We start from the raw sequence: 96,129 nt of genomic DNA on the forward strand, positions 1-96,129 counted from the left end.
AGTCGGCTGCCAACGTCCGCAGCATCGACCGTCCCGTGTAGACGATGGACGTCCGCCACCACGTCTCGCCCTGCAACCGCATCGCCTCCAACGCCGGACGCCCGGAGATCTCCAACGCGGCAGCCCGCGAAATCCGCGCCACATCAGGAAAATTCACCAGAGCAACGACCAGGACGAGCACCGACAGGCCCGGCCCGGCAATGGCCGCCACCAGGATCAGCACGAGCAGCGACGGCACCGCGAGCAGCAAATCCAATGGCCGCATCAGCACCTCGTCGACGATCCGAACACGCGACATGGCGGCCACCACGCCCCAAGGCACACCGACCAGGTAGGAGAGCAACGTCGCCAGCAACGCGACCAACACCACCGTCTGCCCACCGGCGAGCACCTGGTGCCACACGTCCCGGCCCACGAAGTCCGTGCCCAACGACGAGTTCGCCACGAACGGCGCCCCGCGCGTCAGCGAATCCGGCACGAACAACGGCCCGAGCAGCGCCAACGCCAACGGCACCACGACGAGCAGCGCACCGACGCCCCTCATGCAATCGCCACCGATCGCGGCGCGAGCCGGAACACCACGAGGTCGGCGACCAGGTTCACCACCACCGTGGTGACCGCGAAGACCACCGCCAAGCCCTGCACCACCGGCAGGTCACGGCCCGCGACCGCGTCCACCAGGATCGTCCCCAACCCGGGGATGACGAACACCGCCTCGACCACGATCACACCGCCGAGCAGCCAGTCGACGGTCCGCGCCACCTGCTGCACGGCCGGCGCCAGAGCGGACGGGAGGGCGTGCGCGAAGCGGACCCGCGTCACCCCGATCCCCAGCCGAAGAGCGTGCCGGACGTGGTCCGACGCGAGCGCGTCGATCATCCCCGCCCGCACCAGCCGGCTGATCGAGCACAACGGCCGGGCGATCAGCACCACCAGCGGCAACACCAGCACGGCCGGTGACGCGAGCAGGTCCGCACCCACCGCAGTCGGCGGCAACCACCGCAGCTGCACCCCGAACACCGCGATCAGCACCACGGCGAGCGCGAACTCCGGGATCGAGTGCAAACCCACCGTCACGGTCGTGACCACCCGGTCCAACGGCCCGCCCTCGCGCAACGCCGCCAGCACACCGAGCAGCACCGACAGCGGAATCAGCAGCACCAAAGCCAACAGCGCCAGTACGAGCGTCGGCCCGAGCCCGTCGTGCAGGAACTCGGCCACCGGCCGACCGGAGAACAACGACACCCCGAAGTCCCCGTGCGCCAGACCCCACAGCCACGAGCCGAACCGGTCGAGCGCGGGCCGGTCGAGCCCCATCGCGACCCGGATCTCCTCGATCCGCCGTGGATCCGGGTTGTCGCCCGCCAACGCCACCGCGGCGTCCCCCGGCAGCGCCTGCACCAGCAGGAACACCACGGTGACGACGGCGAGAACCTGTACGAGACCGATGGCCAGCCGCCGAAGAGCGTACCGGCGCAGGCTCACCCCAACCACACCTTGTCGAACCGCGCCCAGTCCAGCGTGTTCGCGGGCGCCGTGGAGATGCCGCCGACGTTCGGCGCGGCACCGACGATCCAGTCCGCGAAGCCCCACATCAGGTACCCGCCCTCGGCGTGCAGGGAACGCTGCATGTCGCGGTAGACCGAGGAGCGCTCACCGGCCTCCACAGTGGACACCGCACGGTCGTAGAGCGCGTCGAACTCAGGACGTGCCCACTTGGTCACGTTGGTGCCCGAACCGCTCAGCAGCCGCTGCGCGACGTGCGTCTCGATCGGCATCGCACCGGACCGGAAGCTCGACATCGAGCCGTTCTTCAACGTGTCGGCCCAGTAGCTGTCCTTGTTGCCGGTGACCACCTCGATGGTCAGCCCCGATCCCTTGACCTGGTCGGCGAACACCGTGGCGGCCTCCACCATCCCGGCCGCGGCGGTCGACGTGTCCAGCTTGACCGTCAGCCCCTCGGCGCCGGCCCGGCGGATCAGGAACTTCGCCTTGTCCAGGTCACGCGTCCGCTGCGGGATGTCGTCGGCGTAGTGCTGGTAGCCCTTGCCGAACAGGTCGTTGCCCACCTGCCCCGCACCCGCGAGCACCGACTCCACCAACTGCGGGCGGTCGGCCAGCAGGAACATCGCCTCGCGCAGGTCCCGGTTGTCGAACGGCGGCCGGTCCACCTTCATCGCGAACGCCTGCACGGCGCTGTTGGGCGCGCGGTGGATCGCCAGCCGGTCGCTGCCGGTGTGGCTGCGGGCGGTGGTCGGGGTGAGGTCGTGCGCGTACTCCACCTGGCCGCCGAGCAGCGCGTTCGTCCGCGCCGACTCCTCGTTGGCGATCACGAACTCCAGCTCGTCCAGGTGCGGCGCGCCCTCCCAGTACTCGGCGTTGCGCTTGAGCAGCACCGACTTGCCGGGCTCGAACGACACGAAGCTGAACGGTCCGGAGCCGACCGGCGCCGTGAAGTCCTCGGCGCCGGCGGGCACGATGTACGCGCCGAAAGCGGCCAGCACGTTGGGGAACTCGACGAACGGCCGTTGCAGCGCGAACTCCACCGTCCGGTCGTCCACCGCGCGGCTGTTCGCCAGGTCGATCAGCGCGAGGCTGGACTTGGCCCGGAACGCGCGGTTGGAGTCGAGGATGCGGGCGTAGCTGGCCAGCACGTCCTCCGCGCGCACCGGCTGCCCGTTGTGGAACGTGGCCTGGCGCAGGGTGATCCGCCAGCGGGTGAGTGTGGTGTCCGGCTCCCACTTCTCGGCGAGTCTGGGCTGCGCGGAGACGTCCGGACCCAGGTCGGCGAGCTTGTCGTACAGCGCCTTGGAACGGGCCGCCTCCACGAACAGGTTCGCCAGGTGCGGGTCCAGCACCTCCTTGGCCCCACCGCCCGCGAACGCCGCGCGCAGTCGGCCGCCGGCGCGGGGCGTGGAAGGGGCGGACGTCTGGGCACCGGTGGTGCCGCACCCGGTGAGGGTGGCGATCGAGAGGCCGGCGGTGAGACCGAGGAAGCCGCGGCGGTTGAGGGCGTGCATGGTCGATTCCTTTCAGTGACGTCAGTGGCGGAGGCGCGCGACGAGGTGCAGTCGGTCACCGGAGAGCTCTTCGCCCAACTCGGCGTCGGCGGTCCACGGGTCGTCGGTGCGCGGCCCCGGCGAGTCGAACAGGGCCAGCACGTCGAACCCGGCTTGGTCCAGGACGCGCCGGAGTTCCTGGGGGAACAGCAGTCGCCACGCCGAGCGCTGCACGAGCGGCTGGGCGCCGGGCCACCACCACTCGCGCCGCCGGCGCAGCAACTGCGCGGCGTGGTCGATCCAGAGCCGGGTGTGGGAGGTGTACGACACGCCCTCCCAGACGACGGTGCGGGTGCGGGTGCCGTCGAGCAGTTCGGTGTTGCCGAGGAAGAACGCGCCGTTGCGCATCTCCGCCACCAGCAGGCCACCGGGCGAGAGGTGGTCGCGGCAACGGCGCAGGAAGGCGTCCAGGTCGGAGTTCGTGTGGCAGTAGAGCAGCGCGCTGTCCAGGCACGTGATCACGTCGAAGCGGCGGCCGAGCCAGAACGTCCGCATGTCGCCGAGCACGAACGTGACCGCCGGGTGGTGCTCGCGGGCGTGCTCGACCATCCGCTCCGAGCTGTCCAGCCCGACCACCCGGTAGCCGAGGCCGGCCAGGTGACCGGCGTCGCGACCGGTGCCGCAGCCGACGTCCAAGAGGTCGCCGGTCCGGCCGCCGAACCTGGTCACGACGTCGTGCGCGAACCGGGCGGCGACGTGGTCGGGATCGGGGAACTGGTGCTCGTAGAGCGCGGGGTTGTCGGTCAACAGGTTCTCGCCGGCCGGGTTGTCGTACAGCGTCATCGGGCCACCTCCGGTCGTTCCACGGTCAGCACGCCACGTCGGTGCAACCAGGCCACGGCCGCCGCGCAGCCGACACCGACCACCACGCACAGCAGCGACGCCAGCCAGCCGGACCGGCCGAACACCCAGCCGATGGCCGCGTTGCCCAACGCCGCCGCGACCCCCGAGACCAGGTAGAACACGCCGAAGTAGGTGCCCGACAAGCCCGCCCGTCCGAACTCCGGGATCAGGTCGTAGACGAACGGCTGCGCGATCATCACGCCGACCGACAGGAGCAGCGTCGCGACCAGCACGGGCGTGATGCCGCCGAGCGGGCCGACGTGGCCGACCGCCGTCGCGACGAACCCGGTTCCCATGACGGCGAGCCCGAGCGCGATGGCCCGGCCGCGCGCCACCCGCTTCAACCAGCGCGTGATGCGCACCTGGAACAGCAGGGTGGCGATGGTGGACACCAGGAACAACGCCGCGACGGCGAGCGCGGAGTCCGTCAGCCGCCGCGCTTCCAGCGGCAGCACGAGGTAGAGCTGGTTCTGGAGCACGAACATGCCGGTGAGCGCACCCGTGAACGCCAGGAACCTGCGGTCGGCCAGGCACTCGCGCCAGTCGTCCAGCACGGTGCCCTGGTGCGGCGGGGCCGGTCGGGCGGGCAGCACGACCGCCTGCACGACCGTCAGCACGGCGAAGATCCCGGCCGCCACCAGCGCCGCGAGCCTGAAGTCCCACAGCATGAGCAGGCTGCCGAGCAGCGGACCCGTCAGCGCACCCGCCTGCCCGTAGATGTTGAACAGCGCGAACGCCCCCGCGCGGTCCGCCGACTCCTCGGCGATGTAGGCGCGGACGGCCGGGTTGAACAGCGCACCGGCCAGTCCACTGAGGACGGACGCGGCCAGCAGCAGCACCACCGATCCGCCCGCCGCGAAGAGCCCGAACCCGACCGCTCGCACCGCGCAGCCCGCGATGATCACGCGACGCGGCCCGAGCCGGTCGGACGCCGAGCCGCCGAGCAGGAACAGCCCCTGCTGGCTCAACGTCCGCACGCCGAGCACCAGGCCGATCGTCGCCACCGACAGGCCGAGGTCGCCCAGGTGCGTGGCCAGGTAGGGGATGAGCAGGTAGAAGCCGGTGTTCACGCCGAACTGGTTGACCAGCAGCACGCGCACCGACAGCGGGAAGCGCTTCATCGGTGCTCGACCCCGGGTGTCACGCCGAGACCGGGCGCGCCCGACAGCCGCAGCGTGCCGTCCTCACCGCCGATGCCGGTCCACGGGTCGTCCGCGAGCAGGAGGTGGCCGTCCAGGTCGACCCAGCGGGCGTAGCCGGTCAGGTGCACGGCCGGCGCGATGCCGAGCGAGCTGGCCACCAGGCAGCCGAGCATCACGTCCAGGCCGGACGCGCGGGCGACATCGATGATCTCGCGGGCGGCGGTGATCCCGCCGCACTTGGCCAGCTTGACGTTCACCCCGTCGACCAGCCCCGCCAGCGCCCGCACGTCGTCCGCCGTCGCCGCATCCTCGTCCGCGATCAACGGCACTGGGCACCGCTCGCGCAGCCACGCCAGCTCGTCCCACTGGCCGGGCGCGATCGGCTGCTCCAGGGCGTCGACGCCGGTGAGCTGGTCGACCACTCGCACGGCCTGCTCGGCGGTCCACCCGCCGTTGGGGTCGAGGATGAGCCGGGCTTCCGGCGCGGCGACCCGGACCGCGTCGACCGTGGCCACGTCGTGCTCCGAGCCGACCTTGACCTTCAGCACGGTGAACCCGCGCGCGGCCAGGTCGGCGGCCTGCGAGGCGGCGCTCGCAGGGGCACCGATGCCGATCGTGTAGGCCGTCGGCACGTCGGTCCACTGTGGAACGCCGACGAGCCGGTGCACCGGAACCCCCTGCCGCAACGCCCTCAAGTCGTGCAGCGCGGTGTCCACGGCGGCCAGCACACCCGGCGGCAGCTCCGGCAACGTCAACTCGGCGGGGTCGGCGCACTCGGCCACCACCGGCGCCAAGTCACGCAACAGCCCGGTGATCCGTTCGACGTCCAGCCCGTAGTACTGGCTCGTCACCACCTCGCCGTGACCGCGCGACCCGTCGCACTCGATCACCACGCGCACCGCGTCACGCCGGGCCATCACCGACCGCGAGATGCGCAGCGGCGACCGCAACTCCAACCCGTACACCGTCCAGTCGAGCTTCACGCGGGCACCCCGACTGCCTTCGGCGCGTACACCGAGCGGCACCTGGCCCAGCTGGTGACCTCGATCTCGGCGGTGTCCGCGATCTCCACCGGTCGGTCCTCCGGCGTGCCCAGCAGACCGCGTGACCGGCAGAAATCGTCGTCGAAGATGGTGCCGAGGTAGCGGTGCGGCCCGTCCGGGAAGATCGTCACCACGGTGGTGCCCGGCTCGACGCGCGCCACCCACGCCGCCACCAGCGCGACCGCGCCCGTGCTCCACCCGCCGGTGACGAAGCAGTCCCGCGCCAACCGGCGGCAGGCGTCGACCACCTCCACCGGACCCAGCCAGTGCACCTCATCGAACTCCTCGTAGGCGACGTTGCGCGGGTGGATGCTGCTGCCCAGCCCGCGCATCACCCGAGACCGGGCGGGCTGGCCGAAGATCGTCGAGCCGACCGTGTCCACGCCGATCAGCCGCACGTCCGGCCAGTAGCGGCGCAAGGCGGCGACGACCCCGGCGCTGTGCCCGCCGGTGCCCACGCTGCACACGAGCACGTCGGCGCGGTCCACCTGAGCGGCCAGCTCCTTGGCGAGACCCGTGTACCCGGCGGGGTTGTCCGGGTTGTTGTACTGGTCCGGCCAGTACGCGCCCGGCAGCCCGCGCAGCACCGACCGGAGCCGGTCCAGCCTGGCCTGCTGCCAGCCACCGGTCGGGTGCGGCCGGTCCACGATCTCCAGCCGTGCGCCGTGGGCGTGCAGCAGCGCGCGCATCGACGGTTCCAGCTCGTGGTCGACCACCAGCACGACCGGGTGCCCCAACGCCTGGCCGGCGAACGCCAACCCGAGCCCCAGGGTGCCGCTGGTCGACTCCACGACGACCGCGCCCGGACGCAGTTCACCGCGTTCACGGGCCGCCAGCAGCATCGCGACGGCCGAACGCGCCTTCATCCCGCCCGCGCTCAGGCACTCCAGCTTCGCCCAGAAACCGCCGTGGCGGTGGGGGAGCGGGGTGTCGATGCGCGCGACGGGCGTGTTGCCCAGCAGGTCGAGCAGGTAGCGGTTCCGGCGAGGAGGCAGCACGGTCACCCGACCCGTTCGGCTCGGTAGTGGTGCAGGGTGGTCGGGCCGCCGTGCAGCCAGAAGAACGGGTACGGCTCCGCCGACACCGCCGTGACGCCCGAACCGAGGAACCACGGCACGATCGCGCTCGCGGTCTGGGCGAACACCACGACCGGCCGGCCGGCGGCGACCGCCGTGCGCAGCAGCGGTTCGAAGCTGCCGTTGCCGACCGTCATCCCCGAGGCCAGCACCAGGTCGCAGTCCGCGACGGCGGCCTCGGCGTCGGTCACGACCGGCTCGTCCCACTCGGTGCGACCACCCTTGAGGTCGCACGGCACGTACCGCAGGCCACGCGCGCGCAGGTGGTGCAGCAGCGAGTTCACCACGCCCACGACCAGCACCCGCTGTCCGGGCACGGCGTCCAGCAGGTCCACGACGGCGGACGCCCGTGCCATCGACTTGGCCAGCGAGTCACCCGGTCCGACCACCACCTGCCGCGCGGACGACTCGTGCGGGTGCGCGTTCATCAGGTACGCGTCCAGCACCGCCGTCCGGATCGCGGCGTCGGGGTGGGTGAGCAGGTCCGCGACCGCCTCGCCGACGCAGTCCGTCACGTCCGCTCCCGTCCGGTCGGGCTCGACCGCGCACGATCCGACCGCTTCACCGACCCGGACGCTGATCACGGTGTTGCGGTACGCCCGACCGCGAGAGACGTGCCGGGCGCCTTGCGTCGTGGTGAACGCGACGCTGACCCGGCACTCGGCCGGATCGGGTCCGATCACGCCCGAACGGGCCAGCGCGACGAGTTCCGCGACGTCGGTCGGCGCGCGGTGGTCCGACCGGGCCGTCATTCCGCGCCCTCGGCGTACCGGACTTCCAGCGTGCCGACGACGCGTTCCGCCCGGGTCCGCGCGTCGGCGTCCGGCGAGGTGACCATGACGTGGCCGAGGTAGCTGTTGTTGCTGGTCGGCTCGCCGGCGCGGTGTCCGGCGCCCTTCAGCGCCCAGTCGACCACGTCGGGGTTCACGGCCAGGGCGTCGACGCCGTCGATCCCGGCCAGCACCCCGGCGTGCGGCGGCAGGAGGAACGAGACGGCCGCGCTGCGCACACCGGTCTCCCGTGCCCGCAGGTCCGGCTGGTGGCCGACGGCGAGTTGGGTGAACACGGAAGGCAGGTCGATGCCCGTCACGCGGCGGACCAGCTCGGTGATCCGGTTGCCCGCCGGGCGCGGGTTGACCTCGATCAGCCGGGGGCCGTCGGCGGTCAGCTTGACCTCGGTGTGCGCCACGGCGGCGTCCAGGCCGAGCGCTTCGATCGCCGCGACGGCCGTGTCGATGGCCGCCGCGCGGTCGACCTTGTCCAGGTCGGCCGGGAACACGTGGCCGCTCTCCACGAACCACGGGTGTCCGGCCAGGCTCTTGTCCGTCACGCCGACCACGTGCGTGATGCCGTCCACCGTCACGGTCTCCACGCTCACCTCGGGGCCGACGAGCAGCTCTTCGAGCAGCACGGTCGGCACCCGCTTCTGGCCGCGAGCGTTCACCGGGAACGCCTCCAGGGCCAGGAACGCCTCGCGCAGCGCGGCCTCGTCCCGCACCGCGCGGACGTGCATCCCGGCGCACAGGTCCACCGGCTTGACCACCAGCGGGTAGCCCAGCTCGGCGGCGGCCTTCGCGGTGGCGGGCCAGTCCTGGGTGAGGGCGAACCGGGGGCCGGGCACGCCCGCGTCCCGCGTGGTCGTGCGGGTGAGGTCCTTGCGGTAGGCGCGTTCCACGGCCTGCGGATCGGGGCCGGGCAGGTTCAGGTGCGCGGCGACCGCGGCGACGGTGGAGAGGTAGTAGTCGCAGGAGGAGATCACGCCGTCGAACGAGAGCACTTCGTGCATGCGCTCCACATAGGACAGCAGTGCGGGCAGGTCGTTGGTCTCGGTGGTGAGCACGTTGTCCGCCGCCAGCAACGGGTGCGGGTGGGACGGCGCGGCGCGCAGGTAGTGGTGCAGGTCGCGGGTGAGGAAGGTGAACCGGTGGCCTGACTCGTGGATCGCCCGTGGCAGCAGCGAACTCATCGCGCCGACCCAGCTCTCGATCATCAACAAGTGCGCCACGCGTGCTCCTCCGAGGGGACGGCCGACCGGGACCAAGGAATGGTAATCATTATCAGTGTCGTTAGGTTCCCGCCAATCGAGTGATGTGACTCACGCCGGCGCACGAAAATGGCGCCACCCCCCGAGTCGGGGGTGGCGCCATGGGCGAGCGGTCGTTCAGCAGGTGATGGCGGCGGACGCCCAGTCGGCGTGATCGGAGTCGTTGCCGTTCCCGCCATCGGTGACCTGGAGGTCGAGCATCCGCACGCCGGTCAGGTCGGCGTCGATCGGCACGGCCGCCGAGCCGCCCGTCAGGACCGGGGTGGCGGCGAGTTCACGGCCGTCGCCCACGACCCGGAAGGCGACGCTGCCCCGGCCTTCCTTCTCGTCGTCCACGCCCACCCGTGCGGAGAACGCCGTGCACGCGAAACCCAGGTAGATGCGGACGGAGGAGGTGGCGTGCACGCCGAGGCCGGTGGCGTACTCGACCCCGCCGATGCTGATCGTCCGGCCGTCGCCGGCGGACTGCTCGCCGTTGCTGCGATCGCGCTCCACCGGCCCCCACCCGTTGAGCTCGGACACGAACGGGAGACCGGAAACGCCGTTGACGCCCTGGGGCGGGGCGGTCACGAGAGGCGGCGCGACCTCGCTCCAGCGGGCCTGCGCACCCGCTGTGGTGCGGTAGCCGGCCGCCGCCGTGATCTTCACCGTCGCGGCGGCGGTGATCGTGGTGATCGGCCTGGCCTCGACGGTCCAGGTGGCCGTGAAGCCGTCGCCCGGCCGCACGGACGGCGTCTCGCGCACCGGGCTGCCGTCGAGCACCCAGCCGTCCGGCACCTGGAGCTGCACCCTGGCCGCCGTCAGCGGTGACGTGCCGTCGTTGACCAGGCTCGTGGAGACCGTGAACGGGCGGCCGGCCTCGACCAGTTCCGGTCCGGTGAGCGTGAAGGAGGTCAGCGGTGCGAGCTTCGCGCCGCCCGTCCACACCCGGTAGGCGACCGCGCCGTGCGCCGGGACCGCGCCGCGGATCGTGCCGGCGCTCGCGTGCTCTTCCTTGCTCCACAGATCTTTGACCCGGTACGCGCGGGCGGCGGGCAGGCCGAGTTCGGCGGCGGTCGCGCCGACGGCGGCGTTGCCCGTGCCGCGGTTGAGCAGGACCACCGCGACCGAGCCGTCGGACATGCGCTTGGCCCAGACCTCCTGGTCGCCGTCGTCGCGGATTTTGCGCCCCTGTGCGCCGGACCAGTCCTGGTCGACGTCCAGCAGGTCGCGGTTGAGCAGGATGCGCTTGGTCGCGTCGTCCATCGAGCGGACGTCGTTGCCCGCGATCAGCGGCGCGTTGAGCACGGCCCACAGCGCGAAGTGGGCGCGGTACTCGACGTCGGTCATGCCGCCGTTGCCGACTTCCAGCATGTCCGGGTCGTTCCAGCCGTTCGGGCCCGCGTACTGCTCCAGACCGACCTGCTGGTCGAGGATGCCCATCACGGACGTCCAGTTGTCGGAGATGTCGCCGGTGGTCCGCCACAGGTGGCCGCCGACCTCCCGGCCCAGGCCCTCCCACGGCTTGTTCTGACCCCACTCGCACAAGCTGTAGACGATGTCCCGGCCCGTCTTGCGCAGGGCTTCACCCATCGCGCGGTACCGGTCGAGGGCGGGGCGGTTCTCGTTGAAGCAGTTGTCGTACTTGAGGTAGTCCACGCCCCAGTCGGCCCACGTCCGCGCGTCGACGTCCTCGTGGTCGAGGCTGGCCGGGAAGCCCGCGCACGTGTGCGTGCCGGCGGAGGAGTAGATGCCGAGCTTCAGGCCCTTGGCGTGGACGTAGTCGGCCAAAGCCTTGATACCGCTGGGAAAGCGGACCGGGTCGGCCTGCAGCCTGCCTCCGGTGTCGCGTTCGCGGGCCATCCAGCAGTCGTCGATGTTGACGTAGCGGTACCCCGCGTCGCGCATCCCGGACGACGCGAGCGCGTCCGCGGTCTGCCGGATCAGGTCTTCGTTGATGTCGCAGCCGAACTTGTTCCACGAGTTCCACCCCATCGGCGGCGTGGACGCCAGGTCGACGGCGGTGTTCGCGGGTGTCGCGTCAACGTCGGCACCGGTGTCGGCGTGGGCTTCGACGGTGACGGAGAGGGGGAGCAGAGCGGATAAGAGCAGCGCTAGAGCACGACGCATGAACACCCTCCTTGGTGCTCGGAAGCACCGGGAGGTGACCGGCGCCCTGTCGAGTGCGGCGCTGACGCTAGGGGGTGGGCGGAGAGGTTTTCAAGAGTTAATTTTCAAGCGGTAGTAACTCGCCGGGTGATTCAGGCCTTGCGGGCGCGGTAGGCCGCCACGGCGATCCGGTTGCCGCACGTGGTGCTGCAGTAGCGGCGCGATCGGTTGCGGGACAGGTCCAGGACCAGCCCGCCGCACGTGTCGTCGGCGCAGACGGAGAGCCTGCTCAGCTCGTCCGCCCGGATCACGTCGATCATCGCCATGGCCGTGTCGACGGCGATCCGGTCGGCGAGCGGGGTGGCCGGATCGGTGGCGTGCAGGTGGTAGTCGAGGCCGTCGTGGCGCACGAGCTGGGGGACGGCGTGGTGCCCGGCCAGGATCGCGTTGACGATCTCCACGGCGGTGTCGCGGTCGCTGGTCAGGAGTCGCCGCAGGGTGGTGCGCAGTGCGCGGACCGCGTTCAGCTCGGTGGTGTCGCGGGTGCGTGAGCCGGTGTAGGCGTGCTCGGCGACGAACGCGTCCACGTGAGCCGGTTCGGTCATCGTGTCCGGCTCCTCGGCCGAGTTCACGAGGGCGACCGCGGCGACCAGCGTTGCGGTCGTGTCATGGGTGAAGAGCACATTGACAGATTACCGCTCCGGTCCATAGCGTCATGAGTCATGGCGACGATGACGCATGACAGGGTGGCGGCTGGGCGGCTGCGGGCCGGTTTGGGGTTCGCCATGCTGTCGGCGTCGTCGTTCGCGATGTCCGGGCCGTTGGCCAGCGGGTTGATGGACGCGGGCTGGTCGTCGGCCGCGGCGGTGGCGGTGCGGGTGTTGCTGGCGGGCGTCGTGCTGACGCCGATCGCCGTGGTCCAGCTGCGCGGCCGGTGGCAGGTGTTGCGGCGCACCGCGCCGTTGATCACGGCGTACGGGATGCTCGCGGTCGCCGGGTGCCAGCTGGCCTTCTTCAACGCCGTGGCGCACATGGAGGTCGGCGTCGCCTTGCTGGTCGAGTACACGGCGCCGGTCGCGGTGGTGGTCTGGCTGTGGCTGCGGCACGGTCAGCGGCCGGGTCGGCTGACGGTCCTCGGCGCGGTGTTCGGGCTGGTGGGGTTGGCGCTGGTGCTGGACCTGGCGTCCGGCGCGCGGGCGGATGCGGTCGGCATCCTGTGGGCGTTGGGCGCGATGGTGGGCGCCGCGGCGTACTTCGTGCTGTCGGCGCGGGACGGGGACGGGTTGCCGGGGACCGTGCTTGCGGCGGGCGGGTTGCTGCTCGGCGGGGTCGCGTTGGTGCTCGCCGGTGTGGTCGGGATCGTTCCCTGGGTCGTGTCGACGGGGTCGGTGGCGTTCGACGGGGCGTTCGGCGGGTTCACCGTGGCGTGGTGGCTGCCGGTGGTGGCGCTCGGCGTGGTGACGGCGGCGCTCGCGTACGTGGCCGGTATCGCCGCGACCCGTCGGCTCGGCTCGCGGCTGGCGTCGTTCGTGGCGTTGACGGAGGTGGTGGCGGCGCTGGTGTTCGCGTGGCTGCTGCTCGGTGAGGCGCCCGGCGCGATCCAGCTGGTCGGCGGCGCGTTGATCATGACCGGGGTGGTGGCCGTTCGGCTCGGTGAACGCCCGGTGGCACGTTCTGAGCGTTGAACTCGGGTGTTCCGAACGTAGGACTCACGCGTCCTGAGCGTAGGACTCACGCGTCGTGAACGTAGGACTCTCGCGGGTGCTTGTCAGGGGGTGCGGTGGTTCCTATGCTCGGAAAGCGCTTGCCTGATCCCTCGACGACGGGTGGACCATGGACTTGGCTCGACGGATGCGGATCGGCGCCCTCGGCGCGGTGGCGGCGTTGCTGGTCGGCGGGTGCTTCGGCGGACGGCCGGCGGAGGGCGGCAGCGGCGGGGACGGGCCGATCCGGATCGGCGTCTCGTTACCGCTGACCGGCGACTTCTCCGAACCCGGCAAGGGCGTCCAGCGCGGCTACGAGGCCTGGGCGAAGCACGTCAACGAGAACGGCGGACTGCTGGGACGCCAGGTCGAGCTGACCGTCCTGGACGACCAGTCCAACGCCGACCGGGTCGCCGCCGACTACGAGAGGCTCATCAACTCCGACCGCGTCGACCTCGTCTTCGGCCCGTTCTCCACCCGGCTCGTCATCCCGGCCGCGCAGGTCGCGCGCGACTACGGCTTCCTGTTCGTCGAACCGGCGGGCGCCGCGGCCGAGGTGTTCGAGCAGGGCTTCGAGAACCTGTTCTACGCCGCGCCCGCCGTCGCCCAGGACCACTACGACCACCTGGCCGAAGCGATCATCGCGATGCCCGAGGCCACCCGCCCCAGGACGGCGGCGTACGCGGCGATGGACGACCCGTTCGCCCAGGGAACCGCCAACGGGCTCAAGGAGAAGCTGGCCGAGGCGGGCATCCGGACCGTGGTGGACGAGGTGTACCCGCCCAACACCACCGACTTCGGCTCCATCGCCGCCAAGATCGCCGACTCGCGCGCGGACGTCGTGGTCGGCGGCACGCAGTACCAGGACGCGGTGAACCTCATCGTCGCGTTGCGCCAGCTCGGCTACCAGCCGAAACTGGCCGCGTTCTCCACCGCGCCGACCAATCCGGAGTTCCCCGCGGCGATCGGCGCGCAGACCGAGGGCATCCTGTCCCCGACCGGCTACACGCCCGAGGCGGACTACCCGTCCAACAATGAGTTCGTGGACTTCTACACCCGCGAGCACAACACCGCCCCCACCGAGGACGAGGCCAACGCCTGGACCACCGGCCAGGTCGTCGCCGCCGCCGTCAACGCGGCCGGCTGCGCGGACCCGTCCCCGGAGTGCCAGCGGAAGCTGATCGACTGGCTGCACGGCAACGAGGTGCAGACCGTCGTGGGACCGTTGAAGTGGGACGCCGTCGGACGCCCGCAGGGCGCGCACCTGATCCAGCAGTACGTCGGCGGCGAGATCCGCATCGTGCTGCCCGCCGACGCGGAGGAAGCAGAGCTGGTCTACCCGAAGCCCGCGTGGTGAGACCGGGTGTCCCTCGTCTTCCAGAGCCTCGTCCTGGGCGTGCTCATGGGCGGCCTGTACGCCCTGCTGGCCGCCGGTCTCACCCTCTACTTCGGCGTGATGCGGGTGGTGATGATCGCGCACTCCGCGTTCCTCGTGCTGGCCGCGTACCTGGCGTGGACGTTCACCGTCCACACCGGACTGGACCCGATGCTGTCGCTGCTCGTGACGGTGCCGCTGTTCTTCGCCCTCGGCGTCGCGGTGCAGCGCCTGCTGGTGGCACGGCTGCGCCCGGCGACGTTGACGATGATGTCCGTGCTGCTGACGTTCGCCGTGGCGCTGGTGGTGGAAGGCCTGCTGGGGTTCGTCTTCAGCGGAACGCACCGCCGCATCCCGCTGTCCTACTCGGGCGCGCGGCTGGAGCTGTTCGGGGCGAGCGTCGCGCTGGTCAAGCTGATCGCGTTCGGGCTGGCCGTGGTGACGCTGGCCGGGTTGCACGTGCTGCTCAAGGTGACCCGGTTCGGCCAGGCGCTGCGGGCGACGATGCAGCACCGCGAGGCGGCACGGCTGCTCGGTGTGGACACCGACCGGGTGGCCGGGTTCGGCTTCGGGCTCGGCCTGGCCACCGCCGCCGTCGGCGGCACCGCGCTGGCGTTGGACTCCACGATCTACCCGTCACTGCACTGGCACTGGATCGGTCCGCTGATGGCGATCATCGTGGTCGGCGGGCTGGGCAGCGTGGCGGGGGCGGCCGTCGCGGCGTTGGTGCTGGGCGTCGGCCAGAACCTGCTCCAGCTCCCGCTCGGCACGACGTGGGCGCAGACGTTCTTCTACGCCGCGTTGTTCCTCACGCTGATCCTGCGTCCGCAGGGGTTCTTCGGAGGCCGCCTTGCGCAGCGGTTCTGAGACTTTCGTGAAGGCGGCCGGGTTGGTCGGCCTGGCCGGGCTGGTGGTCGCGTTCCCCGGTCTCGCCTCGGACCCGTTCGTGCTGTCGGTCGGCGTGGTGATCATCAGCTACGCGGTGCTGGCCACGGCGTGGAACTTCGTTGGCGGGTTCACCGGGTACATCTCGCTGGGCCACGCGGCGTACTCGGGTCTGGGCGGCTACGCCACCGGGCTGCTGATCCTGCGCGCGGACGTGAACCCGTGGGTCGCGCTGCTGCTCGGTGGGCTGGTGGTGGCGGTGCTCGCCGTGCCTGTCGGTATCGCCGCGCTGCGGGTGCGAGGTGCGTCGTTCGTCATCGTGTCGATCGCGTTGGTGCTGGTCCTGCTGCTGGTGTTCCAGAGCTGGGAGTCGGTGACCGGCGGATCGGACGGGCTGCGCGTGCCGCGCCCGTTCGACGCCGACGTGCTGCGGCCCGAGCAGCACCAGCGGTTCTTCCACCTGCACGCCGTGCTGCTCGCCGTGATGCTGCTGTGCTGGTGGGTGATCGACCGGTCGCGGTTCGGGATGGGGCTCAAGGCGATCCGGGAGGACGAGGACAAGGCGCGATCGCTCGGCGTGCCGACGGTCCGGTACAAGCTGGCGGCGTTCGTGGTGTCGGCGTTCTTCACGGCGCTCGGCGGTGGTCTGTACGCGCTGTGGTTCGGGTTCCTGGACCCGATCTTCCAGTTCTCGATCCTGGTGGGCTCGAACATGGTGCTGATGAGCCTGCTCGGCGGGGTGCGCAGCCTGTTCGGGCCGCTGGTCGGCGCGGTCGTCGTCGGGTACGCCACCGAGTTCTTCAAAGCGCAGTACGGCGATACGCAGATGCACTTGGTCGCGATGGGCGTGCTGCTCGCGGTGGTCGTGTTGTTCCTGCCGGACGGGATCATCCCCGCTGTCCGAGGGCTCCTCGCCCGTCTCCGTCCCGGGCAGGCTTCCATCCGTGAGGTCACGCAGGAGGAGTTGGCAGCGGAGGTGCGCCGGTGAACGGGTTGCGCGTCGCGGGTCTGACCAAGTCGTTCGGCGGCGTGCGGGCGGTGGACGAAGCGTCGGTGACGTTCCGGCACGGCCGGATCAACGCGCTGATCGGGCCCAACGGGTCGGGCAAGACGACGTTCTTCAACTGCGTCACCGGGATGGTGAAACCGGACGCGGGCACGGTCACGTACCACGGCCGTGACATCACCGGGCGTGGGGCGCACAAGATCGCGCACGCGGGTATCGGCCGCAGCTTCCAGCTGTGCCGGGTGTTCCCCCGGCTGACCGCCGTGGAGAACCTGCTGGCGGCGGTGCGGCCCGGGTCGGTGTTGCGGGCGTTGGCACCGGCTCGGCTGAAAGCCGATGTGGACCGGGCGCTGGCGTTGTTGACCCGTGTCGGGATCGAGCACCTGGCCGACGTGGAGGCCCGTGACCTGTCGTACGGCCAGCAGAAGTTGCTGGAACTGGCGGGCGTGCTGATGGCTGATCCGGAGACGATCCTGCTGGACGAGCCCGCCGGTGGGGTGAACCCGGCGTTGATCGAGCGCATCGGGGTGCTGGTGCGCGAGTTGAACGCGGAAGGCCGGACGTTCCTGATCGTGGAGCACAACATGGACTTGGTGATGAGCTTGTCCGATCACGTGGTCGTGTTCGACCGGGGGCGTCCGATCGCCGAGGGTCCGCCGGACGCGGTGCGCGCCGACCCCGTCGTGCTGGCGGCTTACCTTGGCGGCTGACCTGCTGGAACTCGTCGACGTCGAGGCCGGGTACGGGCGTGCGGCGTTGGTGCTGCGCGGGTTGACGGTGCGCGTGCCGCCTGCGTCCGTGGTGTGCCTGGTCGGGCCGAACGGCGCGGGGAAGTCCACTGTGCTGAAGGTGGCCAGTGGGCTGCTCGCGCCGCGCGGCGGGCGGATCGTGCTCGACGGGCGTGACGTGACGGGGCGTGGGCCGCAGTCGTTGCTGGCGGCCGGTCTGTCGCACGTGCTGCAAGGGCACAGCGTGTTCCCCGAGATGACGGTGGGGGAGAACGTCCTGCTCGGCGCGTACACGGTGCGGGACAAGGTTCGGGTGGCCGAACGGGTGGACTTCGTCCGGACGCTGTTCCCGGTGGTGGGGGCGCGTTGGGACGCGTTGGCCGGTGCGTTGTCGGGCGGGCAGCAGAAGCAGGTGGAGTTCGCCCGTTCGCTGATGGTCAGCCCGCGGGTCGTGCTGCTGGACGAGCCGTCCATGGGCCTGGACCCGAAGGCGACCGCGACCGTGTTCGAGCAGATCACGCGCATGCGTGACGCGGGCACCGCGGTGCTCTTGGTCGAGCAGAACGCCCGTCGCGCCCTGGAGATCGCCGACCAGGGCTGCGTCCTGGACCTCGGCCGCGTCCACCTCAGCGGCCCCGCCCCCGCCCTCTTGACCAACCCCCGCTTGGGCGACCTCTACCTAGGCCACCCCCCACCGTGAGTCCTACGTTCCGGTCCCGTGAGTCGTACCTTCAGAACACCCGTGTCCTACGTTCGCGTCCCCCGAATTCAACGCTCACGACGGCCGGCCGTGTTCTGAGCGTTGAACTCGGGGGTTCGGAACGTAGGACTCACCGGACGCGAACGTAGGACTCGCGTGTTCTGAAGGTACGACTCACGCGACGTGAACGTAGGACTCACGCGGGGTCAAGGCTGCGACGTGCGGAACTTGTCGAGGACTCGGCGTTCGCGCTTGGTGGGGCGGCCGGCGCCGCGTTCACGGCGGGCGACCGGTGCGGGTGCCTCGGTCGGCTTCGGCGGTGGCGGGGTCCGGTCGATCAGGCACGCGGCGGCGTCGGCGGCGCCCACGCGTTTCTGGATCACCCGCACGACCTCCACGATCCGGGTCGTGTCACCCACTCGTGCGCGCACCTCGTCACCCGGGACCACGGTCGTCGCGGGCTTCGCCGGCCGGTCGTTGACGCGCACGTGTCCACCCCGGCAGGCCGCCGCGGCGTCGGATCGGGTCTTGGTCAGTCGGACCGCCCACAGCCAGCGATCCACACGGGTGGACTCCACCCGTACATCATGGCCTGCCGACGCCCGGACCGGGCAACTCGACCACGGTCCACGACGGCCGTTGCGGACCGCGGGTCGTTCGTGGCACGTTGTAGGTGAGCTCGACCTGGAAGACCGGCGGCCCGCACGCCCGCGGCACATCCGGACCACTGCGCTCCCGCCGGTCACCACCGGCGAGGAGGAGAGCGCATGACCCGGCACCGCCTGGTGTCCGTCCCGTTGGCAGTCCTGTCCCTGGTGGTCCCGGCGCTGGTCGCGCTACCGGTACCGGCCGCCGCGGACGCCCTGTCCCTGTCCAACTTCCAGCTGCGCCCGAACGCCTACGGCACCGCGCTGCGCGACCGCGCCGACGCCCTGCCCCTGGTGAAGGCCACCGTCACCAACGTCATGAACGACCTGAACCGCGTTGACGACGACGACCCCGCCGGTCTCGGTGAAGCGTGCGAGCCGGCGGCCGTCGCCGGTGGCAGCTCGGTGGCGATCGCGCAGAGCGTCTGCTTCAACGACGGCGACAACGCGACCTCCGAGTGGTACCCGCAGGGCGTCACCACGGTCGCCGACATGCAGTCCGACCAGCAGTGGGGCGACGGCCACCGCCCCGTCCTGGTGAGCTGGTACGACCACGACAACAACGCCGACGGCATGGTCAAGGGCGTTCGGATCAGCTTCATGAACCCCGAGTCCGGCGCCTACCGGCACGTCCTGCTGGTCTACCCGCGCGAGACCTCCGGAATCATCGACTACGACTCGATCCGGGTATCGCAGGACCCCACCAGCGGCGACTACTCCACGGCACTGCACGCCGGCGGCATCGTCTGGTACGGCAACTACCTGTTCGTCGCCGACACGGCGCGCGGCTTCCGGATGTTCGACGTCCGCCGCATCTTCGACCTCGGCGCCTCGGAGAACGGGACGACCAGCGGGCCGCACCTGGTCGGGTACCACCAGGGCACCTACTACGGCTACGGCTACCGGTACGTCATGCCGCAGATCGGCTCCTGGACGCGGACCGCCGACACGGGCACCAAGTGCACCGAGTCGGACCAGTCGCCGAACTTCTCGCACACCTCCCTCGACCGCAGCGGCACGGACCACCTGCTGGCGGGCGAGTACTGCGCCGGCGGCGAGGCGACGAACGGCCGGGTGGCCGGGTGGCCCATGGCGGGGGCGTTCAGCGGTGGCGAACTGGTCATGGACCCCGACTACCGGTGGAACGCCGACGCCGCGCACCGGCTGCCGGTCAGCAACGTCCAGGGCGCGACCAGGTTCGACGGCAGGTGGTACCTGAGCCAGAGCAACGGCGTCGACAACGCCGGCACGCTCTACACCACCGCCAGGCCGTCGTCGGCCACGGGACCGCTACAGGTGACAGGCAGCCAGTCGCTGAGCATCGGCCCGGAAGACCTGTCGCACTGGCCGAACGGCACCGCCACCAGCCCGACCCGCGGCACGTTCTGGACGGTGGGGGAGCACCCGGGCAAGCGGATGGTCTACTCGGTCATCCCGGCCACCTGACGTAAACCGGCGGCGGGCACACGCGGTGCCCGCCGCCGGTCCGGTCACGCGGCGCCGCAGAGCGCGTGGTCGATCAGGTCGACCGTGACGTCCTTGTCGGGCGTGGGCGCGTCCGGCTTCGGCACCAGGGAGTCGGTGTTGATCGACACCATCACGCTGCGCGTGCCATCCGACGAGACGCCGTTGCGGGTCATGAAGCCGTGGATGTTGCCGCCGTGCGACCAGTGGCCACCGCACGAGTTCGGGATCCACATGATCCCGAGGCCGTACCGGGCGCCCGGCCACGCCGGGTCCAGCGCGGGCGTGCGCAGGGTGTTCGTCATCTCGGCGAGCTGTGCGGGCCGCAGCACCTTCCCGCCGACCAGCGCCTTGAGGAACTTGTTGCCGTCGTCCGTGGTGCTGATCATGTCACCGGCCGCGCCGCCGAACGACGGGTTGTACGTGGTCACGTCGATCGGCTCGCCGAAGCGCGGGTCGGCCGGGTCGGCCTCCAGACCCTTCTCCCGGAACCGCTCGTAGGCCACGGCGTGCGGCCTGGGCAGGTACGGGGACGTGCCCGGCAGCGAGGTGTCGCGCAGGCCGAGCGGTTCGACGATGCGGGTGCGCACCTCGTGCTGCCAGGTGTGCCCGGTGACCCGTTCGATGATCATGCCGGCGAGGATGTAACCGGTGTTGGAGTACGCCCAGTCGGCGCCGGGCGCGAAGTTCGGTGCCTGCTGCACCGCCAGCGCGACCATCTGCTCCGGCGTCACGGTCCGGAACCGGATCCGCTGGAACTCGTCCTCCAGGAACAGCTCCGGCATCCTGCCGACGAAGTCGGGGAGGCCGCTGGTGTGCTGCAACAGCTGCCGCACGGTGATCTTCGTGCCATCGTTGCCGTTGCCGTCGACGACACCGGGCAGCCAGCGGTCGACCGTGTCCTCAAGGGACAGTCGGCCCTCGCCGACCAGCTGCAACACGGTCGCCGCCACGAACGTCTTGGTGTAGCTGCCGATGCGGAACTTCGCCCGCCACGGCACGGGAGTCCGCGCGTCGACGTTGCCGTGACCACTCCGGACCCGAACGTCGCCGCGTGGCGTGTCGACCTCCACCAGCACGCCCGGTGCGCCTTGGTCGAGCAACGCGTCCGCGTGCCGCTGGAGAGTGCCGTGACGGTGGTCAGCGCTCGCAGCGCTCGCGGTGCCCGCTGTGGTGGTGCCCAGCACCGCGATCATCACTGCCGCACAAAGTCGTTTCATGTCACCGAACGTTAAGCACACGGCGGTCTCGCGTCGTCGCCCCACGACGGCATCTTCGACTACCCCGGTGGGGGTAGCGGGTGGTCCACCCACAGGGTGGCGACGGACGCACCGCCCCGCCACTACCGTGGACTGGTGCTGGCGAAACTCAACCCGATCCGGCTGGACGTGCTGCTGGCGGTGGTGCTGACCTGGTTGACCCTGGCCACGACGGTGAGCCACACCGGCGGTCACATCGGCTGGGTGGCGTACGTGCTCGCGGCGCTCACCGTCGCGCCGATCGCGCTGCGCCAGGTCGCGCCGGTGGCGACGATGATCGTCATGATGGGGGCGCTGGCGGGGTACAGCCTGCTGGAGTTCGACGGTCTGCCCAGCGCCGGGTTGGGTGCTCTGGTGGGCATGTTCACCGTGGCGACCCTGCGTTCCCGGCTGGTGGCCGTGCTCGTGTTCCTGGTGGCGGCGTCCGTCGTGGTGGTCGCCTACCTGCGGCTTTCCGGGATGATCGCGTGGTCCGAGGTCGTGCAGTCGATCGTCGTCGTGATCGGTGCGTGGGTGTTGGGCGAAGGTACGAAGCGGTGGGCGGAACGCGCGGAGCGGCTGGCCGAGGACGCGGCGCGGGCGGTCGCGGAGGAACGGGTGCGCATCGCGCGCGAGCTGCACGACATCGTCGCGCACCACATGTCGGTGATCTCGCTCCAGGCCGGATTGGCGCAGTACGTGCTGGACACGGACCTGCCGACCGCGCGCAAGGCGATCACGACCGTGGGGGACACGAGCCGTGAGGCGTTGACCGAGATGCGCCGCCTGCTGGATGTCCTACGAGTGGACCAGGACGACGACTACCGTCCGCAACCAGGCCTGGCGGCGCTGGACGACCTGGTGGAGCGGGCGCGCGGCGCGGGGTTGCCGGTGGAGGTGGTGATCACGGGGGACGTTCGCGAGCTCCAGCCGGGACCGGACCTGTGCGCTTACCGGGTGGCGCAGGAGTCTCTGACGAACGTGCTCAAGCACGCCGGACCGGCCAAGGCCAGGATCGATGTCGATTACGGCGAGCAGACGCTCATGGTCAAGGTGACCGACAACGGCGGGGTTCCCGACCGTGGGATTTCTGACGCCGGGGTTTCCGACGGTGGGGTTCCTGACGGCGGGCATTCCGACGGTAGGGCGACCACCGGGGCCAGGACTAGTGGGGCCGGGAACGGCGGGATTGGGAACAGTGGGAGCGGGGACAGTGGGAGCGGGGACAGCGGGGCTGCGCATGGTTGGGTCGCGAACGATGGCGCGGCGGCGGGCAGGGCGATGGACAGCGGGGCGGCGGCGTACAAGGTGGCGAACAACAAGGCGGTGAACAGGGCTGCGGTGAACAGGGGGGCGGTGAACAGGGGGGCGGGGGGCAGGGTGGTGAACAGAGCCGCGGCGGAGTACCCGTCGCACGGCATCCGCGGTATGCGGGAACGCGCTGAGTTGTACGGGGGAGTGCTCACCGCCGGTCCGTTGCCGGGAGGCGGGTTCGGCGTGGTCCTCCGACTGCCGATGGCGGAGGTGGCGGCCCGATGACGATCCGCGTGCTCGTCGCCGACGACCAGGCGCTGATCCGCGCCGGCCTCGTCGCCCTGTTCACCGCCGCGCCCGGGTTCGAGGTCGTGGGCGAGGCCGCCGACGGCGAGCAGGCGGTGGCCCTGACCGCCGAGACCGCGCCCGACGTGATCCTCATGGACATCCGGATGCCCGTGCTGGACGGCATCGGCGCCACCCGCCGAATCCTGGCCCACCACCGCGAAGACCCACCGCGCGTGGTCATGCTGACGACGTTCGACCTGCCGGAATACGTCTACACCGCGTTGGGCGAGGGCGCCGCCGGCTTCCTGGTCAAGGACACCCCGCCGGAACGCATCATCTCGGCGGTCCGCACCATCGCCGGCGGCGACATCCTGATCGCGCCGCACATCACCCACCGGCTGATCGAGACGTACGCCCAGCACCACCGGGCGACCACCGTGGGCGCACCCCACCTGGCCGCCCTGACCACGCGGGAGACCGAGGTGCTGCGCCTGGTCGGCAACGGGCTGACCAACGGGCAGATCGCCCAGCGCCTCGTGCTCAGCGAGGCCACGGTGAAAACGCACGTCAAGCGCATGATGGGCAAACTCGCCCTGTCCAGTCGCGCGCAGGCCGTCGTCGTCGCCTACGAAACCGGCCTCATCGTCCCGACCTCGCCGAACGCCGAACGGTCCAGGTGATCCCGGGGCAGTTCAGGGCTCCGGAACCGGACCAACAGACGGCCGGACAGCAGGCCGTGTGAGGCCCGCCGGTCGGCTGTCCTAGCATCCGCGGGTGGACAAGACGCGGGTCGGGTGTTGGTCGGTCGCCGTGCTCGTCCTGGCGCAAACGCTTTCCACCCTGCTGACCGGAGGCCTGCCCGAGCTGCGGTTCGTCGGCGTCGCGTTCAACGCCGTCGCCGCGTTCTCCACCTACCTGCTGCTCCGCCGCCCGGACCGCAACCGCTGGCCCCTCGTGGCTTGGTCCGCCGGCTTCTTCGGCTGGCACGTGACCGGCCTGCTCGGCCTGGCGGGCATCGTCACGACCGGCCTGGACCCGGTGTTCAGCCTCGGTATCGAGCACCAGCTGTCGATCCTCTACCACGCCGTCCTGGCCACGATGGCGGGCTTCGCGGTCCACCTGCTCCTGCCCCGGCCGAAGGAACGTTGACGGTCAGGCATCGCGCAGCCGAAGCAGCAGACCACCCCCCGACAACGCTCCCGCCGCCCACAGGCTGAGCACCCCGAGACCCGCCCAAGGACCGATCGGCAGGCTGTCGAGACCGGTCGTCGCCTGCACGGCCAGACCTGCAGTCATCGGGCTGATCCGCTGGAGCCGCTCGACCCAGTCCGGGTCCGACACCACGGCCGCGACGATCGGGAACAGGTACAGCAGCCCGAGCACGATCCCGATCGCCGCCGCCGCGTCGCGCACGGCCGTGGCCACGCCCAGGCTGAGCAGACCAACCAGCACCAGGTAGAGGACCGAGCCGACCGCCGCCCGCAGCACCGGCCCGTCCGCCAGCGACAGCACCGCGTGCCCGTGCGCCTCGGTGAAACCGTTGTCCCGCAGGATGAACCGTCCGGCCAGCACCGACACCAGCACCGCCGCCGAGCCTGCCACCAGCACCAGCGCGCCGACCACGGCGGCTTTGGCTACCAGCACCGTGGACCGGCGCGGTATTGCCGCTAACGTCACCCGGATCATCCCGGTGCCGTACTCGCCGCCGACTGCCGACACCGCCAGCACGGCGACGACGACCTGGCCGAACGCGATCCCGCTCAGGCTGATCTTCGCCGGATCCTGCCCGCACCCCACCCCGGAGCAGTTGACGGCGAACGACGACGCCACGCCCAGCCCCACCGTCAGCAGCACCACCGCTGCCAGCAGCCAGCCCGTCCCCGCGACGGTCCGCAGCTTCGTCCACTCCACGCGCAGCGCTTCCTTCACGCGTCCCTCCTCCGCAGCGCGAGCGTCGCCACTCCGAGTGCGAGCGCGGTGTAGCCGCACAGCACCGCGAATCCCGCGGACGGGCTGAGCGGGAAGTAACCGTCGGCAGGGGCGTAAGCGGCCGTGACCTGCGCGTACTCGGGCAGGCTCTGCTGAACGGCGAACGCGGCGGCCGGCGTGACCCGCAGGAGCCAGTCCGATGGGCCGGAAGGCAGGACCGAGGCGATAGCCAGGATGTACGGCAGCACCATCACCACGATGACGACACTCACCGCGCCCGCGCTGCGCCGCAGCACCGTGCCGACCGCCAGGCTGAACACCGCCGCGACCGCCAGCAACGCCGCCGTGCCGATCACCACCCGCAGTTCCGTCGCCGTGGGCACGGTGAACATGAAGTGCCCCTTGTCCCGCTGCACCGCCCGGGCCAGCGGCACCGCGACCGACGCCGCGACCAGCCCGGTGACGAACGTGACCGACCAGAGCACCACCGCCTTCGCCGCCAGCACCCGACCGCGACGGGGGCTCGCGCTGAGGCTCGTGCGGATCAGCCCGCGCCGGTACTCGGACGTCATGAACGTCGAAGCCACCACGATGATCGCGATCAGCCCGGCGAACGCGCCCACCAGCCCGCTCTCGACCGTCGTGCCGAGACCACCCCGGCCGGCCACGATCGGCGCGATGTTGCCGGACCCGCTCACCGTGACCCCGTCGCCGCTCTCCTGGAAACCGATGTCGTCGCCACCCGGCCCCCCACCGATGTCCTCACCGGTCCACGTGTCGTCCGGCCACCCGCCCTGGAGGGAGATCCGGTCGAACTCGGCGGTCGCCCGCGTCGGGTAGCTCCTGCCGCTGGCGCCCGCGAACGACTCGGTGATCACCTCGTGCTGGGGGGACGCGGCGAACATCCCGGCCCGCACGGTCGACGGGAGTCCGGGCAGCGTCACCGTGCCGACGAGGTGCCAGTTCGCGCCGTCGGCCGACTCGTGGCCGGCGATCGTGTCACCGGAGCGGGTCAACCGCAGCCAGCTCGGCCGTGTGAACAGCGTTCCCGCGATGTCCCCGGTGTAGTTGTGCTGCATCCGCACGCCGTTCTCACCGGTGACCGCCAGTGCCGCGTACTGGGAACCGGGGGTGGTGCTCTCCTTGATGATGATCCCGGCCTTGGTCCACGGTTGCAGGCCGCTCACCGGGTTCTGACCGTCCGAAGAGGACACCGCGGTCAGCGACGTCATCCGGGCGGTGATGCTGCCGTCCCCGGTCAACGACCGGTGGGCGAAGGAGAAGTTGTCGTGCACCGGCACGCCGCCCGGACCCATCGGCGGTGTCATGCCCGCGCACGGCCCGCCGTCCGGCCCGCTGCACGAGATGTTGCTCGCCGCCGCTCCGAACAACCCGATCAGGACGGTGACCAGCGCCGCCGCCACCAGGCCGATCACCCAGCCGCGCACGGTCCGGAACTTCGTCCACTCGGCGCGCAGCAACTGCCCGAACCCGTCCCGCCCGACCTGCACCCCGGAGCGGAACGGCGTCGTGGTCGCGGTCATCGCGCCGACTCCTGGATCTCGGCGGCGTGGTACTCGACCGCGTCCCTGGTCAGCTCCATGTACGCCTCTTCGAGTGACGCGCGGTGCGCCGACACCTCCGAGAACGGCACCGCGCTCCCTCCGAGCAGGGCGACCACGCGCTCGCCGGACAGCCCGGTCACGGTGAGCGTGTCGGCTCCGGTGACGGCGACCGTGGCGCCCGCGCCGGCGAGCACCGTCACGGCCTGGGTGCGGGCGCTGGTGCGCAACGTGACCCGGTCACCCGACGCGGACTCGATCAGCTCGGACACGCCGACGTCCGCGATGACCTTGCCCCGGCCGACGATCACCACGTGGTCCGCGGTGTCCTGGAGTTCGCTCATCAGGTGGCTGGACACCAGCACAGCCCGGCCCTCGGCGGCCAGCGACCGCAGGAAACCGCGCATCCACCGGATGCCCTCGGGGTCCATCCCGTTGACCGGCTCGTCCAGCACCAGCACCGGCGGGTCGCCGAGCAGCGCCGACGCGATCCCCAGCCGCTGCCTCATGCCGAGCGAGTAACCGCCCGCCCTGCGCCGGATCGCCGACGCCAGGCCGACCTGCTCGACCACTTCGTCCACCCGCCGCGCGCCGAGGCCCTGCGAGTGGGCCAACCACAGCAGGTGGTTGCGGCCGGTGCGGCTCGGCTGGAGCGCGGACGCGTCCAGCAGCGAGCCGACCTGCCGCAGCGGGTGCCGGAGGCTCCGGTACGGCCGACCTCCGACCAGCGCCTGGCCCGCCTCGACCGAGTCCAGACCCAGGATCGCCCGCATCGTGGTGGACTTGCCCGCGCCGTTGGGGCCGACGAAGCCGGTGACCTTGCCCGGTGCGACGGTGAACGTCATCCCGTCCAGCGCCACGGTCGACCCGAACCGCTTGCGCAGCCCGGTGACTTGGATCGTTGCTTCCATGGCGAGAAGGCTAGGCAGCAAGGGCGGGTCCGGTCGTCACGCTGGAGAGCCGTTCTCGGTATGGCTGACGTGGGGGAGATTTGGGGTCGAGCATCCCTCCCGTGAGGGATGCAAGAGTCACCGCCTGCGGTGACGCGCGATCGTCGACAGACGGCCACAATGATCAGCGTGAGCAAAGAGAGCGACTGGGTACTGCGGTTCGCCGCGTCCCCGCGCGCCCCGGTCGTGGCCGGGGTGCTGCTGGGCGCGGTGGCGGTGGCCGAGTCGGTCGTGCACGCCGTGACCAGGGGTGTGGACGTCCGACTCGTCCTGGTCGTCGGTCTGCTGGCGGCGGCCACCACGGTGCCGCTCGCCATCCTGCGGCCCGCTCCCGCCGCCATCACCGCCACGGCGGCGGCCGTGCTGTCGCTCGGGTTGTTCCACAGCTTCACCACCGCGGGCCTCTGCGCGCAGACGATGGTGCTCTACCGGTTGGGCCGGGTCGGCGGGCACAACCTGGCCACCTTCCTGGCCGCCCCGTTCCTGGTGCTGGCGCTGCTCGGCGGCGGCTACCTGGCCGCGTTCACGGCCTTGTTCGCGCCGGTCGCGGTGTGGCTGGGATTCGCCCTGTCGGCCCGCGGCGAGGCGCAGGCGAACCACGCCGCCCGGCAGGCCGTCGTGGAAAGCCTGCGGGAGCACACCGCGCGCGGCGAACGGGCGCGGATCGCCCGCGAGCTGCACGACGTGGTCGCGCACCACATCTCCATGATCGCCGTGATGGCGGAGACGGCCCGGCTGACCACGCCCGGCATGCCCGCTGCCGGCGCGCAGCGGCTGTCCGAGATCGGCGACACCGCGCGGGCCGGGCTGACCGAGATGCGCCGGCTGCTCGGCGTGCTGCGCGAGGACGCGCCCGAAGAGGCGGCCGACCGGCGGCCCCAACCCGGCCTGCACCAGCTCAACGAACTGCTGGACCAGGCCCGGGAAACGTCCGGCGCCGGCACGCGGCTCATCGTCTCGGGGAGCCCGGCGGACCTCGACCCGGGCGTGGAGCTGGCCGCGTACCGCATCATCCAGGAAGCCCTCACCAACGCACGGCGGCACGCGCCCGGCGCGGCGGTCGACGTGGAGCTGCACTACACGGAGTCGTTGCTGCGGTTGCGCATCCGCGACAACGGACCCGGTCCACCTGGCACGACACCGCTCGGCGGGCCGGGGCACGGGCTGACGGGCATGCGTGAACGGGTGGCGGCCGTCGGCGGTCGGCTGCACACCGGCGCGACCTCCGTGGGTGGCTTCCTGGTGGAGGCCTCCCTCCCGGCAGGGGCGGTCCGGTGAACGCCGTCCGCATCGTGGTCGCCGACGACCACCAGGTGATCCGCGCCGGGTACGCCTCGCTGCTCGACACGGAGCCGGACTTCACCGTCGTCGGCGTCGCGTCCGATGGTCGGGAGGCGGTGCGGCTGTGCCGCGAACTGTCGCCCGATGTGGTGCTCATGGACGTGCGGATGCCGGGGATGGACGGCATCGAAGCGACCCGGCAGCTGGAGGGCGGGCCGCGCGTCCTGATCATGACGACCTTCGACCTCGACGAGTACGTCTACGACGCGTTGCGCGCGGGTGCCAGCGGGTTCCTGCTCAAGGACGTGACCGGGGAGCAGCTGTTCGACGCCGTGCGCGTCATCGCGGCGGGGGAGGCGCTGCTGGCGCCGACCGTCACCCGCCGCCTGATCGCCGAGTTCACCCGGCTGCGCCCCGAACCACCGGCCTCGACCCTCCCCGCCCTCACCCCGCGCGAGACGGAGGTGCTGCGGCTGGTGGCCGAAGGCCTGTCCAACCCGGAGGTCGCGGCCCGGCTGTTCATCACCGAGGAGACGGTGAAGACGCACGTCAGCCGGGTGCTGGGCAAACTGGGCCTGCGCGACCGCACTCAGGCCGTGGTGGCCGCCTACGAGTCGGGTCTGGTCGTGCCCCGGTTCCGGTCCTCGTGATGTCACCCGGTCGAGGCATCCGACCCGCGGAGTCGAGGAACCGCGTCCCGGCTGCGGCAGGCGCAGCCGGGACGGTCCCGGGGGTCAGTGCGGAGACGGGACTGGTCAGAACACGGACACGCCGTACTTGCCGAGGGCTTCGGTCACCGGCTGGTAGAAGGTGGTGCCGCCGCGACGGCAGTCGCCACTGCCGCCGGAGGTGAGGCCCAGGGCCTTGCCGCCGTCGTACAGCGGGCCACCGCTGTCGCCCGGTTCGGCGCAGACGGTGGTCTGGATCATGCCGCGCACGGTTCCGCCGCCGGAGTAGTGCACGGTCACGTCGAGCGCTGTCACCGTGCCGCTCCGGGTGCCGGTGGTGCTGCCGCGCCGGGTGACCGACTCACCGACGACCGCGTCACCGGCCGACGTGATGTCCTGGCCGCCTACGGAGCCGGAGATCGTGACGGAAGTGTTGGTGTAGCGGACGATGCCGTAGTCGTTGCCGGGGAAGCTGGAGCCGGTGCGGTCGCCCAGCTTGGTGTTGTGGCCGGAGTCGGCGAACCACTCGGTCGCGGAGTCGGTGCAGTGGCCCGCGGTGAGGAAGTAGTACGTGCTGCCGCTGCGCACGTTGAACCCGAGCGAGCAGCGGTACTGCCCGCCGTAGATCGCGTCGCCGCCGGTGGTCAGCGGGGCGAACGTGCCGGCGGCCCGTTCGACGCGCGCCGCGCCGCCGGTGTCCGCCACGCTCTTGCGCAGCTTGGCGAGCGCCGACGTGCCGACCGAGCTGTCGGCCGTGACGACGACCTGGTTGGTGATGGGGTCGACCGCCAACGCCGTGCCCGGTGTGGCGGTGTCCAGCGCGGCCTTGACGTCTTCCAGTTGTCGCGCGCTGCGCGTGACGAGCCGGGGTGTCGCACCCGCCGTCCGCACGGTGGTTGCGGCAGCCGGGTCGGTGACGTTGACGATCGCGCGCCCGGCGTCGACGTGGACGCCGGCGGTGCGGTCGGGACCGAGTGACGTGAGGAGGTCGGTGGGGGAGACAGCGGCGGCGGTGGCGGTGGTCGGTACCAATGCGGCGGCGGTGATGGCGGTCGCGGCGATGACCAGGGCATTCTTGAGGGTTCTCATTGTTCCGCCCTTCTGCAGGGGCCGGGAGTGCGGGTAGGCGCACTACCTCGGACGGGTGGTGAGGTAGTCCACCTAACGGGCTGAACCCCCGCCGTGACAAGGGTGCGTTGGGCTGACACTGCGGCTGGTCCGGCCGTGGACCGGCCGCGTTGTCGACGGTGTTTCCCTGTGGTCAGCCTTGGAGGTCGTACATCTCGGTGTCGATCAGCGCGCGGCTCGTCCCGGTTTTTCTCCAGCAGTTCGAGGAGCGCGTGCGCCGCCGTGTCGGTGTCCCCGACCCCACGTCAGCAGCTCCACGTCGAGCGGATCGCCCACCCGCTTCGTGCCGCGTGGCTGGATGCGTCGGGCGAAACCGCCGGTGCCGACCGATTCACGCGGTGGCGGCTCGTCCCAGGGTGCTTTGCCGGGCGATGAGCCGGTGGCCGGCGCGGACCTCGACCCCCGGCAGCGGCTCGGCGCTGCCGATGCGGCTCAGCAGGCGCTCGACGGCGGTGGTCGCGATGGCGACCTTGTCCGGCGAGATCGTGCTGATCGTCGGGTTGGCGTACCGGCCTTCCTCTATGTCGTCGTAGCCGATCAGCGCGATGTCCTCCGGCACCCGCAACCCGCGGTCAAGGATCTCGTGCAGGGCTCCGAGCGCCACGAGGTCGGAGTAGCAGAAGGCGGCGTCCGGCGGGTCGTCGCGGTCCAGCAGGTGCCGCATGGCGCCCCAGCCGTCGGCGCGGTTGAAGCGGGGCGTGTGGATGATCAGAGACTCGTCCACCGGCAGTCCGGCGTCCGCGTGGGCCTGCCGGTAACCGAGGGTGCGCAGCTGCGCCGCCTCGCCGGTCGGGTACGGCTGGTCGCCGATGGCCGCGATCCGCCGCCTGCCCAGGTTGATCAGGTGTGCGGTGGCCTCGCGTGACGCTTCCACGTCGTCAATGCCGACGTGGTCGAAAACGCCGTTGGACGAACGCTCGCCGAGGACCACCAGCGGCAGCGTCGGGTCGCTGTCGACCAAGTCCTCCTGGGCCAGTCCCAGCGGGCTGAAGATCATGCCGTCGAACAGGAACGCCCGCGCGCCGCGCCGGATCATCTCGCGCTCGTGCGCCGGGTCGCCGTCCGTCTGGTCGATCAGCACGTTGTAGCCGCGTTCCCGCGCCCTGGGGATGATGGCCTGCAACAGTTCCGCGAAGTACGGCGTGTCCAGGTACGGCACGACCACGGCGATCTGGCCGGACCGGCCGTTGGCCAGGTTGCGGGCGAGGACGTTGGGCCGGTAGCCCAGCTCCTGGATCGCCGCCTCGACCTTCTCCCTGGTCCGCTCGGTGACCCGCGCGTAGCCGTTCACCACGTTCGAGACCGTCCGCGCGGACACGCCGGCCAGCTCTGCTACGTCACGCAGCGTGGCGTCGCGCATCGTTCTCCTCCGTTGGACCGGCGCGGCGGCCCTACCGCTACAGCGCTGCAAAACAGTGTGCCCGGCGCTCCGCCTCCGCGACAAGTCTGCGTCGCCGGCGCGTCGCAACCGTGTTGCATCTCGTTTGGATTAACTTCAGATGGGGTCTTGCAGCGCAGCAAAGCTCCGTCCATAGTCTTTTGCAGCGCAGCAAGACCCGGTGCCACGGCGGCAGTCACGATCGGTTCCCCCGAACCGTCGGTCGTGGCGCAACACCCCGACCGACCTCAGGGCACCAGATCGCGCCTCGCGGGGTCACCGCATACCTTCTGTACGTCTCGCTCACGGACCGTGATCGCGGTGGCGCATGCCCGGACGCATGCCGCGACGGAAAGGCACATTCATGCCCGGCACCACATGGTTGGCGAAACTCCGCGCAGGGCTGGCCGCCTGCGGCCTGCTCGCCGTGGCCGCCTGCGGGGGCGCCACCAGCGACGACGGCGGACCTGTGAAGGTGTCCGTCTGGGCCTGGTACCCGGAGTTCAAGGGCGTCGTCGAGGCCTTCAACGCCTCGCACAAGGACATCCAGGTCGAGTGGACCAACGTCGGCACCGGACCTGACCAGTACGCCAAGCTCAAGACGGCGTTCACGGCCGGCAAGGGCGCGCCGGACGTGGCGATGGTGGAGTTCCAGCAGATCCCCACGTTCATCATCCTCGACGCACTGGTGGACATGGGCCCACACGGAGCCAACGAGGACAAGGACCTCTACGCCGAGTGGGCGTGGAGCCAGGCCACCGACGGCGAGAAGGTCTACGCCATCCCGGTCGACGGCGGCCCGATGGCGTTGATGTACCGCAAGGACCTGTTCGACCAGCACGCCATCCCGGTGCCGACCACGTGGGCCGAGTACGCGGACGCGGCGGCGAAGATCAAGGCGGCCGACCCCGAGGGGCACATCGCCAGCTTCGGCAGCGACGGCGGCTGGATCAACGGCCTGATGTGGCAGTCGGGCTGCCGCCCGTACGGCTACTCGCAGGCCACCGCGAAGGACCAGGTGAAGATCAACCTCACCGCGCCCGAGTGCAAGCGGGTGTTCGACCTGTACGGCGACCTGGTCGAGAAGGGCCTCATGGCCAAGGACCCGTTCTTCACCGCCGACGCCACCGCCGCGCTCGACTCCGGCAAGTACTGGACGTGGGCCGCCGCCGGCTGGACCCCCGGCTACGTCGCGGGCTCGCTGAAGAACACGGCGGGCAAGTGGGCCGTCGCGCCGATGCCGCAGTGGACCGCGGGCGCCGACGAGCAGGGCGACTGGGGCGGCTCGACGTTCACCGTCACCAAGCAGGCCAAGAACCCCGCGGCGGCGACCACCGTGGCCCGCGAGCTGTTCGGCAAGTCGAAGGCCGCGTGGGACATCGGCCTGAACAAGGCGTTCCTGTACCCGCTGGTGAAGGACGTCGCGGCCGACCCGGCGTTCACCGGCAAGGCGTACGAGTTCTTCAACGGCCAGAAGGTGAACGAGATCTTCGTGCCGGTGTCGGAGAAGCTGGGCGAGTTCCAGTACACGCCGTTCCAGGACTTCGTCTTCGGCGAGCTGAACGACCGCAGCGCCGAGGCGATGTCGGGCAGCAGGTCGTGGGACTCGGTGCTGGAGGAAACGCAGAAGAACGTCGTCGCGTACGCCGAGCAGCAGGGCTTCAAGGTCAGCAAGTAGGGCTTACCTCCCGCCGCGGCGTACCCCGACGTCGCGGCGGGTCCGACCGCCACCCTCCAGTTCCGGCACAGTCAGGAGGTTCACCGTGACCCGGTCCGCACCGATCACGGCACCCGCGCCCGCAGACTCGCCGCCTGGCCGTCCGGCCGAGAGCCGGTCCCGGCGGAGGTCGCGCCGGGTCACCGCGCACCCGGTGGCCGGAGCGCTGTTCGTCCTGCCGTTCTTCCTCGTCGTCGTCGCGTTCCTGATCGTGCCGCTGGGGTACGCGTTCTGGCTAAGCCTGTCCAGCAAGAGCCTCGCCACCGGCGTCAAGTTCAGCGGTCTCGACAACTACGTGCGCGCGTTCACCGATCCGCTGCTGCTGGACGGCCTGCTGCGGGTCGTCCTCTTCGGACTCGTGCAGATCCCGATCATGCTGGGCATCGCGCTGGCGGGCGCGCTGGTGCTGGACGCCGTCACGACGAAGTTCGCCCTGGCGTTCCGGCTCATCGCGTTCATGCCCTACGCGGTGCCGGCGGTGGTCGGCGCGCTGATGTGGGGTTTCCTGTACAGCCGCACGTTCGGCCCGTTCGCGGACCTGCCGACGCTCGTCGGCGGCGAGCCGATCGACTTCTTCAGCGTCTCGCTGCTGCTGCTGTCGCTCGGCAACATCGTGACGTGGGCGTGGACCGGCTACAACATGATCATCCTGTACTCGGCGCTGCAGGGCGTGCCCCGTGAGATGTACGAGGCCGCGGTGATCGACGGGGCCACGCCGGTGCAGATCGCGTTGCGGGTCAAGGTTCCCGCGATCAAGCAGGCCATCTCGCTGGCCGCGATCTTCACCGTCATCGGCACCATGCAGTTCTTCACCGAACCGGCCATCATGGCCCGGTTCGCGCCGCAGATCTCCGCCGGGTACACGCCGAACCTCTACGCCTACAACCAGGCGTTCGCCTACTCGGACTTCCACTACTCGGCCGCGGTCTCCTTCGCCCTCGGCTTCCTGGTGTTCGTCGTCGCGTACCTGTTCGTGTTCGTCAACCGCCGGCGAGGTGCTCGCGCATGAAGGTGAAGACCCGGCTGCCGCACCTGCTGATGGGTGTGGGCATCCTCTACTTCCTCGTCCCGCTGCTGTGGGTGGTCATCGCGGCCACCAAGAGCCAGCCGGACCTCCTCGACAGCCCGGCGCTGTGGTTCGCCGAGTTCAACCTCTTCGAGAACATCGGGCAGCTGTTCCGCGAGGACGGCGGCGTGTACGGCAAGTGGCTGCTCAACACGGCGCTGTACTCGGGGCTGAGCGCGCTCGGCGCGACCGCGTTGGCGGCTGCCGCGGGCTACGGGCTGGCCCGGTTCCAGTTCCTGGGCAAGCGGTTGTTCGAGACCGCCCTGCTCGGCATGATCATGGTGCCGGCCACCGCCCTGGTGCTGCCGACGTACCTGATCCTGGCCGAGGTGGAGCTGGTCGACACGATGTGGGCGGTCATCCTGCCCTCGTTGCTGAGCCCCTTCGGCGCGTACCTGGTCCGCGTGTACGTGGACGAGAGCGTGCCGGTGGAGCTGATCGACGCCGCCCGCATCGACCGGGCGGGCGAACTGCGCATCTTCTGGCAGATCGTGGTCCCGATGATGCGACCCGCGATCGTCACCGTCTTCCTGTTCACGCTGGTCGCGACGTGGAACAACTACTTCCTGCCGCTGGTGATGCTCAGCGACGCCGAGCTCTACCCGCTGACCGTGGGGTTGACCACCTGGTTCAACACCGCGCAGCAGGAGGCAGGCACCCGGATGCTGTTCAACCTCGTCGTGACCGGCTCACTGCTGGCCATCGTCCCGCTCGTCGTCGCCTTCGTCCTGCTGCAGCGCTTCTGGCGCAGCGGCGCGTCGGCCGGCGCTCTCAAATAGGAAGCAGAACCGTGCTCAACGCCTCCTTGGTCATCAGCCCCGACTACGTCATCGCGCCGGTGCGCCGCCGGCTCTTCGGATCGTTCGTCGAGCACATGGGCCGTTGCGTCTACACCGGCATCTACGAACCCGGCCACCCGACCGCCGACGAGGACGGGTTCCGCGGCGACGTGCTCGACCTGACCCGTGAACTCGGGGTGGAGCTGGTCCGCTACCCCGGCGGCAACTTCGTGTCCGGCTACCGGTGGGAGGACGGCATCGGGCCGGTCGCCGACCGACCGGTGCGCCGCGAACTCGCGTGGCACAGCATCGAGACGAACGAGGTCGGCGTCGACGAGTTCGCCCGCTGGGCCCGCAAGGCCGACGTCGAGGTGATGTACGCGGTGAACCTCGGCACGCGCGGCGTCGAGGAAGCGCTCGACGTGCACGAGTACATGAACCACGAGAGCGGCACGCACCTGTCGGAGTTGCGCCGTGCCAACGGTTCCGATGCGCCGCACGGCGTGAAGCTGTGGTGCCTGGGCAACGAGCTGGACGGCCCGTGGCAGCTCGGCCACAAGACCGCGCACGAGTACGGTCGGCTGGCGGCCGAGACGGCGCGGGCGTTGCGCCAGGCCGAGCCGGACCTGGAACTGGTGGCGTGCGGCAGTTCGAGCTCGTCCATGCCGACGTTCGGCGAGTGGGAGTCCACCGTCCTGGAGCTGACCTACGACCAGGTGGACCACATCTCGCTGCACGCGTACTACGAGGTGCTCGACGGTGACGTGGACAGCTTCCTCGCCTCCGCCGTCGACATGGACCACTTCATCGACAGCGTGGTGGCCACGGCGGACGCGGTCGGGGCGCGGCTGAAGAGCAGCAAGAAGATCACGCTCTCGTTCGACGAGTGGAACGTCTGGTACATGAAGCGGTTCCAGGAGGCGCCGCGCACCGAGTGGGAGACCGCGCCGCGGGTCATCGAGGACCAGTACGACGTCACCGACGCGGTGGTCGTCGGCAACCTGCTGATCTCGTTGCTGCGGCACAGCGACCGGGTGGCGGTGGCGTGCCAGGCGCAGCTGGTCAACGTGATCGCGCCGATCCGCAGCGAGCCGGGCGGTCCGGCGTGGCGGCAGACGATCTTCCACCCGTTCGCGTTGACCTCGCGGTTGGCGCGGGGGCAGGTGCTGCGGGTGGAGACGACGTCACCGACTTACTCCACCAAGCGGTTCGGTGACGTCCCGGTGGTCGACGCGGTCGCCACGCACGACCCGGACACCGGTGACACGGTGGTGTTCGTGGTGAACCGGCACCAGTCCGAGCCGGTGGACCTGCGGGTGGGGCTCGCGGCGTTCGGCGACGTTGCGGTGGCCGAGGCGTGGACGATGCACGACCAGGACGGCTCGGCGACCAACACCGAGGCCGACCCGGACCGCGTCGTGCCGCAGGCGCAGGCGGTCGACGTCACCGAGGGCGAGCTGCACGCCGTCCTGCCGCCCGTTTCGTGGACCGCGGTGCGGCTGACCCACCGCTCCTGACCACCCCCGCGCCGTGAGTCCTACGTTCCGTACGCGTGAGTCCTACGTTCGGAACGGGTGAGTCCTACGTTCGGAACCCCTGAATTCAACGTTCGCGTCGGGGCTTGCCTGCCTCCGCGTTCTGAGCGTTGAATTCGGGTGTTCGGAACGTAGGACTCACGCGTCGGGAACGTAGGACTCACGCGGGTGGTGTGGGGGAGACGTAGTCGGCGAGGTGTTCGGCGGTGAGGGTGGCGCGCTTGGCGACCAGGTCGGCGGGTGTGCCCTCGAAGACGATCCGGCCGCCGTCGTGGCCGGCGCCGGGGCCGAGGTCGATGATCCAGTCCGCGTGCGCCATGACCGCCTGGTGGTGCTCGATGACGATGACCGACTTGCCCGAGTCGACGAGCCGGTCCAGCAGGCCGAGCAGCTGTTCCACGTCGGCGAGGTGCAGGCCGGTCGTCGGCTCGTCGAGGACGTAGACCTCGCCCTTCTCCGCCATCTGCGCGGCCAGCTTGAGCCGCTGCCGCTCACCACCGGACAGCGTGGTCAGCGGCTGCCCCAGCGTGAGGTAGCCGAGGCCGACGTCGGCGAGCCGGTCGAGGATCTTGTGCGCGGCCGGCGTGCGCGCGTCGCCCGCGCCGAAGAACTCCTCCGCCTCGACCACGGACATCGCCAGCACCTCGGCGATGTTCCGCCCGCCCAGCGTGTACTCCAGCACGGACGCCTGGAACCGCTTGCCGTCGCAGTCCTCGCACGTGGACTCGACGGTCGCCATCACGCCCAGCTCGGTGTAGATGACGCCCGCGCCGTTGCACGTGGGGCACGCGCCCTCGGAGTTGGAGCTGAACAACGCCGGCTTCACGCCGTTGGCCTTGGCGAACGCCTTGCGGATCGGTTCGAGCAGCCCGGTGTACGTCGCCGGGTTGCTGCGCCGCGACCCGCGGATCGCGCCCTGGTCGATCACGACCACGCCCTCGCGGCCGGCGACCGAGCCGTGGACCAGCGAGCTCTTGCCGGAACCCGCCACGCCCGTGAGCACGCAGAGCACCCCGAGCGGGATGTCGACGTCGACGTCACGCAGGTTGTGGGCGTCCGCCCCGCGCACCTCCAGCGCCCCGGACGGCGTCCGCGCCGACGGCTTCAGCGTCGCCCGGTCGTCCAGGTGCCGCCCGGTGAGGGTGTCGGCGGCGCGCAGCCCCTCGACGGCGCCCTCGAACACCACCTCGCCACCGCCCGTGCCCGCAGCAGGGCCGAGGTCGACGACGTGGTCGGCGATCGCGATCACCTCGGGCTTGTGCTCGACCACCAGCACGGTGTTGCCCTTGTCCCGCAACTGCAGCAGCAGGGCGTTCATCCGCTGGATGTCGTGCGGGTGCAGGCCGATGGTGGGCTCGTCGAAGACGTAGGTGACGTCGGTGAGCGACGAGCCGAGGTGGCGGATCATCTTGGTGCGCTGCGCCTCACCGCCCGACAGCGTGCCCGACGGGCGGTCGAGCGACAGGTACCCCAGCCCGATGCCCACGAACGAGTCCAGCGTCCGCCGCAGCGTCACGAGCAGCGGCGCCACCGAAGGCTCGTCCAGTTCGCGCACCCACTCGGCCAGGTCGCTGATCTGGATCTGGCACAGGTCCGCGATGTTCTTGCCCTTGATCCGGGACGCCAACGCTTCCTTGGCCAGCCGCGTGCCGTCGCACTCGGGGCAGGTCGTGAACGTCACCGCCCGCTCGACGAACGCGCGGATGTGCGGCTGCATGGCGTCGACGTCCTTGGCCAGGAACGACTTCTGGATCTGCGGGATCAGGCCCGAGTACGTCAGGTTGATCCCCTCGACCTTGATCTTGGTCGGTTCCCTGTGGAGCAGGTCGTGCAGTTCCTTCTTGTTGTACTTGCGGATCGGCTTGTCCGGGTCGAAGAAGCCGCAGCCGCGGTAGATGCGGCCGTACCAGCCGTCCATGCTGTAGCCGGGGATGGTGAGCGCGCCGTCGTTGAGCGACTTGCTGTCGTCGTACAGCGCGCTCAGGTCGAAGTCGGTGACCGAGCCCATGCCCTCGCACCGCGGGCACATGCCGCCGAGGCGGTTGAACGTCGCCTTCTCGGCCTTCGTCTTGCCGCCGCGCTCCACCGTGATCGCGCCGCTGGCCCGCACCGAGGGGACGTTGAACGAGTACGCGTTGGGCGGGCCGACGTGGGGCGTGCCGAGCCTGCTGAACAGGATGCGCAGCAGCGCGTTCGCGTCGGTGACGGTGCCGACCGTGGACCGGGGGTTGGCGCCGAGCCGCTCCTGGTCGACGATGATCGCGGTCGTGAGGCCTTCGAGCACGTCGACCTCGGGCCGCGCCAGCGTCGGCATGAAGCCCTGCACGAACGCGCTGTACGTCTCGTTGATCATCCGCTGCGACTCGGCGGCGATCGTGCCGAAGACCAGCGAGCTCTTGCCGGAACCCGAGACGCCGGTGAACACCGTCAGCCTGCGCTTCGGGATCTCGACGCTGACGTCCTTGAGGTTGTTCACCCGCGCGCCCTGCACGCGGATCAGGTCGTGGCTGTCGGCGGTGTGCGGCGCAGGCGGCTGCGTCCCGGTCTTCTTGGCCATGCTTGTCGTCTCTCCATCACTTCTGTCCGTCGTGGACAAGTCCGGGGTGGCCGGCGCACGCGGACCCGGTGCGCACGGCCGTCACCAGTGCTTCGCCGGACGGCTCAGCCGACTTCCTGGATGCGGACCAGGTTGCCCGCGGGGTCGCGGAACGCGCAGTCGCGGATGCCGTAGGGCTGCAACGTCGGCTCTTGGACGACCTCGACGTCGTGGGACTGGACCTTCTCGAAGGTGCCGTCGAGGTCGCGGGAGGCCAGCAGGATCCAGCCGTAGGTGCCCTTGGCCATCATCTCGGTGATGGTGCGGCGCTCGTCGTCGGTGATGCCGGGGTCGACGGCCGGCGGGGCCAGCAGGATCGACGTGTCGGGCTGATCGGCCGGACCGACCGTGATCCAGCGCATCCTGCCCTGGCCGACGTCGTTGCGGACCTCGAAGCCGAGGACGTCGCGGTAGAAGGCCAGCGACGCGTCCGGGTCGTCGTGCGGGAGGAAGCTGGTGTGAATGGTGATGTCCATGGCGATGACGCTAGGTGAGGCTCTCGGCCGGCGCTTCTCGATTCCTGACCGGTCGGGAGACCTGCTTCTCGACGCAGGACGGGATGCCCGCGGTCGGCGGCGCCTCCTGGCGGCGGTAGGCGCTGGGAGGCATGCCGACCAGCTCGGTGAACCTGGTGCTGAAGGTGCCCAGCGACGAGCAGCCGACGGCGAAGCAGACCTCGGTGACGCTGAGGTCGCCGCGACGCAGCAGCGCCATCGCCCGCTCGATGCGACGGGTCATCAGGTACGAGTACGGTGACTCACCGTAAGCGCGTCGGAACTGGCGGCTGAGGTGCCCGGCGGACACGTTCACGCCGCGGGCCAGCGCCTCGACGTCCAGCGGCTGCGCGTAGTCCCGGTCGATCCGGTCCCGGACCCGCCGCAGCAGCGCGAGGTCACGCAGGTGCTGAGTCGCGGCTGGTGTGCTGGTCACCTGCCCGATGGTGCCACACGCGGGCCAGGTGGAGCAGCGTGTTCGGCCGATCGACCGTCACCGGACGGAAGGCGGCAGGTCGAACGGCGGGAAGTGCTCGGGGCCGATGAACGACGTGACCTCCGAGATCCGGTCGTCCCGCAGCGTCAGCACGTTGACCGCCCACGCCAGGTGCGTGCCGGCGTCCTCGTCCCACATGTAGCAGCCGACGGCGGGCTGGCCGTTCGCGCTGGTCACGATGTGCCGCCACGGCGCGCAGCCGCCGATCGGGACGCGCACGACGAAGTCCGACACCGCCTCGATGCCGTGGTACCAGCGCGGCAGCGGGGGCATCGACCAGGTCACGTCCTCGGTCAGCAGCGCGACCAGGGCGTCCGCGTCGCCGCGTTCCAGCGCGGTGGAGAAGTCGGTCACGACCTGCCGGAGGCGGGCGTCGCCGATCCGCCGCAACGTCTGCTGCTGCGTGCGCGACGGGACCTTCTCCGCGACGATCCGGCGGGCCCGCGCCAACGCCGAGTTCACCGACGTGGTCGAGGTGTTCATCATGGCCGCGATCTCGGCGACCGAGAACCCCAGCACCTCGAACAGCAGCAACGCCGCCCGCTGGTTGCCGGGCAGGTGCTGCAACGCGGCGACGAACGCCAGCTCGACCGACTCGCGCCGGGTGTAGCTGCCGTCCGGCAGCCCCGAGTCCGGGTACGGCCCGAGCCACGCGACATCCGCCAGCGGCGCGTCCCCGATTACCGTCCGTTCGCTGGAAGGCCCCAGGTCGACCGGCATGGCCCTTCGTCCCCGGCTCTCGACGGTGTCCAGGCACGTGCGGGTCGCCACCGCGTACAGCCACGAGCGCAACGAGCTGCGCCCCTCGAACCGGGGCAGCCCTCGCCACGCCCTCAGCAGGGCGTCCTGGAGGGCGTCGTCGGCGTCGTGGGTGGAGCCGAGCATGCGGTAGCAGTGGGCGTGCAGCTCCCGGCGCAGCGGCTCCACCAGACGGGTGAACGCGTCGCCGTCGCCGTCCTGCGCCCGCGCCAGGTCGGGCTCCGCGGAACTCGCCGAAAAAACTTCGGTCACGAGAGACGATTCTGCCCCACTCCGGGAGTCACCACCTCTGAACGAGCACTTCAGACCTGTTCCAGGAGGATCCCGATGACCCAGACCGCCACCGTCGACACCCTGCGCGTCCCGGACGCGCTGCTGCACTACGAGGTGCGGGGCCACGGGCCTCTCGTGGTGCTCGTGGGCGCCCCGATGGACGCCAGGGCGTTCGAGGCGCTGGCCGACCTCCTCGCGGTCGACCACACCGTGCTCACCACCGACCCCCGCGGCATCAACCGGAGCAAGGTGGACGACCCGGACCGCGACTCGACGCCGGAGCTGCGCGCCGACGACCTGGCCCGGCTCATCACCCACGTCGACGCCGGGCCGGCGACCGTCCTGGGCTCCAGCGGCGGCGCGGTCAGCGTGCTGGCCCTCGCGCAGGCGCACCCGGAGCTGCTGCACACCGTGATCTCGCACGAGCCGCCGCTGGACCAGCTGGTCGAGGACCGCGAGCGGCTGCTCGCGCAGACCGACGAGATGATCGCGACCTACCTGTCGGGCGACTCCCTCGGCGCGTGGCGGCAGTTCATGGCCATCGCCAACATCCACATGCCCGACGAGGTCGTCGAGCACATGTTCGGCGGTGAGCGCGACCCCCAGGACGTCGCCGACGAGCACTTCCAGTACGCGCACATGCTCCGGCCGACCGTCGAGTGGGTGCCGGACTTCGACGCGCTGCGCTCGGCGGGCACCCGGATCGTGGTCGGCATCGGCGAGGACTCGGGGGAGGAGCTGTGCGAGCGCACGTCGATCGCGCTCGCCCGGGGACTCGGCGTCGAGCCCACCCGGTTCCCCGGCGGTCACATCGGCTTCGCGGAGGACCCGGAGCGGTTCGCGGTCCGGCTGCGCGAAGTCCTCAGCGAGGGGTGAGCGGCGCCCGGCGGTGGTCGACCAGGACCGACAGGCCGGCCACCGCCAACCCGGCCAGGCTCAAGGCGACGCCCACCCACGCGGTGGAGGTGTAGCCCCACCCCGCGCCGATGGCGAGGCCGCCCAGCCACGCGCCCGCGCCGTTGGCGATGTTCAACGCCGAGTGGTTGGACGACGACGCCAGCGACGGCGCGTCGGGGGAGGCGTCCATCAGCCGCACCTGGAGCGCGGAGGCCAGGACCTGCGACACCAGGCCCAGCAGGAACACCGTGCCGAACGCCATCACCGGCGAGGTGGCGGTCAGCGCGAACACCACCAGCACGACCGTGACCGCGGACATGGCGCCGAACACCGTGCCCATGACCGACCAGTCGACGAACCGCCCGCCGACCGTGGCGCCGATCGTCATGCCGAGCCCGAACACGGCCAGGACCCACGGCACGGCGGACGACGACAGTCCGGTGACCTCGGTGGTGAGCGGCGAGATGTAGGAGTAGACGGCGAACATGCCGCCGAACCCGATCATGCCGGTGACCAGCGCGAACCACACCTGCGGGCGGCGGAACGCGCGGAGTTCGGCACCGATGCCCGCGTCACGGGGAGCGGGGACGCGGGGCAGCCACCGGGCCACCGCCAGCGCCGTCGCGAGCGCGATGACCGTGACCCCGAAGTACGCGACCCGCCACCCGATCTGCTGTCCGGCGGCGGTGACCACCGGCACGCCGATCAGGTTGGCCAGCGTCAGCCCGACCATGATCCGGGCGACCGCCGTGCCACGTCGTTCCGGTGGCACGAGGGTGGTGGCGACCACGGCGGCGATGCCGAAGAACGCGCCGTGCGGGAGGCCGGCGACGAACCGGGCCGTCATCAGCAGGGCGGTGTTCGGCGCCACCGCGGACAGGCCGTTGCCGAGGGCCAACGCGATCGTCAGGCCGATCAGCAGGCCCTTGCGCGGCAGCTTCGCGGCCAGTCCGGCGATGAGCGGCGCGCCGACGACGACGCCGAGCGCGTAGAGGCTGATCGCGTGGCCCGCGGTGGGGATGGAGATGCCGAACGTGTCCGCCATCTGCGGCAGCAGGCCCATGGTGGCGAACTCGGTGGTCCCGATGGCGAAGCCGCCCATCGCCAGCGCGCCCATCGCCGCGCCACCGTTGGTCCGACGGGTCGCGCTGGACTCGACGGTGGTCGCCGTCATGCGTCGCTCCTGTCGTCTGTCCCGAGTCGACAGTGACCGCGCGACCTTGGTTAGCTACCGAAACGATTTTAACGGCCCCGCCGCGACCGCTCGCGCGCATGATGCGTGCCCCTCCTCACACGGCGACGAACTGCGATGTCGTATCGGGGGTCCCGGGACGGGCTGATCAGCTGTCCGGCTGAGGGATGTCCAGGGCGGTGCCGTAGAGGCGGGACGCGCGGAGGGTGATCGTCAGGCGGCGGTCCGGTTCCGGGTTGTCGGCCGGCTCCGCCTCGACCAGTTCCGCGTCGCCCTCGACCACCGCGAACGACCACACGTCCGGCCCGCTGACGTGCAGTGACACCCGCGGGTTGGCGCGGATCTGGCGGGCTTTGAGGCGGTCCGCGGTGGTGGAGACGCGGATCGTGCGCTCCACCGGGTCCCACTGGTACAGCACCGTGGACAGGTGGGGTTGCCCGCTGCGCTTCACGGTCGCCAGCACCCCGAACTGCTGCGCCCCGATCAGGGCCACCAGCTCGTCGTCGGTGAGGGTGCGGGGTGCGGGGCCTGCGTTGACGGTCATGTCGATCTCCTCGGTGAACGGGGGCGGGTCAGGCAGTAGGGCGCTTGCGCAGGACGGTCGACGCGACCACGAACGCGGCGGCCAGCAGGGCGGCGGCGATGGTGAAGGCCACGTGGTACCCGGCGGTCAGGGCGGCGGGCTCGGTGGCGCCCGACGCCAGGTCCTCCTCGGTGCGGGCGGCGGCGAAGGTGGACAGGACGGCGACGCCCACCGCCATGCCGACCTGCTGCGTGGTGTTGAACAGGCCGGACACCAGGCCCGCGTCGTCCGGCGCGGCGTCGGACATGCCCAGCGAGGTCAGGGCGGGCAGCACCAGCCCGCCACCCGCGATCAGCAGCATGACCGGCAGCAGGTCGGTGACGTAGTCCGCGTCCACCGGGACCGCGATGAGCTTGAGCATCGCGCCGAACAGCAGCACCAGCCCGACCAGGAGCACCGCCCGCTCACCGAACCGCGTGTTCAGGCGTGCCGAGACGAACAGCGACACGCCACCGATCGCGACCGCCGCCGGCAGCATCGCCAACCCGGTCGCCAAAGCGCTGTAGTGCAACACCTTCTGCATGTAGAGCGCGACGATGATCTGGAACGCGAACATCGCCGACAACGTCAGGACCTGCACCAGGTTGGCCCCGCTGACGTTGCGCGAACGCAGGACCCGCAACGGCATCAACGGCGTCTTCGCGGTCGCCTGACGAACGACGAACCCCGCCAGCAAGCCAAGGGACAGCGCGCCGAGGCCGAGCGTGTGCGGCGCCGCCCACCCGTGCTGCTCGACCTTCACGACGGTGTAGATGCCGAGCATCAGCCCGCTCGTGACCAACCCCGCGCCCAGCACGTCCGCGCCCGCGGTCAGACCGACGCCCCGGTCGGACGGCAGCGCGCGGACCGCGAGGGCGATCGTGGCCAGGCCGATCGGCAGGTTGATGAAGAAGATCCAGTGCCAGCTCAGCGCGTCGGTGAGCACGCCGCCCAGCACCTGCCCGATGGACGCACCGGCCGCCCCGGTGAAGCTGAAGACCCCGATGGCCTTGGCCCGCTCGCCGGGATCGGTGAACAGCGTCACCAGGATGCCGAGCACGACCGCCGACGCCATCGCGCTGCCCACGCCCTGGAGGAACCGCGCGGCGATCAGCAGACCCGGCGTGGTCGCCGCGCCCGCGAGCAGCGACGCGGCGGTGAACACGGCGTTGCCCGCCACGAACATCGCCTTGCGGCCGATCAGGTCACCGAGCCGCCCGGCCAGCAGCAGCAGGCCGCCGAACGCGATCAGGTAGGCGTTGACCGTCCAGCTCAGGCCGGCGGGGGAGAAGCCGAGGTCCCGCTGGATGGCGGGCATGGCGACGGTGACGATGCTGCCGTCGAGGATCGTCATCAGCATCGCGGCGGACAGCACGGCCAGTGCGGTCCAGCGGTTGGCGCGGGGCTGGGCGAGCGGTGTTCCGAGCGGTGCTGCGGGCGGTGTTCCGAGCGTGGACGACATGGTTCTCCCCTGTCCGGTTGGCGACAGGAGGAACCGTAGCGGATAGTTTTGTTACAGACAATCTCTTGCGGACTTATCGGGTGCTCTCGCGGGCCCGACGGGCGGTCTGCGGTGCGGTGACCGGGGTGGCCAAGTGGCCGGTGACCAGCAGGTTCATCGCGTGGAGGAGGGCGTCCCGGTCCTTCTTCGGCAGCGACCCCAGGGCTGCCCGGTGCACGCCGTCCACGACCTCCTGGCTGCGCTTTGCCAGCTCCGCGCCCTTGTCGGTGACCGCGACGATCCGGGCCCGCCGGTCCGCGCTGGACGGCCGGCGCTCGGCGAGCCCGGCCTTCTCCAGCGCGTCGACGGTGACGACCATCGTGGTCTTGTCCATGTCGCCGAGCTCGGCCAACTGGATCTGCGTGCGCTCCTCTTCGAGGGCGTGGACGAGCACGCAGTGCATCCGCGCGGTCAGCCCGATCTCGGCGAGCGCCGCCGCCATCCGGGTGCGCAGCACGTGGCCGGCGTGGTCCAGGAGGAACGACAGGTCGGATTCGGTGCGGGCCGGGGCCATGGCGGACATGGCCCCAGCCTACTCATCCGGACAACAGTGGATTATCCGCAAGAGATGCAAGAGAACCGGTCACAGCGGCGGGTGGGCGTTGCGCAGCAACCCCTGGAACTGCGCCGAGTGCCACCGCCCGACCGGTGGCGCGTCCGGCCACGCGCCGGTCGGCCGCGGCGAGCCCCACCCGCTGTCGTACGTCGGGTCGCACATCCGCTCGAAGGTCCCCTCGCCGTTCGGCAGCGGGATGCTCGCGCCGTCCGACTCGCCCGGCGGCTTCATCCACACGTACGCGTCGACGCCGGGCGCGGGCGCCGCGACCGGCCGTTCACCGAGGCCCGTGCCGGTCTGGTTGCACCAGTTGGAGATCAGCAGTCGGCGGTCGAGCCTGCCGCCGTCGACGTACGCGTCGACGCTGGTCTCCGGGCCCGGTGCGGTCGGCCGGTTCGGGCCGCCCCAGCCGTTGCGGGACGTGTCGATCAGCACGCCGGCGTTCTCGCCGAAGCCCACGGCCACCAGCTCGCGCCGGAAGCCATCCACATAGGACAGTTCATCGACGAAGTCGTTCCAGTCGACCCACCTGCTCTGCAGGATCGACGTCCCGTTGACCGACGTCTTGACGAGGAACTCCTCGCGCAACGCCGAGTAGTCGGCGACGTTGGCGATGAAGCCGTGCACGTTCGCCTTCGTGCTGCCACCCAACGTCGCCGCGCTCACCAGCACGTCCCGGGCGGCCAGGCGGTTGTCCCGCCAGCCGAGGGTGCCGTGGTGGCCGATGTCCAGGTAGCTGTAGACGTTCCCGATCCGGCCCAGCTTCGCCAGCGCGTACCCGATGCCCTCCACGTAGGTCCCGCGCGCCTTGATCTGGTCGCACGCGGCCGTGGCCGAAGGGCGCGGCGACACGTGCGTGACCAGGAACGCCACCGCGTTCGGCTCCACGACGGTGACGATCCGGAGGTTCCGGTACGCCGGTTCGGCCACGATCGAGGCGATGGGGTCGATGAACTCCTGCCGGTACCGCGGCAGGTCGTCAGGCCCCAGGTCGCCGTTGGACGACAGGCGACCGCAGTCCCGGCCGGGCAGGTTGTGCAGCACGAGCTGCACCACGTCGGCGTCCTGGCCCAAGGCCGCGTCCAAGTGCTCGCGCAGCCCCAACCGGCCGTTCCAGCCCTGGATGGACAGGGTGTTGTCGAGCCACACGCCGGTCGGCTGGTCGGACACGGCGTGACCGCCCGGTTCGGCGTCGGCACGCACGGACCAGTCCGGGTTGGCGTAGACGCGCGCTCCGACGTACGGGTTGTCCACGCGTGGCGACCACCGAGGGGTCGTTCCGGCGCCGGCAGGGGCGGCGACCGCGAGCGAGGCGGTGAACGCGACCGCCGTCAGCACGTGGCCGACGCGGATGAGGGATCTCATGAACTGCTACCTCCGATGATCACGACGACGTGAAGGAGGCGGTGTGCTGCCACCGTACCGCGCGGGCGCGACGGCCGGCAGCGATCACGCGGAGGCGGTTTCGCGCTCGCCCGGCCCATGACAACAGTGGACAGAAAGCGCGTCGGAGCTTCCGACCGGCCCGCCCGGTTGGGTAGACCATGGGCAGTCGAGAGGTGGAGGACGCGGTGCGGGTTGTCACGGCCGGGTTGGCGATCGTTCTGGCAGTGGGTCCGGTGGTCGCGCCGGAGGTGCCGGCCACGGCGTCGCCACGGGACGCGGTCGGGCACGTCGACCCGCTGATCGGGTCGGCGGGCGGCGGCAACACCTACCCCGGCGCGGTGCGGCCGTTCGGGATGATCTCGTGGAGCCCGACCAGCACCGCGGGCGACCAGACCAACACCGGCGCGGCCAACGGGTACTCCTACAACACCACCAGGGTGCGCGGGTTCAGCCTCACCCACGTCAACGGCGCGGGCTGCCACCCCGGCGCCGCCGGTGACGTGCCGATCATGCCGTTCGTCGGCGAGGTGACGAGTTCGCCCACCGCCGACGTCCGCGACCAGGTCTTCGCCTCCGACTTCACCCACGACGACGAGTCGGCCACGCCGGGCCGCTACCGGGTGGGACTGGCGTCGGGCGCGTCGGCGGACCTGAGCGTGACCACGCGCGCCGGCGTCGGCGACTTCACGTTCCCGCGCGACCGGCCCGCGGCCCTGCTGTTCCGGGTCTCCAACTCGCTCAACGGCAGCGAGGACGCCGAGGTCACCATCGACCCGGACACCCGCACCGTGTCCGGGTCCGTGCTCACCGGCGCGTTCTGCGGCCGCAGGGCCAACGGCGGCGGGAACAACAAGAAGACCTACTACCGGCTGTACTTCACCGCGTCGTTCGACCGCGCCTTCGCGGGCACCGGCACGTGGGTCGACGGCTCGCTCCAGCCCGGCGGCACCACCGCGAGCGGCGGCGAGGGCTACGAGACGGGCGCGGCGCGGCAGGGGCGCGGGTCCGGCGGCTACGTCACTTTCGACCCTTCCGGTGACAACGACGTGCGCGTGCGGGTCGGCATCTCGTACACGAGCGCGGAGGCGGCGCGGCACAACCTGGACCGCGAGATCCGGCCGCACGACAGCGTGGACGACATCGCCGCCGACGCCCGCCGCGAGTGGGCGAGGCAACTGCGCGCGGTGGAGGTCACCGGAGGCACGGAAGCGGAGCGCACCACCTTCTACACCGCGCTCTACCACTCGTTCCTGCAGCCGAACGTGACGAGCGACGTGGACGGCACCTACCTCGGCAGCGACCGCCGGGTCCACCGGCTGGAACAGGGCCAGCGCGCCCAGTACGGCAACTTCTCCGGCTGGGACCAGTACCGCGCCCACACCCAGCTCCTGGCCCTGCTCGAACCGAAGATCGCCTCCGACTACGCCCAGTCGCTGCTCAACCTGGCGAACCAGAACGGCGGCGTGTGGGACCGCTGGGTGCACGTCAACGGGCCGACGCACGTGATGACCGGCGACCCGTCCGCGCCCGCGCTGGCGGGCATGCACGCGATGGGGGCACGGGACTTCGACGTGCGGTCGGCGTTCGAGTCGCTGGTGCGCCAGGCCACCGTGCCGCACCCGGACGGCCTGTCCGACAAGGGGTGCCCCGGCCAGTGCGAGGGGCAGCGGCCGAACCTGGCCGAGTACCTGCGCCTCGGCTACGCGCCGCAGGACACGTGCCACTGCTGGGGCGGCGCGGCGGAAACGCTGGAGGACGCCACCGCCGACTTCGCCCTGGCCGACTGGGCGGGCCGGCTCGGGCGCGCCGACGTGCGCGACGCGTTGCTGCCCCGGGCGAGCTGGTGGCGCAACACGTTCAACCCCTCGGCGGCGGACGGCGGCTACCAGCAGGCGCGGATGTCGGACGGCACGTGGACGTGGCCGTTCAGCCCGTCGTCGGACCTCGGTTTCGCGCAGGGCACGAGTTCGACCTACACGTGGATGGTGCAGCACGACGTGTCCGGCCTCGCCGCGGCGATGGGCGGGCGCGAGCGGGCGGCGCAGCGGTTGGACGCGTTCTTCCACAAGCCGGACGGCTCGTGGGCGACCGGCGGCGACGGGCTGCGGTACGACCCGACCAACGAGCCCGGCATCCACACCCCGTGGCTCTACAACGCGCTGGGACAGCCGTGGAAGACGCAGGAGACCGTGCGCGCCATGGCGTCCCTCGTGTACCGGACGGGTCCGAGCGGGCTGCCCGGCAACGACGACCTCGGCACCATGTCGGCGTGGTACGTGTTCGCCGCGCTCGGCGTGTACCCGCAGACGCCGAGCCGGGCGGAACTGCTGCTGTCCAGCCCGGTGTTCCCGGCCGCGAAGATCAACCGGAACGGCGCGCCGACCATCACGATCAGCGCGCCCGACGCGTCGCCGTCGAACGTGTACGTGCGCGGTGCGACGCTGAACGGCCAGGCGCACGGCAAGTCGTGGCTGTCGGAGGACTTCGTCACCGGAGGCGGTGAGCTCGTCGTGGACGTCACCTCCACGCCCGACACCACCTGGGGCACCGCGGACCTGCCCGTCGACCACGTGCCGACGGCGACCGAGCCGGTGCCCAACCTGCCGGCGGCGTGCACGCGGTCCGGCACGTGGTGCGCGCAGGACCTGCACGGCCAGTACGACGTGGACGGCGCGTCCACCGCCGACGCCAAGCAGCAGGGCAACCTCGACGGCAAGGGCTGGAGCTTCCCGGCCGAGCAACTGCCCGCCGCCGGCGTGCGAGCCGTGGGCGACGCCGCGTACGCCGTGCCGTCCACCGCCGGCACGACCCGCAACTTCCTCACCGCCCGAGGCCAGCGCCTCCACCTGACGCCGGGGCGCTACGGCGCGTTGGAAGTGCTGGTCACCGCGGTCAACGGCGACCAGCGCACCGACATCACCACCACCTACGCCGACGGGACGACGGCCACGACCCGCCTGTCCGTCACCGACTGGGCCGCACCGGGCCCGCGCTTCGGGGAACGCGCCGCCGTCACCGCCTCCACCCGCCACCGCACGGACGGCACCGCGGACGGCCGCACGGTCCGGATCTGGCACCTGACCGTGCCACTCGACCCGAATCGCGAGGCCACGTCGCTCGTGCTCTCGGCCAACGCGAACGTCAAGCTGTTCGCCCTCACCGGGACCACGTCCTAGCGGTCCGCCTCCAGGTAGCCGTGCAGGGCGGCGGCGGCGTCGAGCATCACCCTCGCTTGCCTGCCCAGCTCGGCCTCCCGGGCGGTGATGGCGGCCCGCAACGCGTCCGCGCCACCCGAGCGGCGGAACTCGTGCATGATCGGCTTGATCGTGTGCAGCGGGTAGCGACCTTGCCGCAGGGTGGCCACCAGGCGCGCGTCGCGGACGTCGGCCGGACCGAAGCGGCGGTGCCCGTCGGTGTCGCGTTGCGGTACGAGCAGACCTGCGGCCTCCCACACACGCAACGCGGACGCCCGCACGCCCAGCCGTGCCGCCAGCTCGCCGACCCGCAGACCGGTGCGCGGCACGGTGTCCGGTGGGTGCCCGGCCACCGCCGCCAGCGCCTGCGCCGTCGCCCGCAACGCCAGGCGCTGCTCGTGCTTCACCGCGTGCACGGCGTCCACCCTGGCCAACGCGTCGTCCGGCGCGTCGGCGTGGAGCGAACGCATGATGGCCTTGGCGGCGTCCCACCCGTAGCCACGTCCCAGCGCCCGGTACGTCGTCAACGCCTGCCGGTGCCGCTCGGTGAACACCCGGTAGCCCGCCGGGGAGCGTTCGGCCGGCGGCAGCACCCCGGCGTCGAGGTAGTTGCGCACCTGCTGGGCCGAGATGCCCGCGGCACGGGCCAGATCCACCGGGCGAAGACCCACCGGGAAGTCCTCCACACGAGCAGTTGGGTTCAACGGGAATTTGAAGGTTGGCGGCCGGGGCGCTGCGGCAAGTCGGGGAAAGCTTAAACTAGGAGGTTCAACGATACGGTTGAAGGCATGCAAACCAACGACAACCAGCGAAAACCGTCGGTTGTGGACACGCGCGGCCTGCGCATGAGGTACGGCCCCACGGACGTGCTGAAGGGCGTCGACCTGACCGTCGGGCAGGGCGAGGTGGTGGCGCTGCTCGGCCCCAACGGCGCCGGCAAGACGACGACCATCGAGATCCTGGAGGGCTTCCGCAAGCGGTCGGGCGGTGACGTGCGGGTGCTCGGCGTCGACCCGGATGAGGGCGACGAGGCGTGGCGGGCGCGGCTGGGCGTGGTGCTGCAGTCGTGGCGCGACCACGGCCGGTGGCGGGTGCGCGAGCTGCTGTCCTACCTGAGCGCGTTCTACGAGCCCTACCGGGAGCAGGTCTTCGACACCGACGAGCTGATCGACGTCGTCGGCCTCGCGGAGCACGCCCACAAGCGGATCGGCACCCTGTCCGGCGGTCAACGGCGGCGGCTGGACGTGGCGGTCGGCCTGGTCGGGCGGCCGGACCTGCTGTTCCTGGACGAGCCGACGGTCGGCTTCGACCCCGAGGCCAGGCGGGAGTTCCACGAGCTGGTGCGCCGCCTGACCGGCACCACCATCCTGCTCACCACGCACGACCTGACCGAAGCGGAGAAGTTGGCCGACCGCATCGTGATCCTGGTGTCCGGCCGGGTCGTGGCCGACGGCACGGCGGCGGAGCTGGCCGCCCGGATTGCCGGCAAGGCCGAGGTGCGGTACCGCCTCGACGGCCAGGAGCACGTGCTGTCCGCGGCCGATTCCACCGGGTACGTGCGGGAGCTGTTCGCCGAGCACGGCAAGGCCGTGGAAGACCTGGAGGTGCGCCGCGCCGACCTGGAAGACGTCTACCTCGCGCTGGTCCGCGAGTCCGAGGAGGTGACCGCGTGAACCCCCGTGTGGTGGCCTTGCGCGCCGGTGTGCGGCGCGGCCGGATCGAGTTCGGGCAGACCATGACGAACGCGGGCGAGCTGATCGGCTGGCTGTGGCTGCCGGTGGTCGCCCTGGTGGTGATGTACGCGTTCGGCGACGGGCCGCTGCCCGGCGTGGACTTCTCGCTGGGCGCGCAGTCGGTGCCCGGCATCCTCGCGATGAACGCCGTGTTCACCGGTCTGATGGGGTTGGCGATGGCGCTGACCATGGACCGCGAGGACGGCACGTTGCTGCGGGCGAAGGCGACGCCGAACGGCATGCTCGCGTACGTGATCGGCAAGGTGCTGGGCAAGGCGGGGCTGACGGTCGCCGTGCTGCTGCTCATGCTGCTGCCGGCGGTGTTCGTGTTCGACGGCCTGGAACCGGGCCGGGTGTCGACGTGGGTGACGTTGGCGTGGGTGCTGCTGCTCGGGCTGCTCGCCACCCTGCCGATCGGGGCGATCCTCGGCGCGGTGTTCGGCAACGCCCAGAGCCTCGGGTTCGTGATGCTGCCGATCATGGGCCTGGTGGCGGTGTCGGGCGTGTTCTACCCGATCACCGCGCTGCCGGGGTGGTTGCAGGCGGTCGGCCAGGTGTTCCCGCTGTACTGGCTCGGCCTCGGCCTCCGGTCCGCGATGCTGCCGGACGCGTTGGCCGTGGCCGAGATCGGTGACAGCTGGCGGCACCTGGAAACCGTGGTGGCGCTCGGTGCGTGGGCGGTGGTGGGGTTCGCGCTGGCCCCGGTAGTGCTGCGCCGCATGGCCCGGCGTGAATCGGGTTCAGGCCGGGCGGCGGCGGTCAGCTGAAGAGGGCCGGCAGGTCGTTGCGGTGCAACGCCACCAGCACCCGACCGGCTCCGACGCCCGGCGCGGTCGGCGCGAGAACCCGCACCACGCCGGTCTGGTCGGCGGGCTGCTCGACCGTCGCGCCGGCCAGAACCTCCGACCACGTGGGGCTTTCGAGGTTCGTCCGCACCACGTCCTTGACCGCGTTGGGGTTCTCGTCCGGCACGCACACGACCTCGGTGGCCTCGCCCGCCGGGGTCGTGCGCACGCCCGCCGCCACCGGCCGCCCACCGGCCGGGTTGCTGATCATCGCGACCGACACGTCGCCGAGGCACCGGGCCAGCTCGCCGATCATCGGGTCCGCCGCCAGCGACCGGTCGCCCGCGGGCTCGGTGATCCACTTCAACGCCGCGCCGGTGGGGGCGTGCACCACCGAACCCGCGTCCACCCGGAGGTTCTGGAACCCGCTCACGACACCGGCCTGCGCCAACGGGTTGTCGAGGTCGACCTCGCCGTCCTCGGCGGTCTTCCAGGTACCCGAGCCGGCGCGCTCGCCGCCCAGCGCGGTGATCTTGGCCTCCACCGCCGCCACGTCGACGTCCATCCGCAGCACGGCCGCCCACGTCGGCGGCTGCCCCACCCGCAGCGCGGTGTTCGCCGAGACCGGGTCGAAGCCGACCAGTTCGGGCAGGACCCGGGTGCGCGCGACGTCCGAGTACCCGTAGCCCTGCAACGTGCGGAACCGCTCGGCGTCCCGTTCCACCAGCGCCCGGACGGCCGCCACGTCGCCGTACTCCACCAGCACGGTCGACTCGTCGGTGGCCCGCACGGCGGCGAGCGCACCGAGCAGCCCGCTCGTCGGCTGCTGCGGCTGCGGCACGTCCGCCTCGGCGGAGCACCCGGCCAGCAGGACCGCCACCAACGCCACGCATGAACGTCTGATCACGAGCGGATGGTAGGGCTGCGTGGCGTTCGCCACGCCTGTTTTCACGGAACTGAACGCGCTCTCAGAGCGGGATCTCCACGGCGATCTCGTCGCCCAGCCGCGCCCCGCCCGAGAGGTCCAGTTCGTCACCGCTCCAGAACCGGCCGGGGTCGTACCAGTTCGCCCTGCGCCCCACCGGCAGCAGCCCCATCGCCTCGTACGTCACGGCCACCACCTCGGCGCAGTACGCGGTTTCCAGCGTCGCGTCGGAGGACTTGCGCAGGTTCGGCAGCCGGCCGCGCAACCACCGCGTGGCGAGCCGCGCCGTCGACGGGAACGGGGTGCCGTTCAGCACCGCCACCGTCTTCAGCACCGCGTCGTCCTCGGCACGGGTCGTCGGCCGGTCGAGCTGGCGCAGCCACGCCCGCTGCCCGTACTTGCGCGCCCAGACCAGCACCGCGTCGCGCAGGTCGTGCAGCTGCACCCCGCGGTGGTGGGTGCCGGTCCACACGTCCGGCAGCGTGCGGCCCATCTCGGCGTGCCACATCAACGGCGGCAGGTCCTCCACCGCCACGGTCATGCCCACGTGGTTGACCGGGCTGTTCGTCGTGACCCGGATCGCGCGGTCGGCCACCGAACTGCCGCGGAACAGCCACACGTCGCCGGTTCGGGTGAGTTCGACCGCCTCGTCCAGACCGATCTTCGTTCCCGCCATGCCGGTAGCCTAGGCAGATGCGCTGGTGGAAGCTGCTCGGTCTGGCCGGTGTCGCGGGTGTCGCGGCGACCGGGGTGGTGATCGCGCGCGCGGAGCGCAAGCGACGGGCCTACACCCCGGAGGAGATCCGCGAACGGCTGCACGCCAGGGTCGACCGGACCTCCTGATCGCTCGCGCTGCGGCGTCCGTGCGGCGATGGGATCTTGTTGCCCATGGTCGTCGTGGTGCTGGGCACGGGGTTGATGGGTTCGGGCATGGCGCGGAGCCTGCTGCGGGCCGGGTTCGACGTGGTGGTGTGGAACCGCAGCGTGGCCAAGTCGCGCCCGTTGGCCGAGGACGGGGCCGTGGTCGCTGACGACCCGAAGACCGCGGTCGCCGAAGCGGACGTCGTGCTGAGCATGCTGTTCGACGCCGACGCCACCTGCGCGGTGATGACCGAGGCGCTGCCGGCGGTGCAGGCCAGGTCGGTGTGGGCGCAGTGCGCCACGGTCGGCCTCGAAGGCGGTCGACGGCTCGCGGAACTGGCCGCCCGGCACGGCGTGCCGCACGTGGACGCGCCGGTCCTGGGCAGTCGCGCGCCGGCGGAGCAGGGCAAGCTGACGGTCCTCGCGGCCGGGCACCAGGGGCTGCGCGCGTCCGTCGCGCCGGTGTTCGACGCCATCGGCATCCGCACGGTGTGGGCGGGCCAGCGTCCGGGCGACGGGCAGCGGCTCAAGCTGGCCGCGAACTCGTGGGTGCTCTCGATCACGGCGGCCACCGCGCAGGCCGTGACGTTGACCCGCGGGCTCGGCCTGAGTCCCGACGCGTTCCTGGAGGCCATCGCCGGAGGAGCGATCGACAGCACGTATGCGCAGGTCAAAGGTCGTGCGATGATCGACGGCGACTTCGCGCCCGCGTTCGGCGTCGACGGCGCGGTCAAGGACAGCGAGCTGATCGTGTCCGCGTTGGACGTGGTCGGCGCCGACGACCGGCTCATGCGGGTGCTCCACTCCCTCTACGCGACCGCCGCCGAGCGGTCCGAGGGCGCGGCGGACATGGCCGCGGTGATCCGGGCGTTCTAGGCCTGTCGGCCGCGGCCGGGTGGGAACTACCGTCGGACCGGGTACCAGTGGGGCAGGGGTGCCGGTCGGCGGTGGAGGAGGCGGCTCGTGGGCAGCGGTGGGCTGATCGCGACCGCGGCGCTGACCGGTGCGGTCGTCGCCGGGGGACTGGGCGTGCCCGACCCGGACGACATCTGGAGCGACACGGGGCTGCGCGTGGTGGACCAGGCGACGCGGTCGGACGGCGAGTGCGTTCCGCATTCGTTCGGGCAGGTGCGGGAGCTGCTGGCGACTACGCCGTGTGTCGCACTCGACCGGATGTTGTTCACGCTCAGTGATGACCGGGGTGGCACCATCGTCGTGTTCGTCGCCTGGGTCGAGTTCGACGACCCGGCCCAGGCGCGCGAGTTCAAGCGGGTCGAGGACATCCACGGCACCGGTGACATCACCCCGTTGTCGGGGTCGTTGCTGTTGATGGAGGACGTGCCGTTCAGCGCGGTGAACTACGAGTCGGACGTGCTGGACGACGTGACGGTCGTGGTGGCCGAGACGGAAGCCGTGAGCGGAGGGTTCACCGCCGGGTACCTCGACGACACCGCCCGCGTCGCGGTTCGCACCCCCCGCCCCTGAATTCCGAAAAGTCCCGTCTTCTGTGTTTCAAACCCGCCCGATCGGGCTACCCCGGAGCGCGCCGGCAGATCGGTGCTGCTCCGGGGCCTACGGGAGTGGGGACGGTGGTGCGTGGTGGACTGGGATTTCGATGACGACGCCGTGCGCGGACTGCTCGCGTACGTATCGGATGTGACGAGGGCGCTGGGGTTCACCGGCGAGTGCTCGTGCGTGCAGGCGGACGGCCCCTGCCTCGGCGCCTACCTCGCGCTCGACGGTCACCTGCCCGGGTTCGCCGACCGCGACGTCGCGCTGCTGTGGGACGAGGAGCGCGGCTGGTCGGTCGCGGTGGAGAGCGACAGCGCCGAACCGCCGTTCGTGCTGGCCAGGTTGCGCGGTCCGGTGTGGCCGGAGCCGGCCGTCGTGGCGGAGTGGGTGGCCGAGCTCGACCTCGTCCCGGATGAGCCGCTGCTGATCGCGCGCTGAGCCGTCAGCCCGTGAGGCGGGCGATGAGGGTTTCGACGTCGTGCGCGACGACGAGTTCCGTTGGTGACGGTCTCCACGCGTTCCAGGTCGGGGTGGTCGGACACCAGCCAGTGCGCCATCACACCTTTGAGTGACACGCCCAGCCCATGGCCGCGGTGCTGGTCCAGCACGGCTGTGTCGCCCTGGTAGCACGTGCGGGGGCCGTGGGGGAGCAGCACCACCGCGGTCGACCCGGCGACCTCGCCGGTGGCCTCGTGGACGGCCACCACCACGCGCTCCTCCACGTTGTAGCGGCGCAGTTCGGCTTCGGCTCGCGGACCTTCCCGACCGTCCACTCCGGAGTCCGGAATTCCGTCGTCCCCGTTGGCGCGTCGGGTGCGGAGTTGATTTGCCGCTCCGTCCTGTAGCCGTCGGACAGGGCGACCGGACGCCGGGGAACGCGTTGCGCAACCGCTCCACCACGTCCTCGTACGTCGGCGCCGGCTCGTCTGGCTCGTCCACGAGGTGACTTGCCCGGACCGTATCGGGTGTCGGTGCCGGCGTCAGGCGCTCTCCGGTGCCCCGAACCAGCGGGAGAGCGCTGCTCCCAACGCGGACGCGGCGGTGTCGGTCGGTTCACCGGTGGTCGCGGCCCAGGCGATGTGGGCGTCCGGGCGGATCAGGAGGGCGTCGGCCGGGCGGTGGTCGGTCTTGCCGGTGTGGACGTCGACCCGGTGCTGCCAGCCCCGCGCGACCTCGCGGAGGTCCGGTCGGTCGGCGAGGTCGAGGAGGACGGGACGTGCGGGGTGCATCAGTTCCGCGACGCTGGTCGTGCCCTGGTCGGTGTGCAGGGTGAGGTCGGGGGCGAAGGTGCCGGTCAACGGGTGCCCGCCGGGGCCGGGCAGCGGGTAGCGGATGTCGGTGCCGGCGATCAGGGACGCCACGCGGAACGACGCCTGCTCGTCGGCGACCAGCTCCACGAACAGCTCCCGGAGCGCGTCGGCGGCTGCGTCCTGACCGCGCCTCAGCGCCACTTGGGCTTGGGTGTGGAGCAGGGTGCGCGCGCCGGCGGCGTGGCGTTCCTGGTGGTAGGTGTCCAGCAGGTCGGCCGGCGCCCAGCCGTTGACGTCGGCGGCCAGCTTCCAAGCGAGGTCGACCGTGTCGAGCATGCCCGCGTTGAGGGCGACGCCCGTGGAGGGGAACAGGTGGGCCGCGTCGCCGGCCAGCATGATCCGCCCGTCGCGGTACCGCTCGGCGAGTCGGGCCTGGAGCTGGTAGCGCGACAGCCGGATCGGTTGCCCCAGCGGCAGGTCCGCGCCGAGCACGTGGCGGATGCTGTCCTGGAGTTCGGTCAGCGTCATCGGCGTGTCGTCGTCGATCTCGGTGGGTTCTTCTTCGGTGGTGGAGATCAGGGCGACGTCGGGGGTGAGCCACCCGAACCCGAAGACGCCGCGATCGGTCCGGGTGAAGGCGCCCGCGTGGATCGTGCCGAGCCCCGGCACGTCGACGTCGCCGTTGTCCCGCCGGGTCACCGAATCGGGCAGGGTGACCTGGCCCAGCCGGTTGACTTCCGGGTACGTGGTGCCGGGGAACGGGATGCCGGCCAGGTCGCGGATCCGGCTGCGCGCGCCGTCGCAGCCCACCAGGTACCGGGCGGTCACCCGGTACGTCCCGTCCGGGCCGCGCACCTCGGCGGTCACCGCGGCGTCGTCCTGGCTGACGCCGACCGTTTCGTGCCCGCGGCGGACGTCGGCGTCGAGTTCGCGGGCACGTTCGTCGAGCAGGCGCTCCAGTTCCGGTTGCGGGAGCGTCAGGCCGCGCAGCGGGGGTTCCGCCAGGTGCGAGAAGTCCAGGTGCACGCCGCCGAACGGGTAGCGCGGCGCCGGGTGGGCTGGACCGGCGCAGGCCGCTTCGAACCGGTCGAGCAGGCCTCGGTAGTGCAGCAGTTGCAGGATCTGGCCGCCGAGACCGTTGGCCTTCGGCGTTTCCCGGATCCGCGACCGCCGTTCCAGCACCAGCGGTCGCACCCCGGCCAGGCGCAGTTCACCGGCCAGCATCAGCCCGGTCGGCCCGCCGCCCACGACGATCACGTCGACGTCCGTCACCGGTTCCTCCTCGTGCGGTCGTCGGTCGACGAACACCATTCGCTACCCCTATTTTCGCAGGTTACGGCCACGGCGCAGAATTCTGCGGCATGAACCGGGCCTTGCCGCAAGCCCCCCTGTGCGCTATAAGTTGAGAGTGGGAAGAAGCGGTTTCCCCTTTCCCTTCATCGCCCATCGGGGCTCTTTTCGCGAAGCCAAGGGTTGATGGTGGTTCGGTTGCTGGACGACCAGGCGTTGGAACGTTCCTCGGTGGTCGCGAACTGCGCCATGAATCGTGAACGCGGGCTCACCGGCTCGAACGGGTACGGTCGCGAACTCGGCGTCGACGTGCTCGGGCTGATCACCGACCGGTTGTCCGGTGGAGCCGGGACGTTCGACTGGCTGGACCTGTGCTGCGGCACCGGCAAGGCGTTGCTGGAGTGCGCACGCCTGGTGGGCGACCCGAGGCTGCGGATCACCGGTGTCGACCTCGTCGACTTCTTCGCCGGGCCCGCGCACCCCGGCGTGGAGTTCGTGACGGCATCGGCGGGTTCCCTTGTCCCGCAACGCTTCTACGACTTGATCACCTGCGTCCACGGGCTGCACTACGTCGGCGACAAGCTGGACGTCCTCACCCGTGCCGCGTCGTGGCTCAAGGCCGACGGCCTCCTGGTGGCGAACCTCGACCTCGCCGCCGTCCTGTCCGACCGGGGCCGCCCGTTGAGCCGGCGGCTGACCGGGCCGCTGCGGTCGGCAGGGTTCGACTACGACGCCCGTCGTCGCCGCATCACGTGCGCCGGACAACGGCAGGCGAGCCTGCCGTTCCGGTACCTCGGCGCTGACGATCAAGCCGGTCCCAACTACACCGGTCAACCGGCGGTGAACTCGTACTACGCGAGCACCTGAGTTCTTGTGATGCACCAGAATGGCGCGGTGGGCGCGGAGACGTCGGGTGAGCGGGAGCCGTGGTCGTGGGCGGCCACGGATGACGAAGTCGAGGAACGACGTCGACATGTCAGGCGGTTGGTGGGTCACCGGATCGGAGCGGTCCGCTACTGCACGATCGACTTCCGGCGCGGGGAGTTCCGTCCCGATCTGGTCGACGGAGGCCCGCGGTTCATCGAGGACGAGGCGGAGTGGGAGGACCCCTCCTGGCGCCACGCCGGCTTCGACGCCGTCGACCACGGCGTGGAGTTCGAGACCGAGTCGGGCCTGGTCTTCTCGCTGACCTGGGATCCGCCGGGGGACCGGGAGGGGATCGGGCTGCGGAACGTCGCCATGCCGGACGCCTACATGAACCGGGAAGCGGCTCATGCGATCTGGAGCGTCGGTGACCGCAGCCACACCTGGGCACCCCTGTCCGAGGCTCCGATCACCGACGTCCAACTGCACTACTACCCGTGGGAGGGTCGGGTTTCCGGCTTCTGGTGCCCGCACATCACGCTCCACACCGCAGCCGCGAGCGTTCACGTCGTCCTGGGGGACGCGAGCAACGGCGCGTTGGCCCACTCGTCGGACAACATCGCGGTTCTCCACCCCGCGACGTCCGTTCCGGACTGGTGAAGCCCCTGGTTCACAGAGCCAGGTGCGGCCAGGACTTCGTGTCGTGCAACAACTGCCGGTCGTGCGTGGCGATCACCACCGCGGCCGGGGTGGAGTCGAGTGCGGCGGTCAGCTCGTCCACCAGCGCGGCCGACAGGTGGTTGGTCGGCTCGTCCAGCAGCAGGACGTGCGGCCGGGTGGCGAGCACCAGGGCCAGGTCCAGCCGCCGCCGGGCGCCGACGGACAGCTCGGCCACCGATCGGTTCCGGTCGTACCCGTCCAGCAGGCCCAACTCGTCGAGTCGTGGCCTTGGCGCGCCCGACCGGTGGAGCTGTTCGTCGTACAGTTCCGCCGCCGTGCGGTGGCCCGCCAGGTCCGACTCCTGACCCAACCGCCGGACCCGCACCGATCGGGCCCGGGTGACCGCGCCGGTGCCGGGCTCCAGATCACCGGCCAGCACCGCGAGCAGGGTCGACTTTCCCGCGCCGTTGGGTCCGGTGACCACCAGCCGGTCACCGGAGTCCAGCGCGAGGTCCACCGGGCGCGCCAGCCTCTCGGCCACGGTCACGGCGGTGGCCTCCAGCAGGGTCGCACCCCGGTGCTCGGGCAGTTCGGGCATGGCGAACCGGGTCGGCGGTGGCGGGATCGTCACGACGTGCGCGCCCAGCTCCTCCTGGCGTCGGTGCACGGCCCGGACCAGGCCGGGGGCACGAGTGGCACGGGTGTGCTTGCCGTGCCCTTTCGCCGGCCGCCAGTTGTCGCGCAGGCGGTTCTGCGCCGCCGACAGGTCGTCGGCCAGGCGCTGCTGCTCGGCGACCTGCTCGGCGTGCAGCGCTTCCCATCGGGCGCGTTCGGCCCGGCGTGCCTCGACGTAGGCGGTGTAGCCGCCGCCGTACACCCGTGGCCGGCCGTCGCTGGACGGGTCGAGGTCGACCACCGCGGTGGCCACGTCCGCGAGCAGCGCGCGGTCGTGGCTGACCAGCACGACCACGCCCCGGTGGGCACGCAGGCGCTCGGTGAGGTGGTCGAGCCCGCCCGCGTCGAGGTGGTTGGTCGGCTCGTCGAGCAGCAGCACCGGGTGGCCGGCGCCGAGCAGGCAGGCCAGCCGCACCCGGTGGCGCTGCCCGACCGAGAGGGTGCCGAGCGGGCGGGTGCGGTCGTCGACGGCGTTCAGCGCCGCCAGCGAGACCTCGACCCGCCGGTCGGCGTCCCACGCGTCGAGGGCTTCGGCCTCCGCGAGCGCGGCGGCGTAGGCGTCGGCTGCGCCGGGACGGCCGTCGGTGAGCGCGTCGGCGGCGTTTTCCAGGCTTGCCAAAGCACAACGCACCGTGGCCAGTTCGAGGTCGACCAGCGCGCCGACGGTGTCGGCGGGCCCGAGGGGGAGCTGCTGGTCGGCGACACCGACCGAGCCCGCGCGGTGCACTTCGCCGTGGTCGACGGGCAGGTCGCCGGTGAGCACCCGGAGCAGGGTGGTCTTGCCGCGACCGTTCTCACCGACGATCGCGACCCGGTCACCGGCGGCGGCGACGAGGTCGACACCGGCGAGCACGGGCCGTCCGCCGAAGGAGAGGTGGACGCCGGACACGCGAACGTGCGCCGTGCGCACGAGGGCAGGCGAAAGGTGGGACGACATGGAGGACTGCCTCCGACGGGAGTGTGATGAGCAGGAAGGACGAACTCCGGTATCGCGGCTCGCGGTACCGGTGGAGGCGTCGTCCCTCAGAGGAAGTACAGGTGCTGCATCACGGTCACGAGGTTAGGTCACCGGCACTGCCCGTCGCACCCGGATTTCCGCCCGCAGGCGCGTCCTCGTCCGGACACGCGTCCGGACGCGCGGTCGGGTTCGGGGCGAGGGGGATGGCGGCGACGGTGAGCATGCGGCTGATGTCGTGGAAGCCCTCGACGCAGGCGGCCCGGATGTCCGGGTAGCGGTCCGCCGATTCGGCGTAGCGGAGGAGGAACCACGGGTCGATCAGGTCGGGGCAGTCGGTGTGCACTTCGATCTCCGTGCCGCTGTCCGCGCTGGTGAACAGGCAGTGCTCGCCGTGGACGTACAGCGACCACGCCTCACCGTCGACATCGAGCTCATCCGGATACGGGTCGCCCCGCACGCAGGCCGGCTCGACGTGCAGTTGGAACGGCGCGGCGAGCCGGTGGGCCAGCTCGCGGAACTCGGCCACCAGCGCCTGGAGCCGGTCGTGCAGACGGTGGATTTCGGCTCTGTCGACCAGCCGCAGGACCGTGAGCGAAGGCGTCCGGGCGGACCCGGCGCCGGGCGAGGCGATGACGTGCAGGTCGTCCGACGCCAACGCGGTGCGCAGCGTCTCGGCCGCTGCCGACAGCTCCGCCCGGCTCGACACGGCGAGCGGGAACGTCGCGTGCCGACCGCGTGTCACCAACCGCCGCACCGCGTCCGCCGCCGGCAGGCCGTCAGCCTGTACCTGTCGTCCGGGTTGCGAAGGCGCCATGCCCGGAACTATCCCTTACGGAAAGCGCGCCACGGCCTGGATACCGGCTTGAGGTATGAATACGGCCTGGGTGTCCACGAGGGAGGCTGAAGTGGCTGAGGTGGCGGTGGCCGAGGTGATGGCCGAGTTGGCCGCGCTCGAGGACCCGAAGATGCGTGCGGTGAACGAGAAGCACGGTGACGACCACGGCGTGAACCTCGGCAGGCTGCGCGAGCTGGCGAAGCGGCTGAAGACGCAGCAGGAGCTCTCGCGTCGGCTGTGGGAGACCGCAGACACGGCGGCGAGGCTGTTGGCGATCCTGGTCTGCCGCCCGAAGGCGTTCGAACGGGACGAGTTGGACACCATGCTGCGTGAGGCGCGCGTTCCCAAGGTGCACGACTGGCTTGTGAACTACGTGGTGAAGAAGAGCCCGCACGCCGAAGAGCTGCGCGTGGCCTGGACAGCCGACCCGGACGCGGTCGTCGCGAGCGCGGGCTGGGCGTTGACCACCGAGCGCGTGGCCAAGAAGCCCGAAGGCCTTAACCTCGCGGGGCTGCTCGACGTCATCGAGGCGGAGATGCGCGACGCACCGGACCGCCTCCAGTGGGCGATGAACCACTGCCTGGCCCAGATCGGGATCGAGCACGCCGAGCACCGCGCACGGGCCATCGCCATCGGTGAGCGCCTTGAGGTGCTCAAGGACTACCCGACCCCGCCGAACTGCACGTCCCCGTTCGCGCCCGTCTGGATCAACGAGATGGTGCGCCGCCGGCACGACGGATAGGCGCTACGAGTCCACGAAGTGGCGCAGGACCATGTCGGCCAGTGCGGTGACGTCGGCGTCGACCATCGGCTCGCCGGTCATGCCCATCCGGTGCAGCAGGGTTCCGACGACGGTGTCGATGAGCAGCAGCACCCGGTGCTCCGGCTCGCCGAGCGCCTCTTGGAGCGCGAGCCGGTAGGGGTCCTGCACCCGGCTGGACAGGATCTCGCGCAGGCCCGGATCGCTGACGCCGTCGACGAACAAACCCGCGAACGCCGCGCCGACACCGGGTTCGCCGATCTTCTCCGCGATCCAGTAAATGCCTGACAGGACGTCCTCCCGCCGGTCGACGCCCTGCAACGGCACCGGGCCCAACGCGTCGATGAGGCAGTCCGCGACCAGCGCGCCCTTCGACGGCCACCGCCGGTAGATCGTCGTCTTCGCCACCCCCGCCGCCGCCGCGATGCGATCCATCGTCGCGCCCGTGTAGCCCAGTTCGTGGACCGTTCTCAACGTCGCGGCGAAGACCACGGCGTCGATGCCGGCACGCGGGCGGCCGGGTGGTCTCGCGGAGGTGGGTCGTCGGGTCATGGCACCACGATAGCGAGTTGCGCTACGATCGGTATCGATACCAATCGTAGCGAAATTGTGCCGAGGGGGGACATGGACGACATGGGCGAACGGCCGCCGTTGGGGATCCGGCTGCTGAGTGCCGTGCAGAAGGAGCCGGACTGGGCGGCGATGACCGGCGAGGAGCTGGTGACCTTCCGCGAAGCGGTGAACCGCAGGCAGGGGTCCCGTTCTGCGCGGCTGATCACCGGTTTTCCGGACCGCGGCGTCTCGATCGGGTGGCAGGACGTGGCGCTGCCCGACCGGGTGGTGCCGGTCCGGGTGTACCGGCCGTCGTCGGACCACGGCAGCGGGCCGCTCGTGCTCCACGTGCACGGCGGTGGGTTCGTCGGCACGGCGGCGCAGTGCGACTGGGTGAACAGCCACCTCGCCGCACGGTTGCGCGCGGTCGTCGTCTCGGTCGAGCACCGCCTCCTCGACCCGGGCACCTCGCTGCCGCCGGCCGTCGACGACGCCTGGGACGTGCTGCGGCACGTGGTGTCGAACGCCGCGGACTGGCGTGTCGATCCGGCACGCACCGCCGTTTTCGGCGAGAGCACCGGCGCGTTGATCACCGCGCTGGTCGCGATCCGGGCGAGGGAGCACGGTCCGGCGCTGGCGGCGCAGGTGCTGGTCAACCCCGTCGTGGACTTGACCGAAGCGGGGTTCGACCACGACTCGACGACCCGGCACGCGGACAGCCCGACCTTGACCGTCGCCCGGATGCGGCTGTTGCAGCGGTTGGCCGTTCCGCCCGGGACGGACCCCCGCGCGCTGTCGCCGCTGCACGCCGACGACCTGAACGGACTGGCACCGGCGCTCGTGGTGGTGCCGACCGTCGACCCGTTGGCCGACCACGGCCGCCGTTACGCCGAACGGCTGCTCGAAGCAGGGACGCCCGCGCGGCTCACCGAGCACCCCGGGGCGACGCACGCGTTCCTCAGCATGCCGGGCGTGGTGTCGCAGGCGAAGGCCGCCCGGACCGCGATCACCGAGTTCCTCGGCGACCACCTCGCGGTGACGGTGCCGAAGGCGGCGTGGACATGACCGCGGTCGACGCGGAGGGGCAGAGCCTGACCGGACTGCTGCGCCCCTACCGGTGGACCTTCGCCGCCGTCGTCGTCCTCCAGGTGATCGGCGCCCTCGCCGGTCTGGCGCCGTTGCTGGCGGTGGTCGAACTGGGCCGTGCCCTGCTGTCGCCCGGCACCGTCGACCGGAACCACGTCTGGTCCGTCGTGATCGTGGGCGCGGTCGGGCTGTTCGTCCGGCTGGTGTTCACGGCCGCGTCGTCCGGGATCGGGCACGCGCTCGACGACCGGGTCCAGCTGTCGTTCCGCCGACAACTGGCCGCACGACTGGGACGGGTGCCGATCGGGTGGTTCTCCCGCCGCAGGACGGGCGAGCTGGCGAAGGTCGTGGGGGAGGACGTGAGTGCGGTGCACCCGTTCATCGCCCACGCCCCCGGCGAACTCGTCTCGGCGTTCGTGGTGCCGCTGGTCTCGTTGATCTACCTGTTCACCGTCGACTGGCGGCTCACGCTGATCACGTTGATCCCGGTGGCGCTGGCGGTGGCGCTGGTGCCCCTGATGATGACGCCGACCCGGCTGCGCGAGCAGGAGGAGTTCGACGTGGCCATGGGGCGGATCGCGAGTTCGGTGGTCGAGTTCGTCCGGGGCATCTCGGTGGTGAAGGCGTTCGGCGGCGGTGAGCGCGCCCACCGCCGGTTCGTCACGGCCGTCGACGACTTCGTCCGCATCTTCTACCGGATGGTGCGCGGGCTCTCCGGGATCGCCGCGGGGATGCAGGTCGCGCTGTCGCCGCCGTTCGTCCTGCTGGTCGTGCTGACCGGCGGTGCGGCGCTGATCACGACCGGTGGGCTGGCCCCGGCCGACCTGCTGCCCTTCCTGCTGCTCGGACTGGGCCTGACCGCTCCGGTCGCGGCCCTCGGCCACGGGTTCGACGACCTGCAGGTCGCACGACGCGCGGCCGGCCGGATCCGGGACGTGCTGGCGGTTCCGGCGCTGCCCGAACCCGAACACCCGGTCGCACCGCGGGGACACCGGGTGGAACTGCGTGACGTCCGGTTCGGCTACGAAGCCGATCACGAGGTGCTGCGCGGGATCGACCTGGTGCTCGAACCGGGGACGGTCACCGCGATCGTCGGGCCGTCGGGCAGCGGGAAGTCCACGCTGGTCCAGTTGTTGCCGCGGTTCTTCGACCCGACCCGCGGCGCGGTCCTCCTAGGCGGCGTCGACCTGCGCGAGCTGGGCAGCCGCGAGCTCTACCGGATGGTGTCCTTCGTCTTCCAGGACACCTCGTTGCTGCGGGCGTCGGTCGCCGACAACATCGCGCTGGCGGTGCCGGACGCCGACCTCGACGACGTGGTCCGCGCCGCCCGACTGGCGAACGTCCACGAGCGGATCCTCGAGCTCCCGCGCGGGTACGACACCGTGATCGGCGAGGACGCCGGGCTGTCCGGCGGCGAGGCGCAGCGGATCTCGCTCGCCCGCGCCCTGCTGGCCGACGCGCCCGTCCTGGTGCTGGACGAGGCGACCGCCTTCGCCGACCCGCAGACGGAACAGGCGGTGCGCCGGGCGTTGGCGACGCTGGCGGGTGACCGGACGATCCTGGTCATCGCGCACCGGCTGGAGACCGTCGCCGACGCGGACACCGTCGTGGTGCTGGAGAACGGGTCGATCGTGGAGCGCGGTAAGCCCGCCGACCTGTTGGCACGCCAAGGGAAGTTCGCCGCGTTCTGGCAAGCACACCGTTCGGCGACGGCCGACGAGATCGCCGAAGGGGGTGGGCTCCGATGATCCGGATGCTGCTTCGCGTGCTGGGGCACGAGTGCTCCAGGCCCGTTCGCCGCACCGTGGCCCTGATGACGACGACGGCGGTGGCCGAGGGCTTGTCCTACGCCCTGCTGGTTCCCGTGCTGCCCGCGCTGTTCGGCAGCACCCCCGCGGACGCTTGGCCCTGGCTGATCGCGTTCGGGGCCGCGGTCGCGGTCTACGCGGTGCTGCGGTACCTCGGTGACCTGTCCGGCTTCCGCGCCGGGACCACGTTGTTGCACGGCATGTACTACCGACTCGGCGACCACCTCGCCCGCCTGCCCATCGGCTGGTACGACGCGCGCCGCGTCGGAGAGGTGTCCGTCCTGGCCAGTCAGGGCGTCCTCCAGGCGATGGGCGTGATCGCGCACCTGTTGGCGCCCTTCGTCTTCGCCTGCGTGACACCGCTGACGATCGTCGGCGTGATGCTCGCCGTCAACTGGCAGCTGGGGCTGGCCGCGCTGGTCGCCGCACCGGTCATCGTGGCGATCCAGCGCTGGACGGGACGCTCGACGGCCGCCACCGACGCGGAGCGCGCCGAACGCGACCACGACGCCTCCGGGCGGGTCGTCGAATACCTCCAGGCGCAGCCGGTGCTGCGGGCCGGTGGCCGGACCGCCGAGCGCTTCCGGTTGCTGGACGACTCGCTGCGCGAAGTCCAGCGCGCGTCCCGCCGTTCCCTGCTGTCGGCACTGCCCGGCGCGGTGGGCTCGACGCTCGCGGTGCAGGCGGTGTTCACCGGGTTGCTGGCCCTGGGCGCGTACCTCGCGCTCGGCGGGGACGTCGGTGCGGCGGAGGTCCTGACGATCCTGGTGCTGGCCGCCCGCTGCGCTGATCCGCTGCTGTCCCTGTCGGACATCGGCGGCAAGCTGCGCGGCGCGCGGTCCGAGCTGGCGAGGCTCGACGCGGTGTTGCGCACCGAGCCGCTGCCGGCGGCTCGTGAACCGGTCCGGCCCGACGGCCACGACCTGGAGTTCGACGCCGTCACCTTCCGGCACGGCGACCGCACGGTGATCGGCGGCGTCTCGCTGTCCGTGCCGGAGGGGCAGCGGCTGGCCGTAGTCGGACCGTCGGGTGCGGGCAAGAGCACGTTGCTCCAGTTGATCGCGCGGTTCTACGACGTGGACGCGGGTGCGGTGCGCATGGGCGGTGTGGACGTGCGCTCGATCGACGCCGACGTGTTGATGGCGCGGATCGCCTTCGTGTTCCAGGACGTCTACCTCTTCGACGGCACGATCGAGGAGAACGTGCGCCTCGGCCGTCCCGGCGCGAGCGATGCCGAGGTGCGGGCGGCGGCGACCGCGGCACGGTTGGACGAGGTGGTCGAGCGGTTGCCCGGCGGGTGGGCGGCGGACGTCGGCGAGGGCGGCGCGCTGCTCTCGGGCGGTGAGCGCCAGCGCGTCTCGATCGCACGGGCGCTGCTGAAGGACGCGCCCGTCGTGCTGCTGGACGAGGTGACCTCCGCGCTGGACCCGGTGAACGAGGCGGCCGTCCACGAGGGGATCGAGCGGCTGATGGCGGGCCGGACGGTGGTGATGGTGGCGCACCGGATGCGGACGGTCCGGCGCGCCGACCGCGTCGTCTTCCTCGACGGCGGCCGGATCGCGGAGGAGGGCGGCCACGACGAACTGCTGCGCCTTGGTGGTCGCTACGCCGGGTTCCAAGCCCTCTCCACGGCGCCCACGCCTCCCGGCTGACACCGCGGAACCGCTGGTAGCGGGGTGTGCGCCGGAATTGTCGGTGTGGCTCGCTACCGTGCACGCAGATCACGTGAAGGGGGAAGCGAACGCATGTCTGCCACGACGTACCTGGAGCTGTCCGAGGCGGGCGGTGGCGCGCACAAGTTCTACGAAGTGCGGGTCGCCGGCACCGAGGTCACCATCACCTACGGGCGCATCGGGGAACAGGGGCAGGTCAGGAGCGCGAGCTTCGCCGACCACGCCAAGGCGCTCAAGGCGGCCGAGAAGAAGATCGGCGAGAAGGTCCGCCGGGGGTACGCCCCGGCGGTCAAGGGGATGCGCCAGCGCCGCGCGGTGAGCCGGCGGCAGATCGTCAGCACCCGCTCGACCGCCCACCAGGCGCCGGTGCTGTGGCGGTTCGCCTCCGGCGCACCGGCGTTCGGGATCTTCATCGGCGAGGACCAGGCCTGGGTCGGCAACGAGAAGGGTGACGTCTACACGCTCACCCACGACGGCCGGGTCACCGGGCGGTTCGGGTTGCCGGACGCCGTCAAGTGCATCGTGGCCGACGACTTCTGGATCTACGCGGGGTGCGACGACGGCCAGGTGTACGACCTCGGCGCCAAGGTGCCCCGGGTGGCCTACGAGATCGCCGAGGACGTCGACATCTACTGGCTCGACATCCACGACGGCGTGCTCGGCGTGTCCGACCGGCAGGGCCGGGTGACGGTGGTGGACCACGAGGACGAGTTCCAGTGGTCGTGCCCGGCCACCGGTGACAGCGCCTGGATGGTCCGCTGCTCGGCGGACGGCGTCTTCCACGGTCATTCCCGCGGCGTCACCCACTACACGGGCCGCGGCCACCGCGCGTGGCACGCCGACACCGTCGGAGAGGTGCTGTTCGGCTGGCAGGAGCGCACGGAGGTCTTCGCGGGCACCAGTCGGGGGTGGGTGCACCGGTTCGCCAAGGCGGACGGGCGCAAGACGGGCGACTACCGCTGCGACGCGGCCGTGTTCTCCTGCGCGACGTCACCCGACGGCGAGTTCGTCTTCGCGGGCGACAACCAGTCCTCGGTGTACTGCTTCGCCGCCGACGGGACGAGGCTGTGGAAGCTCGCCACCGGGTGCGGTTCCGCGTTCTCCATGCAGTACCGCGACGAGCGGCTCTACCTGGTGACGACGGACGGTTCGCTCGCCTGCCTCGACGCCAGCCCGGCCGCCGTTCGCGCGGCCGAGCAGGGGCAGCTCCCGCAGCGGCAGGACATCAAGGCCGGGGCCATCGACCGCGTCGAGGCGACCGCCGAGGTCGAGGTCGTCTCGCACGTCGCCCCCGGCGACGGCGTCGTCGTGGAGTGCGTGCAGGAGGGAGGTCGGATCAGGGTGCACGTCGTCTCGGACGGGTACGACCGCTCGTGGGGCGTGCAGTTCCCGAAGAACATCCGCGTGCCCGGCGCCCGATACCTGGTCAGCGAGGTGGTCACGTCGGCGGGCGGCTCGTTCTACCGCACCCGCGGCGAGATCAAGCGCCTGCGTTGAGCGCCGGTGCCGGCGGCGACCTGTCGACAGGGGTCGCCGCCGGTGCCGTCCACTGCGTTCGACTTGGCTGCCCTCACACCGCAGGATGACCGCATGCCCGACATCCCCACGCCGAGACAGGTAGCGCTCTGGACGGCCTTGGACGCGGTCCACGCCGAGGAAGCGCCCGGCTGGGCCGCGCACTGGCTGGCGGCGGGCGAGGACGGCGACGACCTGCGGACGTTGGCCGGGCTCGGCGGCCGGGACACCGGTGAGGTGCGCGACGTGCTGGAGGGCGCGTTGGCCGACTGCGGCGCGTCGATCCCGGCGGCGGACGTGGCCGCTGCCGCGCAGTCGTTCAACCACCTCGCCCGGATGTTCGCCGACGGTCGCGCCGGTGCGGAGTGGGTGGTGCAGAAGGTGTCGGAGATCGTCGACGACCACCGCGTGAACGTCGACGTGCAGCCGCTCGGCCGTCTGGCGGGCAAGGCCGGTGAGGCCGGTGAGGAAGAGGTGGCGCGGGCCTGTGGGGAGCAGTTGACCGCCTGGGCGTGACCGGCCGGGGACCGCCCATTCCTTTGTGGACCGCCCCCATCTGCGGACACCCGAAGGTGCGGGGGAAGCAGCCGATCGGACGTTGTCCGCGGTGTTGCGGGAGCCCTACGGTCGGATGACGTTCGGTCGACCGGGTTCACCCCTTGGAGGTCCGCGGTGTCACGGAAAACGCTTGGCGCCGCGGTGGGCGCCCTCCTGCTCGCCGGCACGTCGCTGCTCACCGTCCCGACCACGGCCGCCGCCGTGGACGACCGGCCGACCGCCGTGGTGTCGCTGGGCGACAGCGCGATCTCCGGTGAGGGCGCCGGGTACTACGAGCCGGGCACCGAAGGCGAGAACGGCAACTGGTGCCACCGCTCCACCCGCGCCCTGATCCACCGCACCCAGCTCGCCGACCGCACGATCAACCTGGCCTGCTCGGGCGCGGACTCGGCGAACGTGTCGTTGGCCGACACCGTCCACTACACCGAGGGTTCCCAGGCCCGCAGGCTGATCGAAGTCGCCCGGCAGCACCGGGTCACGGCGGTCGTCGTGCAGGTCGGGGCGAACGACGACGTGCGCTTCGCCGACACCATGGTCGACTGCGTGGCCGCGTGGGTGAACCCGTTCGGCTCAAGCTGCCGCTCCAAGCTGGAACGCGAGTGGCCCGGCCGCCTCACCGCGATGGCGCCCAAGGTGGAGGGCGCGCTGCGCGACGTCCGCTCCGCGATGGCCCAGGCCGGCTACACCGACTCGGCCTACCAGCTGATCCTCACCTCCTACGCCTCACCGGTCACCGAGAAGATGGACCGCTACCTGCACGGCCCGCAGGGCTGCCCGCTGCGCCTGGCCGACGCCGGCTACGGCCGCACGGTCGCCGTCCCGCAGCTGTCCGAGGCGCTGCGCGGCGTGGCGACCAGGAGCGGCGCGAAGTTCCTCGACTTCTCCCGCGCCACGGAGAACCGCGAGGCGTGCAGCAAGGGCGACAGCTCGGCGGGCGAGTGGCAGCGGCGGCTGACCGTCGACCCGTACGCGCTGGTGTCCGGTGGCCTCGACGCCATCGGCATCCACATGGCCCAGCAGTCGTTCCACCCGAACGCCGCGGGCCACGACGAGCTCGGCCGGTGCGTCACCGAATTCGTCAACGCGGGCACCGGCTCCGCCCGCTGCCTGGCCGGCGCGGACGGCCACCTGCACGCCGTTCCCTGATCCCGGCGAAGGCCTGGACACCGGTTTCCCCCCGGCACGCAACCCCGCCAGTCCCCCCGGCGTCATACGGGTAAGTTGGCGAGACCGGATAGGGGATTCGCTTTGGGGGGACCGGTGTCCAGAAATGCCTTCGTCCGCGTGTGCGGACTTGCCGCGGTGGTGCTCACCGCGGCAGCCTGCACGTCGACCGGAGCGGAGGAGCCGCTCAACCCTGAGCTGGCGCCACGCGGCACCGTGCAGACCACGGCCACCCCGACCAGGCAGGACCTGTCCAACAAGGTCAGCCTGACCGGCAAGGTCACCATGAACCCGATGTTCGGGATCGTGTCGCCGATCGCGGGCCAGGTCCGCTACTGGGACGTGGTGGAGCCCACGGGCACGCCGACCAAGCCGACCCGGATCGCGTCGATCTGGTCGGAGGGCAAGCCCACCAACGTCGACGTGCCCGCCGGTTCCACGTTCGGCGGGCGCCTGGTGGACGACCGCTCCACGGTCACCGCGGGCATGCCGATCGCATCGGCGAAGTTCGCGGGCTACGGCATCGTCGCGGACATCGACGGCGAGCAGGCGTACCAGATCACCGACGCCGCGACCGGCGCCGTGCAGGCGCAGATCAAGAACGGGCCCGGCCCGTTCCCGTGCACCCTGCTCGGCACGATCGCGGCCCTCCCGGTGGGCACGGTCCCCGCGCCACCGCCCGCCGAGCCCGAGCCGGAGGAGCAGCCCACCGGCGCCGACACGCCCGCACCGCGCGTGCCCCAGCCGCCTCAGGAGCCGCGCAACTCGTCCGAGCCGACCGGTCTGCGCCTGGTGTGCACCGCGCCCGCCGACGTGAAGCTGATCAACGGCGCCGCGGCCACCCTGGAACTCGTCACGGCGAGCGCGCAGAACGCGTTGGTCGTGCCGGTCGAGGCGGTCGCGGGCGGTCAGGGCAAGGGCAAGGTCGACGTGGTCGGGCCGGACGGCGCGAAGCAGACCAAGGACGTCGAACTCGGCCTCACCGACGGCAAGGTGGTGGAGATCAAGGCGGGCTTGACCGGCGAGGAGACGCTGGCCGTGCCGGGGCCCAACCTCCCGCCCGCGCCGGACGGCCAGGGCAGCCCCGAGACGGGGTCGAAGTGACCACGTCGCCCTTCCTGACGCCGTCACCGCCACTACCGCCGGTCTCCCAGCCGCCGCTGATCCACCTCACCGGCGTCACCAAGACCCTCAAGGGCCAGGACGAGCCGCGCACCATCCTCGCGGGCGTCGACCTGACCGTGAACCCCGGCGACAGCGTCGCCATCCTGGGCCGTTCCGGCTCGGGCAAGAGCACGCTGCTGAGCCTGATCGGCCTGTTCGACCGGCCCGACGGCGGCCAGTACCTGTTGGGGGAGCGGGACATCACGAAGATCCCCGAACGCAAGGCGGCGGCGTTGCGCAGCGCGGAGTTCGGCTTCGTGTTCCAGCGCTTCTTCCTGCTCAAGCACCTGACCGCGGCGCAGAACGTGGCCATGGCCCTGGTCAACGGCCAGGGCTGGCTGCCCCGCCGCAAGCGCAAGGCCAAGGTCATGGCGGCGCTGGAACGCGTCGGCATCGGCCACCTGGCCAAGCACAAGCCGCCGCGGCTGTCCGGCGGTGAGCAGCAACGCGTGGCGATCGCCCGCGCGCTCGTGCGCGAGCCCCGGATCCTGCTGGCCGACGAACCGACCGGCGCGCTCGACACCGACACCGGCAACCTCGTGGTGGAGGTGCTGCGCGAGACCACGGACCTGGGCTGCGGTCTGGTGCTGGTCACCCACGACCACGACCACGCGGCGAAGATGGGGCGGGTGCTGCACCTGTCCGACGGGCTGCTCCGCCCGACCGGGCAGCGGGTGGTCGCGTGATGAGGCTGTCCGGCCGGCTGCGCGCGTCGCTGATCATCGGCGGCCAGGGCATCCGGGCCCGCAAGCTGCGCACGTTCCTGTCCATGGTCAGCCTGTTCCTCGGCGTGCTCGCGGTGGTCGTGGTGCAGGCCGGCGCGGAGATCGCGAACCGGGCCATGCTCGCGGACGTCGAGCTGGAGCAGGGCATCGACGGCACCCGGCAGATGTACCTGTCGCCGGAGGGGCAGACCGTCCCGGTGGCGCTGGAGGTGCTGGAGGGACGGACCGACGCGGTGGCCATGGCCGGCACCCGGGCGATCATCGGCGAGCCCGGCGTGATGCCGATCAACAAGGGCGGCGGGCCGATCGACCAGCCCGGCTACGGCGGTCCCTCGATGAGGTGCGACGAGTCCGGGTGCTACCCCGTGAACACCGGCGACGCAGGTGCGCCGCAAGGTCAGGCGGTCGAGCTGAACCTCGTCGGGCTGACCGGCGACATCCGCCAGTTCCGGCCGTTCCGCGCGTCCCAGGGGCAGTGGCTCGACTTCGGCGGCGAGCCGTCGCTGGCGCCGAGGCTCGTCCTCAACGAGCACGCGGCGAAAGCCTTCACGCGGTACCACGTGCCGGCGGAGATGCGGGTCGACGGCGCGACCGCGAACCCGACACCGCAGATCATCGGCGTGGTGGACGACGGCGGCTACCAGCCCGCCGCGTACGTCCGGATCGACGAGCTGATGAACTGGATGCCGGTGACCAGCGTCGGCGACAGCAATTCCGGCCCCGGCCTCCAGGTGCTGATGACGCCGAACGCGGCCGAGGTGGAGCACACGCTGCGGGCCAGGCTGATCGCCGCGGGCATCCCCGGGGACCGGATCCACGTGAACACCGTGGAGACGCTGAAGGCGATGTCCCGTGAGCTGGCGCTGATCCGCTGGATCTTCCTCGGCATGGCGGCACTCGTGCTGCTGATCGGCGTGGCGGGCATCCTCAACGTCGGCCTGGCGACCGTGGGCGAGCGCATCGAGGAGTTCGCGCTGCGGCGGGCGGTGGGCACACCGCGGTTGTTGTTGGCGGGCATCGTGCTGGCGGAGACGTTGCTGACCGGTCTGCTGACCGCGGCGTTGGCGATCGGCGCGGGCGTGGTGGGGCTGAAGCTGGCCCTGATGCTGTTCGGGTCGCGCTTCCCGTCGCTGGAAGGCGTGGCGTTCCCGTGGCAGGCGGGCGTCGCCGGTGTGATCGCGGGACTGGCGGCCGGCATCCTCGGCGGTCTGGTGCCGGCATTGCGCGCGGCGCGCATCCCCATCTCCACGGTGATGCGCGCCTAGCCGAGGCCATGCGTTGCGGTCGTGCGGCGAGTCGGGTGGTGCGGTCAGGGTGTGGCGGCGGTCCACGGGCGCACGCCCAGCTTGCCGGTGCTGCCGAGGTCGATGGTGAGGTGGTTGCCGTCCGCGTCGACGGGCGTGAACACCTGCGCGGGCCGCCCGGCGGCGACGGCGATCTCCAGGTGCTCGCCGACCACGGGCGGCGCGGAGATGTCCGTGTAGGTGTTGCGCCACAACAGTCCCGTCACCGCCGACTCGCCGGGCCGCACGACGACCGGCTGCGGCGCGGCGTCGAACGCCTCCACCGCCGAGATCCACGCCGCTCCCTGCCGGACCGTGACGGGCAGCGGCGTCCGCTCGGCGTCCAGCACCGTGACCGAGGGGATGCCGTTCAGCTCCAGGTCCTCGGTGCCGCAGTTGGTCGCCTCCAGCGTCATCACCCGCAGCCCCGTGGCCGCCTCGGTGCCCTTCACGGCGAACTCCACGCCGGCAGGGCAGGCCTCCGCGGAAGGGGACGGCGGCGGTGGTGGAACCGGCTGGGACGTTCCGCACGCGGATACGGCGAACAGCAGCAGGAAAAGAAGTCGGGACACGTGGTCGATGGTCGCACGAAAAGGGAAGTTGCCTCTCGGTGCATTCCCGGGATAAGCTCCCACCTGTGACTGCCGGGTCGGCCATGGGCCAAGAGCGAGAGAGTCACCCGGCCAAGGTTTGACCGCCGGGTGGGCCAGAGGCCCGCCGCACGCAGGGGTTCCTGAGGTTTCCGCGCACCACGCGCGACGCACCCGGACCCTGCTCCGCACCATCGAGCGCGCCATCGAGCGCACTGTCGCTTTCACGCGCGCACACAGCGGTCTCCACACGGGACTGCTCTGCCCGCGCGCCTCCACAAAACCTTCACCGAAAAACCACGGCGTCATTCACCCGTGGTGACTCGGTCATGCCCGAAATCAAGGAGACGAACCGCAGATGGATTTCAACCGACAGGTGATCGAGGAGTTCCGGGCCAACGCGGGCCGGGTCGGCGGGCCTTTCGAGGGAGGCAGGCTCGTCCTGTTGACCACCACGGGCGCCAAGACCGGCACCCGGCACACCAACCCGGTCGGCTACCGGCCCGACGGTGACCGCATCCTCGTCATCGGCTCGGCCGGCGGCGCGCCCCGCCACCCGGACTGGTTCCACAACCTCGTGGCGAACCCCGTGGTCCAGGTCGAGGACGGCGTGTTCACGTACGACGCCCAGGCCACCGTCCTCGACGGCCCGGAACGGGACGAGCTGTGGGCGCGGGCGGTGGAGAGCGATCCGGGCTGGGCCGCGTACCAGGCCAAGACCACGCGGCAGATCCCGGTGGTGGCGCTGACCCGGATCGGGGGCGGCCCGCCGAACGCGTCCAGCATCGGCACCGCCCTCAAGCTGGTGCACGACGCGTTCCGCCGCGAGTTCGCCACCATCCGCCGGGAGGTGGCCTCGTCCAAGCCGGTGCTGGGCGCGCAGTTGAAGGTCAACTGCCTGACCGCGTGCCACGGCTTGAAGTTCCACCACACGGCCGAGGACAGCGGCATGTTCCCGGTGCTGCGGGACCGGTACCCGGAGCTCGCGCCGACCCTCGACCGCATCGGTGAGGAGCACGAGCGGATCTCGGACCTGATGTCGCAGCTCCAGCAGACCCTCGACCGCAACGACGCGTCGACCCTGCGCGCGGACGTGGACCGGTTGATCGGCGAGCTGGAGGCACACCTGGCCTACGAGGAGGAGCAGCTGATCCCGTTCCTCGACCAGCCCGCCGGCAGCGCGCACACCAGCCCGACCGCCACCACGTAGTGCCGGGCGGATCTTCGTCCCGGCATCCGCCGCAACACCGGCGCCATCGGTGACCAGCGCGGTGAGCGTGATCGGCAGCAGCGTCCGCCAGTGCCCGGTCGAACGAGAACGCCAGGACCGCGTCCGCCCGTACGGGGACAGGATCAACGCCGGCGGACCGAGCCCGGCGGCTGCTGCGCCGGTTCACCGGTGAACAGCAGGGAGGTGGGCGGCTGGGAGGCACGAGTGGGTCGCGGGTCCGGCCCGCGCCGGTTCCGGGTCGTTTTCGCCACCACGAGGCCCAATCCGGCCAGGCCGGCGAGCACATACAGGTTCTCGAACGACGGCAGCAGCCCTTGCGGCAACGGGAACGCGTCGTTCGGCAACGGCCACGCCGTGAACAGCACGGCCACCGCCCAGCGCCGTGAGTGCACCAGCAGCGGAACGCACCACACCCAGTGGTGGTGCCACGAGAGCGGCGAGACCAGCAACGCGGTCAACGCGCACGTCAGCACCGCGCCCAACTCGTCGCCCACCCGGTGCAGCCGCACCGCTGCCCGCATCCCCAGGAACGCCACCACCACGACGACAACCGGCAGGCACACCGTGAAGACCCACTCCTCGGGGGAGGTCAGACGTCCCAGCAAGCCCCGCAGCGACTGGTTGCCGAAGTAGTAGACGTCCCCGCCGATCCGCGACGACTGCAGGAACACGCCGCCCCAGTAGTCCGCGGACTCCACCGGCGCCAGGGCGAACCCGAGCCCGACCGTCGCGAGCATCGTGCCACCGGCCACGGCGGCGGCCCGGACCCGGCCCGTCAGCAGCAGGTACACCGCGAACAGGCCGGGCGTGAGCTTCACCGCGGCGGCCAGCCCGATCGCCACGCCCTTCCCCCGGTGCCGGTCCGGCAACGAGAAGTCCAGCAGCACCAACGCCATCAGCACCACGTTGACCTGGCCGTACGCCAAGCTCGACTGCACCGGCTCGGACCACAGGCCCACCGCGAACACCGCGCACACCGCGACTGCCGGGAACGCCGCGAGCGCCGAACCGGTCGTGCGCCGCCCCGACAGCAGCCCCGACAGCAGCCCCGCGCGCCACACCGCCACCCCTAACGAGGCCACCGTCAAGACGGTCATCACCACCCGAGCTGCCTCCATGGACAGCAATGCCAAGCCCGCGAACAACAGCGCGCTGAACGGCGTGTTGGTGAACGGCTGCCCGTTGAACCGGTCCGCGTAGAGCGAACCGCCGTCGAGCACCGCACGGCCGCCCTGCCGGTAGATGTCCAGGTCGTACATGTACCAGCGCTCCAAGGGCCACACGTGTGCCTGCACCACGTGCAGCAGGACCGCGACCACCGCGACACCCACGCCGATCCGGACCGACCGCGAACTCCGGACGGGACTTCGTCGCAACACGGGGGAACGCTCCTTAGTTATTCCACTAGTTACTTAGTGGAAGGTGGACATGGCTGTGCCACGCATGCGAACGAGACCCGGCCCGGCGCGTGCCGGACCGGGTCTACCTCAGTCGCGTCAGACGGATCGCTTGCGCAGCCACCACAGCGACAGCGTGATCAACAGGCACGCCGCCGCCGCGAACAAGCCGAACTCGATGAACTGGAACGGCCAGAACCGGTCACCGGGGTGCACCAGGTTCGCCGGCCCGACGATCCCGTGTTCCGCCAAGCACCGCTGGAAGGTGTCAGGACTGCCCGACCCTGGCCGACCGTTGCAAAGCCCGATGACTTCCTGCGTCACCGAGCGGTCCTCGATGAAGCGGCCGTCCCGGTCACCCCACCCGGAGGCGAGGCTCCACCGACCGGGATCGGTGGGACGGCCGTTGGAGCCCGCGAACGAACCGACGGACACCACCGGGGTCATGTAGTCCGGGCGCGCGAAGGTCCGCACCGCGTACACCGCGCCCACCACGCCGAGGAGCGTCACCGCCATCGCCGGCAGGCTGCGCCGCAGCACCAACCCGGCCGTGATGCCGAGCGCCACCGCGAACAGCGTGTAGCCGATCAGCGCCACGGGCTGCACCTCGAAGTACGTGGGCTGCAGGCGTTTCCACGTCTCCAGCGGATCGGGCCGGGCCTCCGCTGCCCACCACTGGGCACCACCGAGCAGCGCCGCGCCGGCCACCGTCGCCGCCAAGACCACCGCGAGGCGGGTGGCGAACCACCGCCGGAGGCCGATCGACTGGCCCTGCACCAGCAGGTGCGTGCGCTGTTCCCATTCCCGCGCGATCATCGGCGCCCCGACGAAGGCGCCGGCCAGCACGGCGAAGCCGAGAGTCGCGGCGTGAGTGGAGTCGTGCCAGAACTGCAGCTTCCCGCGCAGGTCCCAGTAGTGGTCGTTGACCGCGCATATGCTGCCGGGACCGTTGGGCCAACAGTCGAGGGTGACTCCGACGTCGGACGCCAGCACCAGTCGGACGTGGAGGTAGACCAGCACCGCGATCAAGACCGCGGCGTACGCGGCCAAGGAGAGCAGGACGGCGCGCTGCTGCCGCCAGGCGACCCAGATCACGCCGCCTCCCCGGCTCGCAGGTACCCCACGACGAGCTCGTTCAACGCGGGTGCGCTCGCCTCGGGCAAGTCCGGTGGACCGACCAGCCGCAGCAACGCGGTGATCTGGCGCTCGCCCTCCCGTGACGTCACCACCTCGTGGTCGCCGAAGTCCGCACCACGGGCCGCGACCACCACGCGGTGACCCTCGACCAGTTCGTCCACGTCACCCGCCAGCCGCACGCCGCCCTGGTCGAGCAGCAGCAGGTGGTCGCACACACCCTCCAGTTCGGCCAGCACGTGTGACGACAGCACCACGGTCAGCCCGGTCTCGGCGACCGCGACCATGAGTGCCCGCGTGGTCGTCTCCCGCGCCACGGGGTCCATTTCGGACAGTGGCTCGTCGAGCAACAGCACCTGCGGCCGACGGGCCAGCGCGAGCGCCAGCGCGAGCCGGGCGCGGTGCCCGCCGGACAGGCTGCCGACCTTGGCGTCCGACGACAACCGGGCCTCGCCGACGAGCTGTTCGGCGTACTCCTGGTCCCAGGAAGCGTTGGTGGACCGACCGAAGCGCAGCATCTCGGCCACCGTGAAGGCGCGGTACAGCGGTTTCTCCTGCGCGACGAACCCGACCTCGCCGCCCACCTCGACCACACCCTCGGTCGGCCGCTGCAACCCGGCGGCGAGCCGCAGCAACGTGCTCTTGCCCGCGCCGTTCGCCCCGACCAGCGCGGTCACCGTGCCGGGCGCCAGCTCGAACGTGCAGTCGCGCAGCGCCCAACCGCGCCGGTACCGCACACCCAGGCCGTTCGCGCGCACGGCGAACCCAACGTCCAACACCCACTACCCCCCACGTTTGACGAAAAGACGGATCAGAAGCGCTTGTCCAGAACGGAGCGGAACAACGCCTCGACGTCGTCCCGGCCCATGCCGAGCTCGCGGGCGCGGTCCATCCACTCCAGCAGGTCGCCGCGCAACGGCGAGTCCTCGGCCACTCCCGGCGTCGCCAGGGAACGGCGCACGAACGTGCCCAGCCCCGGCCGGGGCTCGACCAGTCCCTCGCGCTCCAGCTCGCGGTACGCCTTGAGCACGGTGTTCGGGTTGATGCCCGTCTGCGCCACCACATCCTTGGCGGTGGGGAGCCGGTCGCCGACGCCGAGCACCCCGAGCCGGAGTGCCTGTTTCACCTGGTGCACGAGTTGCAGGTAGGTGGACACACCGGACCGGCGGTCGATCCGGAACTCGATCACCTTCCACCCTTCCACTAACTGATTAGTGGAACCACTGTGGCGGTGCGGGCCGCGTCCTGTCAAACCGGGGTAGGACGCGGCGCGGCGGCCGAGTGGCTACGCGCGGGTGCGACCGACGTAGACGTTGCGCGCCCGGTAGAGCGTGTCCGAGGTCGGGCCGGACGAGCCGGACGAACCCTCCATCTGGAGGTTGATGATGATCCACATGGGTTTGCCGACGAAGTTCGCGCCCCGGTGCTGGCCGACCCACGTGCCGTCGAGGTAGTAGTGGATGTCCACGTCCGTGGCGCTGACCTTCGCGATCCACGCCCGGTAGGTGTGCCACGAGCCGGGGCTCGACACCGACCGGATGGTGTTCGACCACCCGCCGGAGGCGTTCTTGTAGGTGTTGAACCAGTTCCGGGCGTCACCCTTGTACTCCAGGATGTCGCTCTCCGGCGGCCACGAGTTGGCGCCGGTGAGCCAGAACGCGGGCCACGTGCCGCGCGCCGACGGCGCCTGGAACTCGCCCCGGACCTCCCAGTTCGGGAACTGGTCGTCGACCAGCACGTGCTGCTTGGCGTGCACCGCGCCGGAGTGGTAGCGGATCGGCAGGTACGGGTCCGCCGAGCTGTTGCCCTCGTTCCAGTTGATCCGGGTCGCCTTGAGGACGAGCGTCGACCCTTCGAGGTAGACGTGGTTGTGGTCGGTCGGGCTCGCGTACATGCGTGCCGTGCCGTTGTGGTCGGAACCCCACGGGTAGCGGTAGTTCCAGGCCGATTCCAGCGTGCCGTAGTTCGCGAACGAACCGTTGATGACGGTCTCCCAGGTGGCCGCCTCGGCGAGCCGGGGCGTGCCGAGCGCGGCCAGTCCCGCGCCGCCTGCCACCAGGAAACCACGTCGACTCAGTGTCACGGGAAAGCCCTTTCCTCGACGACGTTGACGAGGCGGCGGCGCTCTCGAACGTAGAGATCGGCCGGGCCGCGCGTCAACGGGTCCGGGCGCAATCGAGCTGAACGGCGCGCCGCGACCTGCGATGATCTGCCGGTGTCCGATGAGAGCACCAGTGACCCGGCATGCCGGCGGTGTGGTCGGCCCGTGCGGCTGAGCCGGGACCACTACGAGACGTTCGAGCGGATGCACTACGTGTGCTTCCACTACGAGTTCGAGCACGGCATGACCGACGAGGACGCGGACCCCGACGAGGACTGCGGTGTCCCCGGTTGTCCCTCGGCATCGGCGGTACGGCACAAGGAGCGATTGGTGGGGACGGTCCGGGAGTTGCGGGTGGACTGGTCGGAAGGGGCGCCCGTGAACTGGGAGAACCGCACGCTTCCGGACTACCTGACGGCGTTGGCCTCCTGGCTGGACGACTGCGAGGGCTACTACGCCGACCGCAGCGTCCCGGTCCCGTGGAACGGCTGGGAGGTCGTTCGGGACGCGATGCGCGCGGCAACGGTCTACGAGTAGGGAAGTGGCCGCCCCGGCAGCGGCCTTCTCGAGGGCGGCGGGCCGTTCAGTAGTGGCGGATGCCTGCCGACAGCGTCCGGGCCCAGGGCGCGTCGACCCGGTCCGCGTCCACCGCCACCACCAGGTGGCACAACATGCCCTTGGCGAAGAAGTCCTGCACCTCGGCTTCGCTGCCGCCGGACACGCCCCGCACGTACTCGACCGTCCGGGCGTACCCGCGCTGGACGACCTCGCGCACGGACGGTTCCGAGACCGCCGCGCACTGGGCGTGCATCTGGACCAGCAGCAGGGTGTTCTCCTCGGAGATCAACCGCGCGTACGCGTCGCCCATCGCGTCGAGGACCGCTTCCGGCGTGCTGCCCTTGGCACCTGCGACACCGTCGGCGAGGCTTTCCCTGATCCGCGCGAAGCAGTGCTCCACCACGGACAGGAACAGGGCCTCCTTGTCCGGGAAGAGCCGGTAGACGTAGGCCTGGGAGATGCCGGCGGACTTGGCGACCTCGCCGGTGGTGGTGCCGTAGTAGCCGCGGGCGGCGAACGCGCCCAGGGCGGTCCGCAGGACGGTGTCGCGGCGTTCCTCGGCGGTGGAGAGGCGGCGCTCGCCGGGTGCTCCTGGCATAGGTGTAATTAGTCACTCACACCTCGCCGGCTGTCAAGCCGACGCGTTCACCGCCACCGACCGCACCGGCTAGGGTCCTGCGCATGTTCCGTGGTGCGCTGGTCGTGGTCCTCCTCCTGACGGCGGGGTGCACGTCGCCTCCGGTCGCCGAACCGCTCACCTCCACCCCGAGCACCACGACCACTTCGACCACCACCGCTCCCACCACGACCGCCGTTCCCACCACCGCTCCGTCCTCGCGCACGCGGGCCACCGCTCCACCGGCGGGCAACCCGACCGGCGGAGCGCCCGTGCCGCCCGAGGCCGCCGCCGTGGACACCTCCCGCCCCACCCGCGTGATCGGCAACGGCACGCCCGCGAGCTGCACGTCCCAAGCCGTGGTGACAGCGGTGGCCGGTGGCGGGATCATCACGTTCGACTGCGGACCGGACCCGGTGACCGTCACCATGACGTCGACCGCGCAGGTCCGCAACGACGCGTCGCCCGAGGTCGTGCTGGACGGCGGGGGACTGGTCACCCTCAGCGGAGCCGGTCAGCGCCGCGTCCTCTACCAGAACACGTGCGACGCGCTGCTGGGCATCACCACGTCCCACTGCCAGGACCAGGACCACCCGCGACTGACCATCCAGAACATCACGCTGGCGGACGGCAACTCGGCCGGTGCGGCGGAGGGCGGCGGCGCGGTCTTCGTGCGCGGCGGGCGGGTGAAGGTGGTGAACTCCGCGTTCCTGCGCAACAGGTGCGACCAGAACGGACCGGACCTCGGCGGCGCGGGGATGCGCGTGCTCAGCCAGTCGGCGAACGAGCCGGTGTTCGTGGTCGGCAGCACCTTCGACGGGGGCACGTGCGCGAACGGCGGCGCGGTGAGCAGCATCGGCGTGTCCTGGGTGGTGCTGAACAGCCTGCTGCGCAACAACTCCGCTGTGGGCCGCGGTGCCAACCCCGCCCGTCCCGGCACCCCCGGCGGCGGCAGCGGCGGCGCCATCTACGCCGACGGCAACACCTTCACGGTCCGGATCGCCGGAAGTGTCGTGGAGGACAACAAGGCCAACGAGGGCGGCGGCGCGGTGTTCTTCGTCAGCAACGACCGCACCGGCACGATGGCGGTGGAGTCCTCCACCCTGCGGCGCAACCCCAGCGCCGGCTTCGAGACACCCGGCTACAAGGGCATCTTCTTCCTCGGCGCGGCCGACCCGACGGTCATCGCCTCCACCATCGGGTAGCGCGCCGCCCACGGTCCAGCGGACGCGTCAAGCCCGGTAGAAGCGCGTGCCGACCTGTGACCGCACCGGAAGAACTCCCGTCGATCGTCGGGTTGTGAGCAGGTCGTCCGCCGCGCACGATGAGTCGCCGGCTGAGGGGCCGGCTGGATCTCCCCCTGCGATCTCGACGTCCGGCCACCCTGCGAGCACGACCCGGCCGGGCGCGGGAAGGATCACCGTGCGCTACAACGCTAGACGGACGCTAGCCCTGGCCGTGGGCATCGCCGCCACCCTGGCCGCTTTCGGGGGCCAGGCGATCGCCGCGCCGCCACCGCCGGACACCGGCACCCCCACCCCGATGGTCGTCGGCGGCACCCAGGCGGCCAAGGGCGAGTTCCCGTGGATGGTCCGGTTGTCGATGGGCTGCGGCGGCGCGATGCTGACCGAGCAGCTGGTGCTGACGGCGGCGCACTGCGTCACCCGCACCGGCAACAACACGTCCATCACCGCCACCTACGGCGTGGTGGACCTCCAGGACACCTCCAGGACCACCCGCACGTCCACCTACGTGCACCGGGCTCCCACCTACGGCACCTCCACCGGCGGTGACTGGGCGCTGATCAAGCTGGCCAGCCCGATCTCCGGCGCGGCGCTGCTGCCGATCGCGACCACCACGGCCTACAACACCGGCGTGTTCACCGTGGCCGGTTGGGGCGCCACCCGCGAGGGCGGCGGCCAGTCCCGCTACCTGCTCAAGGCGAACGTCGACTACATCGACGACACCACGTGCAAGAACTCGGACCCGTACTACGCGGACCTGATCCCGGCGGCCGAGTTGTGCGCGGGCAAGCTCGCCGGCGGCGTCGACACCTGCCAGGGCGACTCGGGCGGCCCGATGTTCCGCCGCGACAACAACGGCGCGTGGATCCAGGTCGGCATCGTCAGCCACGGCAACGGGTGCGCGCGGCCGGACAACCCGGGCGTCTACACCGAGGTCAGCACGTTCGCCGCGGCCATCAACCAGGCGGCGGCCGACCTCGGCGGCACGCAGCCGCCGGTCGGGAAGGTGTTCGAGAACCTGGCGGACGTGACCATTCCCGACGCCGGCGCGGCCGTCTACAGCAACGTGACCGTCAGCGGCATCGCGGGCAACGCGCCGTCCACCCTGAAGGTGGGCGTGGACATCAAGCACTCGTGGAGCGGTGACGTGGTGATCGACCTGGTCGCGCCCGACGGCTCCACGTACCGGATGAAGAGCGCGAGCAGTTCGAGCACCCCCAACGTGGTCACCACCTACACGGTGAACGCCTCGTCGGAGGTCGCCAACGGCACGTGGCGGCTGAAGGTGCAGGACGTCTACAGCCAGGACAGCGGCTACATCGACGCGTGGCGCCTGACGTTCTAGTCGCCTGACCTAGCAGTCGCCTGACGTTCCGGTCGCCTGACGTTCCGGTCGGCTGGAGCTTGAGACCGCTGCACCACCGAGTGGCCCCACCCGCGATCCGGGTGGGGCCACTTCGGCGTTCGGGCACGGGGACGCACCGCCGGACGCGCGACAGGAGGTGCCATCGGCTGACGATCACTGCCACAGTGGTCGGATGACGCATGCGGTGGTGCTGGGCGCGAGCATGGGCGGGTTGCTGGCGGCGCGGGCGTTGGCCGGGGTGTACGACCGGGTCACCGTGGTCGAGCGGGACGCGTTGCCGGCGGACGTGGGCCACCGCCGCGGTGTGCCGCAGGACAGGCACTTCCACACCATCCTGCGGCGCGGTGCGCAGGTGCTCGACCAGATGTTCCCCGGCCTGACGAACGACCTGGTGGCGGCAGGCGCGCAGCGGGTGGGCTTCCTCGACGAGGCCCGATTCGTGTTGTCCGGCCACGAGTTGGCGCGCGTGGTGACCGGCGCGTCGGACATCCAGGCGACCCGGCCGATGCTGGAGGGCGCGGTCCGGGCTCGGGTCGCGAACCACCCCGGTGTGCGGATCGTGCCGGGGTGCGACGTGGCCGGGCCGATCGTCGACCGCGGACGCGTGACCGGGGTGCGGGTCGTCCTCGACGGCGCGGACGGCGTGCTGGAGGCCGACCTCGTGGTGGACGCGATGGGGCGTTACGGGCGTGCGCGGGCGTGGTTGACGGCCATGGGGTTCGACACGCCCGACGAGGACCGGATCGACGTGGACATGATGTACGTCAGCCGACTGGTGCGGCTGGTGGAACCGTTCCGGGACAAGCTCGTGCTGGTCGGCCCGGTGCCCGGCCGGCCGTCCGGGTTGGCGTTCGCCGCGCAGGAGGACGACCGGTGGATGGTCACCGTCGTCGGCATGGCGGGCGACCACCCGCCGACCGACGAGGCCGCCTACGCCGCCTTCGTCGAACGGGCCGCGCCGCCCGACGTGCACGACGCCATCGTCACCGCCGAACCGCTCGGCCCGTTCCGCTCGCACCGGTTCCCGGCCAGCCTGCGCCGTCGCTACGAGCGGCTGCGGCGGTTCCCGCCGGGTCTGCTCGTCTTCGGTGACGCGCTGTGCAGCTTCAACCCGATCTACGGCCAGGGCATGACCGTCGCGGCGCTGGAGGCCGAGGCGTTGCGGCGGTGCCTGCGGGACGGCGAGCACGACCTGGCCCTCAAGTTCTTCCGCGCCGCGGCCGGGATCACGGACCCGGCGTGGCAGCTGAACGCGGTCGCGGACCTGGCGCTGCCGGAGATCGACGGCCGGCGCACGCCGTCCACCAGGGTGCTCAACCGGTACGTCGCCCGGCTGCACCGCGTCGCCGCGCACGATCCCGTGGTCGCCGGCGCGTTCGCCCGCACGATCGGACTGATCGACCCGCCGTCCTCGCTCACGCGTCCGGGTGTGCTGGCCCGGGTGATCGTCGGGGGACTGCGCCGGCGCTGAGCCGACCGCCGGACGGCTACCTTGGGCGCATGTTGCTGTCCGCGGTGAGCGCGGTCTACGTGATCGCGGGGGTGATCAGCCGCCGGGTGCAGCCGCGCAACCGGACCGGGGTGCTGTTCGTGCTCGTCGGGATCGGCTGGGAGCTCAACTACCTGGTCCGCGACCAGTCGTCGTTCCTGCCGATGCTGGCGGCGAACGCCTGGCCCGCGGTGCTCGGCCACGCGCTGGTGGCGTTCCCGACGGGCAGGCTGCGCACGCTGCCGCGGCGGCTGGTCGTGGCCGCCGGGTACGGCGAGAGCGTCCTGCTGAACGTGGCGTTCGAGTACGAGGGCGAGCCTTGGGGCGCCGCGGTCGTCGCCGCCGAGACGCCCATGACGGCTGTGATCGGTGGCGTGATGCTGGCGCTCCAGTCGTACCGCTGGCGGTGCAGCAGCATGGCGCAGCGCCGGACCCTCACGTCGATGCTCGGCGCGACCGCGGTGGCGATCATCGTGTTCGTCGTGTGGGAGCCGGTCGAGCGCGCGGGCCTCAACCCGCCCGCCGTGGTGCTGGTCCTGGCGTTGAGCGGCATCCCGTTCGCCTACCTCGCCGGGCTGATGCGCCGCCGGATGGACCGCGGCGCGCTGGCCGACCTGGTGGTGCGGCTCAGCGGTGACAGCCGGCCGGCGGGGGTGCGCGAGGCGTTGGCCGCGACGCTGCACGACCCGGGCCTGCGCGTCGCGTACTGGGTCGCCGAGCAGGAGGAGTACGTGGACGCGGACGGACACCCGGTGGCGCTGGATTCCGCGCACACCAGGGTGGACCGGGGCGGTGTGCCGGTCGCCGTGCTGCTGCACGACCCGGTGCTGGACCTGGAACTCGTGGACGCCGCTTGTGCCGCCGTCGGCCTGGCGCTGGAGAACGAACGGCTCACCGCCGAGCTGCGCGCGAAGGTCCGGCAGCTGGGCGAGTCGCGGGCGAAGGTGTTGCGCGCGGCCGAGGACGAGCGCCGCCGGCTGGAGCGGGACCTGCACGACGGCGTCCAGCAGCGGTTGCTGTCCGTGGCGATGACGTTGGGGCTGGCGGAGACCGTGCCGCCGGAACGCGGGCGGGTGCTCGTGGCCGAGGCCAAGCAGGCGGTGCTGGCGACCATCGACGACGTGCGCGCGGTGTGCCACGGCATCCACCCGCCGGTGCTCGCCGAACGGGGCCTGCACGGGGCGGTGCGCGAGCTGACGGCGTTGGCCGAGCCCAGGGTGGACCTGACCCTCGACCTGCCCGACCCCGTGCCGCCGCTGGTGGAGACGACGGCGTACTACGTGGTGGCCGAGGCGTTGGCGAACGTCACGAAGCACGCCGACGCGACCCGCACGAAAGTCGTGATCACCGGTGGTGGCGGCAGGCTGGTGGTGCGGGTGGACGACGACGGGTGCGGTGGAGCGGATCCGGAGCAGGGCTCGGGGTTGCGCGGTCTGGGTGAACGGGTGGAAGCGAACGGGGGGACGATGCGGGTGGTCAGTGCGGAGTCAGAGGGCACGAGCGTGCGGGTGGTGCTCCCGTGCGGGTCGTGATCGCGGAGGACTCGACGTTGCTGCGCGAGGGGTTGACCAGGCTGCTCGCCGAGGCCGGGTTCGACGTCGTGGCGGCGGTGGAGGACGCGCCGGCGTTGATGGCGGCGGTCGACGAGCACCGGCCCGACGCGGCCGTCGTGGACATCCGCATGCCGCCGACGCACACGGACGAAGGACTGCGGGCCGCGGTGTCGTTGCGCCGGCTGTACCCGGAGACGGGGGTGTTGGTGCTGTCGCAGTACGTCCGGGTGAGCTACGCGGCCGAGTTGTTGGACGCGGGCGCGGACGGGGTCGGCTACCTGTTGAAGGACCGGGTGTCCGACCTGGTCGAGTTCGCCGCGGCGATCCGCCGGGTCGGTGCGGGCGGTTCGGCGTTCGACCCGGAGGTGGTGAGCCGGTTGCTGGTGCGGCGGCGGGACGACAGCGACAGCCGGCTGACCGAGCGGGAACGCGCGGTGCTCGCGCTGATGGCCGAGGGGCGGACGAACCAGGCGATCGCGCAGCGGCTGTTCATCGCGGAGCGGACCGTGGAGAAGCACTGCACCAGCATCTTCACCAAGCTGGACCTGTCCGCCAGCCCGCACGACCACCGCCGGGTGCTGGCGGTGCTGCGGTATCTGAGCGCCTGACGGCGTGGGGCCGTCAGGCGCGACGGCCCCACGCCGACACCGTGACCTGGGGTACGTCGAGGAACGCGGGATCAGCGAGGAGCGCGTCGAACTCGGCGAGGTCGTCCTCGGTGACCGAGCGGTTCGCGAGCAGCGCCGGCGCGGCCCGCCGGAGCAGCGGCGCCCACCGGTCCTCCGCGCCGCCCATCCGGCCGAGCAGGCCCGAGTAGCCGACGTCGACCAACCCGGCCCGGAGCATCGACGCGGGCAGGCCGCGAGCCCACGTCATGTCCGAGCCGCGTGCGGCGCAGTCCTCCGAGTAGGCCCGCATGATCCGCCGGACCACCGGGAACGGCGACGTCCCGGCGGGCAGCAGGTAGGGGTCCTCGACCACCAGCCACCCGCCCGGACGAAGCCAACCGACCGCACGCGCCAGGACGTCGTCCCGATCGGTCAGGTGGCACAACAGGAATCGCGCGTGCACCAGGTCGAACCGGCCGGGTGCGAAGTCTGGCGCGGTGACGTCGGCCCGCACCACCTCCAGGTTCGAGGCCCGTCCCGGATCGAGGAAACCGGTGTCCAGGTCGACCGCGACCGTCCGGCCGTCCGGGCAGCGGCCGGCGAGCCAGTAGGCGACCGACCCGGCGCCCGCGCCCAGCTCCAGGCAGTCCCACGACCGTTGCGGCGACAGATCCTCGACCACCTCGACCGTGCGACCGTCGACCGCGCGCTGGATCGCCTCCAACCGCTCCCGCTCCTCCACCCCGCGCCCTCCTCCGCCGGAGACCGCCATCGTGCCGGTACGGGCGTCAGCGCGCCGAGGCGACCACCCGGGAGAACAGCGCGACCGGCCAACACCCCGGCCGCACGGGCACGCGCCGGACGTCCGCGAAACCCGTGAACGCCTCGGGTTCGAACCGGGCGAAGCGGAAGTCGTACACGAGCAGGACGCCGCCCGGCCGCAGCACCCGCCCCAGCTCGGCGACCGCCCGCCGCCGGTCCGGCCACTCGTGCATGCTCAACGTCGAGACGACCAGGTCGACGCTGTCGTCGGGGTGCGGCAGCGCGGCCACATCGGCGACCTGGTACGTGATCCGCGACGACAGGCTCCCGACCGCGGCGTTCGCGATGTCGACCATGTCGGCGGACAGGTCGACACCGCCGAGCACCACGTCCGCGCGACGGGCCGCGATCTCGCGCGGCAACTGCCCGGGGCCGGTGCCGATGTCGAGCACCACGGCGTCCGGCGGCGCGAGCGAGGCCACGTCGGCGGCGACCCGCCGGTACAGGCCGCCGAGCGTGCGACGGGCCCGCTGGTCGTAGGACCTGCTGCGCCTCCGGTCGAAGTAGCCGGTCTGCGGCTGATCGGGCACTGGTTCTCCTCGCGTGGTCGGCGACGCCGGTGGTTGACAACACCCCCGACTGTGCAAGTTCATGTCGACATGAAGTCAAGCGAGGAGATGTCGGTTGGCGAGTCGGCCGACCGGTTCGGACTGGCCGCCCACGTGCTGCGGCACTGGGAGGACGTGGGGCTGCTCGCCCCGCGACGGCACGCGAACGGCCGGCGGCGTTACGGGCCGGCGGACGAGGCGCGGATCGCGATGATCCTCATCGCCAAGGACGCCGGGCTCGGCCTCGACCAGATCCGGCTGCTGTTCGCGGCGACCGCCGACCGGTCGGCCCGGCGCGCGCTCTACCGCGAGCACCACGACCGGCTGGCCGAGCGGATCGCCTCGCTCCAGGCGTCGCTGTCGGTGCTGGAGCACGCCATGGGCTGCGAGGCCGAGGACATCGGCGCGTGCCCGGACTTCCAGGCCGCGGTGGCCGCACGCACCCCCGGCTGAAGGTGCGGTTAACCGCACCACGAGGTGGGGTTGGCACGATTCCGGCGGGTGCGGCCGGGCGGCAGGCTTGCGCCATGACACCGGGGTTGAGCGGCGAAGTCGGGGCAGTGCTGGGAAGTCCGGAGGACGCGGGTGGGCGGGTTCGGGCCGACTACCGCACGGACCTGATCACGGTCCTGCTGGGGACGTGGTTCTCGGCCGGGCTGTTCCTGGACGCGTGGGCGCACTCGAACGTGCCCGAACTCGAGTCGTTCTTCACGCCGTGGCACGCGGTGTTCTACTCGGGGTTCGCGGCGACCGGCGCCTGGATCCTCTGGGTCCTGTGGCGCAACTACCAGCGGGGGATGCGCCTGCTGGACGCGATTCCGGTCGGCTACGGCCCGGCGGTGTTCGCGCTGCCCGTGTTCGCCACGGCCGGCGCGGGCGACTACCTGTGGCACACGGTGATCGGCATCGAGCAGGGCATCGACATCCTGTTCAGCCCGACCCACCTCGCCCTGATCACGTCGATGATCCTGATCCTCACCACACCTCTGCGCACCGCGTGGAGCAACCGGTCGCTGATCGCACCGTCGTTCCGGCAGTTCCTGCCCGCCGCGCTGTCGCTGTCGTTCACCGCGTCCCTGGTGCTGCTGTTCGCCAGTTACGCCGACGCGACGGTGTTCGACAGCGCCCAGGTCATCAAGGCGTTCAGCTTCGACAAGAGCCAGGGCGGCTCGTCCTTGGCGGACAACCTCGCCTCGTCCATCATCGTCACCAACCTGATCATGGTGGTGCCGCTGCTGCTGGCCGCCCGCCGGTTCCGGCTGCCGTTCGGCGTCGCGACCCTGCTGTCCGTCGTGGTGATGACCCTCGGCACCGCGGTCGCCAACTACAGCAACATCAGCACCGCCATCGGTTTCATCGCCGCCGGCGTCGTCATCGACGTGCTGCTGCTGAAGCTGCGCCCGTCCGAGGACCGGCTCAAGGAGTACCGGATCTTCGGTGCGGCGGCGTCGTTCGTCACGTGGGTGGCGTTCTTCGCGGTGGCGGGCATCGACCAGGGCGTGATGCCGGTGGTCACCGAGATGTGGACCGGCGCACCCGTCATGGCCGCGCTGCACGGCCTGCTCATGGCGGTGGTGCTCGTCCCGACCGCCCGCCGGTGAGGACGCTCCTCCTCGTCCTCCTGCTGCTGGTCGTCACCCCGGCAACCCCGGCTCAGGCGCACGCCGGCGGCCTCACGCCGCAGGACCACCTGAGCCGGGTCACCGAGATCGACCCGCCGCTGCCCGGCGTGACGGCGACGATGGTCAACCACGGCACGCAGGTGGAGATCATCAATGGCGGCGCCACCGAGCTCACGGTCGCAGGCCACGTGGTCGCCGCCGGTGAGACCTACCGCTTCCGCGACGAGCGCACCACCGCGCCGCAGTGGGAACTGCGGTTGGGGACGTCGGTGGTCAAGGGCCGGGTCGACACCGCGCCGGGTCCGAATCCCCTGTGGTGGCTGCTGTTCACGGCCGTCCTCGCCCTCGGCGGGTACTTCCTCGGCCGTGCGCGGGCGATGCTCGCGGTGGGTGTGGTCGTGGTGACGGTTGCGCACGCGTGGCACGCGGTCGGCTCCGCGCTCGCCGTCACCGGGCAGTCGTTCGTGCCGCTGCTGATCGGCGCGAGCGGGGTGGGGCTGGTGGCCTGGCCGCTGGCGGCGGTCGCGGTGGTGTCGGCGGTGCGGCGCAAGCCGGCGACCGCGTTCGTGGCGGCCGTGGTCGGCGCGATGCTCGTGGTGGCGGGGATACCGGACTTCGACAGCTTCCGGTTCTCCCAACTGCCGTTCGCCGGTTCGGCCGACCTGGACCGGCTGCTCGTGGCACTGACCCTCGGCGGCGGACTCGGCCTCGCCGCGGGCGGATTCGACAACATGCGAAAGGCTGGTTCGACCACATGACAAGGGGTCCGGTGATCCGTGTACTGCTGCTCGCCCTGCTGGTGGTGGCGGGGTGCTCGTCGGGCACGCCCACCGCGCCGGCCGACCGGCTGGTGCTCCGGCTGTCGGCGGAGGAGGAGTCGCGGCAGCCGGTGGAAGCGGTGCGGGGACAGGTCATCGAGCTGACCGTCACCAGCGGGAAACCGGTAGAGGTGCATGTGCACGGGTTCGACGTGCGCGGTGACGCCGACGCGGGCAAGCCCGCGGTGCTGGAGTTCACTGCGGACCGGACCGGGACGTTCGACGTGGAGGCGCACCCGGACACGCTGCTGGCGCGCCTGATCGTGCGGTGACCGCCCTCGCGCACGGCGTCGGCGCGCGGCACGACCTGCCGTTGCCGCTGGACCTGGTGATGCAGGGCGCGGCGGTCGCGTTGCTGGCGTCGTTCCTGGCGTTGGGTCTGTTGTGGACGAAACCGCGGTTCGAGGCCGCCGCGCCGAGGCCCGAGCGCGACTGGTGGCCGGTGCGGGCACTGGTGGCCGTCGGCTTGGTGTTCGTGCCGGCGCAGGCGTGGCCGCACCTGGTGTTCGTGCTGTTCTGGGTCGGCGTGGCCATGGCGTCGATCGTGCTGGGTCCGGTGTGGAGGGTGCTCAACCCGCTGCGCCTGGCCGCCCGCGTCACGCTCGGCCGCACGTACCCCGAGCGGCTGGGCCACTGGCCGGCGGCGCTGGGCCTGCTCGCGTTCACGTGGGTCGAGCTGGTCGAGCCGGGCGCCCTGCCGTGGTTCCTGGTGGTGTACGCGGTGGTGAACGTCGTCGGTGGCGTGGTGTTCGGCCGCACGTGGTTCGAGCGGGCCGACGGGTTCGAGGTGTTCTCGACGCTCCTCGGCCGGCTGTCGCCCCTGCGCGGCAACCCGTTCCGCGCGCTCGTCGCGACGCCCGTCCGGCCCGGTCTGGTCGCGGTGGTGGCGGTGCTGCTGGGGTCGACCGCGTTCGACAGCATCGGTTCCAGCCTCGCCTGGGCGAGCTTGTCGGTGCCCGACCCGGTGGGGCTGGTGGTGACGGTGGGACTGGTGGCGGCCGGCTACCTGCTCGCGTGCCGGTCGTTCGGCGGGGAGCTGGCGCACTCGCTGGTCCCGATCATCGCGGGCTACGTGGTGGCGCACTACTTCTCGCTGCTGGCCGTGGAAGGACAACGGGCCGTCGCGCTGCTGCTCGGCGTCACCGGCTTCACGCCTAGCGACGCCCTCACAGCGCCGGTGCTGGTCGCATCAGTGCAGGTCGGGGCGGTGCTCGCCGGTCACCTGCTGGGCGTGGTGTCCGCGCACGACCGGACGTTGCGGCTGCTGCCGCCGCAGAAGCAGCTGACCGGTCAGGTGCCGCTGCTCGTCCTCATGGTGGCCTACACGTCGGGCGGCCTGGCGCTGCTGTTCGCGGCTTGACGGCCGTCGTGACGGGGGGTGACTCGATCGGCCCAACCCCGTAGGCCGATGAGCGGCGGTGGACCGCAGTCGGGCGGGCCGGCTCAGCTCGTCGTGCCGGTGCGTGCCGTTGTGTCACTCGACCGTTTGGACTTCGCCGGCGGTCGGATGAACCTTCTTCTCCTGGGGAAACCCGATCACTAACTTCCGGAGCGTGGAGCTCGCGGATCTGTGGCATCCGAACCGGGGAGTGGAAGGGCGTTCATGAGTGTGTACCTCACAGGTCTGCTCTGGGTCGGCGGCGCGGCCGTCGTCGCCGCCGCGGTCGCCTACCTGATTCGCAAGTACGGGCCGGACGAGGGCAGATCGGCCAACAACGAAGCCGCCGGACAGGTGTTCACGATCGTCGGCGGCCTGCACGCGGTCCTGGTGGCGTTCGTGCTGATCGCGTTGTTCGACGCTGTCACCCAAGCGAGTGACGCCGCTTATCGGGAGGCCGACGGCCTGGTCGCCGCGACGTGGGCGAGCGACGCCCTGTCCGAGGACACCGGCCGACAGGTGCGCCAGTTCTCCCGCGAGTACGCGACGACCGTCGTCAACGACGAGTGGCCCGCCATGCGGAAGGGGACCGACTTCGAGTCGACCGGCTGGTCCCAGCTCGACCGGCTGCGCCGGGTCGTGGCAGAAGCGCCCGCCACCGACGAGTGGCAGGTCGACCGCAAGACCGAGGCCGCGGCCCAGCTGTGGCAGGTGTACGAGGCGCGGCAGGCCCGGTTGGACGCGGCCGGCGGCGAGATCAGCTCGGTGGTGTGGTTCGTGCTGGTGGCGGGCAGCGTGCTGGCCATCTGCCTGCCGTTGTTGTTCGGCGGACCGCTGATGCGCACGCACGTCCTCATCGTGGCCACCCTCGCCGCGACCATCACGTTGCTGATGTACGCGGCGTACCAGTTGCAGAACCCGTTCGGCGGCGGTGCCGAGGTGAGCCCCGCAGCCTTCGAAGCGGCTATCGAGCGGTTCGGATGATTGAACCGCTCGTTCAGGTCGTGTGCACCACCCTCCAAGTGGAGGCAGCCGCGCACGGCCCGTCAACGGCGTTCCAAGTGCGGTTCCCCTCCGGCGCGGTGACGCCGCTCAAGGTGCTCGACGTGCGGCTGAACGCCATCGGCTACTCCGCGCGACAGGATTTGGTGTACGGCCTCGACCACCACGGCAGGCTCATCGCGCTCGACCGTTCGGGTCGGGTGGTCGGGACCCCGACGCGTCCGTTCCCCGTGCTGCGGCACGCGGTGGCGGGAGCGGTGGTGGGGGAGCGGCTGGTGGTGCGGGTGGGGCCGGCGTTGCTGTCGCTGGACATCGACCCGACCAGCAGCCGTTACGGGCGCGTCGTGCACCAGGTGTTCATCAGGACGCCGCAGGCGCTGACCGTGGACGACTTCGACGTGAACCCGGCCGACGGGCTGCTCTACGGGGTGGCGACGCGTCCGCACGGGCATGGCGCGGTGGTCACCATCGACCCGCGGACCGGCCGGGTGGAGGAGGTGCCCGGTACCGGGCGGCTGCCCGGTGGGAGTGGGTACGGCGCGGTGACGGTCAGCCCGGAAGGCGCGCTGTACGCGACGCAGAACCGGCACGGCGATCGCAGCACGCTGTGGCGGGTGGCGTTGGACGGGTCGGGCGTGGTCACCGAAATCTCGTCCCGTCACGCGCTGCACACCATCGACTCGTCCGGCTGCCTGTCCACACTCCCAACCCCCACTCCCACCCCCACGCCGACTCCCACGCCGACTCCCACACCGACTCCAACCCCGACGCCGACTCCCACCCCAACCCCCACACCGACGCCGACTCCCACGCCCACCCCGACCCCGACTCCCACACCCACCCCGACACCGACTCCCACACCTACCCCGACCCCGACCCCAACTCCGACACCGACTCCCACCCCGACCCCAACTCCGACACCGACTCCCACCCC

At 71.3% G+C, this 96,129-nt stretch carries 93 protein-coding genes and 2 pseudogenes (1 of these 95 cut by a window edge); 51 read left to right on the forward strand and 44 right to left on the reverse strand.

The genetic code is table 11. The features are described from left to right. From OQ02_RS41930 to OQ02_RS21080, 11 genes are all read right to left on the reverse strand, one after another. On the reverse strand, nucleotides 1-544 hold the 5' portion of the coding sequence (locus tag OQ02_RS41930) for an ABC transporter permease (RefSeq protein WP_033440223.1). The gene continues 227 nt to the left of window position 1, outside the view; 544 of the gene's 771 nt are visible here — the first part of the coding sequence; the start codon lies at nucleotides 542-544; its stop codon lies off the left edge, out of view. Further along, entirely contained in the window at nucleotides 541-1,485 is a 945-nt protein-coding gene (locus OQ02_RS21035; protein WP_033440224.1) for an ABC transporter permease, read from the reverse strand. Before OQ02_RS21035 ends, OQ02_RS41930 begins: the two co-directional genes overlap by 4 nt. Beyond that, entirely contained in the window at nucleotides 1,482-3,020 is a 1,539-nt protein-coding gene (locus OQ02_RS21040) for an ABC transporter substrate-binding protein (protein ID WP_033440225.1), read from the reverse strand. Before OQ02_RS21040 ends, OQ02_RS21035 begins: the two co-directional genes overlap by 4 nt. Before the next feature lie 21 nt (nucleotides 3,021-3,041). Continuing rightward, the gene (locus OQ02_RS21045) at nucleotides 3,042-3,842 is read right to left on the reverse strand and encodes a class I SAM-dependent methyltransferase (protein ID WP_033440226.1); all 801 of its coding nucleotides are present in this window, start codon (nucleotides 3,840-3,842) and stop codon (nucleotides 3,042-3,044) included. Further along, nucleotides 3,839-5,023 (reverse strand): MFS transporter, encoded by a 1,185-nt coding sequence (locus OQ02_RS21050; RefSeq protein ID WP_033440227.1) that lies wholly within the window; start codon nucleotides 5,021-5,023, stop codon nucleotides 3,839-3,841. Before OQ02_RS21050 ends, OQ02_RS21045 begins: the two co-directional genes overlap by 4 nt. After that, nucleotides 5,020-6,027, reverse strand: a complete 1,008-nt coding sequence (locus tag OQ02_RS21055) for a dipeptide epimerase (RefSeq protein ID WP_033440228.1) — start codon at nucleotides 6,025-6,027, stop codon at nucleotides 5,020-5,022. Before OQ02_RS21055 ends, OQ02_RS21050 begins: the two co-directional genes overlap by 4 nt. Beyond that, on the reverse strand, nucleotides 6,024-7,085 hold the full coding sequence (locus tag OQ02_RS21060; protein WP_231500142.1) for a cysteine synthase family protein: 1,062 nt from the start codon (nucleotides 7,083-7,085) through the stop codon (nucleotides 6,024-6,026). The genes OQ02_RS21055 and OQ02_RS21060 overlap by 4 nt, the downstream gene beginning before the upstream one ends. Before the next feature lie 2 nt (nucleotides 7,086-7,087). After that, entirely contained in the window at nucleotides 7,088-7,915 is an 828-nt protein-coding gene (locus OQ02_RS21065; protein ID WP_033440230.1) for a Rossmann-like domain-containing protein, read from the reverse strand. Further along, nucleotides 7,912-9,168 (reverse strand): ATP-grasp domain-containing protein, encoded by a 1,257-nt coding sequence (locus OQ02_RS21070; protein WP_033440231.1) that lies wholly within the window; start codon nucleotides 9,166-9,168, stop codon nucleotides 7,912-7,914. Before OQ02_RS21070 ends, OQ02_RS21065 begins: the two co-directional genes overlap by 4 nt. Nucleotides 9,169-9,324: 156 nt before the next feature. Next, nucleotides 9,325-11,316, reverse strand: a complete 1,992-nt coding sequence (locus OQ02_RS21075; protein ID WP_033440309.1) for an NPCBM/NEW2 domain-containing protein — start codon at nucleotides 11,314-11,316, stop codon at nucleotides 9,325-9,327. 131 nt (nucleotides 11,317-11,447) lie between these two features. Next, nucleotides 11,448-11,978 carry a CGNR zinc finger domain-containing protein gene (locus tag OQ02_RS21080; protein WP_033440232.1) on the reverse strand — a complete coding sequence of 177 codons (531 nt, stop codon included), beginning with the start codon at nucleotides 11,976-11,978 and terminating at the stop codon, nucleotides 11,448-11,450. A gap of 39 nt (nucleotides 11,979-12,017) precedes the next feature. Between OQ02_RS21080 and OQ02_RS21085 the strand changes: the two genes are divergently transcribed. From OQ02_RS21085 to OQ02_RS21110, 6 genes are all read left to right on the forward strand, one after another. Next, nucleotides 12,018-12,980 carry an EamA family transporter gene (locus tag OQ02_RS21085; RefSeq protein WP_033440233.1) on the forward strand — a complete coding sequence of 321 codons (963 nt, stop codon included), beginning with the start codon at nucleotides 12,018-12,020 and terminating at the stop codon, nucleotides 12,978-12,980. A 148-nt stretch (nucleotides 12,981-13,128) separates the two neighbouring features. Next, complete coding sequence (locus tag OQ02_RS21090; RefSeq protein WP_231500143.1) at nucleotides 13,129-14,355, forward strand: amino acid ABC transporter substrate-binding protein; 1,227 nt, start codon at nucleotides 13,129-13,131, stop codon at nucleotides 14,353-14,355. Nucleotides 14,356-14,361: 6 nt separating this feature from the next. After that, entirely contained in the window at nucleotides 14,362-15,240 is an 879-nt protein-coding gene (locus OQ02_RS21095) for a branched-chain amino acid ABC transporter permease (RefSeq protein ID WP_033440235.1), read from the forward strand. Next, complete coding sequence (locus OQ02_RS21100; protein ID WP_033440236.1) at nucleotides 15,224-16,246, forward strand: branched-chain amino acid ABC transporter permease; 1,023 nt, start codon at nucleotides 15,224-15,226, stop codon at nucleotides 16,244-16,246. Before OQ02_RS21095 ends, OQ02_RS21100 begins: the two co-directional genes overlap by 17 nt. Continuing rightward, nucleotides 16,243-16,974, forward strand: coding sequence for an ABC transporter ATP-binding protein (locus OQ02_RS21105; RefSeq protein ID WP_033440237.1), 732 nt, complete (start codon nucleotides 16,243-16,245; stop codon nucleotides 16,972-16,974). The genes OQ02_RS21100 and OQ02_RS21105 overlap by 4 nt, the downstream gene beginning before the upstream one ends. Next, entirely contained in the window at nucleotides 16,964-17,692 is a 729-nt protein-coding gene (locus tag OQ02_RS21110) for an ABC transporter ATP-binding protein (protein WP_051772590.1), read from the forward strand. The genes OQ02_RS21105 and OQ02_RS21110 overlap by 11 nt, the downstream gene beginning before the upstream one ends. 206 nt (nucleotides 17,693-17,898) lie before the next feature. On the opposite strand, the gene OQ02_RS21115 is transcribed toward OQ02_RS21110, so the two are convergent. Beyond that, on the reverse strand, nucleotides 17,899-18,270 hold the full coding sequence (locus tag OQ02_RS21115) for an RNA-binding S4 domain-containing protein (protein WP_081915813.1): 372 nt from the start codon (nucleotides 18,268-18,270) through the stop codon (nucleotides 17,899-17,901). 189 nt (nucleotides 18,271-18,459) lie between these two features. On the opposite strand from OQ02_RS21115, the gene OQ02_RS21120 reads away from it, so the two are divergent. Next, nucleotides 18,460-19,785, forward strand: a complete 1,326-nt coding sequence (locus OQ02_RS21120; RefSeq protein ID WP_197043421.1) for a hypothetical protein — start codon at nucleotides 18,460-18,462, stop codon at nucleotides 19,783-19,785. A gap of 44 nt (nucleotides 19,786-19,829) precedes the next feature. Here the strand turns inward: OQ02_RS21120 and OQ02_RS21125 are convergent, their stop codons facing one another. Then, the gene (locus tag OQ02_RS21125) at nucleotides 19,830-21,023 is read right to left on the reverse strand and encodes a serine hydrolase domain-containing protein (protein ID WP_033440239.1); all 1,194 of its coding nucleotides are present in this window, start codon (nucleotides 21,021-21,023) and stop codon (nucleotides 19,830-19,832) included. 135 nt (nucleotides 21,024-21,158) lie between these two features. Between OQ02_RS21125 and OQ02_RS46745 the strand changes: the two genes are divergently transcribed. From OQ02_RS46745 to OQ02_RS21140, 3 genes are all read left to right on the forward strand, one after another. Next, nucleotides 21,159-22,580, forward strand: coding sequence for a sensor histidine kinase (locus OQ02_RS46745; RefSeq protein ID WP_269321631.1), 1,422 nt, complete (start codon nucleotides 21,159-21,161; stop codon nucleotides 22,578-22,580). Continuing rightward, entirely contained in the window at nucleotides 22,577-23,263 is a 687-nt protein-coding gene (locus OQ02_RS21135) for a response regulator (RefSeq protein WP_197043422.1), read from the forward strand. Before OQ02_RS46745 ends, OQ02_RS21135 begins: the two co-directional genes overlap by 4 nt. A 94-nt stretch (nucleotides 23,264-23,357) precedes the next feature. Next, nucleotides 23,358-23,732 (forward strand): hypothetical protein, encoded by a 375-nt coding sequence (locus OQ02_RS21140; RefSeq protein ID WP_033440240.1) that lies wholly within the window; start codon nucleotides 23,358-23,360, stop codon nucleotides 23,730-23,732. 3 nt (nucleotides 23,733-23,735) lie between these two features. Here OQ02_RS21140 and OQ02_RS21145 read toward each other — a convergent pair whose 3' ends face one another. From OQ02_RS21145 to OQ02_RS21155, 3 genes are read right to left on the reverse strand one after another with little or no spacing between them, the layout of a single operon-like run. Next, a complete protein-coding gene (locus tag OQ02_RS21145; protein ID WP_033440241.1) occupies nucleotides 23,736-24,512 on the reverse strand; it encodes an ABC transporter permease subunit in 777 nt (258 codons plus the stop codon). Further along, the gene (locus tag OQ02_RS21150; RefSeq protein ID WP_033440242.1) at nucleotides 24,509-26,056 is read right to left on the reverse strand and encodes an ABC transporter permease subunit; all 1,548 of its coding nucleotides are present in this window, start codon (nucleotides 26,054-26,056) and stop codon (nucleotides 24,509-24,511) included. The genes OQ02_RS21145 and OQ02_RS21150 overlap by 4 nt, the downstream gene beginning before the upstream one ends. After that, nucleotides 26,053-26,985, reverse strand: a complete 933-nt coding sequence (locus OQ02_RS21155; protein WP_033440243.1) for an ABC transporter ATP-binding protein — start codon at nucleotides 26,983-26,985, stop codon at nucleotides 26,053-26,055. The genes OQ02_RS21150 and OQ02_RS21155 overlap by 4 nt, the downstream gene beginning before the upstream one ends. A gap of 168 nt (nucleotides 26,986-27,153) precedes the next feature. Between OQ02_RS21155 and OQ02_RS21160 the strand changes: the two genes are divergently transcribed. Then, the gene (locus OQ02_RS21160) at nucleotides 27,154-28,302 is read left to right on the forward strand and encodes a sensor histidine kinase (protein WP_197043423.1); all 1,149 of its coding nucleotides are present in this window, start codon (nucleotides 27,154-27,156) and stop codon (nucleotides 28,300-28,302) included. Continuing rightward, nucleotides 28,299-28,955 (forward strand): response regulator, encoded by a 657-nt coding sequence (locus tag OQ02_RS21165; protein WP_033440245.1) that lies wholly within the window; start codon nucleotides 28,299-28,301, stop codon nucleotides 28,953-28,955. The genes OQ02_RS21160 and OQ02_RS21165 overlap by 4 nt, the downstream gene beginning before the upstream one ends. A gap of 105 nt (nucleotides 28,956-29,060) precedes the next feature. On the opposite strand, the gene OQ02_RS21170 is transcribed toward OQ02_RS21165, so the two are convergent. Then, nucleotides 29,061-30,062: a S1 family peptidase gene (locus OQ02_RS21170; protein ID WP_051772592.1), complete on the reverse strand. Its 1,002-nt coding sequence runs from the start codon at nucleotides 30,060-30,062 to the stop codon at nucleotides 29,061-29,063. 370 nt (nucleotides 30,063-30,432) lie between these two features. Further along, nucleotides 30,433-31,461: a LacI family DNA-binding transcriptional regulator gene (locus OQ02_RS21175; protein WP_033440247.1), complete on the reverse strand. Its 1,029-nt coding sequence runs from the start codon at nucleotides 31,459-31,461 to the stop codon at nucleotides 30,433-30,435. Between the two features lie 382 nt (nucleotides 31,462-31,843). Between OQ02_RS21175 and OQ02_RS21180 the strand changes: the two genes are divergently transcribed. The 4 genes from OQ02_RS21180 (at nucleotide 31,844) to arfA (ending at nucleotide 36,558) form a co-directional block, all read left to right on the forward strand. After that, the gene (locus OQ02_RS21180) at nucleotides 31,844-33,157 is read left to right on the forward strand and encodes an ABC transporter substrate-binding protein (protein WP_197043424.1); all 1,314 of its coding nucleotides are present in this window, start codon (nucleotides 31,844-31,846) and stop codon (nucleotides 33,155-33,157) included. A gap of 85 nt (nucleotides 33,158-33,242) precedes the next feature. Continuing rightward, nucleotides 33,243-34,205, forward strand: coding sequence for a carbohydrate ABC transporter permease (locus OQ02_RS21185; RefSeq protein ID WP_033440248.1), 963 nt, complete (start codon nucleotides 33,243-33,245; stop codon nucleotides 34,203-34,205). After that, nucleotides 34,202-35,041 (forward strand): carbohydrate ABC transporter permease, encoded by an 840-nt coding sequence (locus OQ02_RS21190; RefSeq protein ID WP_033440249.1) that lies wholly within the window; start codon nucleotides 34,202-34,204, stop codon nucleotides 35,039-35,041. Before OQ02_RS21185 ends, OQ02_RS21190 begins: the two co-directional genes overlap by 4 nt. 11 nt (nucleotides 35,042-35,052) lie before the next feature. Further along, nucleotides 35,053-36,558 carry an arabinosylfuranosidase ArfA gene (gene arfA, locus OQ02_RS21195; RefSeq protein WP_033440250.1) on the forward strand — a complete coding sequence of 502 codons (1,506 nt, stop codon included), beginning with the start codon at nucleotides 35,053-35,055 and terminating at the stop codon, nucleotides 36,556-36,558. 178 nt (nucleotides 36,559-36,736) lie between these two features. On the opposite strand, the gene OQ02_RS21200 is transcribed toward arfA, so the two are convergent. The 4 genes from OQ02_RS21200 to OQ02_RS21215 all read right to left on the reverse strand — a co-directional run bounded on the left by OQ02_RS21200 (nucleotide 36,737) and on the right by OQ02_RS21215 (nucleotide 41,173). After that, entirely contained in the window at nucleotides 36,737-39,133 is a 2,397-nt protein-coding gene (locus OQ02_RS21200) for an ATP-binding cassette domain-containing protein (protein WP_033440251.1), read from the reverse strand. A gap of 104 nt (nucleotides 39,134-39,237) precedes the next feature. Next, nucleotides 39,238-39,648 carry a VOC family protein gene (locus OQ02_RS21205; RefSeq protein WP_033440252.1) on the reverse strand — a complete coding sequence of 137 codons (411 nt, stop codon included), beginning with the start codon at nucleotides 39,646-39,648 and terminating at the stop codon, nucleotides 39,238-39,240. 10 nt (nucleotides 39,649-39,658) lie between these two features. Then, nucleotides 39,659-40,102 carry a helix-turn-helix transcriptional regulator gene (locus tag OQ02_RS21210; protein WP_033440253.1) on the reverse strand — a complete coding sequence of 148 codons (444 nt, stop codon included), beginning with the start codon at nucleotides 40,100-40,102 and terminating at the stop codon, nucleotides 39,659-39,661. Nucleotides 40,103-40,159: 57 nt separating this feature from the next. Then, nucleotides 40,160-41,173 (reverse strand): sigma-70 family RNA polymerase sigma factor, encoded by a 1,014-nt coding sequence (locus tag OQ02_RS21215; RefSeq protein ID WP_033440254.1) that lies wholly within the window; start codon nucleotides 41,171-41,173, stop codon nucleotides 40,160-40,162. A gap of 75 nt (nucleotides 41,174-41,248) precedes the next feature. Between OQ02_RS21215 and OQ02_RS21220 the strand changes: the two genes are divergently transcribed. Beyond that, the gene (locus OQ02_RS21220) at nucleotides 41,249-42,070 is read left to right on the forward strand and encodes an alpha/beta fold hydrolase (protein WP_033440255.1); all 822 of its coding nucleotides are present in this window, start codon (nucleotides 41,249-41,251) and stop codon (nucleotides 42,068-42,070) included. Here OQ02_RS21220 and OQ02_RS21225 read toward each other — a convergent pair. The 5 genes from OQ02_RS21225 to OQ02_RS21245 all read right to left on the reverse strand — a co-directional run bounded on the left by OQ02_RS21225 (nucleotide 42,057) and on the right by OQ02_RS21245 (nucleotide 47,267). After that, complete coding sequence (locus tag OQ02_RS21225; protein ID WP_033440256.1) at nucleotides 42,057-43,265, reverse strand: MFS transporter; 1,209 nt, start codon at nucleotides 43,263-43,265, stop codon at nucleotides 42,057-42,059. The genes OQ02_RS21220 and OQ02_RS21225 overlap by 14 nt on opposite strands. 166 nt (nucleotides 43,266-43,431) lie before the next feature. Further along, nucleotides 43,432-43,827, reverse strand: coding sequence for a pyridoxamine 5'-phosphate oxidase family protein (locus tag OQ02_RS21230; RefSeq protein ID WP_033440257.1), 396 nt, complete (start codon nucleotides 43,825-43,827; stop codon nucleotides 43,432-43,434). A 28-nt stretch (nucleotides 43,828-43,855) separates the two neighbouring features. Next, nucleotides 43,856-45,307: an MFS transporter gene (locus tag OQ02_RS21235; protein WP_081915815.1), complete on the reverse strand. Its 1,452-nt coding sequence runs from the start codon at nucleotides 45,305-45,307 to the stop codon at nucleotides 43,856-43,858. Nucleotides 45,308-45,380: 73 nt separating this feature from the next. Next, nucleotides 45,381-45,869 carry a MarR family winged helix-turn-helix transcriptional regulator gene (locus OQ02_RS21240; RefSeq protein ID WP_033440259.1) on the reverse strand — a complete coding sequence of 163 codons (489 nt, stop codon included), beginning with the start codon at nucleotides 45,867-45,869 and terminating at the stop codon, nucleotides 45,381-45,383. A gap of 60 nt (nucleotides 45,870-45,929) precedes the next feature. Beyond that, nucleotides 45,930-47,267, reverse strand: coding sequence for a glycoside hydrolase family 6 protein (locus tag OQ02_RS21245; RefSeq protein WP_051772596.1), 1,338 nt, complete (start codon nucleotides 47,265-47,267; stop codon nucleotides 45,930-45,932). A 179-nt stretch (nucleotides 47,268-47,446) separates the two neighbouring features. Here OQ02_RS21245 and OQ02_RS21250 point away from each other — a divergent pair, with 179 nt between their 5' ends. Further along, nucleotides 47,447-50,464, forward strand: coding sequence for a GH92 family glycosyl hydrolase (locus OQ02_RS21250; RefSeq protein WP_081915816.1), 3,018 nt, complete (start codon nucleotides 47,447-47,449; stop codon nucleotides 50,462-50,464). On the opposite strand, the gene OQ02_RS21255 is transcribed toward OQ02_RS21250, so the two are convergent. Then, nucleotides 50,461-51,153 carry a MerR family transcriptional regulator gene (locus tag OQ02_RS21255; protein ID WP_231500144.1) on the reverse strand — a complete coding sequence of 231 codons (693 nt, stop codon included), beginning with the start codon at nucleotides 51,151-51,153 and terminating at the stop codon, nucleotides 50,461-50,463. The genes OQ02_RS21250 and OQ02_RS21255 overlap by 4 nt on opposite strands. A 117-nt stretch (nucleotides 51,154-51,270) precedes the next feature. Here OQ02_RS21255 and OQ02_RS21260 point away from each other — a divergent pair, with 117 nt between their 5' ends. Together OQ02_RS21260 and OQ02_RS21265 are read left to right on the forward strand one after the other, a co-directional pair. Beyond that, the gene (locus OQ02_RS21260) at nucleotides 51,271-52,155 is read left to right on the forward strand and encodes an ABC transporter ATP-binding protein (RefSeq protein WP_051772597.1); all 885 of its coding nucleotides are present in this window, start codon (nucleotides 51,271-51,273) and stop codon (nucleotides 52,153-52,155) included. After that, complete coding sequence (locus tag OQ02_RS21265) at nucleotides 52,152-52,982, forward strand: ABC transporter permease (RefSeq protein WP_033440261.1); 831 nt, start codon at nucleotides 52,152-52,154, stop codon at nucleotides 52,980-52,982. Before OQ02_RS21260 ends, OQ02_RS21265 begins: the two co-directional genes overlap by 4 nt. Here OQ02_RS21265 and OQ02_RS21270 read toward each other — a convergent pair. Both OQ02_RS21270 and OQ02_RS21275 read right to left on the reverse strand, forming a co-directional pair. Further along, nucleotides 52,975-53,907 carry a hypothetical protein gene (locus OQ02_RS21270; protein ID WP_156077181.1) on the reverse strand — a complete coding sequence of 311 codons (933 nt, stop codon included), beginning with the start codon at nucleotides 53,905-53,907 and terminating at the stop codon, nucleotides 52,975-52,977. The two genes, OQ02_RS21265 and OQ02_RS21270, sit on opposite strands and share 8 nt — an antisense overlap. 61 nt (nucleotides 53,908-53,968) lie before the next feature. Beyond that, nucleotides 53,969-54,601: a hypothetical protein gene (locus tag OQ02_RS21275; protein WP_033440263.1), complete on the reverse strand. Its 633-nt coding sequence runs from the start codon at nucleotides 54,599-54,601 to the stop codon at nucleotides 53,969-53,971. A gap of 17 nt (nucleotides 54,602-54,618) precedes the next feature. Here OQ02_RS21275 and OQ02_RS44865 point away from each other — a divergent pair, with 17 nt between their 5' ends. The 4 genes from OQ02_RS44865 (at nucleotide 54,619) to OQ02_RS21290 (ending at nucleotide 56,736) form a co-directional block, all read left to right on the forward strand. After that, complete coding sequence (locus tag OQ02_RS44865; protein ID WP_197043425.1) at nucleotides 54,619-54,768, forward strand: hypothetical protein; 150 nt, start codon at nucleotides 54,619-54,621, stop codon at nucleotides 54,766-54,768. 45 nt (nucleotides 54,769-54,813) lie between these two features. Further along, nucleotides 54,814-55,662 (forward strand): NAD(P)-dependent oxidoreductase, encoded by an 849-nt coding sequence (locus tag OQ02_RS21280; RefSeq protein ID WP_033440264.1) that lies wholly within the window; start codon nucleotides 54,814-54,816, stop codon nucleotides 55,660-55,662. An 87-nt stretch (nucleotides 55,663-55,749) separates the two neighbouring features. Next, on the forward strand, nucleotides 55,750-56,271 hold the full coding sequence (locus OQ02_RS21285) for a hypothetical protein (protein ID WP_051772598.1): 522 nt from the start codon (nucleotides 55,750-55,752) through the stop codon (nucleotides 56,269-56,271). Between the two features lie 114 nt (nucleotides 56,272-56,385). Next, complete coding sequence (locus OQ02_RS21290) at nucleotides 56,386-56,736, forward strand: DUF6292 family protein (protein ID WP_051772599.1); 351 nt, start codon at nucleotides 56,386-56,388, stop codon at nucleotides 56,734-56,736. Nucleotides 56,737-56,816: 80 nt separating this feature from the next. Here the strand turns inward: OQ02_RS21290 and OQ02_RS47180 are convergent. Then, nucleotides 56,817-57,071: pseudogene (locus OQ02_RS47180) on the reverse strand (GNAT family N-acetyltransferase); the annotation flags it as partial. A gap of 207 nt (nucleotides 57,072-57,278) precedes the next feature. After that, nucleotides 57,279-58,820, reverse strand: a complete 1,542-nt coding sequence (locus OQ02_RS21300; protein ID WP_033440320.1) for an FAD-dependent monooxygenase — start codon at nucleotides 58,818-58,820, stop codon at nucleotides 57,279-57,281. 204 nt (nucleotides 58,821-59,024) lie between these two features. On the opposite strand from OQ02_RS21300, the gene OQ02_RS21305 reads away from it, so the two are divergent. Together OQ02_RS21305 and OQ02_RS21310 are read left to right on the forward strand one after the other, a co-directional pair. Beyond that, complete coding sequence (locus OQ02_RS21305) at nucleotides 59,025-59,705, forward strand: class I SAM-dependent methyltransferase (RefSeq protein WP_156077182.1); 681 nt, start codon at nucleotides 59,025-59,027, stop codon at nucleotides 59,703-59,705. Between the two features lie 9 nt (nucleotides 59,706-59,714). Continuing rightward, nucleotides 59,715-60,362, forward strand: coding sequence for a hypothetical protein (locus tag OQ02_RS21310; protein ID WP_156077183.1), 648 nt, complete (start codon nucleotides 59,715-59,717; stop codon nucleotides 60,360-60,362). 10 nt (nucleotides 60,363-60,372) lie between these two features. On the opposite strand, the gene OQ02_RS21315 is transcribed toward OQ02_RS21310, so the two are convergent. Continuing rightward, nucleotides 60,373-61,974, reverse strand: coding sequence for an ABC-F family ATP-binding cassette domain-containing protein (locus OQ02_RS21315; protein WP_033440267.1), 1,602 nt, complete (start codon nucleotides 61,972-61,974; stop codon nucleotides 60,373-60,375). Between the two features lie 115 nt (nucleotides 61,975-62,089). After that, nucleotides 62,090-62,809 (reverse strand): DUF6896 domain-containing protein, encoded by a 720-nt coding sequence (locus OQ02_RS21320; RefSeq protein ID WP_156077184.1) that lies wholly within the window; start codon nucleotides 62,807-62,809, stop codon nucleotides 62,090-62,092. A 118-nt stretch (nucleotides 62,810-62,927) separates the two neighbouring features. Between OQ02_RS21320 and OQ02_RS21325 the strand changes: the two genes are divergently transcribed. Continuing rightward, nucleotides 62,928-63,572, forward strand: coding sequence for a DNA alkylation repair protein (locus OQ02_RS21325; protein WP_231500149.1), 645 nt, complete (start codon nucleotides 62,928-62,930; stop codon nucleotides 63,570-63,572). Between the two features lie 3 nt (nucleotides 63,573-63,575). Here the strand turns inward: OQ02_RS21325 and OQ02_RS21330 are convergent, their stop codons facing one another. Continuing rightward, on the reverse strand, nucleotides 63,576-64,142 hold the full coding sequence (locus tag OQ02_RS21330; protein ID WP_033440270.1) for a TetR/AcrR family transcriptional regulator: 567 nt from the start codon (nucleotides 64,140-64,142) through the stop codon (nucleotides 63,576-63,578). Between the two features lie 72 nt (nucleotides 64,143-64,214). Here OQ02_RS21330 and OQ02_RS21335 point away from each other — a divergent pair, with 72 nt between their 5' ends. The 9 genes from OQ02_RS21335 to OQ02_RS21375 all read left to right on the forward strand — a co-directional run bounded on the left by OQ02_RS21335 (nucleotide 64,215) and on the right by OQ02_RS21375 (nucleotide 75,100). Further along, nucleotides 64,215-65,207 (forward strand): alpha/beta hydrolase, encoded by a 993-nt coding sequence (locus tag OQ02_RS21335; RefSeq protein ID WP_051772600.1) that lies wholly within the window; start codon nucleotides 64,215-64,217, stop codon nucleotides 65,205-65,207. Continuing rightward, nucleotides 65,204-66,976 carry an ABC transporter ATP-binding protein gene (locus OQ02_RS21340; RefSeq protein ID WP_051772612.1) on the forward strand — a complete coding sequence of 591 codons (1,773 nt, stop codon included), beginning with the start codon at nucleotides 65,204-65,206 and terminating at the stop codon, nucleotides 66,974-66,976. Before OQ02_RS21335 ends, OQ02_RS21340 begins: the two co-directional genes overlap by 4 nt. Beyond that, nucleotides 66,973-68,688 carry an ABC transporter ATP-binding protein gene (locus OQ02_RS21345; protein ID WP_033440271.1) on the forward strand — a complete coding sequence of 572 codons (1,716 nt, stop codon included), beginning with the start codon at nucleotides 66,973-66,975 and terminating at the stop codon, nucleotides 68,686-68,688. The genes OQ02_RS21340 and OQ02_RS21345 overlap by 4 nt, the downstream gene beginning before the upstream one ends. A 93-nt stretch (nucleotides 68,689-68,781) precedes the next feature. After that, the gene (locus OQ02_RS21350; RefSeq protein ID WP_033440272.1) at nucleotides 68,782-70,206 is read left to right on the forward strand and encodes a WGR domain-containing protein; all 1,425 of its coding nucleotides are present in this window, start codon (nucleotides 68,782-68,784) and stop codon (nucleotides 70,204-70,206) included. 93 nt (nucleotides 70,207-70,299) lie between these two features. After that, the gene (locus tag OQ02_RS21355) at nucleotides 70,300-70,740 is read left to right on the forward strand and encodes a hypothetical protein (protein ID WP_156077185.1); all 441 of its coding nucleotides are present in this window, start codon (nucleotides 70,300-70,302) and stop codon (nucleotides 70,738-70,740) included. Between the two features lie 156 nt (nucleotides 70,741-70,896). Beyond that, nucleotides 70,897-71,928, forward strand: a complete 1,032-nt coding sequence (locus OQ02_RS21360) for a GDSL-type esterase/lipase family protein (RefSeq protein ID WP_033440273.1) — start codon at nucleotides 70,897-70,899, stop codon at nucleotides 71,926-71,928. A gap of 138 nt (nucleotides 71,929-72,066) precedes the next feature. Next, nucleotides 72,067-73,050: a hypothetical protein gene (locus OQ02_RS21365; protein ID WP_033440274.1), complete on the forward strand. Its 984-nt coding sequence runs from the start codon at nucleotides 72,067-72,069 to the stop codon at nucleotides 73,048-73,050. After that, entirely contained in the window at nucleotides 73,047-73,796 is a 750-nt protein-coding gene (locus OQ02_RS21370) for an ABC transporter ATP-binding protein (protein ID WP_231500146.1), read from the forward strand. Before OQ02_RS21365 ends, OQ02_RS21370 begins: the two co-directional genes overlap by 4 nt. Continuing rightward, nucleotides 73,796-75,100 carry an ABC transporter permease gene (locus OQ02_RS21375; protein ID WP_033440275.1) on the forward strand — a complete coding sequence of 435 codons (1,305 nt, stop codon included), beginning with the start codon at nucleotides 73,796-73,798 and terminating at the stop codon, nucleotides 75,098-75,100. The genes OQ02_RS21370 and OQ02_RS21375 overlap by 1 nt, the downstream gene beginning before the upstream one ends. A gap of 44 nt (nucleotides 75,101-75,144) precedes the next feature. Here OQ02_RS21375 and OQ02_RS45925 read toward each other — a convergent pair whose 3' ends face one another. Further along, nucleotides 75,145-75,582, reverse strand: coding sequence for a DUF4232 domain-containing protein (locus OQ02_RS45925; protein WP_231500147.1), 438 nt, complete (start codon nucleotides 75,580-75,582; stop codon nucleotides 75,145-75,147). Nucleotides 75,583-76,066: 484 nt separating this feature from the next. On the opposite strand from OQ02_RS45925, the gene OQ02_RS21385 reads away from it, so the two are divergent. Next, nucleotides 76,067-76,918 carry a nitroreductase/quinone reductase family protein gene (locus tag OQ02_RS21385; RefSeq protein WP_033440277.1) on the forward strand — a complete coding sequence of 284 codons (852 nt, stop codon included), beginning with the start codon at nucleotides 76,067-76,069 and terminating at the stop codon, nucleotides 76,916-76,918. Between the two features lie 143 nt (nucleotides 76,919-77,061). On the opposite strand, the gene OQ02_RS21390 is transcribed toward OQ02_RS21385, so the two are convergent. From OQ02_RS21390 to OQ02_RS21410, 5 genes are all read right to left on the reverse strand, one after another. After that, entirely contained in the window at nucleotides 77,062-78,318 is a 1,257-nt protein-coding gene (locus OQ02_RS21390; protein WP_156077186.1) for a glycosyltransferase 87 family protein, read from the reverse strand. Between the two features lie 117 nt (nucleotides 78,319-78,435). After that, on the reverse strand, nucleotides 78,436-79,431 hold the full coding sequence (locus tag OQ02_RS21395; protein WP_033440278.1) for a hypothetical protein: 996 nt from the start codon (nucleotides 79,429-79,431) through the stop codon (nucleotides 78,436-78,438). Then, nucleotides 79,428-80,249, reverse strand: a complete 822-nt coding sequence (locus OQ02_RS21400; protein ID WP_033440279.1) for an ATP-binding cassette domain-containing protein — start codon at nucleotides 80,247-80,249, stop codon at nucleotides 79,428-79,430. Before OQ02_RS21400 ends, OQ02_RS21395 begins: the two co-directional genes overlap by 4 nt. A 32-nt stretch (nucleotides 80,250-80,281) precedes the next feature. After that, the gene (locus OQ02_RS21405; RefSeq protein WP_033440327.1) at nucleotides 80,282-80,659 is read right to left on the reverse strand and encodes a GntR family transcriptional regulator; all 378 of its coding nucleotides are present in this window, start codon (nucleotides 80,657-80,659) and stop codon (nucleotides 80,282-80,284) included. 96 nt (nucleotides 80,660-80,755) lie between these two features. Next, entirely contained in the window at nucleotides 80,756-81,553 is a 798-nt protein-coding gene (locus OQ02_RS21410) for a glycoside hydrolase family 16 protein (RefSeq protein WP_033440280.1), read from the reverse strand. A 183-nt stretch (nucleotides 81,554-81,736) separates the two neighbouring features. On the opposite strand from OQ02_RS21410, the gene OQ02_RS41135 reads away from it, so the two are divergent. Then, nucleotides 81,737-82,108: a DUF7660 family protein gene (locus OQ02_RS41135; protein ID WP_051772604.1), complete on the forward strand. Its 372-nt coding sequence runs from the start codon at nucleotides 81,737-81,739 to the stop codon at nucleotides 82,106-82,108. A 46-nt stretch (nucleotides 82,109-82,154) separates the two neighbouring features. On the opposite strand, the gene OQ02_RS21420 is transcribed toward OQ02_RS41135, so the two are convergent. Next, nucleotides 82,155-82,727 (reverse strand): TetR/AcrR family transcriptional regulator, encoded by a 573-nt coding sequence (locus OQ02_RS21420; protein ID WP_033440281.1) that lies wholly within the window; start codon nucleotides 82,725-82,727, stop codon nucleotides 82,155-82,157. Between the two features lie 83 nt (nucleotides 82,728-82,810). On the opposite strand from OQ02_RS21420, the gene OQ02_RS21425 reads away from it, so the two are divergent. The 6 genes and pseudogenes from OQ02_RS21425 (at nucleotide 82,811) to OQ02_RS21445 (ending at nucleotide 89,005) form a co-directional block, all read left to right on the forward strand. Next, nucleotides 82,811-83,950 carry a hypothetical protein gene (locus tag OQ02_RS21425; RefSeq protein WP_033440282.1) on the forward strand — a complete coding sequence of 380 codons (1,140 nt, stop codon included), beginning with the start codon at nucleotides 82,811-82,813 and terminating at the stop codon, nucleotides 83,948-83,950. Nucleotides 83,951-84,197: 247 nt separating this feature from the next. After that, nucleotides 84,198-84,968, forward strand: a pseudogene (locus tag OQ02_RS45930) (S1 family peptidase); the annotation flags it as partial. Nucleotides 84,969-85,100: 132 nt separating this feature from the next. Beyond that, nucleotides 85,101-85,334: a proprotein convertase P-domain-containing protein gene (locus tag OQ02_RS45935; protein WP_269321633.1), complete on the forward strand. Its 234-nt coding sequence runs from the start codon at nucleotides 85,101-85,103 to the stop codon at nucleotides 85,332-85,334. Nucleotides 85,335-85,527: 193 nt separating this feature from the next. Further along, a complete protein-coding gene (locus OQ02_RS21435) occupies nucleotides 85,528-86,826 on the forward strand; it encodes an FAD-dependent oxidoreductase (protein ID WP_033440284.1) in 1,299 nt (432 codons plus the stop codon). 29 nt (nucleotides 86,827-86,855) lie between these two features. Continuing rightward, nucleotides 86,856-88,376, forward strand: a complete 1,521-nt coding sequence (locus OQ02_RS21440; RefSeq protein WP_033440285.1) for a sensor histidine kinase — start codon at nucleotides 86,856-86,858, stop codon at nucleotides 88,374-88,376. Continuing rightward, entirely contained in the window at nucleotides 88,364-89,005 is a 642-nt protein-coding gene (locus tag OQ02_RS21445; RefSeq protein WP_033440286.1) for a response regulator, read from the forward strand. The genes OQ02_RS21440 and OQ02_RS21445 overlap by 13 nt, the downstream gene beginning before the upstream one ends. 13 nt (nucleotides 89,006-89,018) lie before the next feature. Here OQ02_RS21445 and OQ02_RS21450 read toward each other — a convergent pair whose 3' ends face one another. After that, on the reverse strand, nucleotides 89,019-89,747 hold the full coding sequence (locus OQ02_RS21450) for a class I SAM-dependent methyltransferase (RefSeq protein ID WP_231500148.1): 729 nt from the start codon (nucleotides 89,745-89,747) through the stop codon (nucleotides 89,019-89,021). A gap of 46 nt (nucleotides 89,748-89,793) precedes the next feature. Next, entirely contained in the window at nucleotides 89,794-90,357 is a 564-nt protein-coding gene (locus OQ02_RS21455) for a class I SAM-dependent methyltransferase (RefSeq protein WP_051772605.1), read from the reverse strand. Between the two features lie 69 nt (nucleotides 90,358-90,426). On the opposite strand from OQ02_RS21455, the gene OQ02_RS21460 reads away from it, so the two are divergent. From OQ02_RS21460 to OQ02_RS44870, 7 genes are all read left to right on the forward strand, one after another. Then, nucleotides 90,427-90,828: a MerR family transcriptional regulator gene (locus tag OQ02_RS21460; RefSeq protein ID WP_033440288.1), complete on the forward strand. Its 402-nt coding sequence runs from the start codon at nucleotides 90,427-90,429 to the stop codon at nucleotides 90,826-90,828. 74 nt (nucleotides 90,829-90,902) lie between these two features. Continuing rightward, nucleotides 90,903-91,976, forward strand: coding sequence for a hypothetical protein (locus tag OQ02_RS21465; protein WP_051772606.1), 1,074 nt, complete (start codon nucleotides 90,903-90,905; stop codon nucleotides 91,974-91,976). Further along, nucleotides 91,973-92,755 carry a hypothetical protein gene (locus OQ02_RS21470; RefSeq protein WP_033440289.1) on the forward strand — a complete coding sequence of 261 codons (783 nt, stop codon included), beginning with the start codon at nucleotides 91,973-91,975 and terminating at the stop codon, nucleotides 92,753-92,755. Before OQ02_RS21465 ends, OQ02_RS21470 begins: the two co-directional genes overlap by 4 nt. Before the next feature lie 11 nt (nucleotides 92,756-92,766). After that, nucleotides 92,767-93,087, forward strand: coding sequence for a hypothetical protein (locus tag OQ02_RS21475; RefSeq protein ID WP_051772607.1), 321 nt, complete (start codon nucleotides 92,767-92,769; stop codon nucleotides 93,085-93,087). Beyond that, complete coding sequence (locus OQ02_RS21480) at nucleotides 93,084-94,175, forward strand: hypothetical protein (RefSeq protein WP_033440291.1); 1,092 nt, start codon at nucleotides 93,084-93,086, stop codon at nucleotides 94,173-94,175. The genes OQ02_RS21475 and OQ02_RS21480 overlap by 4 nt, the downstream gene beginning before the upstream one ends. A 243-nt stretch (nucleotides 94,176-94,418) precedes the next feature. Then, nucleotides 94,419-95,177, forward strand: coding sequence for a bestrophin-like domain (locus OQ02_RS21485; RefSeq protein ID WP_033440292.1), 759 nt, complete (start codon nucleotides 94,419-94,421; stop codon nucleotides 95,175-95,177). Continuing rightward, nucleotides 95,174-96,129, forward strand: a 956-nt coding sequence (locus OQ02_RS44870; protein ID WP_197043428.1) for a DUF6923 family protein, incomplete at its 3' end; no start/stop codon positions are given. The genes OQ02_RS21485 and OQ02_RS44870, both read left to right, overlap by 4 nt.

Origin of the sequence: Saccharothrix sp. NRRL B-16314, from assembly GCF_000716595.1 — a bacterium.
Classification (GTDB): Bacteria; Actinomycetota; Actinomycetes; order Mycobacteriales; family Pseudonocardiaceae; genus Actinosynnema.

Excerpts from the sequence above, each read along its gene's own strand:
- OQ02_RS44865 (WP_197043425.1), top strand. The coding sequence starts at position 54,619 with ATGCGCTGGTGGAAGCTGCTCGGTCTGGCCGGTGTCGCGGGTGTCGCG.
- OQ02_RS21420 (WP_033440281.1), bottom strand. The coding sequence starts at position 82,727 with ATGCCAGGAGCACCCGGCGAGCGCCGCCTCTCCACCGCCGAGGAACGC.
- OQ02_RS21050 (WP_033440227.1), bottom strand. The coding sequence starts at position 5,023 with ATGAAGCGCTTCCCGCTGTCGGTGCGCGTGCTGCTGGTCAACCAGTTC.
- OQ02_RS21065 (WP_033440230.1), bottom strand. The coding sequence starts at position 7,915 with ATGACGGCCCGGTCGGACCACCGCGCGCCGACCGACGTCGCGGAACTC.
- OQ02_RS21205 (WP_033440252.1), bottom strand. The coding sequence starts at position 39,648 with ATGGACATCACCATTCACACCAGCTTCCTCCCGCACGACGACCCGGAC.
- OQ02_RS21075 (WP_033440309.1), bottom strand. The coding sequence starts at position 11,316 with ATGCGTCGTGCTCTAGCGCTGCTCTTATCCGCTCTGCTCCCCCTCTCC.
- OQ02_RS21190 (WP_033440249.1), top strand. The coding sequence starts at position 34,202 with ATGAAGGTGAAGACCCGGCTGCCGCACCTGCTGATGGGTGTGGGCATC.
- OQ02_RS21485 (WP_033440292.1), top strand. The coding sequence starts at position 94,419 with ATGAGTGTGTACCTCACAGGTCTGCTCTGGGTCGGCGGCGCGGCCGTC.
- OQ02_RS21090 (WP_231500143.1), top strand. The coding sequence starts at position 13,129 with ATGGACTTGGCTCGACGGATGCGGATCGGCGCCCTCGGCGCGGTGGCG.
- OQ02_RS21120 (WP_197043421.1), top strand. The coding sequence starts at position 18,460 with ATGACCCGGCACCGCCTGGTGTCCGTCCCGTTGGCAGTCCTGTCCCTG.
- OQ02_RS21045 (WP_033440226.1), bottom strand. The coding sequence starts at position 3,842 with ATGACGCTGTACGACAACCCGGCCGGCGAGAACCTGTTGACCGACAAC.
- OQ02_RS21220 (WP_033440255.1), top strand. The coding sequence starts at position 41,249 with ATGACCCAGACCGCCACCGTCGACACCCTGCGCGTCCCGGACGCGCTG.
- OQ02_RS21275 (WP_033440263.1), bottom strand. The coding sequence starts at position 54,601 with ATGGCGGGAACGAAGATCGGTCTGGACGAGGCGGTCGAACTCACCCGA.
- OQ02_RS21345 (WP_033440271.1), top strand. The coding sequence starts at position 66,973 with ATGATCCGGATGCTGCTTCGCGTGCTGGGGCACGAGTGCTCCAGGCCC.
- OQ02_RS21315 (WP_033440267.1), bottom strand. The coding sequence starts at position 61,974 with ATGTCGTCCCACCTTTCGCCTGCCCTCGTGCGCACGGCGCACGTTCGC.
- OQ02_RS21330 (WP_033440270.1), bottom strand. The coding sequence starts at position 64,142 with ATGACCCGACGACCCACCTCCGCGAGACCACCCGGCCGCCCGCGTGCC.
- OQ02_RS21305 (WP_156077182.1), top strand. The coding sequence starts at position 59,025 with ATGGTGGTTCGGTTGCTGGACGACCAGGCGTTGGAACGTTCCTCGGTG.
- OQ02_RS21085 (WP_033440233.1), top strand. The coding sequence starts at position 12,018 with ATGGCGACGATGACGCATGACAGGGTGGCGGCTGGGCGGCTGCGGGCC.
- OQ02_RS21465 (WP_051772606.1), top strand. The coding sequence starts at position 90,903 with ATGACACCGGGGTTGAGCGGCGAAGTCGGGGCAGTGCTGGGAAGTCCG.
- OQ02_RS21320 (WP_156077184.1), bottom strand. The coding sequence starts at position 62,809 with ATGGCGCCTTCGCAACCCGGACGACAGGTACAGGCTGACGGCCTGCCG.
- OQ02_RS21280 (WP_033440264.1), top strand. The coding sequence starts at position 54,814 with ATGGTCGTCGTGGTGCTGGGCACGGGGTTGATGGGTTCGGGCATGGCG.
- OQ02_RS21355 (WP_156077185.1), top strand. The coding sequence starts at position 70,300 with ATGCCCGACATCCCCACGCCGAGACAGGTAGCGCTCTGGACGGCCTTG.
- OQ02_RS21435 (WP_033440284.1), top strand. The coding sequence starts at position 85,528 with ATGACGCATGCGGTGGTGCTGGGCGCGAGCATGGGCGGGTTGCTGGCG.
- OQ02_RS21135 (WP_197043422.1), top strand. The coding sequence starts at position 22,577 with ATGACGATCCGCGTGCTCGTCGCCGACGACCAGGCGCTGATCCGCGCC.
- OQ02_RS21460 (WP_033440288.1), top strand. The coding sequence starts at position 90,427 with ATGAAGTCAAGCGAGGAGATGTCGGTTGGCGAGTCGGCCGACCGGTTC.
- OQ02_RS21425 (WP_033440282.1), top strand. The coding sequence starts at position 82,811 with ATGTTCCGTGGTGCGCTGGTCGTGGTCCTCCTCCTGACGGCGGGGTGC.
- OQ02_RS21155 (WP_033440243.1), bottom strand. The coding sequence starts at position 26,985 with ATGGAAGCAACGATCCAAGTCACCGGGCTGCGCAAGCGGTTCGGGTCG.
- OQ02_RS21250 (WP_081915816.1), top strand. The coding sequence starts at position 47,447 with ATGGGCAGTCGAGAGGTGGAGGACGCGGTGCGGGTTGTCACGGCCGGG.
- OQ02_RS21040 (WP_033440225.1), bottom strand. The coding sequence starts at position 3,020 with ATGCACGCCCTCAACCGCCGCGGCTTCCTCGGTCTCACCGCCGGCCTC.
- OQ02_RS21340 (WP_051772612.1), top strand. The coding sequence starts at position 65,204 with ATGACCGCGGTCGACGCGGAGGGGCAGAGCCTGACCGGACTGCTGCGC.
- OQ02_RS21235 (WP_081915815.1), bottom strand. The coding sequence starts at position 45,307 with ATGTCGTCCACGCTCGGAACACCGCCCGCAGCACCGCTCGGAACACCG.
- OQ02_RS21260 (WP_051772597.1), top strand. The coding sequence starts at position 51,271 with ATGCAAACCAACGACAACCAGCGAAAACCGTCGGTTGTGGACACGCGC.
- OQ02_RS21310 (WP_156077183.1), top strand. The coding sequence starts at position 59,715 with ATGCACCAGAATGGCGCGGTGGGCGCGGAGACGTCGGGTGAGCGGGAG.
- OQ02_RS21200 (WP_033440251.1), bottom strand. The coding sequence starts at position 39,133 with ATGGCCAAGAAGACCGGGACGCAGCCGCCTGCGCCGCACACCGCCGAC.
- OQ02_RS21225 (WP_033440256.1), bottom strand. The coding sequence starts at position 43,265 with ATGACGGCGACCACCGTCGAGTCCAGCGCGACCCGTCGGACCAACGGT.
- OQ02_RS21325 (WP_231500149.1), top strand. The coding sequence starts at position 62,928 with ATGGCCGAGTTGGCCGCGCTCGAGGACCCGAAGATGCGTGCGGTGAAC.
- OQ02_RS21125 (WP_033440239.1), bottom strand. The coding sequence starts at position 21,023 with ATGAAACGACTTTGTGCGGCAGTGATGATCGCGGTGCTGGGCACCACC.
- OQ02_RS21245 (WP_051772596.1), bottom strand. The coding sequence starts at position 47,267 with ATGAGATCCCTCATCCGCGTCGGCCACGTGCTGACGGCGGTCGCGTTC.
- OQ02_RS21240 (WP_033440259.1), bottom strand. The coding sequence starts at position 45,869 with ATGTCCGCCATGGCCCCGGCCCGCACCGAATCCGACCTGTCGTTCCTC.
- OQ02_RS21230 (WP_033440257.1), bottom strand. The coding sequence starts at position 43,827 with ATGACCGTCAACGCAGGCCCCGCACCCCGCACCCTCACCGACGACGAG.
- OQ02_RS21175 (WP_033440247.1), bottom strand. The coding sequence starts at position 31,461 with ATGCGCGACGCCACGCTGCGTGACGTAGCAGAGCTGGCCGGCGTGTCC.
- OQ02_RS21170 (WP_051772592.1), bottom strand. The coding sequence starts at position 30,062 with ATGAGAACCCTCAAGAATGCCCTGGTCATCGCCGCGACCGCCATCACC.
- OQ02_RS21180 (WP_197043424.1), top strand. The coding sequence starts at position 31,844 with ATGCCCGGCACCACATGGTTGGCGAAACTCCGCGCAGGGCTGGCCGCC.
- OQ02_RS21335 (WP_051772600.1), top strand. The coding sequence starts at position 64,215 with ATGGACGACATGGGCGAACGGCCGCCGTTGGGGATCCGGCTGCTGAGT.
- OQ02_RS21440 (WP_033440285.1), top strand. The coding sequence starts at position 86,856 with ATGTTGCTGTCCGCGGTGAGCGCGGTCTACGTGATCGCGGGGGTGATC.
- OQ02_RS21375 (WP_033440275.1), top strand. The coding sequence starts at position 73,796 with ATGAGGCTGTCCGGCCGGCTGCGCGCGTCGCTGATCATCGGCGGCCAG.
- OQ02_RS21385 (WP_033440277.1), top strand. The coding sequence starts at position 76,067 with ATGGATTTCAACCGACAGGTGATCGAGGAGTTCCGGGCCAACGCGGGC.
- OQ02_RS21350 (WP_033440272.1), top strand. The coding sequence starts at position 68,782 with ATGTCTGCCACGACGTACCTGGAGCTGTCCGAGGCGGGCGGTGGCGCG.
- OQ02_RS21150 (WP_033440242.1), bottom strand. The coding sequence starts at position 26,056 with ATGACCGCGACCACGACGCCGTTCCGCTCCGGGGTGCAGGTCGGGCGG.